This window comes from Leifsonia sp. Ger2509 (genome assembly GCF_055231915.1).
The window spans coordinates 111,749-226,388 of sequence record NZ_JBUYVB010000003.1 but is presented as its reverse complement, the minus strand read 5'-3'; the positions used below and the strand labels follow the sequence as shown (position 1 = coordinate 226,388).

Below are 114,640 nucleotides of genomic sequence, written 5' to 3'. Positions count from 1 at the left end.
GCCGCACGCTTCACGAGTGCCGTGACGTTCCCGGCGTCGCCGTTGATCCCGAGCTCACGCGGATACAGGTGCAGGATGTTCAGCGGCGCCGTCACGCGCTTCCCTCCAACTCGAGGAAGCCGAGCTGCTTGCGGATGAGCATCATCTGCTCGTAGTTCACGATCATCGTCTTCGTGCCGCGCGTCGGCTTGGGCAGGTCGAGGAAAGCCTTGAGAGCCGGCCTGAGTTCGGGGAGGACCGCGGTCACCGGGATCCCGGCGTACGCGAAACGTGTCGCGAACTGCCACGCCTTCGTGCCGGAGACGACATCGACGTGGGTGATCGACGACAGGTCGATGTCGTACACCCATGACGGATCGGGGGTGCCCTCGTCGACGGCGACGAACACCTGCTCCGGAGGCTCGGAGAGATAGTCGAGGTTGAGCTGCAGGCTCGGCGGGTTCTTCATCATGATGATCTCGACGTCCTCTTCGCCCACCAGCAGGGTCTCCCCGCGGCCGTAGACCGTGCGCAGCACTGTCATCGCCCGGGCGGTGGCTTCGGCCGAGAAGCGGTCGCCGAGCACGCGGAGGGCCGTCGCCGTAGCACCGGCAGCATCCACCGCATAGTGCAGACCGCGCGCCGGAAGCGCTACGTCCAGCGGCGCACCGTCGACCTCGAGCCGCGCGGTGCGCGCGTCGAGCGCGCCGACGACGACGCGGGACGGGGGAAGCGCGTCGCTCGTGTTGCCGGTGAAGTCCTCGACGTTCGCCAGGCCGTTCGGCGAAGCGGCGATGAGGGATGGGGTGACACCGAACGCGGTCACGTCGCGACCCTGCGCGGCCAGTTCTGCACCGACGCCACGGAGACTGTCATCGTCTGCGTTCACCACGACGAACTCGGAGGTGGTGTCAGCGATCGACCGAAGCATCCCGACGACCCGTGCGGGCTCGAAGAAGCGGTTCAGCTGGTCGATCTGGACGTTCAGCAGCAGCGTGCCACGCGGCTTGAGGATCGTCGCCAGATCGACGCCATATGCCTCGTCGACCTCGATCACCGCGACATCGCCCCGGACATATCCGTCGAGAGGGACCGACGCCAGCAGTGCAGACGCGATCCCCTGCGGGAGATTGCCCCCCGAAGGATTGGTGAAGACGTCGAGGCCGTGTTCGCGCAGGATCCCGGTCAGCATGTTCGTGGTCGTCGATTTGCCGTTCGAGCCGCTCACGAAGAGCACTCCCAATGGAAGCCGGGTCATCGACCGCTCCAGGAAACGCGGGGCGATCGCGAGCGCGACCCTGCCGGGGACGGCAGAGCCGCCCCCTCGGAGCCGCAGCACCCAGCGAGCGAGACGACCGGCGAGAACCGCCAGCCTGTACCGCACCCGGTTGCCTACTCGAGGTAGTCGCGGAGCGACTGCGAGCGGGACGGGTGGCGGAGCTTCGCCATCGTCTTCGACTCGATCTGGCGGATGCGCTCGCGCGTCACGCCGAACGTGTCACCGATCTGGTCGAGCGTCTTCGGCATCCCGTCGCCCAGCCCGAAACGCATCCGGATCACGCCGGCCTCGCGCTCGGAGAGCGAGTCGAGGAGGCTCTCCAGCTGCTTCTGCAGCATGGTGAAGCCCACAGCGTCTGCAGGGACGACCGCCTCGGTGTCCTCGATCAGGTCGCCGAACTCACTGTCGCCGTCCTCGCCGAGGGGTGTGTGCAGCGAAATGGGCTCGCGACCGTACTTCTGGACCTCGATGACCTTCTCGGGCGTCATGTCGAGCTCGCGGCTGAGCTCCTCAGGCGTCGGTTCGCGACCGAGGTCCTGCAGCATCTGGCGCTGGACACGGGCGAGCTTGTTGATGACCTCGACCATGTGGACAGGGATACGGATGGTGCGGGCCTGGTCCGCCATGGCGCGTGTGATGGCCTGTCGGATCCACCACGTCGCATACGTGGAGAACTTGAAGCCCTTGGTGTAGTCGAACTTCTCGACGGCACGGATGAGGCCCAGGTTGCCTTCCTGGATCAGGTCGAGGAACTGCATTCCACGGCCGGTGTACCGCTTTGCCAGCGACACGACCAGACGGAGGTTCGCCCCGAGCAGGTGACTCTTCGCCCGCTGGCCGTCACGGGCCACCCACCGGAGCTCGCGCTCCAGCTCTTTGGGGATGTTCGGCGTGTTCGCGAGCTTGTCCTCGGCGAACAGTCCGGCCTCGATACGCATCGCCAGCTCGACCTCTTCGGCCGCGTTCAGAAGCGCAACCTTTCCGATCTGCTTCAGATAGTCCTTGACCGGGTCGGCCGTGGCTCCCGTGATCGCCGCCGAATAGACGGGGATGTCATCGTCTTCGTCGACGGCGCGCAGGACGAGCGCTCCGGTGGGAAGCGGCTCCTCCGGAGACGCCGGCTTCTCGTCGTCGTCGTCGCCGGACTCCGCCTCCGCGTCATCCGTCTCCGCCTTGGGGTCGACGGTCTCCTCGACCTCGACATCGTCGGACTCGTCGATCTCGACGACTGCATCGTCGAGCTCGACCTCTTCTTCATCGGAAGAGGCCTTCGCGTTCGCGCGCTTCTTCGGCTTCGTCTCGGCGGCCGGGGTCGCCTTCGCCACCGGCTTCGCGGTCGTCTTCGTTCCGCTCTTGGCGGTCGCGGCCTTGCTCGTCGCGGCCGGCTTGAGGGCCGGCTTCACCGCCGCTGCGGTCGCGTCCGTGGACGCATCCGCTTCAACGGTCTTTGCTGGTCGGGTTGCCATGTGAACACCTTTCATACCAAGCGGAGACGGGTTCGCACTCGTACAGCACTGCCTGGCTCAGGTTGCATGCGGACATTACTAAGACCCATGTCAAGTCCCAGGCGTTTTCGCGACGATCGAAGATGCGTCGCGCCCAGGATATGAACGGGTCCGATCATCAATTATTGCACGCTTTGAGTGAGCCCCCTGCCACGGCCACTCAGGCCTCACGCCTGCGCCGCCTCCACGCTTCACTCAGTTCAACCCAGAGAGGCCCCACTTCTATTCCTTCTTCCTGGGCGAGTCTGCGCCGCGTCCGTCGCCGGGCACGGACGAGGAAGACGACCCCGATGCCGATGATCACGTACTGGATGGCGAACGCCCACCGGAACGAATCCAGCGCATAGAGGTCCGACGGCTGACCGGCCGCGACATGAAGATCGTTCTCGAGGTCGAGCGTCACACCGATGAGGAACATCATCACGAAGCTGGCGAGGAATCCCCCGACATTGACGATTCCGTTGGCCGATCCGAGGCTGTGCAGCGGATTTGAGGTCCTGGCGAAGTCGAAGCCGATGAGCGAGCCCGGTCCCCCGATGCCGATGGCAACGAGCAGCAGGATGAGAAGCCAGAACGGCGGCGGCCCCGGCCAGAGCAGAACGGTGGCCCAGGCGAGACCCATCATCGCGACGATGGCGAGGACGAGGTTGCTTCTCCTCAGCGGGAAGCGCGCAGTGAGCAGACCGAGGATCGGGCCGGAGATGAGTCCTGCGACGACCATGACGATGAGGAGGCCGGCCGCCACGCCGGGATCGATCCCCAGACCGTAGACCATGAAAGGAAAACCCCACATGAGACTGAAGACGGTGCCGGAGGACTGGGTCACGAAATGCGACCAGAAGCCGAGCTGCGTGCCCGGCCGCTGGAGGCTGACACGGAGCAGCCGGATGGACTCCCCCCATGTGGCCGGGCGCGGCCCCTCGCGGGAACCGACGGGCCGATCGGTGATGACGGCGACGATCCCGACGAGTGCGACAACGGACAGGGACGCGGCACTGAGGAACGCGGTCGTCCACCCGGACTGGTGGAGGATCAGCGCGAACGGGATAGCCGACAAAACCTGGCCCAGCTGGCCGATGTTGCCGATCCACTGGGAGAGCTGCGGCACGAGGCGCCCGGTGAACCACGAACTCGTGAGGCGGATGAGGGAGGTGAAGATCGTCGCGTCGCCGGCACCGACCAGGATGCGCCCGATGACGGCGATGCCGATCGTCGGCGCCAGGGCGACCGTGACCTGGCCCGCGATCATCAGCACAGTGCCGACCGTCATCAGCCAGCGCGACCCGACCCGGTCGATCAGGACACCCACCGGAATCTGCATCGCCGCATAGACGATCAGCTGCACCACAGCAAGCGTCGACAGGACGGATGCCGTGCTGTGGAAACGCTCGGTGGCCGCAACACCGGCGACACCGATGGTGGTGCGCTGCATGACAGCGACCAGATAGCCGAACACCCCCACCGCGAAGATCAGCCAGGACCGTCGCGAGTTCACTCTTAGAAGGCTAGTATGCCGAGCGAGCAGGGTACGTCGCTCACCGCTTGCGCGCGACGATGAACGCCTGCGGGACCCTCTCACTCGCGTCGGGTTCTCTGACGAGACGCGCATCCACCGTGAGTCCCGCGTGGGCCAGGAGCCCAGTGACGGACTCGGGCGACAGCCGCCACGCGTCCAGGCTGATCGCGTGACCGTACGCGTGCTCGATCCGCCGCCGCTCGTCGCCGACCTGGAAGGCAAGGAGGATGCGGCCGCCGGGAGCGAGGACGCGTGCGAACTCCTCGAAGACGACCAGAAGCTCAGGAGGCGGCGTGTGGATGATCGAGTACCACGCCACCGCTCCGGCGAGCGACCCGGTATCCCGTTCGAGAGCCGTCATCGTACCCACGTCGAACCGGAGGTCGGGATGCGCGGCGCGGGCCACCGCGACCATGCCGGGCGACAGGTCGACACCGAAGGCGTCGAGGCCGAGACCGTGCAGGTGCGCGGTGATCCGCCCAGGACCGCACCCGAGGTCCGCGACCGGCCCGCCGCCGTCGGCGAGCACGAGTTCGGCGAAGGTCGCGAGCATCGCACGGTCCCAGGGCTTGACCGCCAGCTCGTCCTTCAGGAGCTCCGCGTAGTCGACCGCGACCGTATCGTAGGCTGTGCGGGCGGCATCGAGAAAGGACGAGTCGTCCATCCTGCTAGCGCGACTGACCGTTCTCGTCGTCGCCGTGGCGACGGAAGGCGAGGAAGTTCTCGAGCTCCTGGGCGATCTCGTCGGCCGACGGCAGCTCGCCGTCCTCGTCGGTCAGCGGGGACCGGAGCTGCGTGTCCTGCATATAGCTGTCGTGCCGTTCCTCGAGCGCGCCGACCAGCCGGCCGAGCTCCGGATTGGAGGCGACCTGCTCGTCGATGTTGGCGACGAAGTCGCGATCCTCCTGGCGCAAGCGATCGGTGGGGAAGATCAGGCCGGTCGCGGCGCTGATGCTCTCGAGTGCGGTGATGGCCGCTGCCGGATATTCGGTGTCGGCCAGGTAGTGCGGGATGAGGAGGATGAAACCCGCGATCGGGTAGGCCAACTGCTGGAGACGGTACTCGACGAGATGAAGGGCATTCGCCGGGACCTGCGTGTGCGGTTTCCAGATCGACATCGCATCGATCAGGTCGGCCCGGTTCCCACTGACCGTCACGCCGATCGGCCGCGTGTGCGGAACCGGCATCGGGATGGAGTGCACCCACGTGACGCCCTTGACCTTCAGCGAATCGATCAGGCCGAGGACCGCCCTGCTGAACCGCTCCCACTGGAAATCGGGTTCGAACCCGGTGAGGAGAAGGAACGGCTGGCGGAGCTCGTCATATGCGAGGTAGAGCTTCAGCGTCGCCGGCTCATAGTCGGTGAGGTGATCCTGGTCGAAGTAGATCGTGGGGCGCCGGGCCCGGTAGTCGAGGAGGATGTCAGCGTCGAAGGTCGCAACCACCTCGTGGTCGAGCGTGCCGAGAAGATAGGTGCCCAGCTGGGTGACGCCCGCCCCTGCGTCGGCGAAACCGGTCAGGCCCGCGATCAGGTTCAACCCCTCCGGGACCTCGCGGAGGTCCGGATTGAGTTCGTAGAGGTCGGCTGGGTCCTGCATGATTCAACTCTAAACGGCGGCTGCTTGAGCATTGCCGGGAACCGCCCGGCAGGGCGCACGCCGAGAGCGAACACCGTGCAGCGACTACATTCGAACCATGACTGTGCCAGCCCTCGCCTTCTCCGCATCCCTCCCCTCCAGCAGCGACATCGATGTGGTGGTGATCGGCGCGACGGTCACGAACGGGTCCGCGGCGGTGGTCGCGGCATCCGGTTTCGAAGCCATTGCCGGCCAGCTCGACGCGATCGGCTTCGGCGGAGGGAAGGACGAGCTCGTCCGCCTTCCGCGTAGCGCCGGCGAAGCCCCGGTCGCAGTGATCGGGATGCCCGCCGAGCCCAACGAGGATGCGTTGCGGTACGCGGCCGGGTCTGCCATCCGCCAGCTCGCCGGCTTCAGGCGCGTAGCGATCGCCATCCCATTCGGAGGAGACGCCGAAGCGGGTGCGCTGCTGGAGGGGGCTGCCCTGGGGACGTACTCGTTCACCGCCTACCGGGTGTCGTCGGCCGCCACGGTGAAGGAACCGGTCTCGTCCGTGACGCTCGTGGGGTCGGTGACGGATGGGGATGCCCTGGTCGCGCACGGGACGGCAGTCGCCGAGGCCGTCGCCCTCGTCAAGGACCTGGTGAACACTCCCCCACTCGACCTGTATCCCGCGTCGCTCGCGCAGGCGGCGCAGGAGAGCAGCACCGGCCTCCCGGTCGACGTGACGATCTGGGATGAGGACGCTCTGGAGGCAGAGGGCTTCGGAGGCATCCTCGGTGTGGGGCAGGGTTCGAGCCGGGGACCTCGGCTCGTCAAGGTCGCGTATGCACCATCAGGCGCACGAAAGCATCTCGCCCTCGTGGGCAAAGGCATCACCTTCGACACAGGCGGCCTGTCGCTGAAGCCGCCGACCGGGATGGTCGGCATGAAGTACGACATGACCGGTGCGGCCACCGTCCTCGCGGTCACGCTGGCGGCAGCCCGGCTCGCACTGCCGGTGCGGGTCACCGCGTGGCTCTGCATCGCGGAGAACATGCCGTCCGGCACCGCGATCCGCCCGAACGACGTGCTGCGTATCCGCGGCGGCAAGACGGTGGAGGTGCTGAACACCGACGCCGAAGGCCGCCTGGTGATGGCGGACGGCCTCGTGGCTGCGAGTGAAGAGCACCCGGACGCCATCGTGGATGTCGCGACCCTGACCGGCGCCGCCATGGTCGCCCTCGGCACGCGCTACGCCGCCGTCATGGGCGACGACGACTTCGTCGGCCGCGTCGTCGACGCCTCTGCCGCCACCGGCGAACTGTTCTGGCCGATGCCGCTTCCCGGCGAGCTGCGCGCGACGATCAACTCCGATATCGCCGACATCGCCAATGCGAATCCGGGCAACACGGCGGGTGGTGCGCTGCTGGCCGGCGTGTTCCTCCAGGAGTTCGTGGGGACCAACGGTGAAGGCGACGATGCTGCGCGCATCCCGTGGGCGCACCTCGACATCGCCGGGCCCGCGAAGGGTCCGTCGGCGCCGTACGGTTTCACCGGCAAGGGTCCGTCCGCCGTCAGCGTACGCGCGCTCATCCGTCTGGCCGAGGACTTTTCGCGACAGTAGTAAGGTCGTAGAGGCAAGAAATTCTTGCCTTTCAACGCCTGCCCTCGAGTTACCACTTCCGGGCAGGGTCGTGTCACGAATCCTGATGCGCGAGGGAGTAGCTGGGTGTCTGAGCAGAACTTTGACATTGTGGTGCTCGGCGGTGGGAGCGGAGGCTACGCGGCAGCATTGCGCGCGAGCGAGCTCGGTTTCACCGTTGGCATGATCGAGAAGGACAAGGTCGGAGGCACCTGTCTACACCGGGGTTGCATCCCCACCAAGGCCCTGCTTCACGCGGCCGAGGTCGCCGATTACTCGCGTGAGTCCTCCAAGTACGGGATCAACACGACGTTCGAGGGCATCGACATCGCCGGCGTGACGACGTACCGCGAGAGCATCGTCGCCAAGAAGTACAAGGGGCTCCAGGGCCTGGTCAAGGCTCGTGGCATCACGGTCATCGAAGGCACCGGCCGGTTGATCTCGCCCACCACCGTCCAGGTCGGCGAGGACACCATCGTCGGAAAGAACGTCATCCTCGCGACGGGCTCGTACTCGCGCTCGCTTCCCGGTCTTGAGATCGGCGGCCGCGTGATCACGAGCGAGCAGGCGCTCGAGCTCGACTTCGTGCCGAAGAAGGTCGCCGTGCTCGGCGGCGGCGTCATCGGCGTCGAGTTCGCGAGCGTCTGGAAGTCGTTCGGCGCAGAGGTGTCCATCATCGAGGCCCTGCCGCACCTCGTCCCGAACGAGGACGAGGCCATCAGCAAGTCGCTCGAGCGCGCATTCCGCCGCAGGGGAATCGACTTCCGGCTCGGCGTGCGGTTCCAGGGCGTCACCCAGAACGATGACGGCGTCGTCGTCACTCTGGAGAACGGCGACACGGTCGAAGCCGAGCTCCTGCTCGTAGCAGTGGGCCGTGGCCCGTCGACGGCCAACCTCGGCTACGAAGAGGTCGGCGTCACGATGGACCGCGGGTTCGTCATCACGAACGAGCGCCTCGCCACGAACATCCCGGGTGTCTACGCAGTCGGCGACATCGTCCCCGGCCTGCAGCTCGCACACCGCGGCTTCCAGCAGGGAATCTTCGTCGCCGAGGAGATCGCGGGTCTCAACCCTGTCGTCATCCCCGACGTGAACATCCCGAAGGTCACGTACTGCGACCCCGAGGTCGCGAGCGTGGGACTGAGCGAAGCACGTGCTGTCGAGCAGTACGGCGCGGACAACGTGTCGAGCTACGACTACAGCCTCGCCGGCAACGGCAAGAGCGAGATCATCGGAACCTCCGGTTCGGTGAAGGTCGTGCGCGTCAACGACGGCCCTGTCGTCGGAGTGCACATGATCGGCGCCCGCGTCGGCGAGCTCATCGGCGAAGCCCAGCTCGCCGTGAACTGGGAGGCATACCCCGAGGACATCGCCCCGCTGGTTCACGCGCACCCCACGCAGAACGAGTCTCTCGGCGAGGCGTTCCTGTACCTCGCGGGCAAGCCGCTCCACACCCTGTAATCCCGCGCCTCGAGCGCAGGACCTGCAATAAGCTACTGAACGAGAATTGGTTTTGAAGGAGACAACGTCATGAGCGAATCCGTCAGCCTCCCGGCACTCGGTGAGAGTGTCACGGAAGGCACGGTCACCCGCTGGTTGAAGAACGTAGGGGACCGTGTCGAGGTCGACGAGCCCCTGCTCGAGGTATCGACCGACAAGGTCGACACCGAGATCCCCTCCCCTGTGGCAGGTGTGATCGAGGCGATCCTCGTGCAGGAGGACGAGACCGTCGAGGTCGGCACTGCGCTCGTCACGATCGGCGACGGATCCGGCGGAGGCGAGGCTCCGGCGGCACCTGCCACCGAGGCCGCTCCTGCTCAAGCGCCCGCTGCCGAGGCTGTGCCGGCTGAGGCTCCTGCGCCAGAGGCCGCTCCGGAGGCACCTGCGGCACCAGCTGCGCCCGAGGCTGTGGCGCCGGTCGCCGAGGCTCCTGCGGCACAAGCTGCGCCCGCCGTTGCCGAAGAATCGGCCCAGCCACCCGTGGCCGAGGCTCCTGCGGCGCCTGCTGAACCCGTCGCCGCACCGGCCCCAGTTACTGCGGTCTCTGCCGCGCCTGCCGAGCCCGTCGCCGCTCCCGAGCCTGTTGCTGCCGCCCCGGCAGCCGAGGCCGCCCCGGTTGAGGCTCCCGTCGCAGCGACTGCTCCGGCCGCAGCGCCGACGGGCTCGCACGTCGGGTCCGGCTACGTCACCCCGATCGTCCGCAAACTGGCCAACCAGCAGGGTGTGGACCTCTCGAACGTCACGGGTACCGGTGTCGGCGGTCGTATCCGCAAGCAGGACATTCTCGACGCCGGAGCCCCTGCGGCTCCCGCGACGGAAGCTTCTGCAGCTGCGCCCGCCGCAGTGGAGGTCTCTCCGCTCCGCGGCACGACGCAGCCGATGTCCCGCCTGCGCAAGGTCGTCGCAGAGCGCGCCGTGCTCTCCATGCAGTCGTCGGCCCAGCTGACCACCGTGGTCGAGGTCGATGTGACCAAGGTGGCTGCGCTCCGCGACCGCGTGAAGGCCGACTTCGTGGCGAAGACGGGGGTGAAGCTCTCCTTCCTCCCGTTCTTCGGACTCGCAGCAGCCGAGGCGCTGAAGGCATACCCGGTCATCAACGCGACCATCGACGGTGATTCGATCGTCTACCCCGACCACGAGAACATCTCGATAGCGGTCGACACCGAGCGTGGCCTCCTCACGCCGGTCGTCCGCAACGCCGGCGACCTCGACATCGCCGGTCTCGCCCGCGAGATCGCCGACCTCGCCGAGCGGACGCGCGAGAACCGGCTCAAGCCGGATGAGCTGGCCGGTGGGACCTTCACGCTGACGAACACGGGCTCCCGCGGCGCGCTGTTCGACACGCCGGTGGTGTTCCTTCCGCAGGTCGCGATCCTCGGAACGGGCATCGTCTCCAAGAAGCCGGTCGTCGTTACCGCCGATGGCTCGGACTCGATCGCGATCCGCTCGATCGTCTACCTGGCTCTTTCGTACGATCACCGCATCGTCGACGGCGCCGACGCTGCACGCTTCCTGGTCGCGGTGAAGAACCGCCTCGAGGGCGGCGCATTCGAAGCGAACCTCGGAATCTAGTTCCGGTCTAGTTCTCGAAGAGCTCTCGTAGCCTCCAACCGGCCTCGCCCCTGACGATCAGGAGCGAGGCCGGTTTCGACTTTGCGGAAGGCTCTGTCTTCTCGCCGGGAGCTCGAGGTGTCAGCGCGAGGAGCGCGGCGTCTCCCATCCGCTCGACGAGGGACAGCTCGTAGTCGCTATAGTCACGCCTGCGCGCGGCGCCGTCGGGCGCACCGGCACGGAGGGCTGCACGGTCGGCCTGGTCGATCGCCGACCCCGGCTGGAGAACCGCTTCGAGGCAGTCCGGTGCGTTCGTCGGGGCTGAGAAACACGACAGTCGGGCTCGGAGAAGCTGCGCCCCGGCATCGACAGGGTCGTCCGCGGGAGCAGCAACGGTTGCGCCAGGCTCGGTGTCGCCGCGAGTCGGCTCGGGTAAGTCGACAGCGCTGGAGGACGCCATCGTGGCCCTCTGGTCAGTCGAGGCAGTGCGGTCTGCGGTGGAGAGCGCCTGCCCGCCCGTCTGCGGTTCGTTGACCGCGACGAGGACGACCGCGACCGCGAGAGCAATGCACCCCGCCGAATAGCCGACGAGCTTCCGCTTCTCGCGAAGCCGGCGCCACACCTCGCCATCTGAGAGTCGCCCGAGCAGCGAGCGCCCCAACCCGGCTACAGTCCGCCGGGTAGGCGCGCCACCACTGTCGTCGGATTCCCGGACTCGAGGCTGCCCGAACTCCACAGGTGAGGTCGCGAGCAGCACTGGTTCCGGTCGCGCAATACCGAACATCCGGGCCTCGAGCCGATCCCAGCCGGCGGCATCCATCGCGTCAGGAAGCGTCGCTCGCGCCATGCCCGCCAGTTCCCCCGCTCCGGAGACGATCACCGGATCGCCGACAGCCTGGCTGAGGAGGCGCACGATCTCCTGGAACCCATCCGTGTCGGGCACGCTGCGCGCTCCTGCCGACGGTCCTGTCGCGCCGATGCCTGCGCCTCCGAGCGGCACCGCATGCGACAGGCCGATCACCACCGGCCTGCCATCGGCCGCGAACATGACTTTCGACGCTGAGAGGGATCCGTGCGCATACCCCGCCTCGTGGAACGCCCGAAGCGCACGCATCACGGAGATCAGAATCGTGGCCGCTTCCCCGACACGGAGGAACTGCCTCCGGAGCAGGAGTTCGGCCAGGGTACCGCCGGGGAGGTGCTCGAGCAGGAGCGTCGATGTCCCCGGCTCGGGAACGCTCAGCAGGGCCACGATGTGCGGCGACCTGGCGGCGGCCAGCACCCTGTCCTCGCGTGCCGGTCGAGCATCCTGTGCATCGAAACGGGCCACCTTCAAAGCGGCCCGAGCGGTGTCGAGCGGACCGTATGGGTCCGTGTCGTGCGGCACGACGAGCGATACGCGGGATGTCCCTCCGTCACCGAGGTCGCGAAGGACCCGCAGCCCTGCCCTGACCGCCACAGAATCGACGCGGGCTTCCAGCCGGGTCTCCGTATCCTGTGCTTCCCGCTTGCGCCGACGTGCTCTCATCCCTCCACTCCAGTCCACGAGTTCGGCCGCGTCGTGCAATGGGAACGGAACAGTGGACAACAGCCTTCGCGCCAAGCGTGTGAACGAGTCCCGAGACCCAGGTGACAGAATTGTTGTACTCAGTCCATTTACTCAGCAATGACTCATGGATGCACTTAGACTGAGTCGGTGATCGACTTCGTCGCCACGGGGCTAAGCGCCAACTCCGTGCCGTATCTCGAGGCCCTTCAGCAGCAGCGCGATCTTCACGCTGCCGTCGTTGCGGGCCGGGCGCCAGACACCGTCATCCTTCTCGAGCACCCGTCCGTGTACACCGCGGGCAAACGCACCGAGCACTCCGAGCGCCCGACGGACGGCACGCCCGTCATCGACGTCGACCGCGGCGGCAAGATCACGTGGCACGGGCCAGGTCAGCTCGTCGGCTACCCGATCCTGCACCTCGCCGAACCGATCGACGTCGTGGGCTACGTGCGCCGGCTCGAGGGCCTGCTCATAGACGTGCTCGCGACGCTCGGCGTTCCGGGCGTCCAGGTCGAAGGACGGTCGGGCGTGTGGATCGTCGGGGACGGACCGGACCGCAAGATCGCGGCGATCGGCATCCGCGTCGCCGAAGGGGTGACGATGCACGGCTTCGCGCTGAACTGCTCGAACGGCTTCGAGGCCTATGAGCACATCGTCGCCTGCGGGATCCGAGACGCCGGGGTGACGTCGATCTCCGAGGTGCTCGGACGATCGGTGACGCCCACCGACGTCGTACCGCTCGTCGAGGAGGCGTTCGCGCGCGTCTTCGGCGGCGCGGAACTGGAGACCGTCGCATGACGGCGGCCCCGGACGGACGTCGGATGCTCCGGCTCGAGGTGCGCAATGCGCAGACACCCATCGAGCGCAAACCGGAGTGGATCAAGACGAAAGCCAGGATGGGACCGGAGTTCCGCCAGTTGCAGGCACTCGTCAAGAGCGAGGAACTCCACACGGTGTGCCAGGAGGCCGGCTGCCCGAACATCTACGAGTGCTGGGAGGACCGCGAGGCCACCTTCCTGATCGGCGGCTCGCAGTGCACGAGGCGATGCGACTTCTGCCAGATCGACACGGGCAAACCCGCCGAGTACGACACGGATGAGCCCCGCCGGGTCGCGGAGTCCGTCGCGCAGATGAACCTTCGGTACGCCACCGTCACCGGCGTGGCCCGGGACGACCTGGCGGACGAGGGATCCTGGCTGTACGCGGAGACCATCCGGGAGATCCACCGCCAGAGCCCGGGTACCGGGGTCGAGATCCTCGTCCCCGATTTCTCGGGAAACCCGGACTACCTCGGTGAGGTCTTCAGCGCTCATCCCGAAGTCTTCGCCCACAACGTCGAGACCGTCCCACGCATCTTCAAGCGCATCCGGCCCGCCTTCCGCTACGACCGTTCCCTCGATGTGATCACGCAGGGGCGGGACGCCGGCCTGATCACGAAATCCAACCTCATCCTCGGCATGGGTGAAGAGCGCGCCGAGGTCAGCCAGGCGCTTCAGGACCTCCACGATGCGGGGACCGACATCATCACGATCACGCAGTACCTGCGTCCGAGCCCGCGGCACCTGCCGGTTGCGCGCTGGGTACACCCGGAGGAATTCGTCGAGCTGAAGCACGAAGCAGAGGCGATCGGTTTTCTCGGCGTACTCGCAGGTCCGCTCGTCCGGTCGTCGTACCGCGCAGGCCGTCTGTGGGCGCAGTCGATGCTGGCAAAGGGCCGCGAAGTGCCGGAGGGCCTCCGGCATCTGGCGGATGCGTCGCTCGGCTTCGCGCAGGCCGTCTCCTGAGCGCGAACGCGGTCACGATACGCCCGATCGAGTCGGTATCCTAGACATCATGGCACGCAGCAAGGACACGTCCGCGACGAAGGAACCAGGCCGTCTCAAGCAGATGTGGCAGGTCTTCCAGATGACCCGTCGCTACGACTCGCGGGCGCTGCTCTACATCGTCGGCGGTTTCGCCCTGCCGATCATCGCCGGCATCCTCCTTGCGATCTTCCTGTCCGACGGCAGCGTCTTCACCATGGTGCTGTGGATCGTCGCCGGCGTGCTGGCGGGTGTGCTGCTCGCGCTGATCATCCTGGGTCGACGCGCGGAACGCGCAGCGTACTCGCAGATCGAGGGCCAACCGGGTGCCGTCGGCGCCGTGCTGCGGAGTTCCCTGCGCAAGAGCTGGCGCGGTTCTGAGATGCCGGTGGCCGTCAACGGCAAGACCCACGACGCGGTCTATCGCGCGGTAGGGCGTGGAGGCGTCGTGCTCATCAGCGAAGGCCCCAAGTCGCGGACGTCACGCATGGTCGACGAGGAGCGCCGTCGTGTGACGCGCGTGCTTCCCAACGTGCCGCTGACCACCATCAGTGTCGGACCCGACGCCGACTCCGTACCGCTGCACAAGGTTCCCCGAGCTCTCACGCGCATCAAGCCGACGCTGACCAAGGCGGAGGTCATGGCCATCAGCAACCGGCTGAGCTCGCTCGGAAGCCCGATGCCGATCCCGAAGGGCGTCGACCCGCTCAAGGTGCGCCCGCAGCGCTCCCGCTGACGCGCATCCGCAACTGGGTGTCAGAGCCGGAGCAGAACCGTTCCGGCGATCTTGTCGTGGAATCCTCGCTGGTCCGAATCCCACACCAGGGCAGGCACCACGAGCGCGAGAAGCAGTGTGCGCACGACCGGGCGCCACACGCCGATCCAGCCGCCCTTGAGGGCGACGACACGCAGACCCAACAGCCGGTGTCCGACGCTGCCGCCGATCGTCGGGATGAACACGATCTGCATCAGGACGAAGATGCCGAGATTCGCCCACGCGTCGTTGTGGAAGAAGGGCAGACCCACGAGGATGGCGAGTCCCCAGTCGATCACCAGGGCGATGATGCGCCTGCCAGGGCGGGCGACAGACCCGCGTCCCTCATCGGGGAAACCGAGACGCTCCCCCGGAAAACGGCTGGGAGCCATGTCCCCGAAGCGGGCGGGCTGGGTGTTCTGGCTTGGCACCCCCTGAGTTTACCGGGCATGGGCAGGCGTAACATGTTCGAAACATTAGCGACACCGCAGGGAAACCACCTCCCCCTACCCTCAGAGAGCGGGCCGCAGGTGCGGTCTGTCCCGTTCCAAGCCATTGGGAGTCCTCCGTATGTTCCGTGATTCTTCCGAGGTGCTCAAGTTCATCAAGGACACTGACGTCAAGTTCCTCGATATCCGCTTCACCGACCTTCCCGGTGTCCAGCAGCACTTCAACATCCCCGCCTCGACCGTTGATGAAGAGTTCTTCTCTGTCGGCCAGTTGTTCGACGGCTCGTCCATCCGCGGTTTCGCGTCGATCCACGAGTCGGACATGCAGCTCATCCCCGACGTCTCCACCGCCTACATCGACCCGTTCCGTGTCGAGCGCACCCTGATCATGGTGTTCGACATCTACAACCCGCGCAACGGCGAGATCTACGCGAAGGACCCTCGTCAGGTCGCGAAGAAGGCCGAGAAGTACCTGGCCTCCACGGGGATCGCGGACACGGCGTTCTTCGCCCCGGAGGCCGAGTTCTACATCTTCGACGATGTCCGTTACGAGGTGAAGCAGAACTCGAGCTTCTACTCGGTGGACTCTGAAGAAGGCGCCTGGAACTCCGGCCGCGAGGAAGAGGGCGGAAACCTCGCCAACAAGACCCCGTTCAAGGGCGGGTACTTCCCGGTCAGCCCCGTGGACAAGCAGGCGGACCTGCGTGACGACATTTCGCTGAAACTGATCGACGCCGGACTGATCCTCGAGCGCGCACACCACGAGGTGGGCACCGGCGGACAGGCCGAAATCAACTACCGCTTCGACACGATGGTGCACGCGGCGGACGACATCCTGAAGTTCAAGTACATCGTCAAGAACACGGCGAACCAGTGGGGCAAGACGGCGACGTTCATGCCGAAGCCGCTGTTCGGCGACAACGGCTCCGGGATGCACACCCACCAGTCCCTGTGGAACGACGGCAAGCCCCTCTTCTACGACGAGGCCGGCTACGGCGGCCTGTCGGACATCGCCCGCTGGTACATCGGCGGCCTTCTCGCCCACGCGCCTGCGGTCCTCGCCTTCACGAACCCGACGGTGAACTCCTACCACCGTCTCGTCCCGGGCTTCGAGGCGCCGGTCAACCTGGTCTACTCGGCGGGCAACCGCTCCGCATCGATCCGTATTCCGATCACGGGCACGAACCCGAAGGCGAAGCGCATCGAGTTCCGCGCACCGGATGCATCGGGCAACCCCTACCTCGCCTTCGCCGCTCAGCTCATGGCAGGCCTCGACGGAATCAAGAACCGCATCGAGCCGCACGAGCCGGTCGACAAGGACCTCTACGAACTGCCGCCCGAGGAGGCCAAGAGCATCCCGCAGGTGCCCGGGACCCTCGCCGAGGTGCTCGACGCTCTTGAGGCCGACCACGACTTCCTGCTCGCAGGCAACGTGTTCACCCCGGAACTCATCGAGACGTGGATCGACTACAAGCGCGAGAAGGAGATCAAGCCGCTCGCGCAGCGTCCGCACCCGTTCGAGTACGAGCTCTACTACGGCGTGTAGTCGCACTGACGAAACGCGAGGCCCCGGTCAGGATTCCTGCCCGGGGCCTCGCGTTGTCAGGCTTTGCGCGGCAGCCCCAGGAAGTTCACCAGGATCTCCTCCCAGTTCTGGGCTGTGCCCGTGAACGTGCCGTCCTCGGAGTTCGACTGGATGTCGTAGAACTCGCCGGTGCGGGTGATCAGCACCTCGTAGTCCGCGTCGCCGTCGACCGTTACGGTCATCGTGTCGCCATCCACCTGGGTCAGGGTGTACGTGGCGTCAGCGGTCTTCCACTCGGTGGTCGACCCCGAATCAAGCGGCAGCACGGGCGGGGTCGCTGCGTCGGGGTCGAGCGGTCTGAGGACGAAGGTCACGGGCTGGTCTTCGCTCGCGTCCTCTTCCGGAAGGTCCAACGGCGGGTCGTAGATCATGCCGTCGGGGAAGATCACGAGACGTGGAAGGGTGTCCACCACTCGCGCGTCGTGGTCAGGCCGGCCCTCGAACGAGATCACGTAAGTCATGTCCGCACTCTATCCGGGGTGGTGCGCCGACGGCGAGAGTCCTCATCACGCCGTCGATGGTGTGGGGCGATCCACTTTCCCGTAGAAGGAGCGCTCGAAGACAGCCCTGGCCCGGCGCGTCACCGCGAGGTAGTCCTGCTCCAGTGCGCTGGCGGAGCCTGGCGGGTACTCGAGAAGGCGGGCGACGCCGTCGAGCTGCACCCTGTCGACCGGAAGCACATCCGCCGTCTTGTTCGACCAGAGGGTCATTGCCGATCGGGCGCGCGATGCGAAGATCCACGCATCGCGGAGCCGCTCGGCGTCTGCGTCCGGAACCAGCTCGGATCGTGCTGCCACAGCCAGAGCCTCGAGCGTCGACGTGGTGCGAAGAGCGGGGATCTCGGCGGCGTGCTCGAGCTGGATGAGTTGCACGAACCATTCGACATCGCTCAGCGATCCTCGTCCGAGTTTGAGGTGCCGTGTTGGATCTGCTCCCTGCGGAAGCCTCTCGTTCTCCACGCGGGCCTTGATCCGACGGACTTCGCGGACCGCTTGCTCACTGATCGCCACGGGATAGCGCACCTCGTCGGCGAGGGCGGTGAAGTCGTCGAGGAGCGCCGCGTCCCCGGCCACGCTCCGGGCACGCAGCAGCGCCTGCGCCTCCCAGGTGAGGGACCAGCGCTCGTAGTACGCCCGATACGAGTCGAGGGAACGAACGGATGGCCCGTTCTTGCCTTCGGGGCGGAGACCGATGTCGAGGTCGAGGGGCAGCCGATTGTCCTCGGTGAGGCGGCCGAGCTCGCTGACGAACGCCTTCGCCGTGGTGTGTGCCGCGTCGAGGTCGGATCCAGTGGCGCGGAAGACATAGACGACGTCAGCATCCGAACCGAAACCGAGTTCGCGGCCGCCGAACCGCCCCATGCCGATCACGGCGAACTCGATGCTTCTGCCGTCCGCGCGTTCCTGTCGGATCGCTTCGAGGACGCCGGCGATGACGTTCTCGGTGATGTCGGTGAGGCCCTGAGCAAGCTCGTCGACAGTGCAGAAGCCCAGGATGGCCGAGAACGCCAGGCGCAGAATCTCGCGTCTCCGCGCAGCCCTCAAGGCGGCGGCCGCCGCCTCCGCTGAGGAGTGGCGCGCGAGGATGGCCCTGGTCTCCTCATGGAGGAGAACAGCGGGCCTCGGCCGGAGCTCCTCCTCCGACTCCAGCCAGGCCACGGACTCGGGGATGCCGCCGAGCAGCTCTCCAGCGAACCGGGAACCGGACAGCACGCGCGTGAGTCGCTGCGCGGCTCCCGATGCGTCGCGAAGCATCCGGAGGAACCAGTGGGTGGAGCCGAGGTCCTCACTGAGGCGTCGGAATGTGAGCAGCCCGTAATCCGGGTCGGCCCCATCGGCGAACCACTGAAGCAGGACAGGGATCAGCGTGCGCTGGATCGCTGCGCGCCGTGAGACACCACCGGTGAGGGCGCCGATATGCACCAGGGCGCCCCGTGGATCGCGGAACCCGATGGCGGCAAGGCGAGCTTCGGCCTGCGCACTGGTCAGGTTGAGCTCTTCATTCGGAAGGGCTGCGACCGCGCTCAGCAATGGACGGTAGAAGAGCCGCTCGTGCAGTCCGCGGACTCGGTGTTTGATCGCAAGCCACCGCTCCTCGAGCTCCCCAGCCCCGGAAGCGAGACCCGTGGCACGTGCCAGAACGCGCACGTCGCCTTCGTCCCGTGGCATCAGATGCGTGCGCCGCAGGTACCGGAGCTGTAGCCGGTGCTCCATCAGGCGCAGCGTACGGTAGTCGCGCGAGAAGTCGGCCGACTCCACCCGCCCGATATACCCCTGCGCCGCCAGGGCCGACAGTGCGGGGAGGGTGCCGGCTTGACGCACCCGATCGTCGAGCTGGCCGTGAACGAGCTGCAGCAGCTGCACAGTGAACTCGATGTCGCGCAGTCCTCCGGGCCCGAGCTTGAGCTGGTACTCCACCTCGTCGTCAGGGATGTGGTCTGTGACGCGTTCGCGCATCCGCTGAACGGACTCGACGAAGTTCTCGCGCGACGCACTCGCCCAGACCTTCGGAGCGAGCGCGGCGATGTAACGATCGCCGAGACCTGCGTCTCCGGCGAGAGGACGCGCCTTCAGCAGCGCCTGGAACTCCCAGCCCTTCGCCCACCGGTCGTAATAGGCGACGTGGGACTCGAGAGTGCGCACGAGCGCGCCGTCCTTGCCTTCCGGACGGAGGTTCGGATCGACTTCCCACAGGCCCGGCTCGAGTGCCGGAGCGTCGACTCCGCGCATCGTGACGACGGCGAGCCTGGTCGCTATGTCGACTGCGCGGCCCGAGGACAGCCCGGCCTCGTCGTCGCCGTCGGCGACGAAGATCACGTCAACGTCGCTGACATAGTTGAGCTCGCGGGCGCCGGCCTTGCCCATCCCGATCACCGCGAACCGGGTGGCACGGACTTCGGCCTCGGGGAACCGGCCCGGGCCGGAACCGCTCGACATGCGGCGGGCGACTGTGAGCGAGGCGTCGATCGCCGCAGCCGCAAGGTCGGACAGGGTAGCTGCGACCGCATCGAGTCCGTCGACCGGGTCAGCCTGTTCGAGGTCGTAGCTCGCGATCTGGGCGAGCCTCCGCCGGTAACGCACGCGCAGTCGCGTCCAGGCCTCCTCGTCGACGACGTCAGCGAATCCCTCTGAAGCGCCGACCGCGCGAAGCAGGTCCGCGCGGAGTTCGTCGGCCGACGGCAGCGCCTCGACGGGCCGGGCCAGGCACGCCAACTCGCCGGGCTGCCTCACAAAGAACTCGGCGAGTCCGCTCGACGCACCGATGACACGGAGGATGCGCTGGGCGTCGGAGGAGCGTTCGAAGAACGGGCGGACAGTGTCGGGCACCCGACGCAGAAGCGTTAGCGCCTCGTTGAGCGCGGCATCCGGCTCAGCCGATACCGCGACGTTCTCGAGCAGCGTCTCGCTCGGAAGCCCCGAGAGTCGGGACAGCTCCTCGAGGCGCTCCCCTGCTTTGCTCAGATCGACGAAGCCGGCCCGCGCCAGCGAGGTCAGGGTGAGCTGTTCGCGCTTCATCGAACTGAGTGCCGGAAGAGGGTGTTACAGGATTTCGAGGTTCGTTCGAAGCTCGTACGGCGTCACCTGCGCACGGTAGGCATGCCATTCCTGCCGTTTGTTGAGCAGAACGTAATTGAAGACCTGCTCGCCCAGCGTCTCGGCCACCAGTTCTGACTCTTCCATCAGCTGGATGGCGTGGTCGAGGCTGGCCGGGAGTTGGTTGTAGCCGAGGGCCCGCCGCTCGGCGTCGCTGAGGGCCCAGACGTTGTTCTCGGCCTCTGGCGGAAGCTCGTAGCCTTGTTCGATGCCCTTCAGCCCGGCGGCGAGCATGAGGGAGAACGACAGGTAGGGGTTGGCCGCAGAATCGATCGCGCGGTATTCGACGCGGGAGCTCTGGCCCTTGTTCGGCTTATAGAGCGGAACGCGAACGAGGGCGGAACGGTTGTTGTGACCCCAGCAGACGAAACTCGGGGCCTCGTCGCCGCCCCAGAGGCGCTTGTACGAATTGACGAACTGGTTCGTCACGGCCGTGATCTCCGGCGCGTGACGCAGGAGACCGGCGATGAACTGGCGCCCGATCTTCGAGAGCTGGTATTCGGCGCCCGCTTCGAAGAAGGCGTTGGTGTCGCCCTCGAAGAGCGACATGTGCGTGTGCATTCCCGACCCGGGCTGTCCGGACAACGGCTTCGGCATGAAGGTCGCGTACACGCCCTGCTCGATCGCCACCTCCTTGATCACCGTGCGGAACGTCATGATGTTGTCGGCCGTCGTCAGCGCATCCGCGTACCGGAGGTCGATCTCGTTCTGGCCAGGGCCCGCCTCGTGGTGGCTGAACTCGACGGAGATGCCCAGGTCTTCGAGCATGCGCACCGAGCGCCGGCGGAAGTCGTGTGCGGTGCCTCCCGGCACGTTGTCGAAGTAGCCCGCCGAGTCCACGGGGTCGGGCCCCTCCGGCCCGAACTGGGACGACTTGAGCAGGTAGAACTCGATCTCGGGGTGCGTATAGAACGTGAACCCGCGATCTGCGGCTTTCTCGAGCGTCCGCTTAAGGACGTTGCGGGGATCCGACACCGACGGCTGGCCGTCGGGAGTCGTGATGTCGCAGAACATTCGGGCCGTAGGGTCGACCTCGCCGCGCCAGGGAAGAATCTGGAACGTCGTGGGGTCGGGATGCGCGAGGAGATCGGACTCGAACGCCCGCGTCAGGCCCTCGATCGCGGAGCCGTCGAACCCGAGGCCCTCGGCGAATGCCCCCTCGACCTCCGCCGGTGCAATCGCGACGGACTTCAGTGTGCCGACGACATCGGTGAACCACAGCCGCACGAACTTGATGCCACGTTCCTCGATCGTGCGAAGAACGAAGTCGCGCTGCTTGTCCATCCTGCCCCTTTCGTCAGCCCTCCTAGGTTACTGGTTGCGGGCCCGGAATCGTGCCGAACCGCGGCACCTGTGGATCGTTAGACTGAGCGCATGTCAGAGCTCTCACCGGGTCCATCGTTCCCCGATCTGAAGCGGGTGCGCACGAGGCATTTCCAGGCCGCGAAAGACCAGGGCATCAAGATCACCGGTCTCACCAGCTACGACCAGCTCACGGCACAGATCTTCGACGCGGCGGGCATCGACTTCCTTCTGGTGGGCGACTCGGCGGGCAACAACGTCCTCGGTTACGAGACGACACTTCCTGTGACGATCGACGAGCTGATTCCGCTCACACGTGCGGTCGCGGGCTCGGTGAAGCGCGCCTTCGTGATCGCCGACATGCCATTCGGATCGTACGAGACCGGTGCCCTGGAGGCGCTCCACACGGCCATCCGCTTCATGAAGGAGACGGGCGCGCACGCCGTCAAGCTCGAGGGAGGCGTGAGGAGCGCCGAACAGATCGGACGCATCGTCGACGCGGGCATCCCGGTGATGGCGCACATCGGCTTCACGCCGCAGAGCGAGCACGGGCTGGGGGGGCACATCATCCAGGGCCGGGGCGCGGGCGCGGAGCAGTTGCTCGCGGATGCTCATGCCGTGGAGGATGCGGGAGCCTTCGCGGTCGTCATGGAGATGGTGCCGGCGGAGGTGGCCGCACGCGTGACCGCCGAGTTGCGCATCCCGACCATCGGTGTCGGCGCCGGACCCCACGTGGACGGCCAGCTGCTCGTCTGGACCGACTGGGCAGGCTTCAGCACCGGGCGCATCCCCAAATTCGTGAAGCAGTACGCGGACCTCAAAGGCGTTCTCTCGAACGCTGCGGCCGCGTTCAAGGCCGACGTCGAAGGTGGCACGTACCCCGGGCCCGAGCACTCCTACGAATAGTCCGAAGGCCCGCCGGCGACGCCAGCGCTAGCGATCCTCGCGGGCGTCCTCTTCGGCCCACTTCGCGCTGTTCTCGCGGAGCTTCTCGAGGGCGTGCTCCGCCTCGACGCGGGTGTCGAACGGCCCGACGCGGTCCGGTGAGGGCGAGATGAAACCCTGTTCCACCGCGCCCGTCTTCATGTTGTACCAGTAGCGATGTTCGGCATCCTGGGTGATGCCGTGGTTGTTCTCGGCGGTCATAAGCTTGATCCTATGCCCAAGGATTCCGCCGGTCATCTTGTTCCCGGCCTCGTCTCCCCGACGCGGGCCGTTCCCGCGAGCATTCCGCGGCCGGAATACGTCGGGCGCCCGGGGCCGACGCCGTCCACCCGCGGCGACGTATACAGCCCGGGCGAGATCGAACTGATCCGGGAGTCCGGGCGCATCGCGGCAGAGGCGATCGAACTCGTCGGAGCCGCCGTGAGCCCCGGCATCACGACCGACGAACTCGACGCGATCGGACATGAGTTCCTCATCGCGAACGGCGCCTACCCGTCGACCCTCGGCTACCGCGGCTACCCGAAATCGATCTGCACGTCGGTGAACGAGGTCATCTGCCATGGCATCCCCGACGACACCGTGCTCGACGACGGAGACATCGTCAACATCGACATCACCGCATTCAAGAACGGGTTCCACGGCGACAGCAACCAGACCTTCATCGCCGGCACCGCATCCGAGGCGGTTGGCCACCTCGTCGAGCGAACCAGGGAAGCGCTCAACCGTGGCATCAAGGCGGTCGCGCCCGGTCGCCAGGTGAACGTCGTCGGCCGGGCGATCGAGTCGTACGCCAAGCGCTTCGGCTATGGGGTCGTCCGGGACTTCACCGGACACGGTGTTGGCGCCTCGTTCCACTCGGGCCTGATCATCCCCCACTACGACTCGGCGCCCGTCTACGACACCGAGATGCAGGTCGGGATGGTGTTCACCATCGAGCCGATGCTGACCCTCGGCACTCACGAATGGGACATCTGGGCCGATGACTGGACGGTCACAACGCGTGACAAGAGCATCACGGCGCAGTTCGAGCACACCCTCGTCGTCACCGAACGGGGCGCCGACGTCCTCACGCTGGCCTAGAGAGTAGATTTTCGGGTATGGGCTCGCAGACGACCGCAATCGGGATCGACATCGGCGGAACGGGGATCAAAGGGGGACTCGTCGACCTGACGACCGGCGAACTCATCAGCGACCGGGTGAAGCTCCCGACGCCCGAGGGAGGCAAGCCGGACGACATCGTCGAAACGACGAAGGAGATCGTGTTCCGGCTGGCCGCCCAGGACCCGTCCGCGCCCGTCGGTGTCACTTTCCCTGCGATCGTCAAACACGGCATCACGATGTCCGCCGCCAACGTGTCCAAGAAATGGATCGGTCTGGAGGCGGAAAAGCTCTTCGAGTCGGCGATCGGACGCGACATCCACTTCGTGAACGATGCAGACGCGGCGGGGTATGCGGAGTCCCGGTTCGGTGCAGCCAGAGACAAGCAGGGTCTCATCATCCTGACGACCCTCGGAACGGGCATCGGGTCGGCGCTGATCTACAACGGCGTCCTCATCCCGAACGCGGAACTCGGCCACCTCGAGATCGATGGCGCGGATGCCGAGTCGCGCGCCTCGTACGCGGCCAAGGAACGCGAGGACCTCAGTTGGGCGAGCTGGGCGAAACGCCTGCAGCGCTACTACTCCCACGTCGAGTTCCTGTTCACCCCCGACCTGTTCATCGTCGGCGGTGGAGTCTCGAAGAACTACCAGGAATTCATGCCGCTTCTCGACCTGAAGACGCCGATGGTCCCTGCCGTGCACCGCAACAATGCGGGCATCCTCGGGGCGGCCGCGCTGGCAGGTCCCGGCGCCCCCTAGTGCCGGAGTCCGGATGAGCCGTGGACGGCTTCGGGTCATGCTGGGCGCAGCACCGGGCGTCGGCAAGACGTTCGCCATGCTCGAAGAAGGTCATCGCCTCAGCGGACTCGGCAAAGATGTCGTCGTCGCGGTCGTCGAGACGCACGGCCGCTCCGCCACCGCTTCGCTGCTCGCTGGTCTCGAAGTCGTGCCCCGCCAGCTCGTGGCGCATCGCGGGATCGAGCTCACCGAACTCGACCTCGATGGGGTCCTCGCCCGTCGGCCGCAGCTGGCACTGGTCGACGAACTCGCCCACACCAACGCACCCGGATCCGTCAACCAGAAGCGGTGGCAGGATGTCGAAGCGATGCTCGACGCCGGCATCGACGTCATGTCGACGGTGAACATCCAGCACATCGAGTCTCTCAACGACGTCGTCGAACAGATCACCGGGGTACCCCAGCGCGAAACGATCCCGGACGCGGTGGTGCGCGCCGCAGACCAGATCGAGCTGGTCGACCTTGCCCCCGAGGCGTTGCGAACCAGGCTGTCCGATGGCGAGGTCTACCCGGCGACCCGGATCGACGCTGCGCTGTCCAACTACTTCCGGCTCGGCAACCTGACCGCCCTCCGCGAGCTGGCACTCCTCTGGCTTGCCGACGAGGTCGACAGCGCCCTCCAGCAGTACCGGGCGGAGCACGGGATCGAGCGCACCTGGGAGGCACGGGAGCGGGTCGTCGTCGCGCTGACCGGGGGACGCGAAGGCGAGACCCTGATCCGCCGCGGGGCACGCATCGCCGCACGGTCGTCCGGCGGCGAGCTCTTCGCCGTCCATGTCACCAGCCAGGACGGACTGCGCGAGGGCAGCCCCGGCGCGCTCACGGCACAGCGGTCGCTCGTCGAAGAGCTGGGCGGCAGCTATCACCAGGTCGTCGGCGACGACATCCCGAGGGCACTCGTCGACTTCGCGCGCGCATCCAACGCCACACAGCTCGTCATCGGGGTGAGCAGGCGGAGCCGGCTGGGAGCCCTGCTGACCGGTCCTGGGATCGGATCGACGGTCATCCGCGAGTCCGGTGACATCGACGTGCACATCGTGTCGCATCCGGCGGCCGGCGGTGGCTTCGCCCTCCCCCGCCTCGGTGGCGGTCTCACCATACGCAGACGCGTCAACGGTTTCGCTCTCGCCCTCATCGGCGGCCCCCTGCTGACCCTGCTCCTGGTCTCGCTTCGCACGCCCGAATCGATGACGGCGGATGTTCTCTGCTACCAGCTGCTCGTCGTCCTCGTCGCGTTGGTCGGCGGCATCTGGCCGGCTCTGTTCGCAGCATTGCTGTCCGGCATCACCCTCGACTATTTCTTCGTCGAGCCCCTGTACACGATCACCATCAGTGAGCCGTTGCATCTGCTCGCACTGCTGCTCTTCCTCGTCATCGCCGCGCTCGTGAGCCTTGTCGTCGACCAGGCGGCGCGCCGCAGCCGGGCGGCACAACGCGCGGCAGCCGAAGCGGAACTGCTCGCCACCGTCGCCAGCGGAGTGATCCGGGGAGAGGATGCCCTGAAGGAACTCGTCACCCGCACGCGCGAGGCGTTCGGGCTGGCCGGCGTTCGCCTGCTTTCCCACGGCGAAGTGATCTATTCCGAGGGCGAGCCGGCCGACGAGAGCCACACCCACTCGATCCCGGTCGGCGACCGCGGCAGCCTCGAGCTATCGGGCCGAGATCTCCCCGCAGCCGATCGGCGCCTGCTCTCCGTGATCGTCAGTCAGCTGGATGCGGCGCTCGAACATCGGGAGCTGGCTGCGACGGCGAGCGAGTTGGCACCGCTTGCGGAAGCCGATCGCGTACGCAGCGCGCTCCTCGCGGCTGTCGGCCACGATCTGCGCCGTCCGCTCGCTGCAGCAACCGCGGCCGTCACGTCCCTCCGCTCGACCGATGTCGCATGGTCCGAGGATGATCGGGACGCGCTCCTGGAGACCGCCGAAGAAAGCCTTCGGAGCCTGGCGGACCTCGTCACCAACCTGCTGGATGTGAGCAGACTGGAGGCGGGGGTTCTCGCTGTTTCGCTGGCGCCTGCCGACATCGATGACCTCATGCCGCCGGTGCTCGACGAGCTTGGCCTCGGCCCCGCCGATGTCGAGCTCGACCTCCCGGCCGAACTCCCGCCTGTCCTGGCCGACGCCGTCCTGCTGCAACGGGTCCTCGTGAACCTGCTCACCAACGCCATCCGGTTCAGCCCTGCGGGATCGCGGCCGGTGTTCGGCGCGAGCGAATTCGGCGGGCGGGTGGAGGTCCGCATCATCGATCATGGACCGGGAATCCCGGAGAGCCGTCGCGATGCGGTCTTCGTCCCGTTCCAGCGGCTGGGAGACACGGACAACACGACAGGGGTGGGGCTCGGGCTGGCCCTCTCGAAAGGATTCGTCGAAGGGATGGGCGGAACGCTCGACACCGAAGACACACCGGGCGGCGGTCTGACCATGGTGGTATCGCTGCCCGTCGCTCGTGAAGACGGCTCCCCGGCAGTCGATGCGGATGAGCCACGATGAGAATATTGATCGCCGACGACGATCCCCAGATCCTCCGGGCATTGCGCATCATGCTGACGGCCCGGGGATACGAGGTGACGGTTGCGCGGACCGGTGCTGAGGCGCTCAACCAGGCCGTGGAGCACCATCCTGAACTGGTGATCCTCGACCTCGGGATGCCGGAACTGAACGGCATCGAAGTGATCGAGGGCCTCCGCGGATGGACGCAGGTGCCGATCCTCGTCGTGTCCGGCCGCACGGGGTCGACCGACAAAGTGGACGCTCTGGATGCGGGAGCCGACGACTACGTGACCAAGCCGTTCGCCGCCGATGAACTGCTTGCGCGCATCCGGGCAGTGACCAGGCGGTCGCCGACCGTCGCCGACGAACCGGTCGTGACGTTCGGCCCGATCACGGTCGACCTCGCAGCACGCCAGGTCGAACGGACCACCGCGACGGGCACGGAGGCGGTGCGCCTCACGCCGACGGAATGGCAGATCCTCGAGGTGCTCCTTCGGAATCCGCGCCGGCTGGTCACGCGGCAGTCACTTCTCACCGAAGTGTGGGGACCCCAGTACACCAGCGACACCGGCTATCTGCGCCTCTACCTCGCCCAGCTGCGCAAGAAGCTCGAACCGGAGCCGTCGCGGCCGCGCTACCTGCTGACCGAGCCCGGCATGGGCTACCGTTTCGTGCCCGACCCCGACTGACAACCAATCGCGCGAGCCCCGAGGAGCATGGGCCGGCATGGTGCGAAGCGGCGGCGCGACAGCAGGCACTTATAGCCGGCCCAACCACCGAAGGTGAATGGGCCGCTCGCGCCGCAGAGGCGGCGGCGCGCCAGCAAACGGGAATAGCCGGCGCAGGCACCGAAGGTGAATGGGCCGCTCGCACCGCAGAGGCGGCGGCGCGCCAGCAAACGGGAATAGCCGGCCCAACCACCGAAGGTGAATGGGCCGGCTATTACGCCGGGTTCTGTCCGGGCGCATACGCGCCGTGGACGGCCATCTATCTCGGAGCTGCGTTGCCGCAGCCCTCCAGCGGTCTACCCGGGAACTCGGCGAGCAGCCTCAACGTTCCCTGTCTGACCTTGCTCCGGGCGAGGTTTACCGAGCCGGCCGGGTCACCCCGGCCGCTGGTGGTCTCTTACACCACCGTTTCACCCTTACCGCATCGCCCGAAGGCGTGCGGCGGTCTGTTCTCTGTGGCACTGTCTCGCGGGTTGCCCCGGGTGGGTGTTACCCACCGCCCTGCTCTGTGGAGCCCGGACGTTCCTCGGCGGCCCGCCGAAGCGGACCGACGCGACCGTCTTGCCGGCCCATTCGCTTCGATCCTACCGGTCCGGTTTCGCTTCGCAGCGCGAGCGGATGCGCGTTACAGGCCCGATTCCTCGTTTCGGATGAGGATGGCGCTGCTGTCGGGGCAGAGCACGACCTCGTCAGGGGCCGCACGCCGGATCACCGCCAGGTCGGATTCGGTGAGCTTCACATTGCTGCCCATCGACACCCCGCGCACGAGGAGCGCAGCACCGATCCCGTAACGCGCGCGCTGCTTCTCGTACAGCTCGACGAGGTCGGCGGGGAGGGCGCCCGCGATCGCCGCCCGGTCTTTCGCCAGGGCGGCGCGCTGCGCGTCGAGCTTGCCTTTCTCATCCGCCCTGGCTGCTTCGAGTCCATCGACGCGCGCCGCGAGCACCGAGCGTTCTTCGTCGATGTCGTTGACGACGGCTTCGAGTTCTTCGATCCGCTCCATGACCGTCAGCTCGATCTCTTCGAGATCGCTGCGGCGCTTGCGAAGCGCAGACAGCTCCGTTTCCAGCGCCTGGACGTCCTTGACGGACGACGTGTGCTGAAGCCGGCCGGAATCGCGTTCGATGCGCGCCTCCACGACCTCGACATCCGATTCGGCCCGCTTGAGTTCCGTCCGCGCGTCATCCAGCTCTCCCGTCCGTGCGATCCACCGCGACCGGATCGCGTCGACCTCTGGCGCGAGCGCGGCGAGCTCCGAGGTCTGGGGCAGGTTCGCCTCAGCGTGCTGCAATTGCTGGAGCCGCGTGTCTGCCGTCTGGAGTCGGAGCAGTTCGTTCTGGTCGGCGGGGCTGGCTTTCACGGGTTCTTGACCTTCGATCGTGTTTCGGTTGTGCTGGTGCTGGTGCTGGTGCTGGTGCGGGTTGCGCTCACTGGACGACTACGAAGTCCCAGGGGTCCGTTCGCGCATCGCTGACGATCACGACGAGGCCGGGCAGCGCGTCGCTGAGCTGTCGTGCCGCCGTCTCGAGCCACAGCCATTCGCTCGCCCAGTGGGAGACGTCGATCAGGGCGGGGCCGCCGCCGATCCGCGCCTGCTCACGCGCTTCGGATGCCGGATGGTGACGCAGGTCCGCAGTGATGTAGACGTCGGAGCCGGTCACCGCGTCCGTCGAGAGCAGCGAGTCGCCGGCTCCCCCGCAGAGCGCCACCCGCTCGACCGGCTGGTTGTAGTCACCCGCGACCCGCACGCCTCCGGCGGTCGCGGGAAGGAGCTCGGCCAGTTCGCGAGCGAGGTGACCGAGGGAGATCGGCTCTGGCAGGGTTCCGACCCGGCCGATGCCGGTCGCGCTGTCCGCCCCCGGAAGGATCGGGGCGGTGTCGTGCAGGCCGAGCCGTTCGGCGATGACGGCGGAGACCCCGTCGGAGACCACGTCAGCGTTCGTGTGCGCGGCCAGGAGGGCGCAGTTCGCGCGGATGAGCTTCGCCAGCAATGCGCCCTTGTACCGGTCTTCGGCGACGCTCGTCACACCCCGAAGCAGGAGCGGATGGTGCACGAGCAGCAGGTCCGCGTTGGCCTCGACGGCCTCATCGACGGTGTCGGCGACAGCGTCGACCGCGAGGATGACCGTCTCGATCGTCTCGGCCGGGTCACCGGAGATCAGCCCCGGCGCGTCCCAGCTCTCCGCACCGGACATCGGCCAGAGCTTCTCGACGGCTTCGCGTACGTCGGCAAGAGTATGGGACACGGGTAGAGCCTACTTGCTGCTCCCCCGGTCGCACCGGCCCGGATTCATTCAGCGCTCTTGGCGCCGGACCGCCGGGATGCCTGCGACCAGGGGCGTGATAAGTCCGAGACCGAGCGCCACGAGCACGCCGATGTTGCTCATCCCGAGGTCACCGTCGGGGTCCACCCCGACCAGCCTGTAGAGGAAGCCCTCCCAGTGGAGCCAGGGCATGCTCGAACGGACGAGCCCCAGTCCGATGACCGTCGCGACGACGAGCATGGCCAGGTTGAGCCACCGCCAGTCCGGGTAGACGCCGCCGCTGCGCACGAGCGATTCGGGGTGGAATCGCCGGGTCCGGATCATCATCTCGGCGGCGAACAGTCCGGCCCAGGCCGCCACGGGGACCGCCAGCGTGGTCGGCAGCCCGAGGACGCCGGTGAAGTCGGGGACGACGGTCAGCAGTATCGTGCCGACCACAGCGATGCCGGCAGCCACCACAAGCACGCTCCAGCGCCGCTCGAGCCGGATGCCGAGCGACAGCAGGCTGAAGCCGCCGGAGTAGATGTTGAGGACGATCGCCGAGACGAGGCTGACGACGACCGCGAGAAGGAGAGGAACCGGGTACCAGACCGGCAGACCGAGCTGGGTGAAGGCCCGTACCGGGTTGTGGGCCAGATCGGCCGCGAGTCCCGGTTGGGAAGCGGCGAGCAGTCCTCCGTAGGAGATCAGCACGAACGGCGGAAGGGCGGCGCCGAACGTCGCCCAGAGCATCGAGGCCGCGCCGGATGCCCGACGGCGTTGATAGCGAGCCAACTCTGCGCTGCTGTTCGCCCAGGCCAGTCCGAGGTAGCTGAAGACCAGGACAGCGCCGGTGACCACCTTGAGCCAGACGGCGTCGGGTTGCGCGAGCGCGACGCCGAAATGGATCGAGCGCCAGGTGACCACGATCATCCCGGCGATGAGCACAGCAGAGGCGATCGTGACGATCAGCTGGACGCGCGCGACCAGAGCGTAACCGAAGTACGCGATGATGGCGGCGAGAGCGATCGCGACCAGGAGTGCACCCGCGGTCGTGACGATCGGGTCGACCACCACTCCCAGCGAGGTGAAGAGCGAGGCGACGGCGGTCGCGACCAGCCAGAGCAGCACAGCCCCCCAGAATAGCCGGGTGATGAGCGCGAGGACGGCTGGAACGACGTTCCCCTTGATCCCGAACGTAGCGCGGGACACCACCATGGTCGGCTGGCCGCTCCACTTCCCGGCGAGAGTGCCGAGCCCCAGCGGCAGGAACGACAGCGCCACCCCGATGAGCGCTGAGACGGTCATCTGCCGAAGACTCAGCCCGAACGTGAAGAGAAGCGCTCCGACGCCGACACTCACGAGGGAGGACGTCGCGCCGAACCAGAGCCAGAACATACGGGCGGCTTGACCGACCCGCCGATCGAGCGGGGTCGCTTCGAGCGACTCCCGCTCGGGCTCGAAGACGGGTTGGGCGACGGGCTCTCCGTCGAAGAGAACGTGCTCGTCCGGACCGACGCGAGGACTGGCCATCGGAGCCAGTACAGCCGCTGACGCCGCGGATAGCCTGATGTCGTCGGCATCGTCTTCGACATCGGCGTCGATCCCACCGGGGACCACTGTCTGGCTCTGGGTGATGGTCGCCTCAGCGATCGGCAGCGGAACCGAGTCGACGCTCAAGGGTGGGAGCTTCGCGACGTCGTCGACGCCGACGGACTCCTCCTCCGCCTCCCTCGGAGGCTGCGTCTCCTGCCCTGGCTCCCCCTGCGGCCCTGGCTCCCCCTGAGGCTCTGCGTCGCCCTGAGGCCCTTGTTCCTCCCCAGGCTCAGCCTCGACGTCCGGCAACGGAACGCGATCGAGCGGCTCATTCGCCCCGAGCGGAAAGTCAGGCTCAGCCGGCGGTGAAGGCTGACGGATCACCGGCATCACGCCCGTCGCAATCGCCACCGGGGCGATCCAGCTGCTGAACGTCGGTTCTGGCTGCGGTTCAGGCGAGTCCGGCTCATTCGGATTGAGGACGTCGTCGAAGCTCGTCGATGAGGCGACGGCGGCCGGAGCGGTCGGTTCGGCGGAAGTCGGCTCGGTGAAAGTCGGCTCGGTGGAAATCGGAGCGCTCGGTTCCTCGATCGCGGGCGCCGACTGATGTTCCGGTGGCCGTTCTGACGGCTGCTCGGACACCTCGGCGTCCGGCTCGGATGCGGCCCCCGGCTCGGATGCGGCCTCCGGCTCTGCATCGGCCTGCGGCTCACTGTCGGACGATGACTCCTGACCGTCCTGTGGAGCAGGCAGCTGGATCGGGATGGCCATCGTCGCCGCCCGCACCGCCAGCACCTCTTCGAGCTTCTCGATCGCGCTCAGGGTGTCACCGTGGGAGGCGATGTCGTCGTCGATGAGTTTGACGACCTGGTCGTCGGTCAGGATGACAGAGTCCGACTCCGGAGGCTTCGAGGCAGGAACGACAGGAACGACAGGCGTGCCGATCGTCAATCCGGAGACCTGCTTCTCGAGCGCGCTGGCGAGCTCGTCATCGTCGTGGACAGGCCCGACCGGCTCGACGGGCTCGACCGGTTCCTCCGCGCGCCCAGGGTCTTCGCCGCTGTCGTCAGCCGGGTCGAGCGGTTTGCGGCGCACCGGTGGGGTGTACGTCGCCCGCCTCCGGCCGGGCTCGTACACGACGGGGGCGTCGTCACCGACCTCATCGCTGCCCATGTCAAAAGCCTAGCGACGCCCACTGGCTGTGGAGCCGGTTCACTGCCCGTTTTCCGCGCGCATGCGGCTCCGCCTGACGCCAGTCCGGGGGGCATCCGCGCGTCAGGGCGTCCTAGGTCGTAGCATCGACACGATGAGCGCGACGATCCCCACCCCGTATGAAGACCTGCTCCGCGACACTCTCGCGAACGGCTCCCCCAAATCCGATCGGACCGGCACCGGGACGCGCAGCGTGTTCGGCCGCCAACTGCGGTTCGATCTCGCCGACGGATTCCCTCTCATCACCACCAAGCGCGTGCACTTCAAGTCGATCGCCTACGAGCTGCTGTGGTTCCTCCGCGGTGAGAGCAACGTCGGCTGGCTGCGCGAGAACGGCGTGACGATCTGGGACGAGTGGGCAGACGAGGATGGTGAGCTCGGTCCGGTATACGGCGTCCAGTGGCGTTCCTGGCCGACGCCCGACGGGAGCCACATCGATCAGATCAGCCAGGTCATCGAGACCCTCCGCACCGACCCGGATTCGCGGCGGATCATCGTCTCGGCGTGGAACGTCGCAGAGATCCCGAACATGGCCCTGGCTCCTTGTCATGCGTTCTTCCAGTTCTACGTCGCCGAGGGCAGGCTGTCGTGCCAGCTCTACCAGCGCAGCGCCGATCTCTTCCTCGGCGTACCCTTCAACATCGCCAGTTACGCCCTGCTCACGATGATGGTCGCCCAGCAGGTCGGGCTCGAGCCGGGTGAATTCATCTGGACCGGCGGTGACTGCCACATCTACGACAACCACGTCGACCAGGTCACCGAGCAGTTGTCCCGCGAGCCCTTCCCCGCGCCGCGGCTCCGCATCCAGAGACGCCCCGACAGCATCTTCGAGTACCGGTTCGAGGACTTCGTCGTCGAGGACTACCAGCACCACCCGGCCATCCGCGCCGCGGTCGCAGTGTGAGCGTCGGGCTCATCTGGGCGGAGGCCCACGGCGGCGTGATCGGAGCGGACGGGACGATGCCGTGGCACCTCCCCGAAGACCTCGCACATTTCCGCAGCGTCACCGGCGACGCGGCCGTCCTCATGGGCAGGCGCACCTGGGAGTCTCTTCCGGAACGATTCCGGCCGCTCCCCGGCCGCAGAAACATCGTGGTCACCCGCCAGCCGGGCTGGACGGCGGACGGGGCGGTCACCGCGCACTCCCTCGCTGAGGCGATCACGGCATCCGGTACCGGCCCGAACGTAACCATCTGGGTTATCGGCGGCGCCCAGCTCTACGCGTCGGCGATCGACCGTGCGGACCGCCTCGAGGTCACCCTGATCGATCTCGACGTCGACGGCGACACCGTCGCTCCGGCAATCGGCGACGGATGGTTTGAGACTGCGCTGGATCCCGCGTCCGGCTGGCACGTCTCCCGTACCGGGCTCCGCTACCGGTTCGTGCGCTACGAGCGGACCGCGCCCACGACCTAGGCCGTCAACCCGGCGACGAGGTTGATGGTCGTCGCCAGGATCACAGTGCCGAAGACGTAGGAGAGCAAGGTGTGCCGCAGGACCGCCTTGCGGACGCGCACACTGGACACGTTGGTGTCGGAGACCTGGAAGGTCATTCCGAGGGTGAACGACAGGTAGGCGAAGTCGCTGTACTGCGGCGTCGCCTTCTCGTTGAAGTCGATCGGCCGCGAATCGTCTTCGAAGTACAACTGGGCGTAGCGCAGCATGTAGAGCGTGTGCACAAGGATCCACGACAGCGCGACGCTCACGACAGCGAGGACCGCGAGGATGCCGCGCTCGAAGCCGTGGAACAGGTGCGCCTGCACCAGGATGACCACGATGGCGACGACGCTCGCCACGCTCGCGACCAGCAGGAGCACATTCGACAGCCCTCGACCCGGATCCTCGCGGAGCGCGTGTGCCTTCGTGTCGTCGGGGTCGTAACCCCAGACGACCGCCCAGACCCAGACGGTGTAGACGATGCACGCGACAGCCCAGCCCGCTACGAGCGCGTAGGTCCACGACGTCACCGTCGCCGTGAGGAAAGCCACGACGATGCCCAGGACGAAAGCGATGCTCATCCGGAGCCGCGATCGCCCGCGGACCGGTTGTTCCACTGTTGCCACGTGCCGATGGTCGCACAGAGCGGCGCCGTTTCCGCAGCGGCGCGCGCCTGACGATAGCGCGGAGGTCGCGCGATCCCGGCCGGATCGACGGAGGCGTGCGACGCCGCCTGAGGCTACGATCGGAGCGTGACAGCAGCGAACGCAGCATCAGGCATCCCACTGACCGAACGCAACCGCGACGAGCTCCGCGCCCTGCACGCCGACTTCCAGGCGCGGTACGACGCGCTCGTGGCCCGTGGGCTGAAGCTCGATCTGACGCGCGGCAAGCCGTCGGCCGAGCAACTCGACCTCTCCGGCGATCTGCTGTCGCTCCCTGGCGAGGGGAACTACCGCGACCAGGCGGGGACGGACCTGCGCAACTATGGCGGACCGCTCGGCATCCCGGAGCTCAGGTCGATCTTCGCCGGTCCCCTGCGCGTACCGGCCGGCCGGCTTCTCGCGCTCGGCAACTCGAGCCTCAACCTGATGCACGATGTCATCGTCCAGGCGCTGCTGCACGGCGTTCCGGACGGCGTGCGGCCGTGGTCGAACGAGGACACCGTCACGTTCCTCGCCCCGGTGCCCGGCTATGACCGGCACTTCGCGATCTGCGAACGGTACGGCATCCGGCTCATCGCGGTGCCGATGACCGGCGAGGGCCCGGATGCGGAAGTCGTGAGGAGCCTCCTGGCCACCGACCCGACCATCAAGGGAATGTGGTGCGTCCCGGTCTACTCGAACCCGTCGGGGGTCGTCTACAGCGAGCGGATCGTCCGTGAGCTCGTGTCCGCACCGGCCGCGCCCGACTTCCGGCTCTTCTGGGACAACGCGTACGCGGTTCACCATCTGACGGATGCGCGCCCCGAGCCGATCGATGTCCTCGCCCTGGCCGCCGAGGCCGGCCACCCCAACCGCCCGCTGATCTTCGCATCGACGTCGAAAATCACGTACCCGGGCTCGGGCGTCGCCTTCTTCGGCAGCTCGCAGGCGAACATCGACTGGATTGTGCGCAACATGTCGGTCCAGACCATCGGACCCGACAAGATCAACCAACTGCGCCATGTGCAGCTGCTCGGCGACGAAGCGGGAGTCGAGGCGCACATGGCGCGTCACCGCGCGATCCTCGCACCCAAGTTCGACGCGGTCGACACGATCTTCCGGCAGCGCCTGGCGCCGTTCGGCGCGGGAATGTGGACCAAACCGGCCGGCGGCTACTTCGTGAGTCTCGACGTGGCCGATGGATGCGCACGCCGTTCGGTCGAACTCGCGGGCCAGGCGGGCATCGCCGTCACCCCGGCCGGAGCCACGTTCCCGTACGGTGACGACACGCGCGACCGCAATATCCGCATAGCTCCCACCTTTCCTGCACTCGACGAGCTGCAGACCGCGCTCGACGGGTTCAGCACTGCTGTGCTGCTCGCCGAGACCGAGGCGCTGCTCGCGCGCTGAGGTCATCGAGACCGCTCAGCCGCGCATCCGCAGCGCCACCGCGCGGACAGGCGCTCCATCCGCGCCCTCGAGGCGGATCGGGAGCAGGCTGATGAACGGCTCGTCGAAGTCGACCGCGTCGAGGTTGGTGAGGTTCTCGCAGATGATCCCCTCGACTCCCGCGATGAGGTGGTGGACGGGGAACCCTTCGCCCGGATGCGCAGGGTCGGGAGTCTCATCGATGTTCCCGGCGTCGATACCGAAGGTCCGCACACCCCTGTCGATCAGCCGCCGACAGGCATCGGCGTCGAGGAACGGATTCTCGAAGTAGGCGGGCGTGCCGTAGTGCGCGCTCCAACCGGTCTTCAGCAGCACGATGCTGCCCGGTGCGATCAGGTGCAGGACCGGCTCAACGTGCTTCCAGGTGATCCGTCCGCGTGGGCCGAGGCCCGTCGCGTCCACGATCACCCCTGTCCCCACGAACCGGTCGAACGGGACTGCGTCGATCCGCGCTGCGGTTCCGACCATATGGAACGGCGCGTCGACGTGTGTGCCGGTCTGCGAGCCCAGGTGCACGGCCAGCAGGTTGAAGCCGTCGCGCTCGATCGTCGAGTGCACGGCGAACTCCACGACGGGATCTCCGGGATACACCTGGGTGGCCAGCCCGACCGCTACGGACAGGTCCACCACGTCGTCTATCTTCATAGTCAAGAACTATGCAACTCACGCAGGTCGGGCGCCACCGGCGCGCCCGCAGGGAGGGCGTCGGATGATCGACTGGGTCCTGGTCTCGAACCTCGCCACGGCGCTCGGAACCACCCTCCTCGCCGTCGCGACATTCTTCGCCACCCGCTCGGCGAACCGGTCGGCCCGCAGCGCCGAGCGTGCGCTGCTCGAAGGCCTGCGTCCGATCCTCCTCCCGTCCAACTGGAGCGACCCCGCGCAGAAGGTGCGTTACCTCGAGGGAAAGTGGGTCGTCGTCCACGGTGGCCGCGCCTCGGTCGAGATCACCGACAGCGCGGTCTATGCCGTGCTCTCGCTCCGCAACGTCGGGAGCGGACTGGCGGTGCTGCACGGCTGGTACATCCCGGACGATGCTCGGTCAGAGCACGCGGACCCGTCGGAGTTCTACCGGCTGAGCCGCGACATCTACGTGCCGACGAGCGACCCCGGATTCTGTCAGATCGCCATCCGCGACCCGGAGACGGAGTTCTCCAAGCGCATCCGGCGCCATCTCGCCGAGGAGGACTCCTTCGTCGTTGACGTGCTGTACAGCGACGCGGAAGGCAGCCAGCGCGTCATCTCCCGCTTCTTCATCTCGCGGGGTCCTTCCGAACACGCAGACGAGGGGGACGAGTACGCCCTCACGGTGTCGCGTCACTGGAACCTCGATCTCCCCGCTCCTCGAACCTGAGCGAGCAGGGCGCGAATGCCACGGACTTTTCCAACGCGCCGCGCATTGTCCACGTTCCGTTCAGATTGTGCTGGTGGGATGGACCCATGAGCACGCCGGCGCTGGCACGCATCGCGGAGTACCCTCGTCCCAGTCATTTCCTGGTTCATCTGAGCGACACCCACCTGATCAACGGTGACGAACTGCTGTACGACGCTGTCGACGCGGACTCCCACCTCCGGGAGATCTTCGACGAGTTCGAGCGGGCGGGCGCGCGGCCCGAGGCCCTTGTCTTCACAGGCGACCTGGCCGACAAGGGCGACCCGGCAGCGTACGCGAAGCTGCGGTCGATCGTCGAACCGGTCGCCGACCGGCTGGGAGCCCAGCTCATCTGGGTGATGGGCAACCACGACAACCGGGCGGCATTCCGCGCGGAACTGCTGGACCTCGCACCGTCGATGGCGACCATCGACCGCGTCCACGACGTGAACGGCCTCCGGGTCATCGCCCTGGACTCGACCGTGCCCGGCGAGCACTACGGCGAGGTCACGAGCGCGCAACTCGACTGGCTCGCCGAGGAGCTCGCCATCCCTGCACCGCACGGAACGATCCTCGCGATGCACCATCCGCCTGTCCCGAGCCTGCTCGACCTCGCTGTCTCCGTCGAGCTCCGGGACCAGGCAGCACTCGCCGAGGTCCTGGAGGGCTCGGATGTGCGCAGCATCATCGGCGGGCACCTCCACTACTCGACCAACGCGACCTTCGCGGGCATCCCGGTCTCCGTCGCATCCGCGACCTGCTACACCCAGGACCTCAACGTCCCGGTCGGCGGGACTCGGGGCAGGGATGGCGCCCAGGCGTTCAACCTCGTGCACGTCTACGGTTCGACGGTGCTGCATTCCGTCGTGCCGATCGGCCACTACCCGACCGTGTCGTACGTGACGGCCGAGGAGTCCGCCGAACTGCTGCGCCGGTCGAACATCTCCATCCCGCCCGCGATCCCGGCCGTCCCCGTTCCGACCAGGGCCGGGACGTCGACGAGCGAACCTCCGACGACGCCGATCGGCATCCTCGCCGGCGTCTGAGCTGCTCCAGGAACCGCCGCCTCAGGGAGCCGGCTTCTCCCACGGTGCCGCGATCGGGAAATACTTCTCGAGGAAATCGAGCACCAGGGCGGCCCGCTCCTCTGCGGAGACCTCGGGAAAACTGCCGTCGTTGAGGCAGAAGAAGTCGTACGAGCGTTCTTTGAGCATCCCCGGCAGCGACGCGAGCTGGGCGCGCGCGGTCGTGTCCACGTAGCGGACGCGGGCCGCCTCCTGCTGAACGGCTCGCCCGGTGATGAGCGCGTAATAGTGGTACAGCGAGTTCGTCACCGAGATGTCTGTCGCCGCGCGGAAGGCGCTGTGCTGGGTCCGCTCGAAGTCCTCGGCGAACTCCCGTTCGAGTTCGAGCAGCACACTCTTGCGCAGGGGTGTGGCCGCGTGTTCGAGGTGCCGGGTGATGACGACGCCGAATCGTTCCCCCAGCAGTCGGCGATTGACGCGTGCGGCGTTCTCGAAACCGCTGCGCGCCGGGTCCGACTCCCCGAGCCCGATGCGCGTCGTCGCCTCGATGAACTTGGTGACGCCGCCGGGCGAGAAGAACATGCTCGGTTGCACCGGGCGGCCGAAGAACATGTCGTCATTCGAGTAGAGGAAGTGTTCGCTGAGACCCGGGATGTGCTGCAGCTGGCTTTCGACGGCCTGCGAATTGTGGGTGGGCAGGGCGCTCTGGTCGCTGAAGAACTCCTCGCTGCGCACGATCGTGACCGACGGATGCTCGTCCAGCCACGACGGACGCGGCGAATCCGTCACGATGAAGATGCGACGCACCCATGGCGCGAACAGGTAGACCGAGCGCAGCGCGTACTTGAGCTCGTCGATCTGGCGGTACCGGGCCTCGGAGTCGTCGCCTTCGCCGACCACGTAGCTCTTCATCCGCTTGGCGCGCTGGCGCTGGAACTCGATGTCGGTGCCGTCGACCCAGGAGAAGACGATGTCGATGTCGAAGCGGACGTCCGACGCGTGCGGGTCGAACATCCCGCGGAATGTCAGCCAACTGCGTCCGTACAGCTCGACAGTCGTCCTGATGGCCTCCGATCGCGGCAGGAGCCGCCGCGTCAGCGAGTTCTCGACGGGGCAATCGATGACGTCGTCGCCGAATCTCCACAGCTGCAGTTCGACGCCGGTCGACGCACCGTAGCTCAGACCGCCGACCGGGACGATGCGTGGGCGGTAGAGCCGGAAGATCCTGGCTTTGCGCTTCGAGGACAGCCTCCCGTCGGCGAGGAGGACCGGCGTGGCCTTCGCATCGATGGTCCGCGAATACAGCGGTTCGTCGGCGCAGGCGCGCGCCAGGGCCGACTCGATCCTCCCCTTGAGCGACTGGTCGACAGCGATCACCGGTCGCTCGTCGTTCCCGCGGACGAGCAGATACTCGATGCCCGCAGCGGTCAGGGCATCACCGATGAAGAGGAGGTCCTCGACCAGCGCCTGGTGCGGCGTGAGATGCTCGTTGACCAGCCGCGCAACGCCTTTGCGGATGACCACATCGGGGCGGTGGTGGGTGTTCGGCCACGATCGTGGCGTGGCGCCGTCACCGCCGCTCGGCCCGAATTCGCCATCCGGCTCGGTCGCCGGTTCGAGGGCCAGGTTGTGGGTCGCAGCGCTGCCAGTGGTCATGTTCCCCGATCGAAGTCGTCTCGCGTCAGCCGGCCGGCATCGCCAGTGAGATCCCCGCGGTGTTCGCGACCGGACTTGGCGATACTACACCGGACCGATGCGCCCGACGCAGGGCAGCAATCCGGGCTCACCGGGAACCGTGGAGGTAGCGGTCCTCGAGGGTGTAGTCGGTGAGCTGTTCGAAGTGGTCGTCGGATGGGCCCGGGCGGTTCGCTTCCGATGCGGTCAGCCAATCGAGTTCCGCTCCGACGGTCTGGGCGAACGTTCCGACCGGCCGGTAGCCGAGGTCGAGGGATGCGCTGGTGTCGAGCACGATCGGCGGGACGAAGTCCCAGGGGTGCGCACCGAGGGCCGGGTCCGCATCGTCGGGCAGCAGGATCTCCTGCCAGTCGTGTCCGAAGTGGCCGGCGATGGCGCGGGCGATGGCGAGAGCATTCGGCGCATCCGGATCGGCGCTGTTCAGGATGCGCGCCCCCGGATTCGCGGCGACAGTCTCGACCAGCGCTGCCGTGTTCGCCGCCGCCGTGGTGTGGTCGCCGCCGCGACCACCGTGCGCCAGGAACACGGCGGGGCGGCGGTCGAGCACGCGCTTGACGAACATCCACTCCCGCGGGTTCGCCGCGCCCGCCCCGTGGACCTTGGATGCCCGGATCACCGTCACCGGCCATCCGCTGTCCAGAAACACGCGCTCGGCGGCGACCTTGTTCGCTCCGTAGCCCTCACGCGAGCGATACTCGCCGTTCCCCGGGCGCATGGTCGGGTCGCCCTCACTGATCGGTTCGTCGAACCGGGGACGCTCATCCGAGTTGACGTGGCGTCCCTCGCGGTCGACGTAGACGGCCTTGCTCGACAGCATGACCGTCGAGCGAATGCCGTCGAGGTGCGGAAGCAGCAGGTGCGCGTCGGCCGCGGTATAGCAGACTCCGTCGACGAGCAGGTCGGCGCCGGAACCGATCGCAGCGGACAGGTCGGCCGCGTCGCGACGTTCGGATCGAAGGAACCGCACTCCGGCATCGCCCAGCTCGGAAGGAAAGCGCGACGGATCGCGGCCCGTCACGTCGACGGACCAGCCCTGCGCCACCAGGCGGAGCGCTATCGCCCGGCCGAGAACTCCATTGCCGCCCAGGACGATCGCACGTTTCACTCGAAAGAGCTTAGGCTGCCGCCATGAGCGACGATGAAGTCTTCACCATCGAGATCGCGCGGAGCCCATCGGACGTCTTCGCCTACGCCACCGAACCGAGCACCTTCAGCGTGTGGCAGTCGGATGTGATCGACGCGCGGATCGTCACAGGAACGCCCTCCACGGTGGGTTCCCAGTTCAGTACGACACGGAGGATCGGGCCGGCCGACCGCACCATGACGCAAGAGGTCGTCGAGGTCGAGGTGCCGAGCCGGTGGGTCGTGCGCGGCGTCGATGGTCCGATCCGGCCGAACATGACGGTGACGATCGAGCCGACCAACGGTGGAGCAGGATCGCGCGTCACCTTCGCGCTGTCCTTCGAGGGCCACGGGATGGGCGTCGCGCTGCTGCCGATGGTCCGGGCCGCGGCCCGGAAGGGCGCTCCGGTCAGTTACCGGAGACTCAAGGAGCTGCTCGAAGCGGAGGCCTGACGCGTTCGGCGACCGGCGGGTGTCAGGCGAGCTCCTTGCGCATGATCCAGCGCACTCGGCCACCGCTGTGGGCCGTGGTCTCGGCCGCCCGCTCGAAGCCGGCGCGTTGGAAGAGCCTCGTGGTCCCGACGTACCCGGACAGGACGTCGACCCTGCCGGGCGTATCCGACTCCACCGGGTAGCCTTCGACGACGTCGGCGCCGTGCTCACGAGCGTGATCCACTGCGCCCTCGAGGAGAACGTTCATGAGGCCCTGACCCCGGAATTTCGGGCGAACCACAAAGCAGACCGCGGCCCAGGCGTCCCGTTCGTCGAGGAACTGGATCGTCCGCGAATGCATCAGGCGCCGGTAACTCGAGCGCGGGGCGATCGAACACCACCCCGCAGGAACGCCATCCACATAGGCGAGAACGCCAGGACCCGGCTCACGCGAGCATTCGTCCTCCATGTAGAGCGGCCGCTCCACGTTGTCCAGGCGGGTGTCCCTGTAGCTCATGCACCAGCATCCGCCGCCGCCCGGCTTCTTGACGCCTACCACCTCGAAGAAGCCGTCGTAGTGCCCCACAGCACTCACGACCTCGATCACGCGACCGTCCTGAAGCGTCCCGGTGCCCATTCTCCGAGCGTACCTCCGGCCACCGACAGGGTCGGCTACAGCTGCGCGTCGATATACGGGACGAGTGCCCGCGCGTACTCGGCGCTCAGGTGCGAGATATCGCGGTAGACGAGCATCGAGCCGACCTGCGGGTAGCACCACGTCTCATCGCAGAACTGCTTGCGCAGGGTGATCTCGGTCACTCCGTGCGCAGCCATGCTGTGCGCCGCACGCGAGATGTACATGTTCGCTGGTATCGCCTGCGCGACGGGCACGGCACACTTCATCGGGTCCCCGGGATGCGCCGCGATGCAGGTCGGGACCGGGTCGCCGTTGGTTCGAGGGACGTCATCGAAGACGATCACCTTCTTGCCGGAGGCCTTCCAGCCCTTCCAGACGGCCGTGAAGCCCTCTGTGGCAGGGTCAGCCATCGTGTGACCCGGCAGCGACGTGAAGGTGTACGCCGACGAATACGAGGCTGTGAAGACCATCGAGATGGCCCGATCGGCGATCAGGCGGGAGTTGAGGCGCGCGACCCAGGCGTCGCACGACTGCTCGTTGGCATCCGTGGTCTCATTCGGAAGCACGCGGGTCGCGAACGTGACAGGACAGGAGGCCTTTGCGAACGTCTCCACGCGCCAGTGGTGTTCGCGGGCAAGTGCCTGCATGGCGGGGAACCAGGCCGCTGCGTGCGAATCACCGACGATCGCCACTGTGGCGACCGAGTTCCGCGACGTGGTGCCCAGACTGCACGAGGTGAGGTCGGATCCGGAGAAGTCCGCGAGGCACCCGCGGAATTCGGGTTGGGTGTTCTGCTTCGCCACGTCTGCCGGCGTCGGGTCTGCGGGCTTGGTTCCGACCACAGACGGGCACCGGTTGGACGGATTGAGAGCGCCCGGTCCGTAGCACGGCTGGGCTCGAGCCGCTGCGTCGAGAGGCACGCCGCCCGTGGGTACCAGCGCCAGACCGAGGCAGAGCGCGCCGACGGTCACCATGCCGCAGGCAGCGAACAGGTACGCCCGCCGCGTGGTCCTGATCAGGCGTCCCTTTCGAAGCGGGTCTTCGAGGAGCACCTTCGTCACCCACGCGAGACCGACCGACGCGAGGAGCACGACGACCTTGCTCAGCGTGCCCAGGTCGTGGCCGAGGATGAAGGGCACCACGACGATCGGAGGCCAGTGCCAGAGATACATCCCGTAGGACACATCGCCGACGAAGGAGGCCGGCCGAAGGCTCAGCAGCCGGCCTGGACCGAAGCGGCTGCCCGCCCGGCAGAAGGCGAGGAGCAGGGCGGTTCCGACGACGGGGAGGAGGGCGGTGTACCCGGGGAACGGGGTGCTCGAGTCGAACGTGAACAGCGCGAGGGCGATCATCCCCAGGCCGAGCCATGACAGCACGGCCGGGACGAGGCCGCCGAAGACGCGGTCGGAGAGGATGAGCGCGACGAGCGCGCCGATTGCGAACTCCCAGACGCGAGCCGGAGTCACGAAGTAGGCCGCTGCGGAATCCGTCGCCGTGATGAAGATGGAGTACGCGAGCGAGAAGGCAGCAACAACGCCCAGCCCGACCACCATCATCCTCGTCGGCGACCCGACACCGCCTGCGACACGGGGACGGGTAAACCGTCGTGCGATCCGGGGGGCGAACCAGAACAGCGCAAGAAGGATCAGCGGCCAGAAGACGTAGAACTGTTCCTCGACCGACAGGGACCAGTAGTGGGTCGCCACAGTGGAACCGGTGTGCATGGCCGAATAGTCGACGGCGTCACCTGCGAGAAGCCAGTTCTCCACGTAGAAGGCGCTGCCGGCGACATGGCGGGCGGTCGGTTCCCACAGTGTGGCCGGCACCCAGAGGTAGACAGCGATGAGGGAGACGGCGAGCACGAAGAGCGCCACCGGGAGGAGGCGACGGATGCGGCGGCCCCAGAAGCTCGCCAGACGGATGCGCCCGGTGGCGGTCAGTTCGCGCATGAGGTGGGAGCTGATCAGGTACCCGGAGATGACGAAGAAGATGTCGACCCCGATGTAGCCGCCCGTGAGCCTGGCGGGCCACAAGTGGTAGAGCACCACGGCGAGGACGGCGATCGCGCGCATGCCCTGGACCTCCGGGCGGAAGCGGTCCGCGGACAGTCTCCGGGGTCGCGGCACCGCCGTCACGGTCCCGTTATCGACTGCAGTCACGGTTGCACACGATAGCAGCGGCTCGCTGAGTGGAACGCTGTGAAACTCTGTGGTGGGCCCTACCGGGATCGAACCGATGACATCCACGGTGTAAACGTGGCGCTCTACCAGCTGAGCTAAAGGCCCTCATCGCCTGGGCGACGAGTCTATGATACCGGGCGCGAACCCTCCGTCAGCCGACGTGGGCCGGCAGCTCCTCGAGTGCAGCGCGATACGCATCCAGCGAACGTGCTTCGCCGGGCGCCGTGATGAAGCTGGCGCGGATGATGCCCGCCTCGTCGATGAGGAATGTCGCGCGGTTCGCGAAGCCCTTCTCCGGCAGGAAGACGCCGTACTCCTTGGCGACCTGGCCGTGCGGCCAGAAGTCGGCGAGGAGTGTGAAGTCGTACTTCTCCTGCTCTGCCCACACGCGCAGCGAGTATTTCGAGTCGACGGAGATGCCGACGAGCTCGACATCGTGGCTCGTGAACAGCGCCAGGTTGTCGCGCAGCTCGCAGAGCTCACCGGTGCAGGTGCCCGAGAACGCCAGCGGGAAGAAGACGAGAGCGACCGAACGCCTGCCGCGGTGGTCGCTCAGCCGGAAGGTCTCACCGAACTGGTTGACCAGCTCGAAGTCGGGTGCCTGGGTGTCGTTCTCCAGTGCCATGGTGCTCTCCTGTCGGTGCTCGTCCCGTGGGTTCGGGCCGGAGCCCTCGAACGCACGATCACACAGCTTAGACCTGTCCGCCGGGACAGCGAAGCGGGCGGTCCGCGGGAGCCTCGAAGAGTGGCTAGGCTGACAGATGGTGCCTCCTTCCTGTCGTAATCCGACAGCGATGCACCCCGCACACGATCTATCGGACACAAGAAAGAGGTCGAGAGTGACTGTCAACGACCAGGACCCGTACTCGGTGAATCACATCGATTCGGACCCGGAGGAGACCGCCGAATGGCAGGAATCCCTCGACGCACTGGTTGCAGCCCAGGGACATCAGCGCGCACGCGACGTGATCCTGAGCCTGCTCAAGCGCTCCAAAGAACTGCACCTGGGCGTGCCGATGGTCCCGACGACGGACTACATCAACACGATCTCTCCCGAGAACGAGCCCGAGTTCCCCGGCGACGAAGAGATCGAGCGCCGCTACCGCGCGTGGATCCGCTGGAACGCCGCCATTCTTGTGCACCGCGCGCAGCGCCCCGGTATCGCCGTCGGCGGCCACATCTCGACCTACGCGTCGAGCGCGGCACTGTACGAGGTCGGCTTCAACCACTTCTTCCGCGGGCACGACCACCCCGGTGGCGGGGACCAGATCTTCATCCAGGGCCACGCCTCCCCCGGTACCTATGCCCGCGCGTTCCTCGAGGGACGGCTCAGCGCAGACCAGCTCGACGGGTTCCGCCAGGAGAAGTCCCACGCGCCGAACGGCCTCTCGTCGTACCCGCACCCGCGCCTCATGCCGGAGTTCTGGCAGTTCCCGACGGTCTCGATGGGGCTCGGCCCGATCAACGCGATCTACCAGGCACAGCTCAACCGCTACCTGACGAACCGCGGCATCAAGGATGCGAGCGACCAGCACGTCTGGGCGTTCCTCGGCGACGGCGAGATGGACGAGGTCGAGAGCCGCGGCCAGCTCCAGGTCGCGGCCAACGAGGGCCTCGACAACCTGACCTTCGTCATCAACGCCAACCTGCAGCGGCTCGACGGTCCGGTGCGCGGCAACGGCAAGATCATCCAGGAGCTCGAGAGCTTCTTCCGCGGCGCCGGCTGGAACGTCATCAAGGTCGTCTGGGGTCGCGAATGGGATGAACTGCTCGCCCGCGACACGGACGGCGCGCTCCTGAACCTGATGAACGTCACGCCCGACGGCGACTACCAGACCTACAAAGCGGAGAACGGCGCATACGTGCGCGAGAACTTCTTCGGTCGCGACGAGCGCACGCGCAAGCTGGTCGAGGACTACACGGACGACCAGCTCTGGAACCTGAAGCGCGGCGGCCACGACTACCGCAAGGTCTATGCAGCGTTCAAGGCGGCCAGCGAGCACAAGGGCCAGCCCACGGTCATCATCGCGAAGACGGTCAAGGGCTACGGCCTCGGCCCGAGCTTCGAGGGGCGCAACGCGACCCACCAGATGAAGAAGATGACGCTCGACAACCTGAAGACCTTCCGCGACAGCATGCGTATCCCGATCACGGATGCGCAGCTCGAGGAGAACCCGTACCTGCCGCCGTACTACAACCCCGGCGAGCAGGACGAGGCCATCCAGTACCTGCACGAGCGGCGTCGCGCCCTCGGCGGCTACATCCCCGAGCGTCGGACCAACCACACGCACGTGTCGCTGCCCGACGACTCGGCGTACGCGATCGCCAAGAAGGGTTCCGGAACGCAGGAGATCGCCACCACGATGGCGTTCGTCCGCCTGCTCAAGGACCTGCTGCGCGCCAAGGACTTCGGCCACCGTATCGTGCCGATCATCCCCGACGAGGCCCGCACGTTCGGCATGGACGCGTTCTTCCCGAACGCGAAGATCTACAACCCGAACGGCCAGCACTACACCTCGGTCGACCGCGAACTGCTCCTCGCCTACAAGGAGAGCCCGCAGGGCCAGATCATCCACGTCGGCATCAACGAGGCCGGCGCGCTCGCGGCGTTCACCGCGGTCGGCACGTCGTATTCGACGCAGGGCGAGCCGCTCATCCCGGTCTACGTTTTCTACTCGATGTTCGGGTTCCAGCGCACCGGCGACGCGATGTGGGCTGCGGGCGACCAGATGGCGCGCGGCTTCATGATCGGCGCGACCGCCGGCCGCACCACGCTGACCGGTGAGGGCTTGCAGCACGCCGACGGCCACTCGCTGCTGCTCGCATCGACCAATCCCGCTGTCGTCGCCTACGACCCGGCATACGGTTACGAGATCGGCCACATCGTCCGCAGCGGCCTGGACCGGATGTACGGCGAGACCCATCCGGACCCGAACGTCATGTACTACCTGACGGTCTACAACGAGCCGCACGTGCAGCCCGCCGAGCCGGATGGTCTGGATGTCGACGGAGTGGTGCGCGGAATCTACCGGCTCCGCGAAGGCGATGTCGCCGGCCCCAAGGCCCAGCTGCTCGCGTCCGGCGTCTCGGTGCCGTGGGCGCTCGAGGCCCAGCATCTGCTCGCGCAGGACTGGGGTGTGTCCGCCGACGTGTGGTCCGTCACCTCATGGTCGGAGCTGCGTCGCGACGGTCTGGCCGCCGAGGAGCACAACTTCCTCTATCCGGACCAGGAACGCCACATCCCGTATGTGACGAGCAAGCTGTCGGGCGCGCACGGACCCTTCGTCGCCGTCTCCGACTTCATGCACGCCGTACCCGACCAGATCCGCCCGTTCGTGCCCGGCGAGTTCGCCACGCTCGGCGCCGACGACTTCGGCTTCTCCGACACGCGCGCAGCGGCACGTCGGTTCTTCAAGATCGACGGCCCGTCGCTCGTGGTTCGCACGCTCGAACTGCTCGCCTCCCGCGGACAGGTCGACCCGAGCGCGCCCATCCGGGCCATCGAGAAGTACCGACTGCACGATGTCAACGCCGGCACCACCGGAACCGCCGGCGGCGAGAGCTGACACCGGGCCGGGCACCAGTGCCTAAGACGAAGGAAGAGACGCTCACCTGGCTTCGCAAGATCTCCGGTGAGCTCGCGACAGCGACGCTGAAACGCCTCGAAGACACCCTGCCGTGGTACCGCGACATGCCCCCTGGGCGGCGGTCCGCGGTCGGGCTGGTCGCCCAGGCCGGTATTTCGTCGTTCATCTCGTGGTTCGACGATCCCCGGTCGACGCCGTGGATCGCGGCTGACGTGTTCGGTGCAGCGCCCCGCGAACTCCTGCGGTCCGTGAGCCTCCAGCAAACGCTGCAGCTCATCAAGGTCACCGTGGAGGTGGTCGAGGACCGCGTGAAGAACGGCGGCGAGGACCTGCGTGAGGCGATCCTCCTCTATTCGAGGGAGATCGCGTTCGGCGCGGCCGACGTCTACGCCCGCGCCGCAGAGGCGCGGGGTCTGTGGGATGCACGCCTGGAAGCCCTCGTGGTCGACTCGATCCTCACGGGCGAGTACGACGACGAGCTTCCGAGCCGTATCGCCGCCCTCGGTTGGCACGGCCACGGCGAGGTCAGCGTGCTCGTCGGCACGGCGCCCAAGATGCTGGATGTCGACCAGCTGCGGCGGACGGCGCGCCACATGTCGGCGGATGTCCTCATCGGCGTCCAGGGAAGCCGCCTGGTGCTCGTCATCGGCCGCGCCTGGCCCAGCAACTCGACGCCCGACGACGCCATCGGGGCCACGCCGCTCGTCAGTTTCATGGAGATCGCGACCCAGCTCGAGCCCGGCTTCGGTGCGGGACATCTGGTGCTCGGCCACGAAGTCCCGACGCTGGTGGATGCCTCGAAGAGCGCCAAGGCCGCCCTCGCCGGCTTCGCGGTGGCCAAGGCGTGGCGCAACTGCCCACGCCCGGTGCACGCGGATGACCTGCTGCCCGAGCGCGCACTGGCCGGAGACGGCCTCGCCCGCGCGACTCTCATCAACCGCATCTACCGCCCGCTGCAGTCGCACTCGACCGAGTTGCTGACGACGCTGTGGTGCTACCTCGACAACGGACGGTCGCTGGAGGCGACGGCGCGCGAACTCTTCGTTCACCCGAACACGGTGCGCTACCGGCTCAAACGGGTCTCCGAGGTGATCGGCTGGGATGCGACCGGGGCGCGCGAGGCGCTCATCCTGCAGGCGGCGCTCATCGTCGGCTCGATCGCCGAGCCCGACTCGCCGCGACGCTGACCGACGGCATCACTGGTTGGTCGTCGAGTTGGCAGTCGTTGCTGTTTCAATGCGGCTGCACCCGGCAACAACAGCCAACTCGTGGCCGGGGTGGCACAGGCGACTAGCATGGAGCGCGGCGCTGAAGCAGCCCTTTTGTCGACATCGACACAGGTTTCGGCGAATACTTCGTAGGCGTTCGACACAGCCGCACGGCGGCGGATTGGCAGACTAGTACGGTGATTGTGATCGTGTGCCCGGGCCAGGGCTCCCAGACTCCCGGATTCCTGACCCCGTGGATCGCAGAGTCCACCTTCCGCGACCAACTCACCGGCATCTCGGATGCGGTCGGGATCGACCTGGTCGCCCATGGCACCGTCAGCGACGCCGACACCATCCGCGACACGGCCGTCGCCCAGCCTCTCATCGTTGCCGCCGGCCTCCTGACACTCTCCGCGCTCCTCGCCGACGGACGGCGCGAGCGCGTCGGCGGCATCGCCGGGCACTCGGTCGGTGAGCTGACGGCTGCGGCCGGTGCCGGCATCCTGGGCGAGACGGATGCGGTCGCCTTCGTGCGTGAGCGGGGCGCCGCCATGGCGCGCGCAGCAGCCGAGACCCCTTCGGGCATGAGCGCCGTGATCGGCGCGGACGAGACCGAACTGCTGGAGCAACTCGACGCCCTCGGCCTCTACCCGGCGAACTTCAACGGCGGTGGCCAGATCGTCGTGGCCGGCGCCCTCGACGCGCTCGCGCAGCTCGGCGAGAACCCGCCCGCCCGCGCCCGGGTCATCCCGCTTCAGGTCGCCGGCGCCTTCCACACCCGCTACATGCAGCCCGCGGTCGACCACCTCACCGCATTCGCGGCGACGCTCACCGCTGCCGACCCCACGCTTCCGATCTGGACCAACCGCGACGGTTCGCGCGTCGAGTCCGGCCAGGCGTTCGTCGACCTTCTCGTCGGACAGGTCTCGTCACCGGTGCGCTGGGATCTGTGCATGGAATCGTTCGCATCCGCCGGCGTCACCGGCCTCATCGAGGTCGCACCGGCCGGTGCCCTCGTCGGGCTCGCCAAGCGCGGCCTGAAAGGCATTCCGGCGGTCGCCATCAAGACGCCCGACGACCTCCCCGCAGCATTCGAGCTGCTCGACCAGCAGGCCTGAGAAGGACGGAAGCACAACCATGAACCACCCGACCCTCCAGCAGTCCCACGGCCCGCAGTACACGCGCATCCTCAGCATCGGTGCGTCGCGCGGCGACCTCGTCGTGCCCAACGACGACCTCGTCGGCCCGATCAATTCCTCGGATGAGTGGATCCGCCAGCGCACCGGCATCGTCACGCGCACGCGCGCCAGCCATGACGTGGCGGCAGTCGACCTCGCCACCGAGGCCGCCAAGGAAGCGATCGCCAAGTCCGGCGTCGACCCGCAGCTGATCGACGCGGTGATCATCGCCACGATCAGCAACGCTCGGCAGACCCCATCGATGGCTGCGGTCGTCGCCGACCGCGTCGGCGCGAACCCTGCGGCGGCTTACGACATGAACGCCGCGTGTGCGGGCTATGCCTACGCGATCGCGCAGGCCGACGCCCTCATCCGCACCGGCGTCGCCCACTACGCCCTCGTCATCGGCGCAGAGAAGCTCTCCGACGTCGTCGAGCCCACCGACCGCACCATCTCGTTCCTGCTCGGCGACGGCGCAGGCGCTGTCGTCGTCGGCCCCAGCGAGTTCCCCGGCATCTCCAAGACGGTGTGGGGCTCCGACGGCTCGAAAGCCGACGCGGTCGGGATGAACGGCACGCTCACCGAGTTCCGCGACGGCGAGACCCCCTGGCCGACACTCCGCCAGGAAGGCCAGACGGTCTTCCGCTGGGCTGTCTGGGACATGGCCAAAGTCGCCAAGCAGGCGCTGGATGCTGCCGGAGTCGCCCCGGACCAGCTCGCCGCGTTCATTCCCCATCAGGCGAACATGCGGATCATCGACGAGTTCGCCAAGCAGCTCAAGCTTCCAGAGACCGTCGTCATCGCCCGCGACATCGAGACGACCGGGAACACCTCCGCGGCATCGATCCCCCTCGCAACCCACCGGCTGCTCGAAGAGCACCCCGAGCTCAGTGGCGGACTCGCCCTGCAGATCGGATTCGGCGCAGGCCTCGTGTTCGGCGCGCAAGTCGTCGTGCTGCCCTAAACTTGTCAACGGTCAAACGACACCCCTCAAGGAGAAAAACAATGGCATTGTCCACCGAAGAAGTTCTTGCCGGCCTGGCCGAACTCATCAACGACGAGACCGGCATTGCAACCGACACGGTTGAGCTGGACAAGTCGTTCACCGACGACCTCGACATCGACTCCATCTCGATGATGACCATCGTCGTCAACGCCGAGGACAAGTTCGATGTGAAGATCCCGGACGAAGAGGTCAAGAACCTCAAGACCGTCGGCGACGCCGTCGAGTTCATCGTCAAGGCGCAGGACTAGAACCACACGTACGGGCGGCCGACCCGACATCTGTCCGGGTCGGCCCTCGTCCGTTGCCGTCTGCGAGCCAGTCGCACACGGTTTTGCATGTGAATACGGAGAGTTGCCGTTATGACCAAGAAGATCGTCGTCACGGGCGTGGGCGCAGCGTCGCCGCTCGGTGGCACTGCCGCTGAATCGTGGAGGGCTCTGCTCGCCGGCGAGTCCGGCGCTTCGACGCTCGAGCACGACTGGGTCGAGCAGACCCAGCTGCCCGTGACGTTCGCAGCCCAGGCCAAGGTCGCGGCTGCCGATGTGCTCGAACGCCACGAGATCAAGCGACTCGACCCGTCCAGCCAGTTCGCCCTTATAGCGGGCCGCGAGGCGTGGGCGGATGCGGGAGCCCCGGATGTGGAACCCGAGCGTCTCGCCATCGACTGGGCGACCGGCATCGGAGGGGTCTGGACCCTTCTCGACGCGTGGGACACCCTGCGCGAGCGCGGGCCTCGCCGCGTGCTCCCCATGACGGTGCCCATGCTCATGCCGAACGGTCCTGGGGCCGCGATCGGGATGGACCTGCACGCGCGCGCCGGCATCCGCACCGTCGTCTCGGCGTGCGCGTCGAGCACGGAGTCGATCGCCAACGCTTACGACCACCTGCAGCAGGGCCTCGCCGATGTCGTCATCGCCGGTGGCTCGGAAGCTGCCATCCACCCCCTGCCGATCGCGTCGTTCGCGGCCATGCAGGCGCTTTCCAAGCGCAACGACTCCCCCGAGACCGCCTCGCGCCCGTACGACGTCTCGCGCGACGGCTTCGTGCTCGGCGAAGGCGCTGCCGCCCTCGTCCTCGAGACCGAGGAGCACGCCAAGGCCCGCGGGGCGAAGATCTACGCGGAGCTCGTCGGCGGCGCCGTCACCAGTGACGCCTACCACATCACGGCTCCGGACCCCGAGGGGTCGGCTGCGGCTCGTGCCATGATCGCGGCCATCAAGAACTCGGGTGCGACGCTCTCCGACGTGAGCCACATCAACGCCCACGCGACGAGCACGCCGGTCGGCGATATCGCTGAGTACAACGCACTGCTGCGCGTGTTCGGCGAAGCCCTGCACGGCATCCCCGTGTCGGCGACGAAGGCTTCCACCGGTCACCTCCTGGGTGGCGCGGGGGCGATCGAGGCCTTTTTCACCGTCATGGCGCTGCACGAGCGCGTGGCTCCACCGACGATCAACCTCGTCGAGCAGGACCCCGACATCCCCCTCGATGTCGTGACGTCCCCGCGTCCGCTCGGCGACGGCGACCTGCTCGCGATCAGCAACTCGTTCGGCTTCGGCGGCCACAACGCCGTCGTCGCGTTCCGTTCCGTCTGAGCTGCGTCTCGTGGCTGCGCCGCCGCTCCTGCGGCGCAGCGTGGCTGCGCTTCGGCCGCCCGCGAGCGCCCCTCGCTTCGCAATCCCGAGTGTTACCCACCGCGAGCACTTCATGAAGAATCCCCGACCGGGTGTCCAGTCGGGGATTCTTCGTTCACCACCCCCGGGCGGCAGCGCGTGTGCCTGATCCTGCCCGCTGGTGGGAGCTGTTGTGGCGTCAGCCCACTTTGTGCAGCCAGACGACAGGCGTCACATCGCTGGCGTGCCGGAACGGTTCGAGTTCGTCGTCCCAGGCCTGGCCGAGCGCCAGCCGGAGCTCGCGGTGCAGTTCACGCGCGTCGCTGCCGGCGACTTCCATCGCGTACCGCACCCGGTCTTCCGGGATGACGGTATTCCCGGCCGTGTCGGTCTGAGCGAAGAAGATGCCGAGGTCGGGCGTGTGCATCCAGCGCGCGCCGTCGAAGCCCGGGCCCGGGTCTTCCGTCACCTCGTAGCGCAGATGCTCCCAGCCGCGCAGAGCGGATGCGATGGCGGCCCCTGTGCCCTGCGGACCCTCCCAGTAGAACTCGGTTCGGTGGGCGCCCTTCAGGACGGGCTGCGCCTCCCACGTGAAGTTGACGGCACGACCCATTGCGCGACCTGCCGCCCATTCGATGTGCGGGCAGAGCGCGCCAGGAGAGGAGTGCACGAAAAGCACTCCCCGAGCTGTTGGTGCTGCCATGGTGTCCTCCGTTCGGTTTGGTACGTCTTCCCCAACGACCAGTGAACGGATGCCTGTAGCACCTGTGTGAAATTGTCCCGCCGAAGCGGCCTGGTTGAATTATGCCGTACAAGCGCGTGGAGTTACAAGATTGTGATTCGGCGGTTCGGACCGGCACACGTAATAGCATGCTCGGTAGAGATAAAGGAGGCCGCTCGATGTCTGTGCAGAACGCTTTTCTCGCGCTGCTCACCCTCGGGCCGGCGTACGGCTCGCAATTGCAGTCCGAGTTCCTCTCCCGGGCCGCGCACCGCCGGCAACTGAACGCCGGCCAGGTGTATTCGACACTCGACCGGCTGACCGACCAGGGCCTTGTGGAATCCGCGGGCGCGACCGATGACGGTCTTCCCCTCTACGCCCTGACGGACGATGGGCGCGAGCAGGCTCTCACCTGGCTGACCCGCGGCCCCGTCGACACCCGCCCGGACTGGGATGAGATGCAGGACCAGGTGCTGGTCGCCGCCTCCCTCGTCGACGCGGATGCGCTCCAGGTCATCGCCGACTACCGGGGTTCGTTCTCGGAGAAGATCCGCGAGCTCGACCACGATGCCGACACGCGCGCGGTCCTCGCAGCGAACCGGGCCGCGTGCCTCGGCGCACGGGCCGCGATCGAGTGGCTCGACGAGGTCGCGCGCGCACTTACCGACGACCCGGCGATCCTGTACCAGGAACGCAGCACGGAGCGGCCCCGGCGCGGACGGCCTCCGGTCGCGGAGACCGCACCGGAGGGCTGAGCCGCGCTCAGTGCAGCAGCTCTCCTGCCTTGTTCAGCACGTTCTTCTCGCCGGCCTCGATCTTCACGGCGAAACGGTTCTGCTTCGGCGGGAGCGGGCAGTTGAAGTTGTAGCTGAAGGCGCAGGGCGGCAGAACCGCAAGGTTGAAGTCGAGCGTGACCGTGCCATCCGGATGCGGTGCGAGGAAGAGGAAGCGCCCCACCGAGTAGGTCGAGTCCCCGTTCGTCGCGTCGGAGAACACCAGCTGCAGGGCGCGACCGGCCTTGAAGGCGGCGAGACTGTATTCGACCCCGTCCTTCTCGAAACGGATCTCACCGGGGATGACCATGTCGCGAGTCTTGCCGTCGTCTTTCAGGTGCTCGAAGCCGACTGTCATCCCGCCCTCGACGGGCGTGAAGCTCGCCTGGATCACCCAGTCCGGGTTGTAGTCGAACGCGTCGATCGATCCGAACTCCTGGATGGCCTCGGAGTTCGCATCCCACACGCGCAGAGCGTATTCGCCTTCCTCACTCGCGATCACGAAACCGGTCACGGTCTCACTGAAGACGATCTCGCTCGGGCTGGCGTCGTCTTTGCCGCGGACAACGACATCGCCGTCCACGAGTTGACCGTCGACCACGATGCCGTCCGCCGCTCCCGCGGTGAGCCGCAGCCCGGACTGCCCCGCAGGCAGCGGCGCCCACAGGCCGGGAACGCCCCACACGCTCTGTGCGGGCGCCTCAGGGTCTCCGGTGATCCACTGCGTGTTCACGAGCGCCAGGTTGCCCTTGGGCGCTGTCACGGCCTGCTCGCGACGGCTGTGGTAGGTGGCGAGCACGTCACGGGGGTCTGCAGGTGCGGTTGCGGTCTCAGTCATGGTGTCCATCCTCTTTCACGTCTCCTGCGCCAACCACATTCGACACAGGTTTATTGCCTACTTCGCTTCCGCGTAGGTCTCTACCACTGCGGCGGTCACCGGGAACTCCACCGGGAACGCCCCGAAGAGCAGTCGTCCGGCCTCGCGGGCAGCCTCCGCGACCGTCGTGGCCACGATCTCCGCGACGTCGTCGGGCGCGTGCACGATCACCTCGTCGTGGAGAAAGTAGACGAGGTGCGGGCCGTCCTCGAGCCGCGCTCCCGGCGGCGTCATCGCAATGAGCCTCTTGCGCAGTTCCGCCATCCAGCACAGTGCCCACTCGGCCGCGCTGGCCTGGACCACGAAGTTGCGCGTGAAGCGGCCCCAGTCGCGCGCCTGGCTCCGTGCGCGGCGCTCATCGGCATCCGTCGAGTCGGGTGCGGATGCGCTCCCCTGCGTCTGGAGCCACGCCGCCCCCGGGCGCGGTGAGCTCCGGCCGAGCCTGGAGGTGACCACGTCGCCGCGTTCGCCGGCCCGCGCCGCATCCTCGACGAGGCGGATCGCCCGCGGGAACGCCCGGGCGAGACGCGGCATGAGGCGCCCGCTCTCCCCTGTGGTCGACCCGTACATCGCGCCGAGCATCGCGACCTTTGCGTGCGCGCGTTCGTCGACCGCACCGGACGCCACGATCCCCTCGTAGAGGTCTTTGCCCCGGCCGGCCTCGGCCATCGCCGTGTCGCCGGACATTCCGGTCAGGATTCGCGGCTCGAGCTGGGCTGCATCAGCGACGACCAGCTTCCAGCCGGGATCTGCGACGACCGCTCCCCGAACCTGACGAGGGAGCTGGAGCGCGCCGCCTCCCCGTGTCGCCCAGCGCCCCGTGACGACCCCGCCGGGTATGTAGTCGGGATGGAACCGACCGTCGCGGATCCAGCTGTCCATCCAGGTCCAGCCGTTGGCGCTCACCAGTCGCGAGAGCTTCTTGTATTCGAGGAGGGCGCCCATCGCCGGATGGTCGATCTTCTTGAGTTCCCAGGAGCGCGTCGACGTGACGACGAGGCCCGCACGGCGGAGGGCCCGGAGCAGGTCGGCCTGGCTGTCCGGGTTGAGCGACGGTGCGTCGAGGGCATCTCGCACGCGTCCCGCCAATGCCTCGAGCTTCGCCGGGCGGGTGCCGGCCAGGGGCCGGGCGCCGAGGAGTTCGGACAACAGCGCATCGTGCTTGTCGGTGCGCCACGGCAGCCCGGCGAACTGCATCTCGGCCGCGATGAGCGCGCCGGCGGACTCGGCCGCGAGCAGCAGGCGGAGCCGGCCGGGTTCCGGGCTGGTGCTGACCGCATCCTGCTGCAGGCGGAACTCCGCCAGCGTGGATGCCCGGTCCGCGTCTGCGGCCGGCTCGGCGAGGTCGGCGTCGAGGTCGAACAGTGCGGCCGACGCCTCCGGTGCCTCGTCGAGCACAGGGAGCGCATCCCACACGCTCGGGGGCGCGAGCGCCAAGGCCGACCGCGCGCTCAGGGTCGACAGGCGCAGGATGCGGTGGCTGAGCGCCAGGTCCACGCACCGGTCGATGCGCACGCCATCCGCCAGCAGCCCCGGGTACCACGCTCGTGTGTCGTTCCACACCCATCGCGGGCGCTGCGCCTCAGCGGCGGCCACGAAGCGGCTCAGCCCGCTTGCCTCGATCTCATGGGTGCCGACCTCGGTGCCGTCATCGTCCAGCTCGATGGCGACGGTGCGCTCGGCGGGGAGGCGGGTGAGGACGATGTGCACTGATCCATTGTGCGGCCTGCCGCGGACATCCCGTTGCGCACATCCGTTGCGGCGAACGACAAAAGTGAGGATAATTCACTTCAATTCGGACCACTCGCGGGAGGCGACGACGATGACAGTGTACCTGTACGACAGCAAGGGCGCTTTCGTAGGATTTCGCACCGATTACGACGGGCGCTACCTGTTCGATCCCGACGGCGAATGGATCGGATGGTTCGCCTGGTCGAACGACGACGTCGCCACTCGCGATGGCACCTACCTCGGAACGGTCGTGGAGAACCGCCTGCTCTGGCGACTCGAACCGACGTATCACGTCGACCCCGGTTATCCCGGCGCTCCGAACTTCCCGGGCCATGCGAGCTACCCGGGCAATGCCGGCTACTTCGGAAGCGTCCCCGGGTTCATCGACGTGCCGCGCCAGCTGCTGACGCCGCGGAACGCGTACGGCACGCCCCTCGCTTCCTGAGGCCGATGGGCGCCCGGGTCCTCAGTCCGACAGGCTGGCGATGCGGGCACGTAGCTCCGGCCACGATGCGCCGAAGCCGGGATGCAGCGGCAGCTCCGTCACCTCGCCGACCGGGACCCACCGCAGTTCGATGCTCTCGACATCCACGATGTGGGGCTCGAAGCGCGCGGTCGCCGCGACGACGACCGTCGTGTACGACCAGAATCCGAGATCGAACACGCTCGTGAAGAGCACCTGCAGGACGCCGGGCGGAACATCCGCCTCCTCCGCCGCTTCGCGCAGCGCGCCTTCGACGGCGGACTCGCCCTCGTGCCTCGCACCTCCGGGAAGACCCCAGGTTCCACCGTGATGACTCCATTCGGCGCGGTGCTGCAGGAGGACGCCACGGTAGCGGTCGAGCACCAGCAGGCCGGCTGCGCCGAAACGCCCCCAATACCGCTCGCCGTTCGGGCCTTCCACCCATGCATCGCCCGAATTCACTCTTCCTACGTTAGTCGTCCGGATTCCGGTCGGCGCGGCGGCCGACCAACCGCGTAACGCTTCAGTCGGCGAGTGATCTAGAGTTCCGCCATGACCCAAGCACGCTGGCAGCAATTGACCGAGTGGCCACTCGCGATCGTGGCCGCGATCTTCCTCGCGACATACGCGTGGGAGGTGATAGCGGACCTCCAGGGCCCCGAAGCCATGGTGGCCGAGGTGATCATCTGGACGACGTGGGGCGTCTTCCTCCTCGACTACGTCGTGAACCTCTCATTGGCGCGCGAACGCTGGCGATGGTTCTACACCCATCTGTTCGACCTCGCCATCGTCGTCCTGCCGATGCTGCGTCCGCTGCGCCTGCTTCGACTGGTGACCATCCTCGCGGTGCTGCAGAAGACCGCCGGCAGCGCCTTCCGGGGACGAGTCGCCATCTACGTCGCGGGCGCCGCCAGCCTCCTCGTGTTCACAGCCGCCCTGGCCGTGCTCGACAGCGAGCGGCACGCGCCCGGCGCGACCATCACCACCTTCGGCAACGCTCTGTGGTGGGCGTTCGTGACCATCACCACGGTCGGCTACGGCGACTTCGCCCCGATCACCGAGACAGGTCGCCTCATCGCCGTCGGGCTCATGGTGGGCGGGATCGCCATGCTCGGTGTCGTGACCGCCACACTCGCCTCGTGGATCGTCGAGCGCGTCGTTCTGACCGAGGACCACGCCCGCACGGCGACGCGCGGTCAGATCAGGGAGCTCTCCGCCCAGATCGAACAGCTGCACGAGCTCCTCGAGAAGCGCTCGGCATGAGCCGGAAGGCATCCGTTCGCAGTGCTGGCATCCTGCTCTACCGCCGACGGCCGGGAGAGGACATCGAGGTGTGGATCGCGCACATGGGTGGGCCGTACTGGGCGAACAAGGACGACCGGGCGTGGTCGATTCCGAAAGGGCTCGTCGATGACGGCGACGAGGGTGACGAGCTGCGCACTGCCAGGCGCGAGTTCCTCGAAGAGATCGGTTCGCCGGCCCCGGAGACGACGTACGAGAAGCTGGGCGAGTTCCGCCAGTCATCCGGGAAGACCGTCATCGCATTCATCGCAGAGACCGACTTCTCCCCCGCGACCGTCGTCAGCAACACCTTCCTGCTCGAGTGGCCTCCTCGCTCAGGGCGCCAGCAGGAGTTCCCCGAGATCGACGACGCGCGTTGGTTCCCCCTCGAGATCGCCCGCGACAAGGTCGTCGCGGGCCAGGTCGCCGTGCTCGACGCCCTGGCCGAGGCGGTCGGGACCAGAGGGTGAACCGCGACATCGCGGGCCGCTTCGTGCGTTGCACTGCGGTTGGGCACCATACTGACAGAGGAGCGGGGTGGGCTCATCCCGTGTCAGGCGACGGAACGGCGGGATGATGGCTGAGTTCGATTCGACCGGCGGCGGCCCGGGAAGCAAGAAGCCCGCGACCCGTGGGCGCACGATCGCCATCGTCATCCTGAGCGTGGCCGTGGCGGCTCTCATCGGAATCATCATCTGGCTCGTGGCCACCGCTAACGCATCGCCGACGCCGACACCGAGTCCGACCCCCTCGGGGACACCGACGCCGAGCCCGACGCCGAGCCCGACGCCGACGCCGACGCCGACCACGACGAGCGGCACCGCCACCTGTGCGCTCTCCGTTCTGACGATCTCGCTCGGCGAGACCCAGGGGGCTGCGGGAAGCCGCTACGTGCCGATCATCTTCACGAACAAGGGCAGCGTCGCCTGCACACTCAACGGGTATCCAGCGGTGTCCTTCGTCGGGAAAGGCAACGGGACCCAGATCGGCCCCTCCGCAAACCATGACACGACGACCTCGCCCACGCTGCAGACGCTCCAGCCCGGGCAGGCCGCGACCGCCCTGCTGCGCGTCGCAGTCGCCCAGAACTTCTCCGGCTGCACCGTCGTGACCCCGGACGGCTTCCGTGTCGCGCCGCCCGAGTCGCCGACGTCGGCTTTCGTCCCGATGACGACGCTCCAGGCGTGCGACAACTCGGACATCCAGCTGCTGACGGTGCAGCCGATCGTCCCGTCGACCTGACCGTCGCCGCGGGTCCGGCCGAGGGCGGGCCGGCGATCAGATCTTCGCGCCGGTAGGGATCAGGTTCGCGAATTTCTGCGTGACGTTGAGGTAGCCGCCCTTTCCAGAGGCGAGCTGCTGGTAGCGGGCGAGGCTGCTGATCGGCCGCTTCTTTCCTGCTTCGAGATAGTAGATCGAACCGTTGGGCGTCCGCATGAACGCTGTCGCCGACGTGCCCTTGTGGAGCAGCGCACAGGTGAACGTGTCGAGCGGAACGAACGCGATCGGGTACTCCGGCAGGAGGGATGCGCTGATCGCGTGGACGGAGCCGCCCGCGCTGAAATACGACTGCGACCCGCAGGTGATTCCGAAGACGAGCCGCGTCGGCGCCGTCGGGTAGGCGTCGAGGCGCATCTGGGTCGTGTACGTAAGCTTCGTGATGCCGGCCTGGTACGGGTAGATCAGGTCGCTGAACGCGACCTTGTTCGTCACGCCGTTGACGAGGTAGACGGTCGCGTTCTGCGGTGTCCGGACGAGGGCGCCGGCCGTGAGGGCGACGGGCCCGAACTTCAGGGAGGCGACCACCGCCTGCGGAATGGTCAGGATGGTCGGTGTCTTGCCGCCGGACAGGGCGACGAGCGAATCCCACGCTCCGACCGGGAGCACCTCGGTCGGCATCGTGAGGTAGACCGTCGCGCCGGTTGCGGACTTGATCGCCGTACCGGGCGCGATGGCCCCCTTCGCCGTATACGAATCCACGAACGCCTGCGAGACGGTCGCGGGCGTGAAGGATGCTCCCCCGACACCGTGCGCCCACGTGTAGGCGCCGCCGGTGCCGAGCACCGAGACCGTCGAGCTCCCTGACGGCTGCATCGCGCCCACGAAGGGCTTGGCCGACGACGTGATGTTTGCCAGGCTCCCGGCCTGCAAAGTACCAGCCTTGCGTGACGCGCTACCGGACAGGGCAACGGCCCCCGCGTCGACGGCGTACTTGCGACCGCCCGCCAGCAGGTAGTACGACGCCGTTCCGGTCCGCGCGACATAGACGCTGTCGCGCACGATCGGCGCACCGAACGGCAAGTAGGTCACGGAGTCGTTCGACAGGGTGTTGGCCGGGGACGCCGGAACACCCGACGCGGTGAGCGACGCGGAGTCGAGGATCTCGTGGCGTTTGCCCCCACTGATCGAGTAACGTCCCGCCGATTTCGTGTTGATGACGGGCCCGACGGCCGCACCGGTCACGTACGCGGCGATCTGCCCATCCGACACCTGTGCGTAGCCGCTCGGGCCGCAACTGCCGCCGTAGTCCACGACCTGCGCGCACGAGCCGAACGGCAGTTTGAGCCCGGAGTCGACGAAATAGATCGTGCCGCCCGGCGCGCGGAGGATGCGAGTGACGATCTGCTGAGTCGCCAACGTGTCGAGGAATCCCTGGGAGACGTAGGCGACCTTTCCCAGCGGAGCGAGCGCTGCGAGGATCGCCGCACTCGGAATGGGGTACTTGTTCGCCCCGGAGATCAGGTAGACCGTCGAATTCGCCACGGTTCGCACGATGCTCGAACCGAGGGCATACGCGGAGAGCGCCGTGCCGCTGCCGTTGAAGACGTCCTGGTCCCCGGGGAAGGTGCCGGCATCCGCGTACTGCCAGAGGGTGTAGCTGCCCCAACCGGCCGGAAGCGTGCCGGCGCCCTCGGAGATGCTGTTCGGGTACCGCGCGATGAAGAGCGGGTCCGCAGCGAACTGGTTGCTGTTGCCCGTGCAGGATGTCCACCAGTTCGTCGTCGAATAGATCGCCGCCCAGCGCCCGATCCTGTTGTGGATCGTGTTGATGAAGTCGTGGATCCACGCCACCATCGCCGCCTGGCTCAGGCCGTAGCAGGTGGCCCCGTACGGGTTGTACTCGATGTCGAGCAGTGGCGGCATCGTGCGGCCGTCATTGGTTCCGGCACCGCCATGCGCCATGAACCAGTTCGCCTGGGCGGCCCCCGACGACGTGTTCGGCGTGGCGAAATGGTACGCCCCGTGGGCGAGGCCCGCTGCGAACGAATCGTTGTACTGCTCGGCGAACTGACTGCTCGTGTAATCGGTGGCCTCGGTCGCCTTCGCATACACGAAACGGGCGCCGTTGGCGCGGATGGTGGCCCAGTTGGATGCGTTGAGAACCTGCCAGCCGCTCACGTCGAGGCCGGGAACCCCCGGCGGCGTGCCTGCGGCTGCAGCAGTCGCCAGGGGTTCGGCCATCCTGGTCGACACCTTGGGGGCCGGGACCCCTTCGAACTCCTGGACCGTCGAACCCATGCTGTGGTTGCCGGCCGCGTTCATCGTCGTCAGCGACGGGTCCGGGGTGACCGGATCGGGCTGCAGGCTCGTTGCGGCCGGGCTCGGAGTCGCGGGTGCGGATGGTGCAGGCGAGGGAGCGGGTGCAGGTGACGGGCTCGGTGCAGGGGCCGGAGCGGTGGTCGCGGTCACGGCCGGTGCCGGCGTGACCGACGCCGTCGGTGTCGACTCCGCCGACGCGCTCGCGGGCTGCGTCACGCCGGTGGCGACCCCCGCTATCACGGCGAGCACCGCCATCCCGGTCACAGCGGTACGCAGGAGTGGACGCATCGGATTGCCCTTCAGAACCAGTGTTGTCGGCGGCCGGAATCGGCCATCTTGTCAATGCTGGTGAGCCTTCGGGCGACTCGTCGCACTCCCCACGGTAATACGGCATCCGGGATGCGGCCACCTTTCGCCCGTTGCGGAGTGTCGAATATGGTTAGCCCGTGAGCACCGAAGAGCAGTGGACGACGACCTTTGACGGTAGGGACTACTTCTGCGAAGTGAGCGAGGCGGAGACCTGGTCGATCGTTCGCAATACGCCGTACGGCACCGAGAGCGTCGGCCAGATCATCAAAGAGGACGGCGGCTACGTCGCCTACCCCCAGGACCTGCCGACCGGCGGCGCGCCCCTCGGATTCGGGCCGTTCCCGTCGTTCGCCGACGCTGCGACGGAGCTCGTGAGCGGCACGCCCTGAGCCGGCCCTACAGGCCGACGTGGTGACCGAAGGCGCTGCCGAGGACCAGCCAGACAATGAGGCTGACGAACGGGGCGGATGCGCCCACCACGATCGCCGCGACGCCGAATGCGCGACCGCGATTCTTCGCCGTCGCCACGATTCCCTGGACGACGGCCCACGTGCCGAAGACCGTACCGACGAAGGCCTGGAAACCGAACGCCGTGGCGTTCGGCACGGCGCGGAAGCCGGCTGACGTCGCGGTGCCGTAGGTATACACCGTCGTGCCGAAGAGCCCGACGAGCAGCGACATCAGGATCGAGAAGGCGCACACCGCAATCGCCATGATCATCGCCCTACGGCCCAGTTTCGTGCGCACGCGCTCGTCCTCCGCCGGGGCGGGCGCACGGACCGGGGGCGGTGCGAACGGGTCGTTGAGATCGGGTGCCGTCAGGTCGGGCATAGCGCTCTTTCTGTCAGGCGGGTCGAGTGTCGCCTGAGTCTAGGGCCCCGCGGTCGAGCGCCCCCGCATCCGACGCCGGACACGCTCACGCCTCATCTCGCGCTTGCTGCGACGGGCGGTTACGCGCCCAGGAGGACGAGGACGTGATACACGACGTATGCAGGCCACACGATCGCCTCGAGCAGACCGAGGACGACGCCCCAGAAGGAACCGTCGGACGCCGAGACGAAGTAGACAGCGGCGCCGATGTAGGCCAGGAGGAATACGAACCCCCACGGACCATCGCGCACGATCACCCGCGCCCGGCCGTTCGATGCCATCGGATCACCCCTTCGAGGCCGCGACGGCCCGTGGCATGAAGGCTAGTCCTCAGCCGACCCAGGCGCCACAACCCGGAGCGTTCAGCCGTATGGCTGCCACATCGGGAGTATCCCGTCAGGGCGAGCTGGACGGTCCATCCCGAACTGGTGGGGACGAGCCGACGGGACAGTAGGGCGGACGGGACTTGAACCCGTGACCGGCGGATTATGAGTCCGATGCTCTAACCAGCTGAGCTACCGCCCCTGGGACGACTACTCTTTCGTCGTCACCGGCGGGGCCGCATCCGTCACCGGGTCGGCCACCGCCTCACCACGATACAGGCTTTCGAATGTGGAGAGCGTGCGCTGGATGTCGTGCGCCGAGACGATCGTGAGGGACGCGTTCTTCAGCACATCCAGTTCGTCCTGCGGCATCATGAGGATGCGCTCGATGCGGTCCGCGAGTGCTTGCGCGTTGCCCGGCTCGAACAGGTATCCGTTCTCGCCGTCGTGTACGAGGTGCGGGAGCGCCATCGCGTTCGCCGCGACCACCGGGAGCGCGGAGGCCATGGCCTCCATCGTGGCGATGGACTGCAGTTCCGCGATCGACGGCATCGCGAAGACGGTCGCCCGCGTGTACGCCTGCCGCAGTTCCTCATCCGTCAGATAGCCGGCGAAGCTGACGCGGTCAGCGATTCCGAGCTGCTCGGCGAGATGCTGGAGGTTCTTGAACTGGTCCCCGCCTCCGACGATCTCGAGCTTGGCATCCAGCGAGGCGGGAAGGAGGGTGATCGCCTTCAGCAGCACGTCGATCTGCTTCTCGCCGGTCACCCGGCCGACGAACAGGATGCGGTTCTCGGTTCGCGGAGTGAAGTCCGGGGTGTAGTTGTGCGCGTCGATGCCGCACGAGATCGCGTGCACGCCGCGCAGACCGGTGAACTTCTCGAGGAAGTCCGCAGCTTTGCGTGTCGGCGTCGTGACGGCTTCGGCGCGGCCGAAGGTACGACGCGCGGCCTTCCATGCCAGGCCGATCGCCCACTCCTGGATCCACTTCGGGAGCAGGGTGAACTCGAGCATGTTCTCGGGCATGAAGTGGTTGGTCCCGATGATGCGGATCCCGCGCTTCTCCGCCTCGATCGACAGCCCGCGCCCGACCACGATGTGCGACTGGAAGTGGACCACATCCGGCTTCACTTCGTCGAGCACGCGCGCGCTGTTCTGCTTGATGCGCCACGGCAGCGCGAAGCGGAGCCAGTCGTGCGGGTACCAGCGCCAGCTGTAGAGGCGGTGGGCCGTCACGGTCTCGCCCTCGTACTCTTCGGTCCAGGTTCCGTGCTTGCGCGAAGCCGCCGGTGCGACGATGTGCACCTCGTGGCCGCGCGCGACCAGGCCGGAGGCGAGGCGCTCGGCGAAACGGGCTGCTCCGTTGACATCCGGCGCGAACGTGTCGGCACCGATCAGCACCTTCAGGGGTTTCTTCGTTCCCGAAGGTGAACCGGTGGGCACGGATTCATGCGAACCGTTCGAATCGGACAAGTGGAGTGATCCCTACGTTTGTGGCCGGGAACCAAGATCCGGCGCCTGTTTCGCCACCGGCCGACTGCTGCCGGGTGGCTGATTCACTGGCCTAGTCTAAGCCGGACTGGGCTGCCCTGTCGGTAACCGGGGCGACGACCGCCTCCAGTGTCGGCGTCGCGTCGACGGACTGCGGGTGGTATTTCGCCAGCAGGAAGACGCCGTAGATCGCCACCGCTCCGGTGATGACAAAGCCGATTCCGACCCACAGCGGCGCCAGGGACGCCTCGCCCAGGATGACGATTCCGATGGTGACGGCCACCACAGGGTCGATGACAGTGAGCCCCGCGATGACGAGGTCGGGCGGGCCCGCGGAGTACGCGTTCTGCACGAAGTATGCGCCCAGCGCAGCCGCCGCCAGCAGGGCGATGATGCACAGCACCAGCAGGCCGTCGAAGTCGCGCTGCACGAGCCGGGCGATCACGACCTTGGCCAGGGTGGCGACGAAGCCGTAGAGGACGCCGGCTCCGACGATGTACATGAGCGCCTTGAAGCGCGCACGCAGGAAGACGAAGAGCAGCGCGAACACGACGAGGACGATCGCCAGGATGATCAGGATCAGGATGAGGTCGCGGTCGGTAACCGGAAGCTCCCGGGCGAAGAACGCCGCCAGCAGCACGAAGGCGGCCACACCCCCTACACAGAGACTGATGGCGATGACCGAGCTGCGGTTGAGCTTGACGTGGCTGACGCGGGCGTTCAGGATCGCGGTGATCACGAGGGCGACGGCACCGAGCGGCTGGACGACGATCAGCGGCGAGAGGAACAGGCTGACCAGCTGGAAGACGATCGCCAGCCCGAGCATCAGCGTGCCGATCACCCACGACGGTCGCCGGAGCAGGAGGAGGAGCTGCCGCCCGCTGAGGCCGCCGCCGGCCATGTCGGGTTCGCTCGCCTCGACCTTCGCGACACCGTGGTGCTGGAGCTGCGCACCGACGGAGAGGAAGCAGGCGCCGATGAGGGCGATGGGGATGCCGAGGAACTGTTTGGGTTCAAGGGCGAGCTGCCCCACCGCATCCGCCAAGTCCACGCTCACCCCACGACCATACCTAGTTTCGTGTCGATATTCTTGCTGAATGGCCGTCCTTCCGATCCGGATCTCCGGAGACCCCGTGCTTCACACGCCCGCCTCCCCCGTCACCGATTTCGACGACACGCTGCGAACCCTCGTCGACGACATGTTCCAGACAATGGATGAGGCGCCCGGCGTCGGCCTGGCAGCGCCGCAGGTCGGCATTCCGCTTCGCCTGTTCGTGTTCGGCTGGACCGATGACGACGCCGTGCTCCATCGGGGTGTCGCGATCAACCCGGTGCTCTGGATCAGCACGCTGCCGACCGGCGCCCCCGACGAGGACGCCGATTCGGAAGGCTGCCTCTCGTTTCCGGGTGAGCGCTTTCCCCTCGTCCGCGCACAGAGCGCCATCCTGCACGCGGTCGATCCCGACGGCACGCCGTTCGAGATCCGCGCCGACGGCTGGCTGGCGCGCATCTTCCAGCACGAGTTCGACCACCTCGACGGCGTGATCTACGTCGACCGGCTCGAGCACCCGCACGCGAAGGCGGCCGCCAAAGCATCCCGTCGCAACAGCTGGGGCGTCCCCGGCCTCAGCTGGACGCCGGGCATCGACCACCTCGAGGACTGACCACCGCCGGCGCGTCCCGGCGTGCCTGCGTCAGCGGGCCAACGGGTCAACGGACCGACGCGTCAACGACCCAGGTTCACTCCGTGGACACCGTTGTGGAAGCGCAGCGCAGGGAAGACGACGGAGACGGAGAACCCGACGCCCGGCACCGTACGCGCGGTGAGGATGCCGCCGAACAGCTCGGCGCGCTCCCTCATCTCGGTGATCCCCGCACCCGAGATCGACTCGGTGAGCGCCTTCAGGTCCTCATCGATCGTGTACTGCGTAGCCGCTGCCACCTGCTCGCTGTCGAGCCCGGCACGCCGTGCGGCCGCCCGGATGCCGTCGTCGTCGACCGTGACCTGCAGGCCGTCGCCGGTCCACCCGAACCCGACCCGCACATCCGTCCCTGCGCCGCCGTGCTTGAGAGCGTTCTCGAGCGTGCCCTGAAGAATGCGGAACACCGCGAGCTCCGCCCCCGGGCGCAACTCGAAACGGTCGCCGGCCTCGGTGAAGGTGACCTGGAGCCCGGCCTCGCGCATCACCCGGAAGAGGTCGCGGGCCGAGTGGAGGCTCGGCTGCGGAACCGAGACCGCCTCGCCCTCGTGCATCACGGACTGCACACGCCGCATGTCGGCCAGCGCATCCCGTGCGTGCGACTCGAGCGACGCCGCGGACCGGGCAGCCGCCGACGGGTCAGACTCGGCGGCGTAGCGGATGCCCTCGGCTTGCGTGACGAGACGGGCCACCGACTGGATGGCGACATCCTGAAGCTCGCGGACGATGCGCATCCGGCCCGCCTGTTCGGCGAGTTCCAGCTCACGATCGATGCGTGTCCATTCCGACTCGGAGCGCGCGTCGCCTCGCCTGCGCCCCGCTGAGCGGGCCAGCAGCCACAGCACCAGGAACACGACGACCGCGACCAGTGCGGCAAGCGTGATGACCGCGAACCAGCCGTTCGACGTGCCGAACATAGAACTCCCTCTGGGCCGCCTGCTCAGCGTGCGGCCCAGAGGGAGTCTACGCAGTGCGTCAGGAACCGTTCTGGCGGTTCGCCCTCAGCACTTCGAGGCGTGCGCGGTACTCGGCCTCATCGATGTCGCCCTGGGCGTAGCGTTCGGCGAGCGTCCGCTCGGCTGCCTGCGACCCTTGGCTCCAGCCGCGACCGGGTCCGTACCCGGCTGCCGACGCACGGCGCCAGCGGCGTCCGACCAGGCCGAAGATCAGGAAGAACAGACCGATCCAGAAGAGCGGGATGAGGAAGAACCACCACCCGAAGCCGAAACCGACCCACGGGGTCCCGCAGACGACGGCCGCCTGGGCGGCGAGTGATGTGAACATGGTGGCGATCCAATCGGTTGGGTGTGGATCCGCGGTGTGCGAATCGATGACACCAGCTTCGCCACGCAGGGCCCGACGCGAATCCGCTCGCCGGAGTGAATCCGACTACTCCCCCGGGAGCAGCCGGCGCCCCGCGCTACTGCCAGCCCGGCTGGACGAGCCCGGTCTCGTACGCCACGACGACGAGGTGGACGCGGTCGCGCGCATCCAGCTTGGTCATGATCCGGGAGACGTGCGTCTTCGCCGTCAAGGGGCTGAGGAACAGCTCCTCCCCGATCTCCGTGTTCGTGAGGCCGCGACCGACCAGGGCGAGGACCTCGCGCTCGCGGTCGGTGAGCGTTGCCAGCGCCGTCGTCTCCGGAAGGGGCTTGAGGCCGGTCGCGACGCGTTCGAGCAGCCGCTTGGTGACACCCGGGGAGAGCAGGGCGTCGCCTGCGGCGGCGACCCGCACCGCGCGGAGAAGGTCGACCGGCTCGGTGTCCTTCACGAGGAAGCCGCTGGCTCCCGCCCGGATGGCCTGGGCCACGTACTCGTCGAGCTCGAAGGTGGTGACGATGACGATGTGGGTCGACGCGAGCTCGGGGTCGCCGACGATCTGTTCGGTCGCCCAGAGTCCGTCGCCGTCGGGCATCCGGATGTCCATGAGCACCACGTCCGGTCGTGTCGTGCGCGCGAGGTCGACGGCTTCGCGCCCGGTCGACGCCTCGGCGACGACATCGATGTCCGGCTCTGCATCGAGAAGCGCGCGGAATCCGGCACGCACCAGGTGCTGATCGTCCGCGAGCAGCACGCGGATCATCGCTGCCCGCCCTCAGCGGGCTGGGCGACGGTGCGGATGGGGATGCTCGCGCTGACACGGAAACCGCCGCCTGGCAGGTCGGCGGCCTCGAACCGTCCGCCGAGGAGCTCTGCCCGTTCGCGCATCCCGAGCAGTCCGCCGCCCTTCTCGCCGGCGGTCCCGCCGATGCCTCTGCCGTCATCGGTGACGGTGAGCACGTAGTCGCGCCCCTCCTCACCCAGCCGGATGCTCACGTTCGACGCCTGCGCATGCCTGCCCACGTTGGTGAGGGACTCCTGCACGATGCGAAAGAGGGCGAGCTGCACCGCCGGTCCCGGAGTGGAGGTGAGGGTGTTCTCGTACGAGACGGCGAGACCGGCGCGGGTGTAGGTGGCGACGAGGATCGGGATGCGCGCGAGATCGGGCTCCGGAGACCGGGCCGCCTGCTCGTCTTCGGTGCGCAGGAAGCCGAGTACCCCGCGCACCTCTTCCAGCGCCTGGCCGCTGGTCGTCTTGATCGCCGCAAGCGCCTCCTTCGCCTTGTCGGGCTGCGTGTCGAAAAGGTGGAGGCCGACACCAGCCTGAACGCTGATCTGCGAGAGCGAGTGCGCGAGCACATCGTGAAGCTCGCGCGCGATTCGGACCCGTTCCGCCTCCGCTGCGGACACGCGACGGGCGGCCACCTGTCGTGACATCTCCCGGTAGCGTTCGCGACGGTTGCGTATGGCCTCGCCGACTCCGACCAGCAGGGACAGGACGAGCGCCGTGATCAGCGGGCGGATGGTGGCCAGCGTCGTCCCCGAGACCAGGTACGCGGTGAGCGGGCCGAGAACGGCGAGTCCGGCGACAGTCCCCCACGCCCACGCACGTGCACCGCGCGCGGCCGCTATCACGATGGCGAACGCCAGCGGGACGGCTGCGAACGGCGGGCCGGCGCCCAACGCGATCGCCGGCGTGCAGAGAGCGCCGATCGCGACGACGACGGGGCCGGGATGCGAACGTGCGAGAAGGAGAAGGAAAGTCGAAGCGAGGGCCACCAGCATCGCGACGACGAGGGCGGTGCTCGACCACTCGTGGAGGGCGATCGCGACACCGGGTAGCTGGAAGACCAGCGCGACGACGACGGGGATCCAGCGGGCCCCCGGCGGCCTGCGCCCCTGCCAGCCCTGCGGCGGCCCGGCAGAGTCCGGCCAGCGGGCGTCTGTCGGGCGTGGGGCCATCCACCCATGCTAACCAGCGACCCTGAGCGTGTAATCGGCTCGGGGGCTCGACCGGTGGTACTCCCGTGGGAGTACGGGAAAAGAAGAAGGCCCGAAGAGTGGAGTCTCCGGGCCTCAGCTCCCCGACTTGGACTCGAACCAAGAACCTGCCGGTTAACAGCCGGCTGCTCTGCCAATTGAGCTATCGAGGAATGCTTGAACAGCGTAGCTACTTTATCAAAGGTTTCGGGTGCGCAAAATCGCCGCAGACCTCCGCGCGCGTCGCACGCCGTTCACCCGCTGTTTCAGTAGCCCGCGGCCGGGTCGACGATGCCCACGAAGCGTCCTCCGCCGAGAAACGCCTCGACATTGACGCGGATGCGCTCGGCCAGCAACGGCGCCGTCATCTCCGGAGTATCCGCCGAGTGCGGGGTGATCAGGCAACGCGGCTCGTCCCACAGCGGGTGACCGTCCGGGAGCGGCTCCGGATCGGTGACATCGATACCGGCGCCGGCGATCTTCCCGCGGGCAAGAGCATCCACCAGCGCGTCGGTGTCGACGAGCCCACCGCGTGCGATGTTGATGAGGTAGGCCGATTCCTTCATCGCCTCGAACTCGGGCGAGCCGATGAGTTGCCGCGTGCCCCCGGTGAGCGCGGCCGCGACGACCACGATGTCGGCGTCGGGCAGGACCTCCGCCAACTGGTCGGCCTGCACGGTACGGCTTGCCCCGACGACCGCTTCCGCCGACCGCCGGACGATGGTGACCTCCACGTCGAACGGCTCGAGCAGCCGCATCAGCTCCAGCGCGATGCCTCCCGCACCGATGATGACCACGTTCAACCCGTACAGCGACCGGCCCTCGGGCACGGTACTCCAGCTGGTCGCGACGACGCGCTTCGGGAGCACACGGAGCAGCGCGAGCGCCAACGCGAGTGCGTGCTCGGCGACGGGCTCAGCGTACGCGCCCTTGGCGCTGGTCCAGATGAGTCCGGCACGCGACTCCGTGGCCAGGACATCGGCGAACGCATCCACGCCGGCGTAGGGCAGCTGCACCCAGCCGACCCCCGGATGCGCCTTCAGCGCCTCTCGCAATTCGCCCTCCGCCGTGTACGACAGCCAGATCAGGCCGCGGGTGTCCTCGGAGAGTTCGGCGACCGTCCCGCCGCCCGCGGCGACCGCGTCCACGAACAGCTGGCTCGCACGCGGGAGCACCGCGATCGGACCCGGTTCGGGCCGTTCGTCTGCAGGCAGCACGGTTCCCTCCTCCGCGACGACGGCGCGATGCTGGCCCTGTCTGCGGGGGTGCGGTGTCATGCGTGGCCTTCCATCGTTCGAGCGGGGGCGCCTGCCACCTTCTGCGGCCGGCGTTCGGTGCGTTTCTGCGGTGGTTTGAGCGCGGTCGCGAGGCCGGCGACGAAGGGATGCTCCGGTGCCGCCAGCACATCGTCGATCGGCCCGTAGCCGACGACCCGTCCTTCGTGCAGAACGGCGGAGTTGGTCGTCACCCGGCGCAGGATCGCGAGATCGTGACTGACGACGATCGCCGCGAACCCCCGGTGCTCCCGAAGCTGCCCGAGAAGGTCGATGACGGCATCCCGCACTGTCGCGTCGATGCCCGCGGTGGGCTCGTCGGCGACCAGAACGGACGGGCCGAGGACGAGCGCGCGAGCCAGCGCGACCCGCTGTCGCTGCCCCGAGCTCAGCTCGTACGGATACTTGTTGAGAACACTGAGCGGCAGGTGGACCGTGTCGAGCATCGTCGCCGCCCGCTCCCCCGCAGCCCGCCTGCTGTAGCCGTGATCGCGCTCGAAGATCGGCAGAGCCACGTTCTCGGCGACCGTCAGGGTCGGTTCAAGGGTGTTCGCCGCCTCCTGCTCCAGAAAGCCGACGTGGAAGGTGATCTCGGCGATGTCCCGCTTTCGCGCCCGCCGGAGCGAATGGCCGAGCACCGTCGCATCCCCGCCGGTGATCCTCGGGCCCGGGTCCGTCGCGCGCTTCGGAATCCCGCGGCCGGAGAGCACACGGGCGAGCGTCGACTTGCCCGACCCGGTCTCGCCGAGGACGCCCAGGATCTCGCCGGGCTCCACCCGGAGGCTGACACCACGAAGTGCGACATGCGCCGCGCTCGGCCCTCTGGCTGGATACTCGACCGACAGGTCGCTGACGACGATCGCAGGAACGGGACTCACAGTTCGACCCTAGGCGCTTTGCTCCTTCAACGCGCGCAGCGCAGCCCGGCGCTCGGCCTGTTCGACCGGATTCGGCACCGGAAGAGACGCCAGGAGACGCTGCGTGTACGGGTCCTGGGGCGCACCCAGCACTTGCTCGCCGGTTCCCTCTTCGACCAGCTTGCCACGGTGGAGCACCGCGATCCGGTCGGCCAGCAGGTCGACGACCGCGAGGTCGTGACTGATGAACAGGGATGCGAACCCGAACTCCTTCTGCAGCTCCGCGAAGAGCTCCAGCACCCGCGCCTGCACGGACACGTCGAGGGCGGACGTCGGTTCGTCGGCGATGAGCAGGGTCGGCTCGAGTGCGAGCGCGCGGGCGAGACTGGCGCGCTGGCGCTGGCCACCGCTCAGCTCGTGCGGGAACCGGTCGCCGTAGGCGCGCGGCAGCTGAACGGCCTCGAGCAGGTCGTTCACGCGAGCGCGCGCGGCAGCGGGGTTGGATGCCCGGCCGTGCACGACAAGGGGCTCAGCGACGCATTCCGCGATGGTCAGCAGCGGGTTGAAGCTCGATGCGGGATCCTGGAAGACGAAGCCGATGTCGCTTCGAACCTTCTTGAACCGCCGCTCCGAGACGCCGTTCATCTCGATTCCCAGCACCTCGAGCGAGCCGCCGGTCACGCGGGTCAGGCCGCCGATGGCGCGCCCGATCGTCGTCTTGCCCGAGCCGCTCTCGCCCACGAGACCGAGTACTTCGCCCGCCCGGATCTGGAGGCTCACCCCGTCGACGGCGACGAAGCCCGGCCGGCCCATCCGACCTGGATACTGGATGCGCAGGTCGGTGGCCTTGACGACCGGCTTCGCATCGTCCCAGCCCTCGTGGCGGGTCGCCGCGCGTTCCTTCGTCTGCAGCGACGCCTGACCGACGTGAGGGACAGATGCGAGGAGCCGCTGCGTGTACGGATCCTTCGGCGCCGAGAACAGCGTCTTCACATCCGCCTCTTCCACGACCTTGCCCTGGTACATCACCGCCACACGGTCGGCGAGGTCGGCGACCACACCCATATTGTGGGTGATGAGCACGATCGCAGCACCGAACTCGTCGCGGCACCGGCGGAGCAGGTCGAGGATCTCGGCCTGGACGGTGACATCCAGCGCTGTGGTCGGCTCGTCTGCAACGATCAGCCCCGGGTTCAGCACGAGCGCCATTGCGATGACGACGCGCTGCTTCTGGCCCCCCGAGAACTGGTGCGGGTAGTACTTGTAGCGCAGTTCGGGGTCGGGGATGCCGACACGGCCGAGGATCTCGATCGCCTTCGCGCGCGCTTCGGCCTTCGTGAGCTTCCCGTGAGCCTTGAGGCCCTCCTCGATCTGCCACCCGACGGTGTAGACCGGGTTGAGCGCCGTCGACGGCTCCTGGAACACCATCGCGACGTCATTGCCGCGCACCTCGCGGAGCTGGCGCTTGGTGAGACGCACGATGTCAGCCTCTGTACCTCCGTCGCGGCTGCGCAGGATGACAGCACCCGACGCTGTGGCCGTCTCCGGGAGAAGACCGAGAATCGTCTTCGCGGTGACGGTCTTGCCGCTTCCGCTCTCTCCGACGATCGCGAGCACCTCGCCCGGCGCGACGCGCAGAGTGACGTTGTCGACCGCCTTGATCGCCCCAGCGTCGGTCGAGAACGAGACCGCGAGGTCCGTGATCTGAACGATGTCGGTCATGACCGCACCTCGATTCCGTGTTCGTCGAAACTTTCGCCGTCTTCGAGCCCGTCCAGACCACCGGGGCCCGCTGTGAGCGTTCCGCCCGGTACGACCGAGGTCTCTGCGACCTCTCCTGCCGCTTTGGCGACGGAGCGGCGACCACGCAGTCGCGGGTCGGCCAGGTCGTTCAGGCTCTCGCCCACGAGGGTGATGCCCAGGACTGAGATGACGATCGCGAGACCCGGGAAGAGCGCGGTCCACCAGATGCCGCTCGTCACATCCGACACCGATTTGCTCAGGTCGTAACCCCACTCGGCCGCAGCCGTCGGCTCGATGCCGAAACCGAGGAAGCCGAGACCCGCGAGGGTCAGGATCGCCTCGGACGAGTTCAGCGTGAAGATCAGTGGCAGGGTGCGGGTCGAATTGCGGAAGACGTGCCGGAACATGATCCGCCCGTTGCTCGCGCCGATCACCTTCGCCGACTCGACGTATGCCTCGGCCTTGATCCGAACGGCCTCCGATCGGATCACCCGGAAATACTGGGGGATGTAGACGACGGTGATCGAGATGGCCGCAGCCATGATCCCGCCCCACAGACTCGACTGCCCACCGCTGATCGCGATCGCGACGACGAGCGCCAGGAGCAGCGACGGGAAGGCGTAGATCGCGTCGAGGATGACGACGAGCACCCGGTCGAGCCAGCCGCCGAAGTAGCCGGAGACGAGACCGAGGGCGACACCGATGAAGATCGAGAGGATGACCGCGACGATCACCACCAGGATCGAGGGCTGTGCGCCGTAGAGCACACGGGAGTACACGTCGTACCCGCCGACAGTCGTGCCCCAGATGTGAGCCGGGCTCGGAGGCTGCTGGGAACCGAACGGGCCGTGTGCGTCGCGCAGTTGTGCGAACCCGTAGGGCGCGATCAGCGGTGCGAAGATCGCCACGAGCACGAAGATGGCGGTGATGACGAGTCCGACGACGAGCATCCCGCGCTGCAGCCCTACCGACTGGCGGAGCTGATGGACGACGGGCAGGCGGCCCCAGATGCTGCGCTTTGCCATCTCAGTACCTCACTCTCGGGTCGATCAGGGCGGCGATCACGTCGACCACGAAGTTCGTGAGAGCTACGATCACGGCAAGGAGCGCCACCATTCCCTGCACGGCGACGAAGTCGCGGGCGTTCAGGTACTGGACGAGCTGGAAACCGAGGCCCCTCCACTCGAATGTGGTCTCGGTCAGCACGGCGCCGCCGAGCAGGATCGCGATCTGCAAGCCGATCACCGTAATGATCGGGACGAGGGCGGGCCGGTACGCGTGACGACGGACCAGCCGGTATTCGCTGACACCGCGTGAGCGCGCGGCATCCACATAATCCGTCGACAGGGTGCCGATCACATTGGTGCGCACCAGGCGCAAGAAGATGCCGGCTGTCAACAGCCCGAGGGTGATCGCAGGAAGGATCGCGTGGAGCAGAACATCGCTGACCACCGCGGGGTCTCCGGTCTGGAACGCGTCGATCAGGTAGATGCCCGTTTTCGTCGGCAAGGTCTGCAGTTCGAGTTCCGAACTGGTCGAAGCCCGTCCAGCGACCGGAAGCCAGTTGAGCCAGATCGAGAAGATCAGTTTCAGGAGTAGTCCGGCGAAGAACACTGGCGTGGCGTAACAGAGGATCGCGAACACCCGGAGGCTCGCATCCCGTCCTTTGTCCCGGAAGTAGGCGGCGACCATCCCGAGCGGAATGCCGACGATAAAGGCGACGATGAGGGCATAGAACGCGAGTTCGAGCGTCGCCGCGCCATACCTCAGGAGCACCTGGATCACCGGCTGGTTATCGCTCAGCGTGGTGCCGAAGTTGCCGGTGAAAACCTGTCCGAGGTACTCGAAGTACTGGACGATGAGCGGCCGATCGTAGCCGGCCTCATGGATGCGTTGTGCGAGTTCTGCTGGTGGGAGCTTGCCGCCGAGGGCGGCCGTGATGGGGTCGCCGGTGGCCCGCATGATGAAGAAGACCACGGTGACGAGGATGAAGATCGTGGGGATGATGAGCAGCGCGCGAACGACGATGTAGCGCGCGAGACCACCCCCTGATCGTCGACGTTTCTGCTTGATTTCCGGGCTCGAAGGCGCCGCGGCCGCAGGGCCGGTGACAGTCGCTGTCATAACTACCAATCGTGGAGAGATCCGCCGACAAGGGGCGGCCCGCTGGCGCGAGCCGCCCCTTGTCACGGTGAGGTGATTCTATCCTCTGGTGGTCCTAGCCCTTGGACAGAGCCGCGTAGCGGAACTTGAACGAAGCGTCCAGCGTCTTGTCGGCGCCGGACACGTTCTTGCCGACGACGACGACCTGGGACCCCTGCAGCAGCGGCAGCGTCGACAGGTCGGCACCGACCTTCGCCTGGATCTCCTGGATCAGCTTCGTGCGCTCCGCCTTGTCGGTCGTGCCCAGCTGCTGGGTGATCAGCGACTGCACGGCCGGGTTGTCGTAGTGGTTCGCGAGGAAGTTGTCCTTCTGGAAGAACGGCGACAGGTAGTTGTCGGCGTCGGAGTAGTCCGGGAACCAACCGAGCTGGTAGGCCGGGTAGATGTCCTTGACACGGTCCTTGCTGTACTGCACGTACTCGGTCGACTGCAGGTTGACCTTGAAGAGACCGCCCTGCTCGAGCTGGTCCTTGATCTGGGCGTACTCGTCAGACGAGGACGGCCCGTAGTGCTCGGTCGTGTACTGCAGGTTCAACGTGATCGGCGTAGCCACACCGGCAGCCTGGAGCACGGCCTTCGCCTTGTCGAGGCTGGGGCCACCGTTGCCGTCACCGTAGAGGTCCTTGAGAACCGTGGTGGCGCCGGTCAGGCCGTTGGGCACGTACGAGTACAGCGGGGTGTAGGTGTCCTTGAACACCTGCTTGGCGATCGCTGCGCGGTCGACGAGGTCGGCTGCCGCCTGGCGGACGGCGAGTGCCTTCTTCGGGTCGGCCTGTGCTGTCTTGGCGCCGTACGGCATCGAGTTGAAGTTGAAGACGATGTAGCGGATCTCGCCACCGGGGCCGTCGACGACCTTGACGTTCTTGTCGGTACGCAGGCTCGCGATGTCGGTGGCCGACAGGGCGCGGGTCGCGACGTCGATGCCGCCCTTCTGGATGTCGAGCTTCATGTTCGACGCGTCGGTGTAGTACTTGACGTTGATCTTGTCGGTGGCAGCCTTGCCGAGGAGACCCTGGTAACCGGGGTTCGCCTTGTAGGCGATCAGGCTGTTGACCGTGTAGCTCGTGATCGAGTACTGGCCCGCGAACGGCTCACCCTTGACGATGTCGTTGTCGGGTGTGACCTTGTCAGGCGAGAAGACCTGCTCGTCGACGATGGGGCCGGCCGGGCTCGAGAGCACCTGGGCGAAGGTCTGGTCGTTCGGCACCTTGAGGTGGAAGACGACCGTGGTGGGGTCGACGGCGTCGGTGCTGGCCAGGTTGGCGAGCAGCGAGGCGGGGCCATTGGGGTCGTTGATCTTCAGCTGGCGGTCGAACGTGAACTTCACGTCGGACGACGTCAGGTCGTGGCCGTTCGCGAACTTCAGTCCGGGCTTCAGTTTGACGGTGTACTCGGTCGGCGAGGTGAAACTTGCGGACACGGCGATGTCGGGCTTGACGTCCGGGCTGCCGTAGGGGGTGTTCAACAGGAACGGGTACACCTGGTTCATCACGGCGAAGGAACCGTTGTCGTACGAGCCTGCGGGGTCGATCGACGTGATCTTGTCGGTCGTACCGATGGTGAGCGTTCCAGAGCTGCCGGAGCTCGAGTTGTTCGCATTTCCGGAGCAACCTGCGAGCACGATGGCCGTCGCCGCGAATGCGGCGGTCACGGCCAGAATGCGTCTGCCGCTCGTGTGGGCGGATCTCATTTTGCGAGTACCTCTTCCTGGTGTGGGGTCAGCCAGCCCGGTGGGCAGCGCTGTGCGCACCGCCGGACTGCGTTGATTCTTGATAACACAGAATCAGCGTCTGTTCGAACCGTTTCGGCGATTCGTAGCGAGATCGGTACGCGCACGCAATTATTCGTCGCGCAACTTGCGTCTGTCCGCTTCGATCTGTACGAGCTCGCGCTGGAGTTCAGTGTAGGCCTCGCGCTGCTCGGGGTCGGCACGCTGCAGACGACCGAGAAGATCGGCTTTGCGCCGGAGCAGATCCCGCTCGATCAACGAGCTCGTAACTCCGCGCACATAGGCGGCCAACTCCTTCTCCGAGCGTTCGGGGATCGGTGCGACGCCCAGCTCTGTTACAAGCGTCGCGAACGGAGCGGGCACTTCCTGCACCACGCGGGCCAGCCAATCCGGCGAGTCGAAGGAGTCGAGGGTGGTCGCGATGCCGTCCCGCACGACGGCGAGGCTCTGGTTCGCGAATGCGGTCTGCGTGGCGCGTCGGGTCAGATCGACGCCGACCATCGACGGGTACTGGAGGATCGCCATCAACGCGTCGCGTTCGAGCCGCGTCGCGTGGTCGGTCGGGAGCGACACGAGCGACGGTCCGTCGGCCGGTGCGGGTTGCGCGAGCGCCGTGGAACGCGCATCCCCTGCCCCGCGCTGGGCGCTCGAATGCGCCTGACGAGCTCCGTCACTCGAATGCGCTCCGGCCGGCGCGCTGCTCGAACGAGCAGCCGTGACGGCGCGGGAGACCTCGGAGAGCTCCATTCCGAGCATCCGTGCGAGCTCCCGGGTGTACCCCGGCCGCAGAGACGGGTCGCGGATGTCGGAGACGACGGGCGCGGCCGAACGCAGGGCAGCCACCCGGCCCTCGACGGTGTCCAGGTTGTACTGCGTCAGCACCTGCTTGATCATGAACTCGAACATGGGCTTCTTCGAGTCGATCATGCGCCGGACGGCGTCGTCGCCTTTCGTCAGGCGCAGGTCGCAGGGGTCGAGGCCTTCCGGGCCGACCGCGACGTAGGTCTGGGCGGCGAAACGCTGCTCTTCGCTGAAGGCGCGCATCGCTGCCTTCTGGCCGGCCGCATCCGGGTCGAACGTGAACACGACTTCGCCCAGACCGCTGTCGTCTCCGAGAACGCGGCGAAGCACCTTGATGTGGTCGACGCCGAAGGAGGTGCCGCAGGTCGCGACGGCTGTCGTTATGCCCGCGAGGTGGCAGGCCATGACGTCGGTGTAGCCCTCGACCACGACGACCTGGTGGCTGCGGGCGATCTCGCGCTTGGCGAGGTCGAGACCGTAGAGGACCTGCGCCTTGTGGTACACCGGCGTCTCGGGGGTGTTCAGGTATTTCGGACCGTTGTCGTCGTCGAGGAGTTTGCGGGCACCGAAGCCGATGGTCTGGCCGGTCACGTCGCGGATGGGCCACACCAGCCTTCCGCGGAACCGGTCGTAGACGCCGCGATCTCCGGCGGACACGAGGCCCGCTGCCGCCAGTTCGTCCTGGCTGAAGCCGCGCCCTCGCAGATGTTTGGTCAGTTCATCCCAGCTCTTGGGGGCGAACCCGATGCCGAAGTGCGCTGCCGCTGCGGCATCGAAACCGCGTTCGCCGAGGAAGCGGCGCCCGACGTCCGCTTCGGGTGCTGCGAGCTTCTGGGTGAAGAACTCTTCAGCAGCCGTGTTGGCTGCCAGGATGCGCGCGCGGTTGCCCTGTTCGGGTGCTGCGCCCCCATCCTCATAGTGAAGGGTGAGGCCGACCCGGCCGGCGAGACGCTCGACGGCTTCCGTGAAGCTGACGTGGTCCATCTTCTGGAGGAAGGAGTAGACGTCGCCGCTTTCCCCGCAACCGAAGCAGTGGTACATGCCGACCTGGGGCCGCACGTGGAAGCTTGGGCTGCGTTCGTCGTGGAACGGGCAGAGACCTTTGAGGGAACCCACTCCGGCGGGCCGGAGGCTGACGTAGTCCCCGACGATGTCGGCGATGTTGGTCCTGGCTTTGACCTCTTCGATGTCACTCTGTCGAATTCGGCCGGCCATAGTCTGATTCTACTGAGCGCGGTGACATCGCCGGCCGCGCGGATGAGGTGGTCAGGGACCCTGCTTTCGTCGTGGCCGGGTGTTCTCGGCGATCGCGACGACGGCGACGAAGACCTCGATCGCCACGCGGAGAAGCAGGATGGCGAGCGCGCTTCCGACGACCGTGATGATGAGGCCGAAGAGGAACACGAATGCACCGAGGAAGCTGTGCGTCGCGATCGCCTGGCCGAGCCAGTAGATGAGCGCGAGGATCGTGCTCAGCGCGATGAGTACGAGGCCGACCACATAGACCGGCCCGGCCAGTTTTCGCGTCACGTACCGGGTGAACGTGAAGTCGAACAGTGCGGAGAAGAAGCCGTCGTTGTCGAGCCGGTCGGCGAACACTTCCGTGATCGAACGGGCGGGCGGGGCTGCCTGATGAGCGGCAGGCGGCTCCGTCGCGAAGGCCGGTTCGGCTTCGGGTGACGGCTCGGGAACGGGGGGTGCCTGCTCCGAGCCGGGTTGCGCTGCAGCTTCCGGTGCAGACGCTGTTCCGGGCGATGTCGACGATGAGGCTGCAACGGTCACGACGGGGACTGCAGCGGCAAGCACTTCGGTCTGCTCCATGGCGGGCAGTACCTGGGTCTCCGCGGTCTCCGGTTCAGGGACGGCTTCCGTAGTCGGGACGGCAGGTGCGGTCTCGGGTGCAGGCACGGTTCCTGCGGCGGGGACGGCCTCAGCGCCTTGGGGACTTCCAGTGTTCTGCGCTGTATCGGAGGTCGTGACGACCCTGCGGGGAGTCGCGGTGCCCGCTGTCGCCTTGCGTGGCGCGGCCTTGCGCGGTGCTGCCTTGGCCGGGGTTCCCTTGGCCGGCGTTCCCTTGGCCGGCGTCGCCTTCGCAGGCGGCGCCTTGGCCGCCGTCGGCCGGACTGGTTCGGGTACGGTCTCGGCCGGTGTCGGCGCGCTGCCGTCCGTGGCTTCCGCGCCCGTGGTGGGCTCGTCGCCATTCGTCGGCGGTTGTGGCGCGCTCATCGTTTCCTCCCGTTGGCCTTCGTTCTCAGCATCCAGCAGAGTGCCCTGAGGCACAAGGCCCCACACTTCGGGACCGAACGCTAATGCTGTACCAGCCGTTCGTACCATGCAAGCGCGGACTGGTCGGTGAGGCTCGCGACCTGATCGACGACCACGCGCTTACGCGCTGAGTCGTCGGCCGCAGCGTCCCAGTCTTCGGCGAATCCGGGATCGAGTTCGCGCGGACCACTTGCGAGCAGGACATCGGCGAGTGTCGACAGCACCTGTCGCTGCTGCGCGTAGATCGGCTGGCGCGTGTTCCGCGACATGACGAACGTAGCGACGATGCCTTTCAGAACGGCGATCTCCGCCTGGATCTCGGGGGGAACGACGACGTTCGCGCCGAATCGGATGAGGCTCTCGCTTGCCGCGGCTTCGCGGGTGGCCCGCGTCGCGGCGCCGGCGAACCGTCCGATCAACTGGCTGGTGAGGTTTTTGAGCCTCGCCTGGGCACGTCGACTGGAATCCCAGCCGTCGAGCCACACATCGAGCGTGTCGAGCCGGTCGAATGCAGCGATCAGCTCGTCGTGGCTGAATTCGCCGCCGATCCATTCGTACATGGAGGCGACGAGTTCGTCATGATCGACCCGGCGACCGAGCGACTGGACGTCGATGTAGCCGTTGACGACCGCATCTTCGAAGTCGTGCACCGAGTAGGCGATGTCGTCGGAGAGGTCCATGACCTGCGCCTCGATGCAGCGGACGCGTTCCGGGGCGTTTCCGCGCATCCAAGCGAATGCCGGGAGGTCGTCGGGGTAGAACCCGAATTTGGCGCGACCGCTCGGGTCGGCGACAGAGGATGATGCCGGCCACGGATACTTGCAACTCGCGTCGAGACTGGCGCGAGTCAGGTTGAGCCCATAGGCGTTGCCGTCGTCGCCGAACACTTTCGGTTCGAGCCGCGTGAGAAGGCGGAGGGTCTGCGCGTTGCCTTCGAACCCGCCGATGTCTGCGGCCCATTGGTTGAGCGCGCGCTCACCGTTGTGCCCGAAGGGCGGATGGCCGATGTCGTGGGCGAGACACGCCGTGTCGACGATGTCGGGATCGAGCCCGAGGCTGGTGGCGAGCTCGCGACCTACCTGGGCGACCTCGAGGGAATGGGTGAGTCTGTTGCGAGCGAAGTCGAGGCCCGCCGTGGGGCTGAGCACCTGGGTCTTCGCCGCGAGGCGTCTCAGCGCGGATGAATGAAGGAGTCGGGCGCGGTCGCGCGCGAAGTCGCTTCGACGGCTGGAGTGCTGCTCAGGGAGCCAGCGCTCGCGGTCTTCCGGCCCATAGGCCGGCGATACGGGCTCGGCATTGCGAGTCTCGATCACCGGCTACCCCCCACTGTTGTTCAGTTCGGCTTCGGCCAGTTCGACCTTCTGATATCCGTCGAGTTCCCGGCTGGCCAGCCAGCCATCGGGAAGCGAGGGATTCTTCGGCGTGCCCGCGCGTCCGCGCGGGCCTTCTGCGCCCTCGCCCGGGTATGGCTGGTCCCAGTCGAGGGTTGCCAGCAGGTCATCGAGATGCTGGAGGGTGTCGACCGTGGCGAGGCTCGCCCGGAGGTCTCCGCCGACGGGATAGCCCTTGAAGTACCAGGCGACGTGCTTGCGGATGTCGCGGCACCCGCGCTCTTCACTGTCGAAGAACTCCACGAGCAGTTCCGCATGCCGCCGGAAGGTTGCCGCCACCTGCCCGAGCGTGGGGTGCGCCTGGATGGCGGCCGCGACGTCGGGATCGAGCTCACCCGATCGGGCACGGAACGCGGCGGCCAGATCACCGAAGAGCCACGGACGCCCCAGGCAGCCGCGCCCGACGACCACGCCGTCGCATCCGGTCTCTTCGACCATTCGGATCGCGTCGGCCGACGACCAGATGTCGCCGTTGCCGAGAACAGGTGTGCCTGTGATCGTCTCTTTGAGCTTCGCGATCGCCGACCAGTCGGCGTGTCCCGAGTAGAACTCGGCGGCCGTCCTCGCGTGCAGTGCGATGGACGCGACGCCCGCTCCCTCGGCGGCTCTGGCCGCTTCGAGGTAGGTCAGATGATCGCTGTCGATTCCCTTGCGCATCTTCACCGTCAGGGGAATCGGGCCGGCCGCACGAACGGCTCCTTCGAGGATCTCACGGAAGAGCCCGAGCTTCCACGGCAGCGCCGCGCCTCCGCCCTTGCGCGTGACTTTCGGAACCGGGCAGCCGAAATTGAGGTCGATGTGATCGGCCCGGTCTTCGGCAACAAGCATCGTCACGGCTTCGGCGACCGTCTTGGGATCGACGCCGTAGAGCTGGATCGATCGGGGGGTCTCCGATTCGTGGTGTGTGATCAGGCGCATCGACTCGGGGGTGCGCTCGACCAGGGCACGAGAGGTGATCATCTCGCTCACGTAGAGGCCCGCGCCGAACTCGCGGCAGAGACGACGGAATGCCGTGTTCGTGATTCCGGCCATCGGGGCGAGGACGACGGGTACGTCGAGGGTCAGCGGACCGATGGTCAGCTGGGGTGCGGGGCTTATCGTTGCAGTGGAAGGCATCTCATTCAATTGTCCCAGAAAGCGGCGGCGTAAATGACTCAGGACGTTCAGGCTGTGGAAGGATCGAGCGAGCCGGTCGTCAACGGCCGCGCGCGGGCTGAGGCCGATGCGGCCGCTCGAGGGGTGCCCATCCGGATCACCGAGCGCCCGGCCGCCCGCAGTCTCGAGGAAGCCGCAGCACTCCTCGGGCTCCCCCCGTCGGGGATCGTCAAGACGCTTGTCGTCAAACGCAGCGACGGCACCTTCCTCTTCGCACTGGTTCCCGGCGGTCGAAAGATCTCGTGGCCGAAACTGCGCGCCCTCGTCGGCGTGAACAAGCTGCAGCTGCCGGATGCGGCCGTAGCACTCGAGGCGACAGGGTTCGAGCGCGGCACCATCACGCCTTTCGGGAGCACCAACGTCTGGCCGGTGTACGCCGACAGCTCGATCGCCGGCCACGAAGTGGCGATGGGTGCCGGTGCCCACGGATACTCCCTCTTCGTCGACGCGGATGCTCTGATCGCTTCGTTCGACGCCACCGTCGCCGACATCTCCGACCCCGAGTAGCCCTGCCGGGCAGCCCCGTACGACAGAGGGGTCAAGATTCCCTAGTCGCGCGGCGGGGTACCGGCTGAATCTGTCCCATCTGACGCGACGGGGCGCCTGTGGACAGTATCCGGCGCGGATCCCGACGCTGCGTGAACATAGACGGATGACTCGTCGCAGCGCGCTCCCTGCCGAATTCCGGGATCGTGGATTCTCGGTATCCGAAGCGGGCTGCGCCGGCCTGCCGAAATCACGGCTGCGCGCATCCGATCTGACCGCGCCGTTCTGGGGAACGCGCCTGCCCCACTCTGCCGCGACTCTTGTCGACCGGTGCCGGGCGCTGAGCCGGCGGATGGGCGACCACCACTTCTTCAGTCACAGCACCGCCGCGCTCCTCTGGGGTGTCCCGCTCCCCCGACGGCTCGAACAGGGGGCGATCGTGCATGTCGCGACGATCGCGCCCGGACGTGCACTGAGACGCGCGGGCGTGCGAGGTCACAGACTCACGATCGCGCCCGAGCTCGTCATCGGACACCGCGGCATCCGGCTGACAACGCCGGAAGAGACGTGGCGCGAACTCGCGTCGATGCTGACCGTGGACGATCTCGTCGTCGCCGCTGACGGGTTGCTCCGTCGGAAGCAGCCGCTGTCAAGCCACGAGGAGTTGCTCCGGGCGGCGGAGGGTATGGGGAACCGCCCGGGAGCAGGCATTGCGCGAAAGGCCATCCAGCTTGCGAGCCCGGGAACGGATTCGCCGATGGAGACCCGGCTGCGCCTTGCACTGCACCGCGCCCAGCTCCCCCAGCCAGAAGTGAACGGGATCGTGTCCGATGCGTTCGGAGAATTCGTGGCCATGTGCGACCTGGTCTTCCGCGAGCACCGCGTGGTCGTCGAGTACGACGGCGACCATCACCGGACCGTGAAGGAACAATTCGATCGCGACATCGATCGTCTGTGGATGCTCGATGAACTCGGCTGGCGCACGGTCCGCGTCAACAGCTCGCACCTGGGGAACGGTGCCACGATCGCCGTCGCGCGGGTAGATGCGGCCCTCCGGGCGCGCACAGGGGCCAACTTCCGCTCGTCGTCGGGCTCGCGACTAGCGAAAGTTGACCCTTTTGTGAGTCGGCTAGGGGAGGGCGCAGACGTCGCCGTCACAGGCGGCGGCAGACGGGTCCCCGAGAATGGTCAGCGAGAACGCGGCAGGAGCAAGGGGTGGGGGCGTCGTGGGGGCCGCATCCGCGCCGCTCACGCGGTCACCGCGGCCTTCTCCGTCCAGACCTGTTCGAGGACCTGGGCGAACGTCTGCGCATCCTGTGCCCCGGACACGCCGTAGCGCCCATCGATCACGAAGAAGGGGACGCCCTGGATGCCGTATTCTGCGGCCAGCGACTGGTCGGCTCGGACGTCCGACAGGAATTCCTCGGACTCCAGGGCGCGCACGACATCGTCGCGGTCGAGCCCGACCTCAGCGGCGAGGTCGGCGAGTTCGGGGATGCGTCCGACGTGGCGGCCTTCGACGAAGTATGCGCTGAACAGCTTCTCCGACAGTTCCAGCTGTTTGCCGTTGGCCTTCGCGTAGTGGAGCAGCTCGTGGGCTTTCACCGTGTTCGTGTGCTTGAGATTGTCGAAGTCATAGTCGAGCCCGACGGACGATGCGATACCGGACACACGTTCGAGCATCGGCTGCACCTGGGCCGCGGGGATCCCCTTGTGGCCGGAGAGGAAGTCGATCTCACTGCCGTCGAAGTCGACCGGTGTATCAGGCGAGAGTTCGAAGCTGTGGTACTCGACGATTACGCCGCGGTCATCGCCCGTACCGGCGAAGAGGCCGGTTCCCGCTTCGAACTTGCGCTTGCCGATGTAGCACCACGGGCAGGCGATGTCGGACCAGATGTCTACTTTGATGGGTTCACTCACGAGAAGAGCAACCCGGCCGCAGAAAGTTTCATTCCCGCAACTTTCCGTCGGAAGAAGACCGGGCCGGCATCCGTCGTGTCAGACGGACGGCGCATCGACCGCGCCGCCGAACCTGCGGTTGCGTCCGGCGTACAGTTCGATCGCGTTCCAGAGGTCGGCGCGCGAGAAGTCGGGCCACAGCGTGTCGAGGAAGACCATCTCGGCGTACGCGCTCTGCCAGAGCATGAAGTTGCTCGTACGCTGCTCCCCCGAGCTCCGGACGAAAAGGTCGACGTCGGGCAGATCGGGCGTGTACAGGTGTCGCTGGATGGTGCGTTCGGTGATGGCGGATGGTTTGAGGCGGCCCGACGAGACATCCTGCGCGATCGCACGGACCGCATCCGCCACCTCCGTGCGTCCGCCGTAGTTCACGCACATCGTGAGGGTGAGCACGTCGTTGTCGGCCGTGAGCCGTTCGGCGAACTGGAGTTCCTTGATCACCGACGACCACAGCCGGGGCTTGCGGCCGGCCCACCGGACGCGGACGCCCCACTCGTTGAGTTGGTCGCGCCGGCGGTGGAGCACCTCGCGGTTGAACCCCATGAGGAAGCGCACCTCGTCGGGCGACCGCTTCCAGTTCTCGGTCGAGAACGCGTACACGCTGAGGTGCTTCACGCCGATCTGGATGGCGCCGGCCACCACATCCAGCAGCGACGCCTCCCCCGCGCGATGCCCTTCGATCCGGGTGAGGCCCCGCGCGTTCGCCCAGCGTCCGTTGCCGTCCATCACGATCGCGACGTGGTCGGGCACCGCGGCCTGCGGAACATCGGGTGGGTAGACCCCCGTCCAGTCGAGCGGCCGGAACTCGACAGCGTCTTTGTGCGTGTACGGTTTCGGCGTCATCGGCTCCCCTGGGATGCGCTGGATGCAGTGGATTCGGTCTCGGTCGGCGCGTCGCCGTCGCGACGTTCCCGCGAGACGTGCTGGAGGGAGCGCAGCCCGCGCTCCAGATGCCATTGGGTGTACGCGGCGACCACCCCACTGGCCTTCGAACGGGTCGCATCGCCCGCTGACTCCGCCTGGTCCCAGTCCCCCGTCAGCAACGCACCGAGGAGGGCGACGGTCTCCACGTCGAGGCGCGGCGCGCCCTGAGGTGCACAGTTGTCGCACACGACCCCGCCGAGCTGCACGACGATCGCCGAATGCGGCCCAGGCGCACCGCACCGCGAGCAGTCCAGGAAGCTCGGCGCCCATCCGGCCATCGACAGGGAGCGGAGCAGGTAGGAGTCGAGCGTGAGCGCCGCACCGTGCTCCTTGCGCGCGAGCGAGCGGAGCGCCCCGACGAGAAGCAGGTACTGCTGGAGCGACCCTTCGGCCTCCGTCACGCGGTCGGCCGTCTCGACCATCGCGTTCGCAGCGGTGTAGCTCGCATAATCGTCGGCGATCGCCGCGCCGTACGAACCGATCGATTCGGCCTGGGTGATCACGTCGAGGCTGCGGCCTTCGTAGAGTTGCACATCGGCGACCATGAACGGTTCGAGGCGCGCTCCGAACTTGGATGCCGTGCGCCGCACGCCTTTCGCGACAGCGCGGACCTTGCCGTGCTGGCGGGTGAGCATCGTGACGATGCGGTCGGCTTCGCCCAGCTTGTGGGTGCGCAGCACGACGGCTTCATCACGATAAACGGGCACCCTCCCAGTATCCCCCGCCCGCCTGACAGAGCGGGGGTGCCGCGCATGCTACAAAGTGAGCTATGAGCGCAACGGTCTTCACGATCCCACTGTGGGCGGACCTCGTGGCCGTGGGTGTGGGCTCGCTCCAGGGTGCGATGTTCGCCTCCGGTTTCCGGGACAGGCGGCTCGACCTGCTCGGCGTCGCGATCATCGGCGTCGCGACCGGTGTCGGCGGCGGTCTCCTGCGCGATATCCTCCTGGTCACTGCCCCCGTGGCGCTCGCGACGAACTGGTACCTCCCGATCACCGTGGTCGCGGCCCTGCTCGGAATGCTGCTCGCCCGGGTCTTCCGGCGGCTGGACCCGCTGATCACCTTCCTCGACGCGTTGACGATCGGGCTGTTCGGGGCGATCGGCGCGACGAAGGCCCTGTCGCTGGGCCTGCCGGAGGTTCCGGCTCTCTTCGTCGGCGTGGTGTCTGCCGTCGGCGGGTCGATCCTGCGCGACGTGCTGCTGACGCTGCCGATCGCCCTCATGCACGTCGGGTCGCTCTACGCGGTGGCGGCCGGCGCAGGCACGGCCGCTCTCGTCATCCTTGTCGACCTCCACGTGCCGATCGGTGTGGCTGCGATCGTCTGCGTGGTCGTCACCACGGTCATCCGCCTACTTGCCGTGCGATTCGGCTGGAGCCTTCCCGAGCAGCGGACACTCAGCCGCATCCCGCGACCGCGCTGGCCGCGCCGCGCGCCCCGCTACCGCATCTCCAACCCCGACCAGTAGGACGACGAGAACAGGGTCCTTCCTGCTCGCGGATCGCGGAGGGGAAGAACCCTGTTCTGGGACTGCTGGGGCTAGGCGTGGACCGGCTCGGAGTCGGCGAAGGCGGGCGTCTCGAAACGGACGGCCCGGTTCACCGCCGAGACGACGGCCTTGAGGGACGCGGTCGACGTGTCAGCGTCGATCCCGACGCCCCACAGGCGGCGGCCGTCGACCTCGAGCTCGACGTAGGCGGCCGCATACGCCGACTCGCTCGCCGACAGCGTGTGCTGCGAGTAGTCGTAGAGGTGCACGTCCACACCGCGGTGGTTGAGGATGTCGAGGAAGGCTGCGATAGGGCCGTTCCCGGTGCCGACCGCCTTGGCGACCGTGTCGCCGTCGCGCAGGGTCACGGTCAGCTCGACGCTTCCGCTCAGGTCGCTCGACGTGCTCATGCTCGCGAGCTCGAACCGGCCCCATTTGTTCACGGCATCATGGATCGGCGCCGGCAGGTACTCGTCCTGGAAGATCTCCCAGATCTGCTCGCTGGTGACTTCGCCGCCCTCCGCGTCGGTCTTCGCCTGCACGACCCCCGAGAACTCGATCTGCAGCTTGCGCGGCAGGTCGAGAGCGTGGTCGGTCTTGAGCAGGTAGGCGACGCCGCCCTTGCCGGACTGCGAATTGACGCGGATGACCGCCTCGTAGCTCCGGCCCAAGTCTTTCGGGTCGATGGGCAGGTAGGGAACGGCCCACAGCAACTCATCGACGCTCTTGCCCTGCGCATCGGCGTCGGCGGCCATCGCCTCGAAGCCCTTCTTGATCGCGTCCTGGTGCGATCCGCTGAAAGCTGTGAAGACCAGGTCGCCCGCCCACGGGCTGCGCTCGTGCACGGGCAGCTGGTTGCAGTGCTCAGCGGTGCGCTTCACCGCGTCGATGTCGCTGAAGTCGATCTGCGGGTCGATGCCCTGCGTGAACAGGTTGATCCCGAGGGCGACCAGGTCGACGTTGCCGGTACGCTCGCCGTTGCCGAACAGGCACCCTTCGATGCGGTCCGCGCCGGCCATGTAGCCCAGCTCCGCGGCTGCGATCGCGGTTCCGCGGTCGTTGTGCGGATGCAGGGACAGGATGACGTTCTCACGGTGCGCGAGACGACGCGACATCCACTCGATCGAGTCCGCGTACACGTTCGGCGTCGCCATCTCGACCGTGGACGGCAGATTGATGATGACCTTGCGCTCCGGGGTCGGTTCGAAGACCTCGAGCACCTGGTTGCAGATGTCGACGGCGAACTCGAGTTCCGTTCCGGTGTAGCTTTCGGGCGAGTACTCGTAGAAGATCGTGGTGCCCGGCACAATCGACTCCATCTCGCGGCAGATGCGCGCCCCGTGCAGGGCGATGTCGATGATCCCCTGCTTGTCGGTGCGGAACACCACGTCGCGCTGCAGCACGCTCGTCGAGTTGTAGAGATGGACGATGGCCTGCTTAGCGCCGACCAGCGACTCGTAGGTGCGCTTGATCAGGTGATCGCGTGCCTGTGTCAGGACTTGGATGGTCACATCGTCGGGGATCACGTCCTCTTCGATGAGGCTGCGCACGAAGTCGAAGTCGGTCTGGCTCGCGCTCGGGAAGCCGACCTCGATCTCCTTGTAGCCCATCCGGACCAGCAGGTCGAACATGATGCGCTTGCGTTCGGGACTCATCGGGTCGATGAGGGCCTGGTTGCCGTCGCGGAGGTCGACCGCGCACCAGCGCGGGGCTTTCGTGATCGTTGCATCCGGCCAGGTGCGGTCCGGCAGTTTCACCGCGAACTGCTGGTGATACGGCACGTACTTGTGGATCGGCATGGCGCTCGGCGCCTGATTGTTCTTCATGGTCTCTGTTCTCCTCGCGAATGGAATTGAGCCGACGACAGACTCCGCGACGAGTGAGGCCTCAGATTAGGACTCGTCGCGGCAGCTAAGGAGGAGCAGACCGTACACAAAGTCAACGGTACCACCTGCGGAGGCGTGCGTCATGCGCGGCCCCGCGCGAGGCTCGCGGCCTGGCCCACCGAAATGCCGGGAAGGTACGCCCTGACCAGCGCGACGCCGATCGCCGGGAGCGCGACCGGATCGGGAAAAGCCATGATCAGCGGATGGTACTCCGGCTGGAACTTGCGCTTGAACGCGAGCAGGGAGCGGAAGCCGTAGACCGGTTCCAGCGAGGCGCTGATGAAGCCGAGCACGCGATCCATCACCGACCGGTCGGCGTCGCCCGGGCGAGCCGTGTGTGCGAGCGGCGCGGCGGACAGGCTCATGGTCTCGACCCCGTCGTCGCGCATCCGGATGGCCGCCTCAGCGATCAGGAACTCCATGACTCCATTGATGCTGCCGGGGCGGCGGCGCATGAAGTCGAGCGTCCAGCCGACGACCTCGCCGTCCCGATAATGAGGCAGCCAGCTGGTCACGCCTTCGACCCGGCCGTCCTCGCCGATCGCGAGCATCAGCCGTACGTCAGGATCGTGGAGTTCGTCGAGTCCGCCGAGCGTGAAGCCCATTTCGGGAAGGTCCTTCTCAGCGATCCACTGCTCTGAGATCTCCGACAGCTGGTTGGCCGTCGCCAGCGGTAACTCGGAGTACGTCGTCCATTCCGCGCGGATCCCGGCGCGCTGCGCCCGGTTGATCGACGACCGGACGTCCTGCCACTTCTTGCCGGTCATGTCCCACTGCTGAGGGCGAAGCACCGTCTCCTCCGCCACGACCATCGTCTCCCAGCCCATCGATTGGAACCGGGCACGCGTGGCCGCGTCGATGCTGTAGAACACGGGCACCCACCCGTGGTCGTCGCAGAATCGCGCGAAGCGGCCGAGCGTGTCGTGGCCGGGCGCCGCACCGAACGGGCCGCCCGTCGTCAGTGCGATCCTCCCGATCACGCGGTAGGCGACCGCCACCTCGTCGACCGGGTCGAACCAGTAGGAGTTGCCGGGCCATGTCGACATGAACGAGATCGCGTCGCCGCCGCGCGTGAGCATCGTGCGCGCCCGCTCGACATCCCCGCCGCGGTTGCGGGTCGCGTCGTTGCGCATCACCGGGATGGCGGCGCCGATGACGATGAGCCAGAACAGCGTGCCGACATTGTGGTAGACGATGGTTCCGAGCGGCGAAGTGGGCAGGTAGCCCGCCGGTTCACGACGCAGGAAGCTGACCGGGATGAACCGCTCGAAGACATCGTTGAGCAGGTCGTCGACGCCGACCGGCCGGGTGAAGCCGGTCTCACGCAGCATCCAGCCCACAAGGACGTAGAGGCCGGCCAGCGCGACGCCGGCGACGAGGACCGTGAGGACGTACCGGCGCACGAGATGCGGTGAGGCCTGCACAGGAAAGTGACGTCGCAGAGCGATGAGGATGACGGCGATCGCGAGCGGGAGCACGGCGGAGACGGCGAGCTCGATCGTGAGCTCCGCGTAACGACCGGTGATCCGCGGGGAGGTCGCGCCCGGCAGCGGGAGCAGCCCGAAGTAGATCGCCGCCAGCGCCGACAACAGGAGGTTGACGGCGGCGGCGAGCCAGACACCGAACCGCCGCCCGCGCAGCAGCCCGTAAGCAGCTACGACCAGGACGAGGAGGGGAAGCACCGAGACGAGGATGGGGCCGAGCCCGTTGATCCGCTCCAGTGTGACGTCGCGCACGCACGCCTGAGTGACGGCGAACGCCTGGCAGCGGTCGACGACATCGCCGGGGGCGGGCACGTCGTTGCTGAAGAGGAGCCCGATCGGCGCGAGCGGCCCGAACCGCGACTTCGACAGGAGCGCGATCACCGGCCCGAACGCCGTGATCACGACCGTCGACGCAAGCAGCACCCGGACCTCATGGTGGGAGCTGCGGATCCAGGTGCGCGAGACGCGGCCGTCGTGGAGGAGCACACCGAGCCCGATGCCGGCGAGCACCGCCAGCAGACGGTACATGTCCGACGGCTGCCCGGAGTAGAGAAGGAACATCACCGAGACGAGCAGGGTGACGACGCGGATGCGACGGCGCCACAGGACACTCGCGAAGGCACTGGCCGTCGCTATCGTCCCTCCGATCGCGGTCAGCGGGTCCAGGGTCACGAATTCGATGACCCCGTGCGCCCACAGTTCGTTTCCGCGGGCTCCGAGCGCCTGCAGCCCGATCCCGGCGAAGGTGCCGACGACAGTGGTAGCTATGAAGGCGAGAGCTGTCCTCGCCGACCCGAGCAGACGTTCGGCCCAGCCGAGCAACAGGGCCGCAGCGACGAGAACCGTGAGCAGTTCGACGAGTCCGCCGGTGAAGAAGACGCTCGTGATGGGCGTCCACCAGCGGCCGTTCTCGACGACCGGTTCGAATCCGGTGCCGATCCAGGAGCGGGCACCGCCGGTCGGACCGTGCAGCGGGCCGGTCAGCAGCGCGAGCGTCAGGACGCTGAGGACGACCGCGGTGGTGAAGGGGCGGCCGATGACGGCGCGTGCCGCCCACGCAGCGGGGCCCTGCAGCCGCCGGAGGTCCGTCTCCCTTGTCGCCGCTTCGCGCGGTGCCGGCCCGGTCATGGGGCCAGCCCCAGATGCGGGAGGATCATCGGGATCCCGACCCGCAGCGCGTATCTCACGGTGTTCCAGTCGTGCGCCGTGCCTGGCGAGACGAGCGTCGCGGTGGTCACTCCGGCGCTCTTCGCCGAGCGCTCGAGGGCCTGCGCGAAGGCGGTGTAGCGGGCATCGTCCTGGCCGTACGCGAAGACGATCAGGCTGTTCCTGAAGGGTGCGTGCGCCGCGAACAACGATCTCGGCTGCGCCGCCTCGGCCTTGGCTGCCGATCCACCGAAGCCCTTCTGGACGGTGTCGTGTCCCACCGTGGGGCCGAGTTCGCTCGAGATGGCGAGCGCAGTGCCGAAGATGTTCGGGTGACCGGCGGCGAACTGGACCGTGCAGGTTCCGCCCTGCGAGAATCCGCTGATCCCCCACGCGTTGGGTGTCGTGATCACACGGAAATGGGCTTTGATCCAGTGCACCACGTCGGTCAGGATGTACGTCGCCGAGTTGCCCAGCGGCCCGTCGACGCACATCGGGTTGTGCTCGGGGTTGCTCAGCTGGTCGACTTCGACGACGATCGGGGCTATCCCTCTGTGCGCTGCAGCGTAGGTGTCCATGATCGTGCCCAAGTGACCGGCGGTGAACATGTCGGAGGGCTGGCCGGGCTGACCGGCCATCGTGAGCAGGACCGGCAACGCGGGCGGGTTGGCCGCAAGGGCGGCGGGCGGCAGGTAGATGGTCGCCGGCCTGGCCGGGAAGTTGGAGACGGTCGGCGGGATCTCTACGGACGAGATCCGCCCGGTCTTCGCCAGTTTCGCCGGCGGCGTCCACGAGGCGAGGGTCGGTATCGACGACGTGTGCAGCGGGTGGCTCACCCGACCCACGCTGATCACCTTGTACGGGTTGACACCCACGGCGTCGTTGAGGTTGCGGTAGGCGCCGAAATCCGCGTTGATCCCTGCCGCAGCGGTGATCACGAGGACCGGCACAGCCGCCACTGCGATGACCTTGCGCCACCAGCGGGCGCCCCAGAGGTTGACGACGACGAGAGCTATCCCCGCGAAGGCGAGCGCTACCCACATCCGGGTGATGGCGCTCAGGTCGACGCCGAAGAAGTCGATCTCGTCAACGAGGACCCAGCAGACCACAAGCCCCAGGACGGCGCCCGCGGCCACGGCGATGAGCGTGGTCGCAATCAAGCGGATCGTCGGCCTGCGTACCAGCAGATAGACGACGAACGCCGCCGCGACGAGGTCGATCGTCGTCAGGAAGGGTCGCTGATCGATCCGTAGCGTCATGATCCAGTGCAGGCCCAACCGATGTTCCTTCCTCGTAGTGCGAACTCATTATCGGCCTTGCAGCTGATGGCAAGCCGCTGCATAAGGCGCGCCCAGCCAACTCCAAGCAAACAAGAATCCACGCGGAAGAAAGCGCGACCTGGACGCGCGGAGCACGGGCGGAATCCCGCGGATTTCCGGGACTTTCATGAACCCGACCGAGACCCGCCGAACCCCCTTCGGCGAGCCCCGGTCAGGAGTCTGCGAAACCCTTCAGTCGATGGCGAGCGCAACGACCGGCGACACCCCGGTCGCCCGGCGGGTCGGCGCGACGGATGCGACGACAGCGAGCCCGGCGGCACCGGCGGCGGCACCCACGAGCAGCTCCCACGGGACGACGGGGGGCACGAATCCGCCACCCGGAATCGAGCCGAGAAGCGACTGGGCGCCGGCCCACCCGTAGACGACGCCCAGAACGAGTCCGGCGATGACCGCGGCGATCGTCAGCTGGGCGCTCTCAGAGAGGATCAGCCTGCGCACCTGGCCGGAGCTGAAGCCGAGCGCCCGGAGCAACCCCAGCTCCCTCGTGCGTTGGAGCACGCTGAGCGACAGGTTGTTGACGACTCCGATCGCGGCGATCACTGCGGAGAAGCCGACGAGCACCGAGAAGACGATCATCGTCACCGACAGGACGCTGTCGACGCCCTGGTAGAGCTGGGGATCGCTCTGCGCTGCACGGGCGATCATCTGCTGGTACGACGAAGCGGCGACGACGAACATCGTGATGAGGGTCACCCCGATCACGAGGCCGATGGTCGTCCGCGTGCTCCGCTCGGGGTTGCGCACGGCGTTCGCCGCGGCCAGGCGCGCCGGCGCCGAACGGCCGAACAGCAACCCGACGCCGCGCAGGACCGACGGCATGAACAGGTGTGCGGCCAGCACGAGACCGGTGAACGAGAGGACACCGCCCACCAGGCCGACGAGCACGCCCAGTGAGCTGACGATCCCGAGCGCGACGCCTCCGGCGAGGAGCACGAACCCGATGCCGATCAGGACGAACGCCACACCGTTGCGAACGGGCTTGCGGCGGAGCTCGTCGCCCGTCGGCTCCTGGGCGGCTCCGATCGCCTGGATCGCGGTCACCGAGAGAACGCGCCGGCTGCCCACCCACGACGCGAGCCACGTCGTGAGCACGACCACGACGACGGGCAGGAAGTAGGCAGGCTCGATGAGCGGATACGCGAGGTCGGGCAGGGTGCCGAGCGCAACGAAGAGACGCACGGCGACGATCGTGAGGGTGACACCGATCACCGCTCCCCCGATCGCTCCGATGACGCCGACCACGAGCCCTTCGCCTGCCACCGCGCGCCGCTGGGCCCGGGAGCTCGATCCGATGAGACGCAGGAGCGCGATGGTGCGCGTGCGTCCGGCCACGATCGTCGCGAACGTGTTCGTCGTCACGATCGCTCCGACGTACACCGCGATGACGATGAAGACGCCGGCCACGATCGACAGTGCGGCCTGCACGGCGCCGTGCCGCCCGACCTCGTCCTTCGATACGTACGCTGCAAGGACCCCGGTCGCAGCGAGGAGCATCACCCCGAAGGCGGAGCTCAGGGCCGAGACCAGGATGCTCGCCCTGTGTTCGCGCGCGTTCGTGCGCACCGCGGTCATCGCGCCGCTCATGCCCGCTGCTCCATGCCGAGCATGTACGCCGAGATCTCTTCCGGCGTCGAGCGTGTCCGCTCATCGGCGACGCGACCGTCGGCGAGGAAGACGATCCGGTCTGCGTAACTCGCGGCGATGGGGTCGTGCGTGACCATCGCGATGCTCTGCCCGTAGCTGACACTGGCGGCGGCGAGCAGCGCGAGCACCTCCCGGCCGGTGCGGGAGTCGAGGTTGCCGGTGGGTTCGTCCGCGAAGATGAGGTCGGGCCGGGTTCCGAGCGCTCGCGCGATCGCCACGCGCTGCTGCTGCCCGCCGGAGAGCTCGTGCGGCCTGTGCGTGAGCCGATCGCCGAGGCCGAGCGAGTCGATCAGGTGGTCGATCCAGGCCCGTTCCTCGGCGGTCGGCTTCCGGCCGTCGAGCTCGAACGGCAGCAGGATGTTCCCGGAGACGTCGAGGGTCGGAACGAGGTTGAACGACTGGAACACGAAACCGACGCGACGCCTGCGCAGAACAGTGAGCTGCGCATCCCCCAGCGCCGTGATCTCCGTGTCGCCCAGCCACACGCGCCCCCCGCTCACCGTGTCGAGGCCTGCCATCACGTGCATCAACGTCGACTTGCCCGACCCGCTCGGGCCCATGATCGCGGTGAATTCGCCCGCGCGGATTCCGATCGAGACGTCGTCGAGCGCGTGGACGCTGCCTGCGCCGGCTCCGTACGATTTGGTGGCGTTCGCGACGCGCGCGACGAGGCCGGTTTCGGTGGTGTCGATGTCCATGCTCCGACGGTACGGTCGCGGGGCCGCAGACCGAATCGGGCGCAGGGGCGACACCGCCTACATCGTCAGGATGATTCCCACGAGTTCAGCCCGTGCTCGAAGGCGAACACGACGAGCTGGACGCGGTCGCGCAGGCCGAGCTTTCCGAGGATCCGGCTGATGTGCGTCTTGACGGTCGCCTCGCTCAGGTATTCGGATGACGCGATCTCGGAATTGCTCAGGCCCCGCGCCGCGAGGATGAAGATCTCGCGCTCCCGTGCGGTCAGGGAGCCGAAGGACTCCGGCCGGCGTTTCGACGGTTGTGCCGCCGAGAAGAACTGGAAGAGCTCGCGCGTGGCACCCGCGGCGATCACAGCGCTGCCCGCATGCACCGTGCGGATCGCGGCCAGGAGGAACTCGGGCTCCGCATCCTTGAGAACGAAGCCGCTCGCCCCCACCCGGATGGCGCGGGCGGCCGCTTCATCGAGATCGAAGGTCGTGAGCACGATGATCCTGGGCGGTGGAAAGCCGTCGTGCTCGGCCGCCTCGATGATCGCGGACGTGGACGCGATGCCATCCATCACGGGCATCCGGATGTCCATGAGAACGACGTCGGGGCGCGCATCCCGAACGAGGCCCACACCTTCGCGCCCGTTGGCCGCCTCGCCGGCGAACGCGAGATCGGGCTGCGAGGATACGAGCATCCGGATGCCTGCCCGGAACAGTGCCTGGTCGTCGACGAGTGCCACGCGGATGCGCTCCCCGGTCATGCGGCCCCTCCCTGGCGCACGGCCGACGGCATCGGCAGGAACGCCGTGACCACGAAGCGGTCGCCCCGCGGCTCGGCCGTCAGCCAACCGCCGGAGAGGACAGCCCGTTCGCGCATCCCGGGAAGCCCGTGGCCGACACGCTGCGGGTGAAGGTCCACTGTCTCTGGGTCGCCCACTGCATTCGTCACCGTGATCGTCACTCCGTTCGGTTCGCCGACCAGGTCGACGGTCGCAGTCCTGCTGGTGTCGCCATGCCGCAGGGCGTTCGTCAGCGCCTCCTGCACGATGCGGTAGACGGCGATCTGGTGGGCGGACCCGAGTGGCACCTCATCGCCTGTCCGGTTGAACTCGACCGGGAGCCCGGAGGCGCGCAGCTGGTCGATGAGACGGTCCAGGTCGGCGAGGCTCGGCTGCGGACCCTCGCCCTCCGCGTGCCGCAGCTCGCCGAGGAGGAGGCGCACGTCGCCGAGAGCTTCGCGTGCGGTTGCCGCAATGGTCGTCAGGGCCTCATCGACCGCATCCGGGTCGGTAGCTCGTGCGTATCGCGCGCCGTCGGCCTGGGCGATGACCACCGCGAGCGAGTGCGCGACCACGTCGTGCATGTCGCGGGCGATCCGCGTGCGCTCCTGCTCGACGACCACGTCCTCCTGGGCGCGCAGTCGCTCGACCTCGGCCTGCGCTTGCGCGCGCCTGCTCGCGATGGATGCGCGCCACGTGCGCACCAGGAGACCGAGCACCCACGAGAGCCCGAGGACGGTCGCGGAGACGACGAACAGGAAGGCGAATTGGAGCGCCAGTGCGGCGATCCGGCCGGAGACCAGGTTGAAATAGCCGGTCTCCAGAGCCGAACTGACCGAAAGATACAACGCGGCGACCACGGCCCCCACACCGGCCGAGACGAGGCCGGCCCAGCGGACGATTCGATCGCCGTACGCGGCAGTCGCATAGAGGACGATGAGCACGCCGACATCGCTGAACTGGACGCCGAGACCCGCGGTCATCTGGACGATCGCTGCGATCCAGGCGACGGCGAGGGCGACGGCGGGAGAGATCCGGCGGAGCGCCACCGCGACAGTGAATCCGACCGTGACCAGGATCCAGGGTCTCGGGCTGCTGCCGCCCGCGACAGCGCACCCGAGTGCGAAGACGACCGCGATCGACACATCGGCGAGCAGTTGCCGGCTCGTCAGGCGACGAACGAGCATCCCTGAATCCGGGCCGGGCGCGCCCACCGGCGCACCGCCGGACTGCGCGAGCCAGACCAGCACCGAGGCGCCGCCCGTCTGTGTACTCACCCGCTGCCGCGCGACCAAGTATCCGACGAACCACCCGATGGAGAGGCCCGCGGTGAGCACCAGCCAGAGAAGAAGGACGGTGACACCGTCGCTCGCATAGATCCCTCCGATCGAGGGACCGAAATGCGGGAAAGCGATCGAGTTCCTCCTGCCGAGCACGATCGCACCGCCGAAACCGAGCAGCGGGGCGCTGGCGAAGGCCAGCCAGAGGACTACGCGCCTGCCGTGCGCCGCGACGCCGAAGAGCGTCAGCAACACCGCGCTGTAGGCGATCCATCCGGAAGCCGAAGCAACGACCGAGGACCCGACCAGCGAGATCAGGGCTGCGCACCACGTCAGCGCCAGCGCCACCCCGGGCGCGATCCGCGAGAGCGCCACAGCACCGCAGAAGAAGGAGACGGCGACGGCGCTCTGGACCTCCGTCACCGAGCCGAAGAGGAGCCAGGACAGGAGCAGAACGACCGCCACGGCTGGCTCCAGCACCCAGCGCAAGGCCACGAAACGGTCGAACATCCCTCCACCGTACGGCGCGCCGGAGGCGTCCGTCGCGGCATTCGCCTTCTTCGGCCCCGTCGAGGCGTTCGAATTCATCCTCGAGATGTACGTTCCGTCAGAATCCGAGGCGACCGAGCTGTTTCGGGTCGCGCTGCCAGTCCTTGGCCACCTTGACGCGGATCGACAGGAACACGTGCTGTCCGACCAGCTTCTCGATCGCCGGCCTGGCCTGGGCTCCGATGTCGCGGATGCGGCTGCCGCCCTTGCCGATGATGATCGCCTTCTGGCTGTCACGCTCGACGAACAGGTTGGCGTACACCTCGACGAGGTCCTTGTCGTCCCGTTCGACGATGTCGTCGATGGTCACCGCGAGCGAGTGGGGAAGCTCGTCGTCGACGCCTTCGAGGACGGCTTCGCGGATGTACTCGGCGATGCGGTCTTCGAGACCCTCGTCGGTGATCGCGTCGTCGGGATAGAGCGGCGGCGACAGCGGCAGCAGGCGTACGAGCTCACTCGTCAGCGTGTCCAGCTGGATGCGGCTGGTCGCCGAGATCGGCACGATCGCCTCCCAGTCGCGCAATGCAGAGATCGCAAGGAGCTGCTCGGCCGTCGCGGTCCGGCTTGCGGCGTCGATCTTCGTCACGATGGCGATCTTCTTCGCCCGCGGGTACTCGTCCAGCTGCTCGTTGATGAAACGGTCACCGGGCCCGATCTTCTCATTCGCCGGCACGCACATGCCGATGACGTCGACATCGCCGAGGGTCGACTGCACGAGCGAGTTGAGACGCTCGCCGAGCAGGGTTCGCGGCCGGTGGATGCCCGGTGTGTCGACCAGGATCAGCTGCCCGTTCTTCTGGTGCACTATCCCCCGGATCGCGCGACGGGTCGTCTGCGGCTTGGAGCTGGTGATGGCGACCTTCTCGCCGACGAGCGCGTTGGTGAGCGTCGACTTGCCGACGTTGGGCCGTCCGACGAAGGAGACGAAGCCGGCGTGGTAGTCGTTCATGGTTCGTTCTCCTTCAGAAGCGCATCCTGCGCGTTGATCAGTGCGGCGTCGCGTTCGACGAGCACGGTGCTGAGACGTTTGCGCCGGCCCTCTGTGCGGTCGGCCGTGAAGTGAAGTCCGCTCGTCGTCACCACGGATCCCGGCCCCGGCAGCCGGCCGAGCGCTTTGGCGAACAGCCCGCCGACGGTGTCCACATCCTCGTCGTCGAGTTCGAGCCCGAAGAGTTCGCCGAGCTCGTCGACCGGGAGGCGCGCGCTGACCCGGTACCGCCCCTCTCCGACCACCTCGACGAGCTCGACTTCGCGGTCGTATTCGTCGGAGATGTCACCGACCAGTTCCTCGATGAGGTCCTCCAGCGTCACGAGGCCCGCTATTCCGCCGTACTCGTCCACCACCATCGCGAGATGGTTGGATTCGAGCTGCATCTGCCGCAGCAGCTGGTCGGCCTTCTTCGACTCGGGCACGAAGAGCGCGGGGCGCGCGAGGTCCCCCATCGTCACCTCGTCGACACCGAGCGGACTCTCGAAGCTGAGCTTCGCCACATCGCGCAGGTAGAGCACGCCGACGACCTCGTCGGGGTCGCCGTCGATGACCGGCACCCGCGACACGCCCTTGCTGAGGAAGAGCCCCATCGCCGTGCCGAGTCCGGCGGCGGTGTCGATGGTGACCATGTCGGTGCGCGGGATCATCACCTCGCGCACGACCGTCTCGTTGAACTCGAAGATCGAATGGATGAGCTCACGATCGTCCTCCTCGAGAACGTCGAGCTCCGTCGCCTCGTCGACGATGCTGAGGAGCTGCTCCTCCGACGCGACCGTGGCCGACCTCGCCCGGCCGGGCGTCACGCGATTGCCGAGTGCGACGAGTCCGTTCGCGATCGGCCCCAGCAGCACGCGGATGAAGTGAACGAGCGGAGCGGTGAGCCGGAGCAGAACCTTCGAATTGGCGCGGCCGACACTGCGCGGGCTGGCGCCGACCAGCACGAAGGAGACGCCCGTCATGATGAGCGCGGCGAGCAGCAGGGTGAGCCACCACTGCTCGAAGATCATCGAGAACGCGAGGGTCACCAGGACCGCCGCCGTGGTCTCGGCGATGATCCGCATGAAGTTGATGGCGTTGAAGTGTGCGCCAGGGTCCGCCGCGATCGCGAGGAGCGACCGCCTCGACCGCGAACCCTCCGCCAGATCAGCGATGTCCGCTCGCGATTGCACCGAGATGGCCGCGTCGACCGCAGCCATGAGGCCACCGAACGCCACGAGCAGGAAGGCGACGATGAAGAAGACAGCGACGAGCATCCGCGCCCCTATCGTCGTCGTTCGTGCATGGAGAAGCCGATGAGGATGTCGCGCTGGATGCCGAACATCTCCTTCTCCTCCTCCGGCTCCGCGTGATCGAATCCGAGCAGGTGCAGGATGCCGTGCGTCGTGAGCAGCAGGAGTTCGTCCATCATGCTGTGGCCGGCAGTCTCCGCCTGGGCCTGGGCCACCTGCGGGCAGAGCACGATGTCGCCGAGGAGCCCGGCCGGAGTGGGCTGGTCTTCCGTGCCGGGTCGCAGCTCGTCCATCGGAAAACTGAGCACGTCCGTGGGTCCCGGCTCGTCCATCCACTGCACGTGGAGCTGTTCCATGGCCGCCTCGTCGACCAGCACGATCGCGAGCTCCGCATCCGGATGGACGTGCATCGCGTCGAGCGCGTACGCGGACAGGCGCTGCAGCGCGGCCTCGTCGACCGGGATCGCGGATTCGTTGTTGACTTCGATGCTCACGCTGGGCCCTTATCGTCTCTTCGGCAGGCGGTCGCGGGGAATGCCCGAACGGCGCTCCGCACGGTTGGCGAACTCCGCCGCCTGCTCTCGTTCGTAGTGAAGCGCCTGCTTCTGCTCGTCGTAGACCGTGTAGGCGTCGACGATGCGTCCGACGAGCGTGTGGCGCACGACGTCGTCACTGGTGAGTCGGGAGAAGTGGATGTCGTCGATGTCCTTCAGCACGCGGGTCACGAGCCGCAGCCCGCTCGCCGCCGTGGGCAGGTCGATCTGGGTGATGTCGCCCGTCACGACCATGCGCGAACCGAACCCGAGCCGGGTGAGGAACATCTTCATCTGCTCGGGCGTGGTGTTCTGCGCCTCGTCGAGGATGATGAACGAGTCGTTCAGGGTGCGTCCGCGCATGTAGGCGAGCGGGGCCACCTCGATGGTCCCAGCGGCGAGCAGTTTCGGCACCAGTTCCGGGTCCATCATCTCGTTCAGCGCGTCGTATAGCGGCCGCAGGTACGGGTCGATCTTGTCGGTGAGGGTACCGGGCAGGTAGCCCAGCCGCTCGCCGGCCTCGACCGCCGGACGGGTCAGGATGATGCGGCTGACCTCTTTGCGCTGCAGCGCCTGAACGGCCTTCGCCATCGCGAGGTAGGTCTTGCCGGTGCCCGCGGGGCCGATACCGAAGACGATCGTGTTGTGGTCGATCGCATCGACGTACTGCTTCTGCCCGAGCGTCTTCGGCCGGATGCTCTTGCCGCGTGCAGTAAGGATGGCCTGGCTCAGCACATCCGCGGGACTGAGGTTGAGGTCGGAGCTCAGCATCTTGGCCGAACTCGTGACCTCGGCCGGGCTGATCTCCTGGCCGTTCTTCACCATGACGAGTAGTTCCTCCATGAGTCGTCGGGCGGCGTCGACCTGCGCCGGGTCGCCGGAAAGGGTGATCTCGTTGCCGCGCACGTGCACGCTGACCATCGGGTACTGGCGCTCGATCGTCGTCAGCAATCGGTCCTGGGGGCCGAGAAGGCGCACCATGGCGACACCGTCGATGTGCAGGCGCGCTTCGGCCTGGCCTTCGGGGGACGGGTAGTCGCTACTGGGCAAGGGTTCCTTCCTCGAGCTGTCCGCCGAGCACGTGTGCGTGAACGTGGAAGATCGTCTGGCCGGCGGTGGCACCGGTGTTGAACACCAGCCGGAACTCGCCGTTGCTGTGCTGTTCGGCGAGCGTGTTCGCCGTCGCGACCAACTCTGCGAGAAGGTCAGGGTCGCTCGCGGCGAGCTCGACCACATCGCGGTACCGCTCGGTCTTGGGAACGACGAGCAGATGGACCGGCGCCTTGGGTGCGATGTCGCGGAACGCGATGATGCGCTCGCTGTCGAACACGACGTCGGCCGGGATCTCGCCCGCGATGATGCGCGTGAAGATCGAACGCTCGTCCGTTGCCATAGGTCTATCTTAAGGGTTTCGCGCCAGCGATCGGAGGGATCACCAGCGCCCGAGCGCGGCGTTCAGTACGGCGATCGATGCGGGACCGGCGGTCGAGGTCCGCAGCACGGTCTCGCCGAGACGCACGAGTTCGGCCCCGGCCTCGGCGAACCGGTGCAGCTCGGCGTCCGACAGGCCGCCCTCCGGCCCGACGACGACGACGATGTCCCGGCCGTCCGGTCGGATCGCCGTGAGCGGAGTCTCCGCCGTCGGCTCGAGGACGAGCATCCGCGCTGTCGACGCCAGCGCAGGGAGCTGCTTCGACGTCAGCAGTGAGCCCACCTCGGGCAGCCAGGGGCGGATGGACTGCTTGGCCGCCTCGCGCGCGATCGCGTTCCAGCGGTCGCGGCCCTTCGCCACCTTGGGTCCGTCCCACCGCGAGACCGAGCGGTCCGCGGCCCACGGGATCACCGCGTCGATGCCGAGCTCGGTCGAGGCCTGCACGGCCAGTTCGTCGCGGTCGCCCTTCGCCAGCGCCTGGGCAAGCGTGACCAGCGGGGTCGGCCGACCGACCTGCTCGACCGACTGCACCTCGATCGTCAGCTCGAATGGGGTCGCCGCGATCACCGGTCCGGTCGCCGTCAACCCGCGACCGTTCCCGATCGCAACCACCTCTCCCGGCCGCGTGCGGTTCACCGTCGCCGCGTGCTTCGCCTCGGCGCCGACGATCGAGAGCCGCTCGCCGGCCGACGTCGACACGAGGTCTTCGCGTAGGTAGAGGGAGCTCACACGATGCTCAGACGTTGAGGAAGCGGTCGCGGAGCTTCGCGAAGAGGCCTTGCTGGAAGCGCGCCAGGTTTGGTGCCTCCTGCTTGTGGGTCGACGCGAACTGCTTGATCAGCTCACGCTCCTTGTGATCGAGCTTCGTCGGGGTGACGACCTGGATGCCCACCCGGAGATCGCCGCGCCCGCTTCCCCTCAGGTGCGTGATGCCGCGGTCCTTCACCGTGATGATGTCGGCGCTCTGCACGCCGGCTTTCAATTCGATCTCGATGTCGCCGTCGAGAGCCCGGACCTTCGCGTGCGTGCCGAGGATCGCATCCGTCATCGCCACTTCGAGCGTGCACAGGAGGTCGTCCCCGTCGCGGCTGAAGACATCGTGGTGCTTCACCTTGATCTCGAGGTACAGGTCGCCGTTCGGTCCGCCTGCCGGACCGGCCTCGCCGCTTCCGGGCATCTGCAGGCGCAGCCCCGTGTCCACGCCCGCGGGGATGTCGACCGGCACCGTACGCCTGGCGCGTACCCGGCCCTGGCCCTGGCAGGTCACGCACGGCGTGACGATGACGGTGCCGAACCCCCGGCAGGTGCCGCACGGGCTCGAGGTCATCACGTTGCCGAGCAGGGAGCGCACCGAGCGCTGGATGCTCCCGGACCCGTGGCAGATGTCGCAGGTCACAGGCGCCGTGCCGGGCTGGCAGCACGACCCGTTGCAGGTCTCGCAGACGATCGCCGTGTCGACCTCCAGGTCGCGGTGGGTGCCGAAGATGATCTCGTCGAGATCCACCTCGACGCGCAGGAGCGCATCCTGGCCACGCTCGCGCCGCGACTTGGGACCGCGGCCTCCGCCTCCGCCACCTCCGAAGAACGTCTCGAAGATGTCGCCGAAGTTCCCGAAGCCGCCGGCACCGGGGAAACCGGCCTGCGGCCCGAGGTCGTACTGCTCCCGCTGCTGGGGGTCACTCAGCACGTCGTAGGCGTGGGTGACGAGCTTGAACCGCTCGGACGCCTCGGGGCTCGGGTTCACATCGGGGTGGAGTTCCCGTGCCAGACGACGGTAGGCCTTCTTGATCTCATCGGGGGTGGCGTCGCGGTCGACGCCGAGTACTTCGTAGTGGTCAGCCACGTAGGCAGTTCCTTAACTGTCGATTGCTAGTTCTCGCCGAGCAGTCGGGAGAGGTATCGGGCGACGGCACGGACGGCCGCCATGTTGTTCGAATAGTCCATGCGGGTCGGGCCGAGCACGCCGAGCCTGGCGATGCCGGAGGTGGCCGACGTGTAGCCGCTGGTGAGAACGCTCGTCTCAGCGAGGCCGAAAGGCGCGTTCTCCCGTCCGATCGAGACGGACACGCCGTGCTGGTCGGTCGCCATCTCACCGAAGAGACGGAGCAGGATGACCTGCTCCTCGATCGCCTCCAGCACCGGATAGATGCTTCCGGTGAAGTCGTGCTCGGTGCGCACCAGGTTGGCGGCGCCCGCCATCAGCAGCTTGTCCTGCCGGTTCGCCTCGATCTGCTCGACGACGGTCTTAGCGACCGGTGCGATCACGTCATGACCGGGCTCACCGCTATTCCCAGCGAGTGCGCGAAGGCGCGCCGCGGCCTCGGCGAGCGTCAGCCCGGCGGTCGCGGAGTTCACGGCCGTCCGCACCTGTGCGATGCGCTCATCATCGAGTTCGCGGGGAACCTCGATCACGCGCTGCTCGACGGCGCCTGAGTCCGTGATGAGCACGCTCAGGAGCCGCTGGGGTGCGAGCGCGACGAACTCGATGTGGCGGATGCGCGACCGTGAGACCGACGGATACTGCACGAGCGCGACCTGGTGGGTCAGCTGCGAGAGCAGGCGGACCGTGCGAGCGAGCACGTCGTCGAGGTCGACGGACTGCCCGAGGAAGACCTCGATGGCCTGGCGCTGAGCATGGCTGAGCGGCTTCAGATCGGCGAGCTGGTCGACGAAGACCCGGTACCCCTTGTCGGTGGGGACCCGGCCGGAGGACGTGTGCGGCGCGACGATCAGCTCCTCGTCTTCGAGCGCGGCCATGTCGTTGCGGATCGTCGCTGCGGACACACCGAACGCGTGGCGCTCGACGATGCTCTTCGACCCGACGGGCTCGCGCGACGCCACGTAGTCCTGCACGATCACGCGGAGAACCTCGAGGCTCCGATCCGACACCATCTTCTCGTCGCCTCCCTGACACCGACCTGTTAGCACTCGTTTAGCCTGAGTGCTAATCATATCGCTTCGACACGCCATCGAATCATTGCACCCGGCAGTTTCACGGCAGTAGCTTATGCATGAGTTCGCACGATCGCCCGGATCGATCACATCGAAAGGTGCACGCGCCTACCGAGCAGGTCCGTTGAGTTCCACTGGAATGAAAGGCACCGATCATGACCGACCCCAACCAACCTCCCGTCGACCCGACAGGCTCGGGAGTCCCGCCCCAGCAGCCGGTTCCGCCGCAGCAGCCCGTGCCGCCGCAGCAGCCGTACGCGAACGTGCCGCCCCAGCCCGCCGGCGTCCCTCCGCAGCAGCCGTACGCTGCTGCCGCCCCGGGCGCGCCGCTCACCGCTGCTGAGGACAAGCAGTGGGCGTCGTTCGCCCACCTCGGCGGCATCCTCTGGTTCCTCCCGTCGCTGATCATCTTCCTGGTCTTCAAAGACCGGGGGGCGCTCACTCGCCAGGAGTCCAAGGAAGCACTGAACTGGCAGATCACCTGGATCCTCGTCTGGCTCGTCTCGGGGATCCTCGGGTCGATCCTGCTGGCGACGCCCGCCTGGCCGATCTCGTTCGTGTTCTCGCTCCTGATCCCCTGGGTCCTCTACATCGTGAACCTGGTGTTCTCGATCCTGGGATTCGTGAGAGTCAACGGCGGCGGCACCTACCGTTACCCGTTCAACTTCCGTTTCATCAAGTAGCCGCCGCCTCCGCGGCCACGCCGACGCTGTGCCCTAGGGTGGGGCTGTCAATCGAGCGCCCACCCTCGGGCACCCAAGGAGAAATGATGTCTGACGCAACGCCACCGCCTGCCCAGCCGTACCAGCCGACGCCGCAGATGAACCCGGCCGACGAACGGCTCTGGGCGACGCTGGTCCACATCGGTGGTATCTTCTTCAACTTCATCCCAGCGCTGATCGGCTACCTCGTCCTCAAGGACCGTGGACCGTTCGTGCGCGAGCACACGGCGACAGCCCTGAACTTCCAGATCACGCTCGCGATCGCGTACGTGGTCGGCTGGGTGCTCCTCGTCGTCGGGATCGGCCTGCTCATTCTTCTCGCGGTCTGGGTGGTGAACATCGTGTTCAGCATCATCGCCGCGGTGAGGGCGAACGCAGGTCAGCCGTACGTCTACCCGATCGCGATCCGCTTCGTCAGCTAGCTGTTCGCGAGAAGCCGGCGCACGACCGCGTCGGCCAGGAGCCGCCCGCGCAGTGTCAGTTCGACTGACCCGCGCAGGGCGGCTTTCGCGTCGATGAGCTCATCCGCGATGAGGCCCGCGACCTCGCGCCGGCCGTCGGCGTCGAGCTCGCTGGTCGCGAGACCGTCACGGATGCGCGTCAGCAGCAGCACGCGCTCGACACGCTGCGTCTCCGGGTCGAGCGTCTCGCGACCGGCCGCCGGGGATTCATCCGCTGCGATCCGGCCCGCGTAGGCGGACGGGTGCTTCACGTTCCACCAGCGCACGCCGCCGACATGGCTGTGGGCCCCGGGGCCGACACCCCACCAGTCGTGACCCTGCCAGTACGCGAGGTTGTGCCGGGAGCGGTGCGCCTCATCCGTGGCCCAGTTGCTGACCTCATACCAGTCGTAGCCTGCCGAGACGAGGCGCGCATCCGCCGCCTCGTACATGTCGGCCTGGAGGTCTTCGTCGGGCTCCGGAACGGCACCGGACCGGATCTGCCTGGAAAGCTTCGTGCCCGGTTCGACGATCAGCGAATAGGCCGAAAGGTGGTCGGGGCGGCAGGCGATCGCGGAGTCGAGCGAGCGCTCCCAGTCGTCGAGAGTCTCCCCCGGTGTGCCATAGATGAGGTCGAGGCTGACCTGGAGGCCGGCGTCGCGCGCCCACTCCACGACGAGCGGGACGCGCTCGGGGTCGTGGGTGCGCTCCAGGGTGGCGAGCACGTGCGGAACCGCGGACTGCATCCCGAAGGAGACGCGGGTGAAACCGCCGTCGGCAAGCCGGCGCAGGTACTCGGCGTCTACCGAGTCCGGGTTCGCCTCCGTCGTCACCTCGGCACCCGCCGCGAGGTCCCAGGCCTCCCGCACCGCACCGAGCATGGCCGTGAGGTCGGTCGACGGGAGCATGGTCGGAGTCCCGCCCCCGAAGAACACGGTCGAGACCGGACGCGCGGCGACGCCGCTGGTTTCGAGAACACGCTGCGCGAATGCGACCTCGTGCACGGCGTGAACTGCATAGTCGCTCTGGGAGACTCCGCGCAGCTCTGTGGCCGTGTAGGTGTTGAAGTCGCAATAGCCGCAGCGCACCCGGCAGAACGGCACATGCAGGTAGACGCCGAAGTTGCGTTCCGCTGCGCCGACTGCCGCGGACCCGGGCAGAAGGCCGTCGGCGGGCGCCGGATCGCCGAGAGGAAGCGCGCTCGGCATCCGCTACGCCGCCCTGGCGGGCAGGAGTGAACGCATGTATTTGTTCGTATAGTGCCGCTGGACGAGCCGGAGGATCGGATACGTCGCGCGGTAGAAGCCGTTCGCCGGGCGGCCCAGGGCACGCACCACGAACCAGACCGAACCGTCGTCACGGTGCTCGACGATGAACGCCTCCTCGCCGCTCTCCGGATGTCCGTGCAGGGTTCCGTACGCGAAGCCGACGCGGTTCTGCTCGTCGATCACATACACGACGCGGACCGGTGCGGAGACGTGGAAGGGCCAGAACGGGATCTTCAACACGGCGGTCATCCCGTTGACGATGTACGGGGAACCGTCCTCGGCGAAGACCGCCTCCGACTGCCGGTGCTCCTGAAGTTTGGCCGGCGTGCCGTCCGGATTGAAGATCACGCCCTCGTACTGGACGCCGGTGCCCTCGCGCGCATCCGTTACCTTGATACCGCTCCCGCGCTGCACACCCCAGGTCATGAGCGATGCGGCGGCCGCCTGGAAACGCTCTTCGCCGGAGCCGAGCCGCGCCTCACGGATCATGGGGCGGTAGCCCTTCGGCGGGTAGTAGAGCAGGTCAGCGGCCTGCGTCCCTCCGACAGCACCGTACGTGACGGGCTGGTCGGTGAACGTGGAGCGGCGCATGCGTCAACTTTACGAGAGTCTCGGGTGTGTGACGCCCACCAGGTGATGCCCCCCGCATTGGGGGGTAGGACGGGATGGGGCCGCGGTTCGATGCTCCATTAGCGTTGGCCAACCAGATCGAGGAGCGAGATGACGATTCGTGCGGGCCAGGTTCGGGCAGCCGTCGCCATCAGCGCCATCGCAGTTGCAGTCGCGCTTGCGTTGAGTGGATGCACCCAGCCTCCGCCGCCCGCGCACACCGTCGCTGCCGCAGTCGCCCCATCCACGACTCCCACCCCCAGTCCCACGCCGGTCCAGACGTATCCCACCTGCGAATCCATGGTGCCGTCGGCCACTGTGAACGCGGTCGATCCGAAGCTGGTCCTGTCGGCGCCAGTCGACTACAGGGTCGCGCCGCCGAGCGCGGGCGCCCTGCCGAGCGCGCGCGCGGAGTTCATGAGCCCGATCAATCCGCCGTCGGCGACCACGCTGCTGTCCGCGATCCAGGCCGGCTACTTCACCTGCGTCTGGATGTCGGATACTCACATGCTGAGTGTCGCCGTGCTCCCCGATGCGGCGGCGTCGTTCCAGACATTCACGGGCTCCAACAGCTATGACATCGCGACCTTCGACGGCCTGGCTCTCGGTACGCGATCCGTAGGCGGCTGCAAACATGGCGACGGCGAATGGTGCGAGATCCAAGCACTCGCCGGGTCGACCTGGGTGTCGGCCCACCTTTCGCAGTCGGATGTCTCCACTGCGACCGCGCCGGGGATGCGGGCGCAACTGGAGTCGGCCGTCCGGTCGACGATCACCGCGCTCGACGAGGCAGGATCGCTCGTGTCAGCGCAAGCCCTTCCGTCTTCGCGCTGGAGTTCCATGCGCGACTGCACCGCGATCCAGAGCAGCATCCGGACGGTGGTCCCCGGTTTCACGGTAGTCACGGACCCATACGCCGGTATGACCCTCGACTACACCGACGCATATGACGAAGTCTTCCGCGCCGCAGTTCACCAGTCGGGCGCGATGCACTGCGGATCGCAGGACGGGATCAACGTTGCAATCGTGCAGGGAGCGGACGGTAGCGCCCCCATCATCTACACAACGGTCGCTTCGACGCCGGTGCCGGTGACGATCGCCGGTGTGAACGCGGCTCGTGACATCTGCCTTCGCGCTTCCGGACAGGGATGCTGGACCGAAGGCTATGTCGACCACGCGCTGGTCGTCGTCGACGCGGGTTCCGCATCCCCGGCGCAGCGACACGCGATCCTCGCGGCCGTCGCCGCGGGCCTCGCGCGGCCCTGAGCCGCACGCTCGCCGAGTCCCGTGCCGTCCAGTCCCGAGCGGTTGTCAGTTCGTACCGCCGCGCGGAGGACTGACCTACTTCTTGTCCTTCTTCTCGACGTCGCCGCTCAGCGCGGCGATGAACGCCTCCTGCGGGACCTCGACCCGACCCACCATCTTCATGCGCTTCTTGCCCTCCTTCTGCTTCTCGAGGAGCTTGCGCTTGCGGGTGATGTCACCGCCGTAGCATTTCGCCAGGACGTCCTTGCGCATCGCCCGGATGCTCTCGCGCGCGATGATCCGCGCACCGATCGCAGCCTGGATGGGCACCTCGAACTGCTGGCGCGGGATCAGCTCGCGCAGACGGCCGGTCATCAGCACACCATAGGCGTACGCCTTGTCGCGGTGGACGATCGCGCTGAACGCATCCACCTGCTCGCCCTGCAACAGGATGTCGACCTTGACCAGGTCGGCCTCCTGCTCGCCGGCCGGCTCGTAGTCGAGGGATGCGTAGCCTGCGGTCCGGCTCTTCAGCTGGTCGAAGAAGTCGAAGACGATCTCGCCGAGCGGCATCGTGTAGCGGATCTCGACGCGGTCCTCACCGAGGTACTCCATGCCGAGAAGGGAACCGCGACGGCTCTGGCAGAGCTCCATGATGACGCCGACGTAGTCCTTGGGCGCGAGGATCGCAGCCTTCACCATCGGCTCCTCGACTTTGGCGATCTTGCCGCCGGGGAACTCGCTCGGGTTCGTGACGGTGATCGTCTTCTTGTCCTCGGTCGTGACCTCGTAGATCACGCTCGGAGCCGTCGTGATGAGGTCGAGTCCGAACTCGCGCTCGAGCCGTTCGGTCACGATCTCGAGGTGCAGCAGGCCGAGGAATCCGCAGCGGAACCCGAATCCGAGCGCGACCGAGGTCTCCGGCTCGTAGACGAGCGCCGCATCCGACAGTTTCAGCTTGTCCAGCGCCTCCCGCAGTTCCGGGTAGTCGCTGCCGTCGATCGGGTACAGCCCCGAGAAGACCATGGGCTTGGGCTCGGTGTACCCGGCCAGGGCCTGGGTGGCCGGCTTCGACGCCGTCGTGATCGTGTCACCGACCTTCGACTGGCGCACATCCTTCACCCCGGTGATCAGGTAGCCGACCTCGCCGACGCCGAGACCCTTGCTGGGCGTCGGTTCTGGGGAGCTGACACCGATCTCGAGGATCTCGTGCGTCGCCCTGGTCGACATCATCTGGATGCGTTCGCGCGGCGAGAGCTGGCCGTCGACCATGCGCACGTACGTCACGACACCGCGGTAGCTGTCGTACACGGAGTCGAAGATCATCGCCCTGGCGGGTGCTTTCGCGTCGCCGACGGGGGCCGGGATGAGCTCGACGACCCGGTCGAGGAGTTCCTCCACGCCCATCCCCGTTTTGCCGGATACGCGCAGCACGTCCTCCGGCTTGCCGCCGATGAGCGACGCGAGTTCTGCCGCGTACTTCTCGGGGTCGGCCGCAGGAAGGTCGATCTTGTTGAGCACCGGGATGATCGTGAGGTCGTTCTCGAGAGCGAGATAGAGGTTCGCGAGCGTCTGGGCTTCGATGCCCTGCGCCGCATCCACCAGCAGGATCGCACCCTCGCACGCGGCGAGCGAACGCGACACTTCGTAGGTGAAGTCGACGTGACCCGGAGTGTCGATCATGTTCAGGGCGTACGTTCCGGAGTCCACCTGCCACGGCATCCGCACCGCCTGGCTCTTGATGGTGATTCCGCGCTCGCGCTCGATGTCCATGCGGTCCAGGTACTGGGCGCGCATGTCGCGGTCGCTGACCACACCGGTGATCTGGAGCATCCGGTCGGCCAGCGTGGACTTGCCGTGGTCGATGTGGGCGATGATGCAGAAATTGCGGATGGACGCCGGATCGGTCGCGGCGGGCTCGAGGGCCTTCAGAGCTCGTGGTGACATTGTGCGCCAATTCTCCCATGTCCCGGCGCCGTCGCACGACGCGGCCCGGCACAGCGGATGCGCGTCAGGCCGAGAAACGCTCCGAGCGCTCGACGACGTGGCCGGCCCCGTCCTCCCAGCGGTACACCTCGGCGCCCTCGATGAAGACGCGCTCAGCGCGCGAGTTCACATCGAGCGGATCGCCCGACCAGACGACAACGTCGCCGTCCAGTCCGGGAGTGAGCGAGCCGACCCGGTCGTCGAGCCGCAGGAAGGACGCCGGGTTCACGGTGAGGGCCTGCAGCGCGGTGTCCCGCGGCAGCCCTTCCTTCACCGCGAGGGACGCCTGGTGCACGAGGAAGTTGATCGGCACGACCGGGTGGTCGGTCGTGATGGCGACACGGACTCCGGCCGCTGCGAGCGTCGCAAGGTTGCTGATGGCGCGGTCACGCAACTCCACCTTCGAACGGGACGTGAACAGGGGCCCGAAGATCACCGGGATGTCCCGCTCGGCCAGCACATCGGCCAGCTTGTGCCCTTCGGTGCCATGGTTGATGACGAGGCGGTAGCCGAACTCGTCGGCGAGGCGGATGGCCGTGGCGATGTCGTCGTGACGGTGCGTGTGCTGATCCCACGCGAGCTCGCCCTCCAGCACCCTCGCCAGGGTCTCCTTCGCGAGGTCGCGCGTGTACGGCTTGCCGTCCTGCAGGGCTGCGTCACGCGTCGCGATGTAGTCCTGCGCTTCGACGAACGCCTGGCGGATGATGAGGGCGACGCCGAGGCGCGTGCTCGGCGTCTTGTCCTTCCCTCCGTACACCCGTTTCGGATTCTCCCCCAGCGCCGACTTCACACTCACGGAATCGCTGATCACCTGTTCATCGATGGTCCGGCCGCCCCAGGTCTTGATCGCGACCGTCTGGCCACCGATCGGGTTGCCGGAGCCTGGCTTGACGACGACGGAGGTGATCCCGCCCGCCAGCGCATCCCGGAAGCCCTCGTCGTCGATGTTGATGGCATCGATGGCGCGGACCGCCGCAGTGTTCGGTGCGGTCAGCTCGTTGGTGTCGTCGCCCGCAGGCCCGTTCGCCTCCTCGGCGATGCCGACGTGGCCGTGCGATTCGATGAAACCGGGGAGCACCCACTTGCCGCTCGCGTCGACGACGTCGATGTCGGCGGGGATGGCGACGTCACGGCCGACCGCCGTGATGCGTCCCGCTTGGATGAGGACCGTCCCCCCTTCGACCGGATCCCCGGCGATCGGCACGAGATAGGCGTTGACGATGGCGACGGATGCGGGGGCAGTCTTCATGCGTTGAGCCTACGACGCCCTACGTAGACGTTCACAGAGCGTTCACACGGTGTTGGCTGGATTCCGGCCTCGACCTCGGAGACCCGCACGCCCCAAATTGCCGGGAACGGCATCCTGCTGGTAACGTTGTCTGTTGGCTTGCGTGTGGGTTCAATCCGCACGATCTTGCCGCAAGGCGCCCTCTCTCGCTGAGCGGCACATCCGTAACTCACATCGAACGAAAGAACTCAACCACTCGTGGCAAACATCAAGTCGCAGATCAAGCGCATCGGCACCAACAAGAAGGCTCAGGAGCGCAACAAGGCGGTCAAGAGCGAGGTCAAGACGGCAGTTCGCGCAACGCGCGAAGCCATCGCGGCCGGCGACAAAGACAAG

At 67.3% G+C, this 114,640-nt stretch carries 105 protein-coding genes, 3 tRNA genes and 1 other RNA gene (2 of these 109 cut by a window edge); 38 read left to right on the top strand and 71 right to left on the bottom strand.

Annotated elements, in window-relative coordinates; genetic code table 11:
* The 6 genes from ACV7NN_RS01355 to ACV7NN_RS01330 all read right to left on the bottom strand — a co-directional run.
* A protein-coding gene (locus ACV7NN_RS01355; protein ID WP_463347802.1) for a type 1 glutamine amidotransferase crosses the window boundary here: on the bottom strand, positions 1-95 show its 5' end (the start). The gene continues 661 nt to the left of window position 1, outside the view; 95 of the gene's 756 nt are visible here — the first part of the coding sequence; the start codon lies at positions 93-95; the stop codon falls past the left edge of the window.
* Positions 92-1,363 (bottom strand): MurT ligase domain-containing protein, encoded by a 1,272-nt coding sequence (locus ACV7NN_RS01350; protein ID WP_463347801.1) that lies wholly within the window; start codon positions 1,361-1,363, stop codon positions 92-94. Before ACV7NN_RS01350 ends, ACV7NN_RS01355 begins: the two co-directional genes overlap by 4 nt.
* 8 nt (positions 1,364-1,371) lie before the next feature.
* Positions 1,372-2,724: an RNA polymerase sigma factor gene (locus ACV7NN_RS01345; protein WP_463347800.1), complete on the bottom strand. Its 1,353-nt coding sequence runs from the start codon at positions 2,722-2,724 to the stop codon at positions 1,372-1,374.
* Between the two features lie 199 nt (positions 2,725-2,923).
* Entirely contained in the window at positions 2,924-4,258 is a 1,335-nt protein-coding gene (locus tag ACV7NN_RS01340) for an MFS transporter (RefSeq protein ID WP_463347799.1), read from the bottom strand.
* A 40-nt stretch (positions 4,259-4,298) separates the two neighbouring features.
* A complete protein-coding gene (locus ACV7NN_RS01335) occupies positions 4,299-4,943 on the bottom strand; it encodes a class I SAM-dependent DNA methyltransferase (protein ID WP_463347798.1) in 645 nt (214 codons plus the stop codon).
* Positions 4,944-4,947: 4 nt separating this feature from the next.
* Positions 4,948-5,877, bottom strand: a complete 930-nt coding sequence (locus ACV7NN_RS01330; protein ID WP_463347797.1) for a proteasome assembly chaperone family protein — start codon at positions 5,875-5,877, stop codon at positions 4,948-4,950.
* A 97-nt stretch (positions 5,878-5,974) separates the two neighbouring features.
* Here ACV7NN_RS01330 and ACV7NN_RS01325 point away from each other — a divergent pair, with 97 nt between their 5' ends.
* The 3 genes from ACV7NN_RS01325 to sucB all read left to right on the top strand — a co-directional run bounded on the left by ACV7NN_RS01325 (position 5,975) and on the right by sucB (position 10,552).
* Complete coding sequence (locus tag ACV7NN_RS01325; protein ID WP_463347796.1) at positions 5,975-7,462, top strand: leucyl aminopeptidase; 1,488 nt, start codon at positions 5,975-5,977, stop codon at positions 7,460-7,462.
* A gap of 105 nt (positions 7,463-7,567) precedes the next feature.
* Positions 7,568-8,941: a dihydrolipoyl dehydrogenase gene (lpdA, locus tag ACV7NN_RS01320; protein ID WP_463347795.1), complete on the top strand. Its 1,374-nt coding sequence runs from the start codon at positions 7,568-7,570 to the stop codon at positions 8,939-8,941.
* 69 nt (positions 8,942-9,010) lie between these two features.
* Positions 9,011-10,552, top strand: coding sequence for a 2-oxoglutarate dehydrogenase, E2 component, dihydrolipoamide succinyltransferase (gene sucB, locus ACV7NN_RS01315; RefSeq protein ID WP_463347794.1), 1,542 nt, complete (start codon positions 9,011-9,013; stop codon positions 10,550-10,552).
* 7 nt (positions 10,553-10,559) lie between these two features.
* Here sucB and ACV7NN_RS01310 read toward each other — a convergent pair whose 3' ends face one another.
* Positions 10,560-12,059, bottom strand: a complete 1,500-nt coding sequence (locus tag ACV7NN_RS01310) for a protein kinase domain-containing protein (protein WP_463347793.1) — start codon at positions 12,057-12,059, stop codon at positions 10,560-10,562.
* A gap of 168 nt (positions 12,060-12,227) precedes the next feature.
* Between ACV7NN_RS01310 and lipB the strand changes: the two genes are divergently transcribed.
* From lipB to ACV7NN_RS01295, 3 genes are read left to right on the top strand one after another with little or no spacing between them, the layout of a single operon-like run.
* Entirely contained in the window at positions 12,228-12,878 is a 651-nt protein-coding gene (gene lipB / locus ACV7NN_RS01305; RefSeq protein WP_463347792.1) for a lipoyl(octanoyl) transferase LipB, read from the top strand.
* On the top strand, positions 12,875-13,864 hold the full coding sequence (lipA, locus tag ACV7NN_RS01300; RefSeq protein WP_463347791.1) for a lipoyl synthase: 990 nt from the start codon (positions 12,875-12,877) through the stop codon (positions 13,862-13,864). Before lipB ends, lipA begins: the two co-directional genes overlap by 4 nt.
* A gap of 49 nt (positions 13,865-13,913) precedes the next feature.
* Positions 13,914-14,618 carry a DUF4191 domain-containing protein gene (locus ACV7NN_RS01295; protein WP_463347790.1) on the top strand — a complete coding sequence of 235 codons (705 nt, stop codon included), beginning with the start codon at positions 13,914-13,916 and terminating at the stop codon, positions 14,616-14,618.
* Between the two features lie 20 nt (positions 14,619-14,638).
* Here the strand turns inward: ACV7NN_RS01295 and ACV7NN_RS01290 are convergent, their stop codons facing one another.
* Positions 14,639-15,028: an RDD family protein gene (locus ACV7NN_RS01290; protein WP_463351209.1), complete on the bottom strand. Its 390-nt coding sequence runs from the start codon at positions 15,026-15,028 to the stop codon at positions 14,639-14,641.
* A gap of 178 nt (positions 15,029-15,206) precedes the next feature.
* Between ACV7NN_RS01290 and glnA (ACV7NN_RS01285) the strand changes: the two genes are divergently transcribed.
* Positions 15,207-16,631 carry a type I glutamate--ammonia ligase gene (gene glnA, locus ACV7NN_RS01285; RefSeq protein WP_463347789.1) on the top strand — a complete coding sequence of 475 codons (1,425 nt, stop codon included), beginning with the start codon at positions 15,207-15,209 and terminating at the stop codon, positions 16,629-16,631.
* A gap of 56 nt (positions 16,632-16,687) precedes the next feature.
* Here glnA (ACV7NN_RS01285) and ACV7NN_RS01280 read toward each other — a convergent pair whose 3' ends face one another.
* Genes ACV7NN_RS01280 through glnA (ACV7NN_RS01270) form a run of 3 tightly spaced genes read right to left on the bottom strand, consistent with a single transcriptional unit; the run spans position 16,688 to position 21,547 of the window.
* On the bottom strand, positions 16,688-17,131 hold the full coding sequence (locus ACV7NN_RS01280; RefSeq protein ID WP_463347788.1) for a hypothetical protein: 444 nt from the start codon (positions 17,129-17,131) through the stop codon (positions 16,688-16,690).
* Between the two features lie 45 nt (positions 17,132-17,176).
* Positions 17,177-20,185, bottom strand: coding sequence for a bifunctional [glutamine synthetase] adenylyltransferase/[glutamine synthetase]-adenylyl-L-tyrosine phosphorylase (locus ACV7NN_RS01275; protein ID WP_463347787.1), 3,009 nt, complete (start codon positions 20,183-20,185; stop codon positions 17,177-17,179).
* A 24-nt stretch (positions 20,186-20,209) separates the two neighbouring features.
* Positions 20,210-21,547 carry a type I glutamate--ammonia ligase gene (gene glnA, locus ACV7NN_RS01270; protein ID WP_463347786.1) on the bottom strand — a complete coding sequence of 446 codons (1,338 nt, stop codon included), beginning with the start codon at positions 21,545-21,547 and terminating at the stop codon, positions 20,210-20,212.
* 90 nt (positions 21,548-21,637) lie between these two features.
* Here glnA (ACV7NN_RS01270) and panB point away from each other — a divergent pair, with 90 nt between their 5' ends.
* Positions 21,638-22,471 (top strand): 3-methyl-2-oxobutanoate hydroxymethyltransferase, encoded by an 834-nt coding sequence (gene panB / locus ACV7NN_RS01265; RefSeq protein WP_463347785.1) that lies wholly within the window; start codon positions 21,638-21,640, stop codon positions 22,469-22,471.
* A 27-nt stretch (positions 22,472-22,498) separates the two neighbouring features.
* Here panB and ACV7NN_RS01260 read toward each other — a convergent pair whose 3' ends face one another.
* Positions 22,499-22,711, bottom strand: coding sequence for an SPOR domain-containing protein (locus tag ACV7NN_RS01260; protein ID WP_463347784.1), 213 nt, complete (start codon positions 22,709-22,711; stop codon positions 22,499-22,501).
* Positions 22,712-22,723: 12 nt separating this feature from the next.
* Here ACV7NN_RS01260 and map point away from each other — a divergent pair, with 12 nt between their 5' ends.
* Genes map through ACV7NN_RS01240 form a run of 4 tightly spaced genes read left to right on the top strand, consistent with a single transcriptional unit; the run spans position 22,724 to position 27,585 of the window.
* Entirely contained in the window at positions 22,724-23,590 is an 867-nt protein-coding gene (gene map, locus ACV7NN_RS01255; protein ID WP_463347783.1) for a type I methionyl aminopeptidase, read from the top strand.
* 17 nt (positions 23,591-23,607) lie between these two features.
* Positions 23,608-24,369: a polyphosphate--glucose phosphotransferase gene (gene ppgK / locus ACV7NN_RS01250; protein ID WP_463347782.1), complete on the top strand. Its 762-nt coding sequence runs from the start codon at positions 23,608-23,610 to the stop codon at positions 24,367-24,369.
* 13 nt (positions 24,370-24,382) lie between these two features.
* Positions 24,383-26,896 (top strand): DUF4118 domain-containing protein, encoded by a 2,514-nt coding sequence (locus tag ACV7NN_RS01245; protein WP_463347781.1) that lies wholly within the window; start codon positions 24,383-24,385, stop codon positions 26,894-26,896.
* A complete protein-coding gene (locus tag ACV7NN_RS01240; RefSeq protein ID WP_463347780.1) occupies positions 26,893-27,585 on the top strand; it encodes a response regulator in 693 nt (230 codons plus the stop codon). The genes ACV7NN_RS01245 and ACV7NN_RS01240 overlap by 4 nt, the downstream gene beginning before the upstream one ends.
* A gap of 238 nt (positions 27,586-27,823) precedes the next feature.
* Here ACV7NN_RS01240 and rnpB read toward each other — a convergent pair.
* From rnpB to ACV7NN_RS01220, 4 genes are all read right to left on the bottom strand, one after another.
* Positions 27,824-28,196, bottom strand: an RNA gene (gene rnpB, locus ACV7NN_RS01235) — RNase P RNA component class A.
* A gap of 53 nt (positions 28,197-28,249) precedes the next feature.
* Positions 28,250-28,984: a zinc ribbon domain-containing protein gene (locus ACV7NN_RS01230; protein WP_463347779.1), complete on the bottom strand. Its 735-nt coding sequence runs from the start codon at positions 28,982-28,984 to the stop codon at positions 28,250-28,252.
* 67 nt (positions 28,985-29,051) lie between these two features.
* Entirely contained in the window at positions 29,052-29,870 is an 819-nt protein-coding gene (locus ACV7NN_RS01225) for a Nif3-like dinuclear metal center hexameric protein (RefSeq protein WP_463347778.1), read from the bottom strand.
* A gap of 48 nt (positions 29,871-29,918) precedes the next feature.
* Positions 29,919-32,576, bottom strand: a complete 2,658-nt coding sequence (locus ACV7NN_RS01220; RefSeq protein ID WP_463347777.1) for a purine-cytosine permease family protein — start codon at positions 32,574-32,576, stop codon at positions 29,919-29,921.
* Between the two features lie 133 nt (positions 32,577-32,709).
* Here ACV7NN_RS01220 and ACV7NN_RS01215 point away from each other — a divergent pair, with 133 nt between their 5' ends.
* Both ACV7NN_RS01215 and ACV7NN_RS01210 read left to right on the top strand, forming a co-directional pair.
* A complete protein-coding gene (locus tag ACV7NN_RS01215; RefSeq protein WP_463347776.1) occupies positions 32,710-33,519 on the top strand; it encodes a thymidylate synthase in 810 nt (269 codons plus the stop codon).
* Entirely contained in the window at positions 33,516-34,031 is a 516-nt protein-coding gene (locus tag ACV7NN_RS01210) for a dihydrofolate reductase (protein ID WP_463347775.1), read from the top strand. The genes ACV7NN_RS01215 and ACV7NN_RS01210 overlap by 4 nt, the downstream gene beginning before the upstream one ends.
* Here ACV7NN_RS01210 and ACV7NN_RS01205 read toward each other — a convergent pair.
* Positions 34,028-34,678 carry a DUF1345 domain-containing protein gene (locus ACV7NN_RS01205; RefSeq protein WP_463347774.1) on the bottom strand — a complete coding sequence of 217 codons (651 nt, stop codon included), beginning with the start codon at positions 34,676-34,678 and terminating at the stop codon, positions 34,028-34,030. The two genes, ACV7NN_RS01210 and ACV7NN_RS01205, sit on opposite strands and share 4 nt — an antisense overlap.
* A gap of 126 nt (positions 34,679-34,804) precedes the next feature.
* Between ACV7NN_RS01205 and ACV7NN_RS01200 the strand changes: the two genes are divergently transcribed.
* Positions 34,805-36,106: an aminotransferase class I/II-fold pyridoxal phosphate-dependent enzyme gene (locus tag ACV7NN_RS01200; protein ID WP_463347773.1), complete on the top strand. Its 1,302-nt coding sequence runs from the start codon at positions 34,805-34,807 to the stop codon at positions 36,104-36,106.
* Between the two features lie 15 nt (positions 36,107-36,121).
* On the opposite strand, the gene ACV7NN_RS01195 is transcribed toward ACV7NN_RS01200, so the two are convergent.
* Positions 36,122-36,790 (bottom strand): cyclase family protein, encoded by a 669-nt coding sequence (locus tag ACV7NN_RS01195; RefSeq protein WP_463347772.1) that lies wholly within the window; start codon positions 36,788-36,790, stop codon positions 36,122-36,124.
* A 64-nt stretch (positions 36,791-36,854) separates the two neighbouring features.
* Here ACV7NN_RS01195 and ACV7NN_RS01190 point away from each other — a divergent pair, with 64 nt between their 5' ends.
* Together ACV7NN_RS01190 and ACV7NN_RS01185 are read left to right on the top strand one after the other, a co-directional pair.
* Positions 36,855-37,499 (top strand): hypothetical protein, encoded by a 645-nt coding sequence (locus ACV7NN_RS01190; protein WP_463347771.1) that lies wholly within the window; start codon positions 36,855-36,857, stop codon positions 37,497-37,499.
* 86 nt (positions 37,500-37,585) lie between these two features.
* A complete protein-coding gene (locus tag ACV7NN_RS01185) occupies positions 37,586-38,563 on the top strand; it encodes a phosphodiesterase (protein WP_463347770.1) in 978 nt (325 codons plus the stop codon).
* A gap of 21 nt (positions 38,564-38,584) precedes the next feature.
* On the opposite strand, the gene ACV7NN_RS01180 is transcribed toward ACV7NN_RS01185, so the two are convergent.
* On the bottom strand, positions 38,585-40,198 hold the full coding sequence (locus ACV7NN_RS01180; protein ID WP_463347769.1) for a stealth family protein: 1,614 nt from the start codon (positions 40,196-40,198) through the stop codon (positions 38,585-38,587).
* Between the two features lie 127 nt (positions 40,199-40,325).
* Entirely contained in the window at positions 40,326-41,342 is a 1,017-nt protein-coding gene (locus tag ACV7NN_RS01175; protein WP_463347768.1) for an NAD-dependent epimerase/dehydratase family protein, read from the bottom strand.
* Positions 41,343-41,365: 23 nt separating this feature from the next.
* On the opposite strand from ACV7NN_RS01175, the gene ACV7NN_RS01170 reads away from it, so the two are divergent.
* The gene (locus tag ACV7NN_RS01170; protein WP_463347767.1) at positions 41,366-41,812 is read left to right on the top strand and encodes an SRPBCC family protein; all 447 of its coding nucleotides are present in this window, start codon (positions 41,366-41,368) and stop codon (positions 41,810-41,812) included.
* 22 nt (positions 41,813-41,834) lie between these two features.
* Here the strand turns inward: ACV7NN_RS01170 and ACV7NN_RS01165 are convergent, their stop codons facing one another.
* The 4 genes from ACV7NN_RS01165 to ACV7NN_RS01150 form a co-directional block, all read right to left on the bottom strand.
* Complete coding sequence (locus tag ACV7NN_RS01165) at positions 41,835-42,428, bottom strand: N-acetyltransferase family protein (protein WP_463347766.1); 594 nt, start codon at positions 42,426-42,428, stop codon at positions 41,835-41,837.
* Between the two features lie 35 nt (positions 42,429-42,463).
* Positions 42,464-44,587, bottom strand: coding sequence for an acyltransferase family protein (locus tag ACV7NN_RS01160; RefSeq protein ID WP_463347765.1), 2,124 nt, complete (start codon positions 44,585-44,587; stop codon positions 42,464-42,466).
* A 50-nt stretch (positions 44,588-44,637) separates the two neighbouring features.
* Positions 44,638-44,713, bottom strand: a tRNA-Val gene (locus ACV7NN_RS01155).
* A 46-nt stretch (positions 44,714-44,759) separates the two neighbouring features.
* A complete protein-coding gene (locus ACV7NN_RS01150) occupies positions 44,760-45,233 on the bottom strand; it encodes a peroxiredoxin (protein WP_463347764.1) in 474 nt (157 codons plus the stop codon).
* Between the two features lie 214 nt (positions 45,234-45,447).
* On the opposite strand from ACV7NN_RS01150, the gene aceE reads away from it, so the two are divergent.
* The 6 genes from aceE to ACV7NN_RS01120 all read left to right on the top strand — a co-directional run bounded on the left by aceE (position 45,448) and on the right by ACV7NN_RS01120 (position 53,182).
* Positions 45,448-48,174, top strand: coding sequence for a pyruvate dehydrogenase (acetyl-transferring), homodimeric type (gene aceE / locus ACV7NN_RS01145; RefSeq protein ID WP_463347763.1), 2,727 nt, complete (start codon positions 45,448-45,450; stop codon positions 48,172-48,174).
* 17 nt (positions 48,175-48,191) lie between these two features.
* Positions 48,192-49,382: a PucR family transcriptional regulator gene (locus tag ACV7NN_RS01140; RefSeq protein WP_463347762.1), complete on the top strand. Its 1,191-nt coding sequence runs from the start codon at positions 48,192-48,194 to the stop codon at positions 49,380-49,382.
* Between the two features lie 218 nt (positions 49,383-49,600).
* Positions 49,601-50,521 (top strand): ACP S-malonyltransferase, encoded by a 921-nt coding sequence (locus ACV7NN_RS01135; protein WP_463347761.1) that lies wholly within the window; start codon positions 49,601-49,603, stop codon positions 50,519-50,521.
* Positions 50,522-50,540: 19 nt separating this feature from the next.
* Complete coding sequence (locus ACV7NN_RS01130) at positions 50,541-51,545, top strand: beta-ketoacyl-ACP synthase III (protein ID WP_463347760.1); 1,005 nt, start codon at positions 50,541-50,543, stop codon at positions 51,543-51,545.
* A 41-nt stretch (positions 51,546-51,586) separates the two neighbouring features.
* Positions 51,587-51,835: an acyl carrier protein gene (locus ACV7NN_RS01125; protein WP_163289840.1), complete on the top strand. Its 249-nt coding sequence runs from the start codon at positions 51,587-51,589 to the stop codon at positions 51,833-51,835.
* A gap of 111 nt (positions 51,836-51,946) precedes the next feature.
* Positions 51,947-53,182, top strand: a complete 1,236-nt coding sequence (locus ACV7NN_RS01120; RefSeq protein WP_463347759.1) for a beta-ketoacyl-[acyl-carrier-protein] synthase family protein — start codon at positions 51,947-51,949, stop codon at positions 53,180-53,182.
* A 217-nt stretch (positions 53,183-53,399) separates the two neighbouring features.
* On the opposite strand, the gene ACV7NN_RS01115 is transcribed toward ACV7NN_RS01120, so the two are convergent.
* Positions 53,400-53,903: a DUF3145 domain-containing protein gene (locus ACV7NN_RS01115; protein ID WP_463347758.1), complete on the bottom strand. Its 504-nt coding sequence runs from the start codon at positions 53,901-53,903 to the stop codon at positions 53,400-53,402.
* Between the two features lie 197 nt (positions 53,904-54,100).
* On the opposite strand from ACV7NN_RS01115, the gene ACV7NN_RS01110 reads away from it, so the two are divergent.
* On the top strand, positions 54,101-54,676 hold the full coding sequence (locus ACV7NN_RS01110; protein WP_463347757.1) for a PadR family transcriptional regulator: 576 nt from the start codon (positions 54,101-54,103) through the stop codon (positions 54,674-54,676).
* Between the two features lie 7 nt (positions 54,677-54,683).
* Here ACV7NN_RS01110 and ACV7NN_RS01105 read toward each other — a convergent pair whose 3' ends face one another.
* Both ACV7NN_RS01105 and ACV7NN_RS01100 read right to left on the bottom strand, forming a co-directional pair.
* Positions 54,684-55,532: a DUF1684 domain-containing protein gene (locus tag ACV7NN_RS01105; protein WP_463347756.1), complete on the bottom strand. Its 849-nt coding sequence runs from the start codon at positions 55,530-55,532 to the stop codon at positions 54,684-54,686.
* Between the two features lie 57 nt (positions 55,533-55,589).
* Positions 55,590-57,281: a bifunctional 3'-5' exonuclease/DNA polymerase gene (locus ACV7NN_RS01100; protein WP_463347755.1), complete on the bottom strand. Its 1,692-nt coding sequence runs from the start codon at positions 57,279-57,281 to the stop codon at positions 55,590-55,592.
* Between the two features lie 112 nt (positions 57,282-57,393).
* On the opposite strand from ACV7NN_RS01100, the gene ACV7NN_RS01095 reads away from it, so the two are divergent.
* On the top strand, positions 57,394-57,747 hold the full coding sequence (locus ACV7NN_RS01095) for a hypothetical protein (protein WP_463347754.1): 354 nt from the start codon (positions 57,394-57,396) through the stop codon (positions 57,745-57,747).
* A 21-nt stretch (positions 57,748-57,768) separates the two neighbouring features.
* Here ACV7NN_RS01095 and ACV7NN_RS01090 read toward each other — a convergent pair whose 3' ends face one another.
* Positions 57,769-58,227, bottom strand: coding sequence for an NUDIX hydrolase (locus ACV7NN_RS01090; RefSeq protein ID WP_463347753.1), 459 nt, complete (start codon positions 58,225-58,227; stop codon positions 57,769-57,771).
* Positions 58,228-58,317: 90 nt separating this feature from the next.
* On the opposite strand from ACV7NN_RS01090, the gene ACV7NN_RS01085 reads away from it, so the two are divergent.
* From ACV7NN_RS01085 to ACV7NN_RS01075, 3 genes are all read left to right on the top strand, one after another.
* The gene (locus tag ACV7NN_RS01085; protein WP_463347752.1) at positions 58,318-59,028 is read left to right on the top strand and encodes a potassium channel family protein; all 711 of its coding nucleotides are present in this window, start codon (positions 58,318-58,320) and stop codon (positions 59,026-59,028) included.
* The gene (locus ACV7NN_RS01080; RefSeq protein ID WP_463347751.1) at positions 59,025-59,516 is read left to right on the top strand and encodes an NUDIX domain-containing protein; all 492 of its coding nucleotides are present in this window, start codon (positions 59,025-59,027) and stop codon (positions 59,514-59,516) included. Before ACV7NN_RS01085 ends, ACV7NN_RS01080 begins: the two co-directional genes overlap by 4 nt.
* Before the next feature lie 106 nt (positions 59,517-59,622).
* Complete coding sequence (locus ACV7NN_RS01075) at positions 59,623-60,288, top strand: DUF4232 domain-containing protein (protein ID WP_463347750.1); 666 nt, start codon at positions 59,623-59,625, stop codon at positions 60,286-60,288.
* A gap of 36 nt (positions 60,289-60,324) precedes the next feature.
* Here the strand turns inward: ACV7NN_RS01075 and ACV7NN_RS01070 are convergent, their stop codons facing one another.
* The gene (locus tag ACV7NN_RS01070) at positions 60,325-62,874 is read right to left on the bottom strand and encodes a lysozyme (RefSeq protein WP_463347749.1); all 2,550 of its coding nucleotides are present in this window, start codon (positions 62,872-62,874) and stop codon (positions 60,325-60,327) included.
* A 158-nt stretch (positions 62,875-63,032) separates the two neighbouring features.
* Between ACV7NN_RS01070 and ACV7NN_RS01065 the strand changes: the two genes are divergently transcribed.
* Positions 63,033-63,284 (top strand): hypothetical protein, encoded by a 252-nt coding sequence (locus ACV7NN_RS01065; protein ID WP_463347748.1) that lies wholly within the window; start codon positions 63,033-63,035, stop codon positions 63,282-63,284.
* A 7-nt stretch (positions 63,285-63,291) separates the two neighbouring features.
* Here ACV7NN_RS01065 and ACV7NN_RS01060 read toward each other — a convergent pair whose 3' ends face one another.
* The 5 genes from ACV7NN_RS01060 to ACV7NN_RS01040 form a co-directional block, all read right to left on the bottom strand.
* Entirely contained in the window at positions 63,292-63,726 is a 435-nt protein-coding gene (locus ACV7NN_RS01060; RefSeq protein ID WP_463347747.1) for a hypothetical protein, read from the bottom strand.
* A gap of 119 nt (positions 63,727-63,845) precedes the next feature.
* Positions 63,846-64,046, bottom strand: coding sequence for a hypothetical protein (locus tag ACV7NN_RS01055; protein WP_463347746.1), 201 nt, complete (start codon positions 64,044-64,046; stop codon positions 63,846-63,848).
* 170 nt (positions 64,047-64,216) lie between these two features.
* Positions 64,217-64,290, bottom strand: a tRNA-Ile gene (locus ACV7NN_RS01050).
* Between the two features lie 8 nt (positions 64,291-64,298).
* On the bottom strand, positions 64,299-65,531 hold the full coding sequence (locus ACV7NN_RS01045; protein WP_463347745.1) for a glycosyltransferase: 1,233 nt from the start codon (positions 65,529-65,531) through the stop codon (positions 64,299-64,301).
* Positions 65,532-65,652: 121 nt separating this feature from the next.
* Positions 65,653-66,636, bottom strand: coding sequence for a multidrug DMT transporter permease (locus ACV7NN_RS01040; RefSeq protein WP_463347744.1), 984 nt, complete (start codon positions 66,634-66,636; stop codon positions 65,653-65,655).
* Between the two features lie 40 nt (positions 66,637-66,676).
* On the opposite strand from ACV7NN_RS01040, the gene def reads away from it, so the two are divergent.
* Complete coding sequence (def, locus tag ACV7NN_RS01035) at positions 66,677-67,243, top strand: peptide deformylase (RefSeq protein ID WP_463347743.1); 567 nt, start codon at positions 66,677-66,679, stop codon at positions 67,241-67,243.
* 62 nt (positions 67,244-67,305) lie between these two features.
* Here def and ACV7NN_RS01030 read toward each other — a convergent pair whose 3' ends face one another.
* From ACV7NN_RS01030 to dusB, 15 genes are all read right to left on the bottom strand, one after another.
* A complete protein-coding gene (locus tag ACV7NN_RS01030) occupies positions 67,306-68,196 on the bottom strand; it encodes a sensor histidine kinase (protein ID WP_463347742.1) in 891 nt (296 codons plus the stop codon).
* A gap of 58 nt (positions 68,197-68,254) precedes the next feature.
* Positions 68,255-68,563, bottom strand: coding sequence for an SHOCT domain-containing protein (locus ACV7NN_RS01025; protein ID WP_463347741.1), 309 nt, complete (start codon positions 68,561-68,563; stop codon positions 68,255-68,257).
* A gap of 136 nt (positions 68,564-68,699) precedes the next feature.
* Positions 68,700-69,362: a response regulator gene (locus tag ACV7NN_RS01020; RefSeq protein WP_463347740.1), complete on the bottom strand. Its 663-nt coding sequence runs from the start codon at positions 69,360-69,362 to the stop codon at positions 68,700-68,702.
* Complete coding sequence (locus ACV7NN_RS01015) at positions 69,359-70,561, bottom strand: sensor histidine kinase (protein ID WP_463347739.1); 1,203 nt, start codon at positions 70,559-70,561, stop codon at positions 69,359-69,361. Before ACV7NN_RS01015 ends, ACV7NN_RS01020 begins: the two co-directional genes overlap by 4 nt.
* Positions 70,562-70,679: 118 nt before the next feature.
* Positions 70,680-70,752: transfer RNA gene (locus ACV7NN_RS01010), tRNA-Asn, on the bottom strand.
* A gap of 93 nt (positions 70,753-70,845) precedes the next feature.
* A complete protein-coding gene (locus ACV7NN_RS01005; protein ID WP_463347738.1) occupies positions 70,846-71,856 on the bottom strand; it encodes a D-isomer specific 2-hydroxyacid dehydrogenase family protein in 1,011 nt (336 codons plus the stop codon).
* Positions 71,853-72,731 (bottom strand): ATP-binding cassette domain-containing protein, encoded by an 879-nt coding sequence (locus ACV7NN_RS01000; RefSeq protein ID WP_463347737.1) that lies wholly within the window; start codon positions 72,729-72,731, stop codon positions 71,853-71,855. The genes ACV7NN_RS01005 and ACV7NN_RS01000 overlap by 4 nt, the downstream gene beginning before the upstream one ends.
* A 9-nt stretch (positions 72,732-72,740) precedes the next feature.
* Positions 72,741-74,432, bottom strand: a complete 1,692-nt coding sequence (locus tag ACV7NN_RS00995; protein ID WP_463347736.1) for an ABC transporter ATP-binding protein — start codon at positions 74,430-74,432, stop codon at positions 72,741-72,743.
* Positions 74,429-75,478 carry an ABC transporter permease gene (locus tag ACV7NN_RS00990; protein WP_463347735.1) on the bottom strand — a complete coding sequence of 350 codons (1,050 nt, stop codon included), beginning with the start codon at positions 75,476-75,478 and terminating at the stop codon, positions 74,429-74,431. The genes ACV7NN_RS00995 and ACV7NN_RS00990 overlap by 4 nt, the downstream gene beginning before the upstream one ends.
* A gap of 1 nt (position 75,479) precedes the next feature.
* Complete coding sequence (locus tag ACV7NN_RS00985) at positions 75,480-76,577, bottom strand: ABC transporter permease (RefSeq protein WP_463347734.1); 1,098 nt, start codon at positions 76,575-76,577, stop codon at positions 75,480-75,482.
* Between the two features lie 94 nt (positions 76,578-76,671).
* The gene (locus tag ACV7NN_RS00980; RefSeq protein ID WP_463347733.1) at positions 76,672-78,306 is read right to left on the bottom strand and encodes an ABC transporter substrate-binding protein; all 1,635 of its coding nucleotides are present in this window, start codon (positions 78,304-78,306) and stop codon (positions 76,672-76,674) included.
* Positions 78,307-78,456: 150 nt separating this feature from the next.
* Positions 78,457-80,361, bottom strand: a complete 1,905-nt coding sequence (dnaG, locus tag ACV7NN_RS00975; RefSeq protein ID WP_463347732.1) for a DNA primase — start codon at positions 80,359-80,361, stop codon at positions 78,457-78,459.
* Between the two features lie 51 nt (positions 80,362-80,412).
* The gene (locus ACV7NN_RS00970) at positions 80,413-81,372 is read right to left on the bottom strand and encodes a DUF4282 domain-containing protein (protein WP_463347731.1); all 960 of its coding nucleotides are present in this window, start codon (positions 81,370-81,372) and stop codon (positions 80,413-80,415) included.
* 80 nt (positions 81,373-81,452) lie between these two features.
* Entirely contained in the window at positions 81,453-82,721 is a 1,269-nt protein-coding gene (locus ACV7NN_RS00965) for a deoxyguanosinetriphosphate triphosphohydrolase (protein WP_463351208.1), read from the bottom strand.
* A gap of 6 nt (positions 82,722-82,727) precedes the next feature.
* Positions 82,728-83,918: a tRNA dihydrouridine synthase DusB gene (gene dusB / locus ACV7NN_RS00960; RefSeq protein WP_463347730.1), complete on the bottom strand. Its 1,191-nt coding sequence runs from the start codon at positions 83,916-83,918 to the stop codon at positions 82,728-82,730.
* Between the two features lie 33 nt (positions 83,919-83,951).
* On the opposite strand from dusB, the gene ACV7NN_RS00955 reads away from it, so the two are divergent.
* Both ACV7NN_RS00955 and ACV7NN_RS00950 read left to right on the top strand, forming a co-directional pair.
* Positions 83,952-84,464 (top strand): aminoacyl-tRNA deacylase, encoded by a 513-nt coding sequence (locus ACV7NN_RS00955; RefSeq protein WP_463347729.1) that lies wholly within the window; start codon positions 83,952-83,954, stop codon positions 84,462-84,464.
* 145 nt (positions 84,465-84,609) lie between these two features.
* Complete coding sequence (locus ACV7NN_RS00950) at positions 84,610-85,779, top strand: endonuclease domain-containing protein (protein ID WP_463347728.1); 1,170 nt, start codon at positions 84,610-84,612, stop codon at positions 85,777-85,779.
* Here the strand turns inward: ACV7NN_RS00950 and ACV7NN_RS00945 are convergent.
* The 3 genes from ACV7NN_RS00945 to recO all read right to left on the bottom strand — a co-directional run bounded on the left by ACV7NN_RS00945 (position 85,692) and on the right by recO (position 88,033).
* On the bottom strand, positions 85,692-86,363 hold the full coding sequence (locus ACV7NN_RS00945; protein ID WP_463347727.1) for a DsbA family oxidoreductase: 672 nt from the start codon (positions 86,361-86,363) through the stop codon (positions 85,692-85,694). The genes ACV7NN_RS00950 and ACV7NN_RS00945 overlap by 88 nt on opposite strands.
* 78 nt (positions 86,364-86,441) lie before the next feature.
* A complete protein-coding gene (locus tag ACV7NN_RS00940) occupies positions 86,442-87,245 on the bottom strand; it encodes an isoprenyl transferase (RefSeq protein WP_463347726.1) in 804 nt (267 codons plus the stop codon).
* On the bottom strand, positions 87,242-88,033 hold the full coding sequence (gene recO, locus ACV7NN_RS00935) for a DNA repair protein RecO (RefSeq protein ID WP_463347725.1): 792 nt from the start codon (positions 88,031-88,033) through the stop codon (positions 87,242-87,244). The genes ACV7NN_RS00940 and recO overlap by 4 nt, the downstream gene beginning before the upstream one ends.
* Positions 88,034-88,095: 62 nt before the next feature.
* Between recO and ACV7NN_RS00930 the strand changes: the two genes are divergently transcribed.
* The gene (locus ACV7NN_RS00930) at positions 88,096-88,794 is read left to right on the top strand and encodes a trimeric intracellular cation channel family protein (protein ID WP_463347724.1); all 699 of its coding nucleotides are present in this window, start codon (positions 88,096-88,098) and stop codon (positions 88,792-88,794) included.
* A gap of 71 nt (positions 88,795-88,865) precedes the next feature.
* Here the strand turns inward: ACV7NN_RS00930 and leuA are convergent, their stop codons facing one another.
* From leuA to hrcA, 15 genes are all read right to left on the bottom strand, one after another.
* A complete protein-coding gene (leuA, locus tag ACV7NN_RS00925; protein WP_463347723.1) occupies positions 88,866-90,641 on the bottom strand; it encodes a 2-isopropylmalate synthase in 1,776 nt (591 codons plus the stop codon).
* A 140-nt stretch (positions 90,642-90,781) separates the two neighbouring features.
* Positions 90,782-93,313: a phosphatidylglycerol lysyltransferase domain-containing protein gene (locus tag ACV7NN_RS00920; RefSeq protein ID WP_463347722.1), complete on the bottom strand. Its 2,532-nt coding sequence runs from the start codon at positions 93,311-93,313 to the stop codon at positions 90,782-90,784.
* Positions 93,310-94,590, bottom strand: coding sequence for an alpha/beta hydrolase (locus ACV7NN_RS00915; protein WP_463347721.1), 1,281 nt, complete (start codon positions 94,588-94,590; stop codon positions 93,310-93,312). Before ACV7NN_RS00915 ends, ACV7NN_RS00920 begins: the two co-directional genes overlap by 4 nt.
* Before the next feature lie 252 nt (positions 94,591-94,842).
* Positions 94,843-96,255: an ABC transporter permease gene (locus ACV7NN_RS00910; RefSeq protein WP_463347720.1), complete on the bottom strand. Its 1,413-nt coding sequence runs from the start codon at positions 96,253-96,255 to the stop codon at positions 94,843-94,845.
* On the bottom strand, positions 96,252-97,013 hold the full coding sequence (locus ACV7NN_RS00905; protein WP_463347719.1) for an ABC transporter ATP-binding protein: 762 nt from the start codon (positions 97,011-97,013) through the stop codon (positions 96,252-96,254). Before ACV7NN_RS00905 ends, ACV7NN_RS00910 begins: the two co-directional genes overlap by 4 nt.
* Before the next feature lie 65 nt (positions 97,014-97,078).
* Entirely contained in the window at positions 97,079-97,762 is a 684-nt protein-coding gene (locus ACV7NN_RS00900) for a response regulator (RefSeq protein ID WP_463347718.1), read from the bottom strand.
* Positions 97,759-99,648 (bottom strand): sensor histidine kinase, encoded by a 1,890-nt coding sequence (locus ACV7NN_RS00895; protein ID WP_463347717.1) that lies wholly within the window; start codon positions 99,646-99,648, stop codon positions 97,759-97,761. Before ACV7NN_RS00895 ends, ACV7NN_RS00900 begins: the two co-directional genes overlap by 4 nt.
* A gap of 19 nt (positions 99,649-99,667) precedes the next feature.
* Entirely contained in the window at positions 99,668-100,558 is an 891-nt protein-coding gene (era, locus tag ACV7NN_RS00890; RefSeq protein WP_463347716.1) for a GTPase Era, read from the bottom strand.
* Positions 100,555-101,853, bottom strand: coding sequence for a hemolysin family protein (locus tag ACV7NN_RS00885; RefSeq protein ID WP_463347715.1), 1,299 nt, complete (start codon positions 101,851-101,853; stop codon positions 100,555-100,557). Before ACV7NN_RS00885 ends, era begins: the two co-directional genes overlap by 4 nt.
* An 8-nt stretch (positions 101,854-101,861) precedes the next feature.
* Complete coding sequence (ybeY, locus tag ACV7NN_RS00880) at positions 101,862-102,323, bottom strand: rRNA maturation RNase YbeY (protein ID WP_463347714.1); 462 nt, start codon at positions 102,321-102,323, stop codon at positions 101,862-101,864.
* Between the two features lie 9 nt (positions 102,324-102,332).
* Entirely contained in the window at positions 102,333-103,343 is a 1,011-nt protein-coding gene (locus tag ACV7NN_RS00875) for a PhoH family protein (RefSeq protein WP_463351207.1), read from the bottom strand.
* A gap of 58 nt (positions 103,344-103,401) precedes the next feature.
* Positions 103,402-103,755 (bottom strand): histidine triad nucleotide-binding protein, encoded by a 354-nt coding sequence (locus tag ACV7NN_RS00870; protein ID WP_463347713.1) that lies wholly within the window; start codon positions 103,753-103,755, stop codon positions 103,402-103,404.
* Between the two features lie 39 nt (positions 103,756-103,794).
* A complete protein-coding gene (locus ACV7NN_RS00865) occupies positions 103,795-104,523 on the bottom strand; it encodes a 16S rRNA (uracil(1498)-N(3))-methyltransferase (protein ID WP_463347712.1) in 729 nt (242 codons plus the stop codon).
* A gap of 7 nt (positions 104,524-104,530) precedes the next feature.
* Positions 104,531-105,637, bottom strand: a complete 1,107-nt coding sequence (gene dnaJ, locus ACV7NN_RS00860) for a molecular chaperone DnaJ (protein WP_463347711.1) — start codon at positions 105,635-105,637, stop codon at positions 104,531-104,533.
* Positions 105,638-105,663: 26 nt separating this feature from the next.
* Positions 105,664-106,686 (bottom strand): heat-inducible transcriptional repressor HrcA, encoded by a 1,023-nt coding sequence (gene hrcA / locus ACV7NN_RS00855; RefSeq protein WP_463347710.1) that lies wholly within the window; start codon positions 106,684-106,686, stop codon positions 105,664-105,666.
* A 215-nt stretch (positions 106,687-106,901) separates the two neighbouring features.
* Here hrcA and ACV7NN_RS00850 point away from each other — a divergent pair, with 215 nt between their 5' ends.
* Positions 106,902-107,429: a DUF4870 domain-containing protein gene (locus tag ACV7NN_RS00850; protein ID WP_463347709.1), complete on the top strand. Its 528-nt coding sequence runs from the start codon at positions 106,902-106,904 to the stop codon at positions 107,427-107,429.
* An 86-nt stretch (positions 107,430-107,515) separates the two neighbouring features.
* Entirely contained in the window at positions 107,516-107,890 is a 375-nt protein-coding gene (locus ACV7NN_RS00845; RefSeq protein ID WP_463347708.1) for a DUF4870 domain-containing protein, read from the top strand.
* Here the strand turns inward: ACV7NN_RS00845 and hemW are convergent.
* Positions 107,887-109,116, bottom strand: coding sequence for a radical SAM family heme chaperone HemW (gene hemW, locus ACV7NN_RS00840; RefSeq protein ID WP_463347707.1), 1,230 nt, complete (start codon positions 109,114-109,116; stop codon positions 107,887-107,889). The two genes, ACV7NN_RS00845 and hemW, sit on opposite strands and share 4 nt — an antisense overlap.
* 3 nt (positions 109,117-109,119) lie before the next feature.
* Complete coding sequence (locus ACV7NN_RS00835) at positions 109,120-109,767, bottom strand: DUF1990 family protein (protein ID WP_463347706.1); 648 nt, start codon at positions 109,765-109,767, stop codon at positions 109,120-109,122.
* 129 nt (positions 109,768-109,896) lie between these two features.
* On the opposite strand from ACV7NN_RS00835, the gene ACV7NN_RS00830 reads away from it, so the two are divergent.
* A complete protein-coding gene (locus tag ACV7NN_RS00830; RefSeq protein ID WP_463347705.1) occupies positions 109,897-111,051 on the top strand; it encodes a hypothetical protein in 1,155 nt (384 codons plus the stop codon).
* Positions 111,052-111,126: 75 nt separating this feature from the next.
* On the opposite strand, the gene lepA is transcribed toward ACV7NN_RS00830, so the two are convergent.
* Both lepA and ACV7NN_RS00820 read right to left on the bottom strand, forming a co-directional pair.
* Positions 111,127-112,977, bottom strand: coding sequence for a translation elongation factor 4 (gene lepA, locus ACV7NN_RS00825; protein WP_463347704.1), 1,851 nt, complete (start codon positions 112,975-112,977; stop codon positions 111,127-111,129).
* Positions 112,978-113,041: 64 nt separating this feature from the next.
* The gene (locus ACV7NN_RS00820) at positions 113,042-114,265 is read right to left on the bottom strand and encodes an amidohydrolase (protein WP_463347703.1); all 1,224 of its coding nucleotides are present in this window, start codon (positions 114,263-114,265) and stop codon (positions 113,042-113,044) included.
* A gap of 237 nt (positions 114,266-114,502) precedes the next feature.
* Here ACV7NN_RS00820 and rpsT point away from each other — a divergent pair, with 237 nt between their 5' ends.
* Positions 114,503-114,640 carry the 5' portion of a 30S ribosomal protein S20 gene (gene rpsT / locus ACV7NN_RS00815; RefSeq protein WP_463347702.1) on the top strand. Its footprint extends 123 nt past the window's final position, so the window shows 138 of its 261 coding nt (coding positions 1-138); its start codon is at positions 114,503-114,505; its stop codon lies off the right edge, out of view.

Coding starts and splice junctions, on each gene's coding strand:
- ACV7NN_RS01280 (WP_463347788.1), bottom strand. CDS start 17,131: ATGACTTACGTGATCTCGTTCGAGGGCCGGCCTGACCACGACGCGCGA.
- ACV7NN_RS01015 (WP_463347739.1), bottom strand. CDS start 70,561: ATGGCCCCACGCCCGACAGACGCCCGCTGGCCGGACTCTGCCGGGCCG.
- ACV7NN_RS01240 (WP_463347780.1), top strand. CDS start 26,893: ATGAGAATATTGATCGCCGACGACGATCCCCAGATCCTCCGGGCATTG.
- ACV7NN_RS01275 (WP_463347787.1), bottom strand. CDS start 20,185: ATGAAGCGCGAACAGCTCACCCTGACCTCGCTGGCGCGGGCCGGCTTC.
- ACV7NN_RS00905 (WP_463347719.1), bottom strand. CDS start 97,013: ATGGACATCGACACCACCGAAACCGGCCTCGTCGCGCGCGTCGCGAAC.
- ACV7NN_RS00900 (WP_463347718.1), bottom strand. CDS start 97,762: ATGACCGGGGAGCGCATCCGCGTGGCACTCGTCGACGACCAGGCACTG.
- ACV7NN_RS01215 (WP_463347776.1), top strand. CDS start 32,710: ATGAGCGCGACGATCCCCACCCCGTATGAAGACCTGCTCCGCGACACT.
- ACV7NN_RS01055 (WP_463347746.1), bottom strand. CDS start 64,046: ATGGCATCGAACGGCCGGGCGCGGGTGATCGTGCGCGATGGTCCGTGG.
- ACV7NN_RS01260 (WP_463347784.1), bottom strand. CDS start 22,711: ATGACCGCCGAGAACAACCACGGCATCACCCAGGATGCCGAACATCGC.
- ACV7NN_RS01095 (WP_463347754.1), top strand. CDS start 57,394: ATGACAGTGTACCTGTACGACAGCAAGGGCGCTTTCGTAGGATTTCGC.
- lipA (WP_463347791.1), top strand. CDS start 12,875: ATGACGGCGGCCCCGGACGGACGTCGGATGCTCCGGCTCGAGGTGCGC.
- glnA (WP_463347789.1), top strand. CDS start 15,207: ATGTTCCGTGATTCTTCCGAGGTGCTCAAGTTCATCAAGGACACTGAC.
- ACV7NN_RS01335 (WP_463347798.1), bottom strand. CDS start 4,943: ATGGACGACTCGTCCTTTCTCGATGCCGCCCGCACAGCCTACGATACG.
- ACV7NN_RS00915 (WP_463347721.1), bottom strand. CDS start 94,590: ATGACGCTACGGATCGATCAGCGACCCTTCCTGACGACGATCGACCTC.
- ACV7NN_RS01070 (WP_463347749.1), bottom strand. CDS start 62,874: ATGCGTCCACTCCTGCGTACCGCTGTGACCGGGATGGCGGTGCTCGCC.
- ACV7NN_RS01005 (WP_463347738.1), bottom strand. CDS start 71,856: ATGACACCGCACCCCCGCAGACAGGGCCAGCATCGCGCCGTCGTCGCG.
- ACV7NN_RS01220 (WP_463347777.1), bottom strand. CDS start 32,576: ATGGGCAGCGATGAGGTCGGTGACGACGCCCCCGTCGTGTACGAGCCC.
- ACV7NN_RS00895 (WP_463347717.1), bottom strand. CDS start 99,648: ATGAATTCGAACGCCTCGACGGGGCCGAAGAAGGCGAATGCCGCGACG.
- ACV7NN_RS01345 (WP_463347800.1), bottom strand. CDS start 2,724: ATGGCAACCCGACCAGCAAAGACCGTTGAAGCGGATGCGTCCACGGAC.
- ACV7NN_RS00930 (WP_463347724.1), top strand. CDS start 88,096: ATGAGCGCAACGGTCTTCACGATCCCACTGTGGGCGGACCTCGTGGCC.
- ACV7NN_RS00995 (WP_463347736.1), bottom strand. CDS start 74,432: ATGACCGACATCGTTCAGATCACGGACCTCGCGGTCTCGTTCTCGACC.
- ACV7NN_RS00980 (WP_463347733.1), bottom strand. CDS start 78,306: ATGAGATCCGCCCACACGAGCGGCAGACGCATTCTGGCCGTGACCGCC.
- ACV7NN_RS01075 (WP_463347750.1), top strand. CDS start 59,623: ATGGCTGAGTTCGATTCGACCGGCGGCGGCCCGGGAAGCAAGAAGCCC.
- ACV7NN_RS00990 (WP_463347735.1), bottom strand. CDS start 75,478: ATGGCAAAGCGCAGCATCTGGGGCCGCCTGCCCGTCGTCCATCAGCTC.
- ACV7NN_RS00830 (WP_463347705.1), top strand. CDS start 109,897: ATGACGATTCGTGCGGGCCAGGTTCGGGCAGCCGTCGCCATCAGCGCC.
- ACV7NN_RS00875 (WP_463351207.1), bottom strand. CDS start 103,343: ATGGTGCGCCTTCTCGGCCCCCAGGACCGATTGCTGACGACGATCGAG.
- era (WP_463347716.1), bottom strand. CDS start 100,558: ATGAACGACTACCACGCCGGCTTCGTCTCCTTCGTCGGACGGCCCAAC.
- ACV7NN_RS00920 (WP_463347722.1), bottom strand. CDS start 93,313: ATGACCGGGCCGGCACCGCGCGAAGCGGCGACAAGGGAGACGGACCTC.
- ACV7NN_RS01325 (WP_463347796.1), top strand. CDS start 5,975: ATGACTGTGCCAGCCCTCGCCTTCTCCGCATCCCTCCCCTCCAGCAGC.
- ACV7NN_RS01295 (WP_463347790.1), top strand. CDS start 13,914: ATGGCACGCAGCAAGGACACGTCCGCGACGAAGGAACCAGGCCGTCTC.
- ACV7NN_RS01245 (WP_463347781.1), top strand. CDS start 24,383: ATGAGCCGTGGACGGCTTCGGGTCATGCTGGGCGCAGCACCGGGCGTC.
- ACV7NN_RS01120 (WP_463347759.1), top strand. CDS start 51,947: ATGACCAAGAAGATCGTCGTCACGGGCGTGGGCGCAGCGTCGCCGCTC.
- ACV7NN_RS00985 (WP_463347734.1), bottom strand. CDS start 76,577: ATGACAGCGACTGTCACCGGCCCTGCGGCCGCGGCGCCTTCGAGCCCG.
- ACV7NN_RS00955 (WP_463347729.1), top strand. CDS start 83,952: ATGACTCAGGACGTTCAGGCTGTGGAAGGATCGAGCGAGCCGGTCGTC.
- ACV7NN_RS01030 (WP_463347742.1), bottom strand. CDS start 68,196: ATGTTCGGCACGTCGAACGGCTGGTTCGCGGTCATCACGCTTGCCGCA.
- ppgK (WP_463347782.1), top strand. CDS start 23,608: ATGGGCTCGCAGACGACCGCAATCGGGATCGACATCGGCGGAACGGGG.
- ACV7NN_RS00970 (WP_463347731.1), bottom strand. CDS start 81,372: ATGAGCGCGCCACAACCGCCGACGAATGGCGACGAGCCCACCACGGGC.
- ACV7NN_RS01105 (WP_463347756.1), bottom strand. CDS start 55,532: ATGACTGAGACCGCAACCGCACCTGCAGACCCCCGTGACGTGCTCGCC.
- glnA (WP_463347786.1), bottom strand. CDS start 21,547: ATGGACAAGCAGCGCGACTTCGTTCTTCGCACGATCGAGGAACGTGGC.
- ACV7NN_RS01180 (WP_463347769.1), bottom strand. CDS start 40,198: ATGACCACTGGCAGCGCTGCGACCCACAACCTGGCCCTCGAACCGGCG.
- ACV7NN_RS01025 (WP_463347741.1), bottom strand. CDS start 68,563: ATGTTCACATCACTCGCCGCCCAGGCGGCCGTCGTCTGCGGGACCCCG.
- ACV7NN_RS00835 (WP_463347706.1), bottom strand. CDS start 109,767: ATGCGCCGCTCCACGTTCACCGACCAGCCCGTCACGTACGGTGCTGTC.
- ACV7NN_RS01115 (WP_463347758.1), bottom strand. CDS start 53,903: ATGGCAGCACCAACAGCTCGGGGAGTGCTTTTCGTGCACTCCTCTCCT.
- hemW (WP_463347707.1), bottom strand. CDS start 109,116: ATGCCGAGCGCGCTTCCTCTCGGCGATCCGGCGCCCGCCGACGGCCTT.
- lepA (WP_463347704.1), bottom strand. CDS start 112,977: ATGTCACCACGAGCTCTGAAGGCCCTCGAGCCCGCCGCGACCGATCCG.
- ACV7NN_RS00845 (WP_463347708.1), top strand. CDS start 107,516: ATGTCTGACGCAACGCCACCGCCTGCCCAGCCGTACCAGCCGACGCCG.
- ACV7NN_RS01125 (WP_163289840.1), top strand. CDS start 51,587: ATGGCATTGTCCACCGAAGAAGTTCTTGCCGGCCTGGCCGAACTCATC.
- hrcA (WP_463347710.1), bottom strand. CDS start 106,686: ATGGTGTCGGATCGGAGCCTCGAGGTTCTCCGCGTGATCGTGCAGGAC.
- ACV7NN_RS01130 (WP_463347760.1), top strand. CDS start 50,541: ATGAACCACCCGACCCTCCAGCAGTCCCACGGCCCGCAGTACACGCGC.
- ACV7NN_RS01195 (WP_463347772.1), bottom strand. CDS start 36,790: ATGAAGATAGACGACGTGGTGGACCTGTCCGTAGCGGTCGGGCTGGCC.
- ACV7NN_RS01310 (WP_463347793.1), bottom strand. CDS start 12,059: ATGAGAGCACGTCGGCGCAAGCGGGAAGCACAGGATACGGAGACCCGG.
- dnaG (WP_463347732.1), bottom strand. CDS start 80,361: ATGGCCGGCCGAATTCGACAGAGTGACATCGAAGAGGTCAAAGCCAGG.
- ACV7NN_RS00850 (WP_463347709.1), top strand. CDS start 106,902: ATGACCGACCCCAACCAACCTCCCGTCGACCCGACAGGCTCGGGAGTC.
- ACV7NN_RS01290 (WP_463351209.1), bottom strand. CDS start 15,028: ATGGCTCCCAGCCGTTTTCCGGGGGAGCGTCTCGGTTTCCCCGATGAG.
- dusB (WP_463347730.1), bottom strand. CDS start 83,918: ATGCCTTCCACTGCAACGATAAGCCCCGCACCCCAGCTGACCATCGGT.
- sucB (WP_463347794.1), top strand. CDS start 9,011: ATGAGCGAATCCGTCAGCCTCCCGGCACTCGGTGAGAGTGTCACGGAA.
- ACV7NN_RS01330 (WP_463347797.1), bottom strand. CDS start 5,877: ATGCAGGACCCAGCCGACCTCTACGAACTCAATCCGGACCTCCGCGAG.
- ACV7NN_RS01165 (WP_463347766.1), bottom strand. CDS start 42,428: ATGGGCACCGGGACGCTTCAGGACGGTCGCGTGATCGAGGTCGTGAGT.
- leuA (WP_463347723.1), bottom strand. CDS start 90,641: ATGAAGAACAATCAGGCGCCGAGCGCCATGCCGATCCACAAGTACGTG.
- ACV7NN_RS01150 (WP_463347764.1), bottom strand. CDS start 45,233: ATGGCACTGGAGAACGACACCCAGGCACCCGACTTCGAGCTGGTCAAC.
- ACV7NN_RS00870 (WP_463347713.1), bottom strand. CDS start 103,755: ATGGCAACGGACGAGCGTTCGATCTTCACGCGCATCATCGCGGGCGAG.
- ACV7NN_RS00940 (WP_463347726.1), bottom strand. CDS start 87,245: ATGACGCCGAAACCGTACACGCACAAAGACGCTGTCGAGTTCCGGCCG.
- def (WP_463347743.1), top strand. CDS start 66,677: ATGGCCGTCCTTCCGATCCGGATCTCCGGAGACCCCGTGCTTCACACG.
- ACV7NN_RS01110 (WP_463347757.1), top strand. CDS start 54,101: ATGTCTGTGCAGAACGCTTTTCTCGCGCTGCTCACCCTCGGGCCGGCG.
- ACV7NN_RS01085 (WP_463347752.1), top strand. CDS start 58,318: ATGACCCAAGCACGCTGGCAGCAATTGACCGAGTGGCCACTCGCGATC.
- ACV7NN_RS01060 (WP_463347747.1), bottom strand. CDS start 63,726: ATGCCCGACCTGACGGCACCCGATCTCAACGACCCGTTCGCACCGCCC.
- ACV7NN_RS01020 (WP_463347740.1), bottom strand. CDS start 69,362: ATGATCCGCGTGCTGCTCGCGGACGATCAGCACCTGGTGCGTGCCGGA.
- ACV7NN_RS00950 (WP_463347728.1), top strand. CDS start 84,610: ATGACTCGTCGCAGCGCGCTCCCTGCCGAATTCCGGGATCGTGGATTC.
- ACV7NN_RS01080 (WP_463347751.1), top strand. CDS start 59,025: ATGAGCCGGAAGGCATCCGTTCGCAGTGCTGGCATCCTGCTCTACCGC.
- ACV7NN_RS01185 (WP_463347770.1), top strand. CDS start 37,586: ATGAGCACGCCGGCGCTGGCACGCATCGCGGAGTACCCTCGTCCCAGT.
- ACV7NN_RS01190 (WP_463347771.1), top strand. CDS start 36,855: ATGATCGACTGGGTCCTGGTCTCGAACCTCGCCACGGCGCTCGGAACC.
- ACV7NN_RS00820 (WP_463347703.1), bottom strand. CDS start 114,265: ATGAAGACTGCCCCCGCATCCGTCGCCATCGTCAACGCCTATCTCGTG.
- panB (WP_463347785.1), top strand. CDS start 21,638: ATGTCAGAGCTCTCACCGGGTCCATCGTTCCCCGATCTGAAGCGGGTG.
- ACV7NN_RS00910 (WP_463347720.1), bottom strand. CDS start 96,255: ATGAGCGGCGCGATGACCGCGGTGCGCACGAACGCGCGCGAACACAGG.
- map (WP_463347783.1), top strand. CDS start 22,724: ATGCCCAAGGATTCCGCCGGTCATCTTGTTCCCGGCCTCGTCTCCCCG.
- ACV7NN_RS00885 (WP_463347715.1), bottom strand. CDS start 101,853: ATGCTCGTCGCTGTCTTCTTCATCGTCGCCTTCCTGCTCGTGGCGTTC.
- ACV7NN_RS01170 (WP_463347767.1), top strand. CDS start 41,366: ATGAGCGACGATGAAGTCTTCACCATCGAGATCGCGCGGAGCCCATCG.